This is a genomic window from Embleya sp. NBC_00888 (assembly GCF_045207655.1).
In the GTDB taxonomy this organism is placed as follows: domain Bacteria; phylum Actinomycetota; class Actinomycetes; order Streptomycetales; family Streptomycetaceae; genus Embleya.
Genome location: NZ_CP108785.1, coordinates 1672475 through 1787817, shown reverse-complemented (window position 1 = coordinate 1787817; position 115343 = coordinate 1672475). Strand labels below are relative to the sequence as shown.

The following is a 115343-nucleotide window of genomic DNA, read 5'->3' as shown; positions in this document are numbered from 1 at the left end:
GAGCGCCGCATCGGTGACGTTGCGCGCCATCGGTCCCGCGGTGTCCTGCTCGGCGGAGATGGGCACCACGCCGGCCTGGCCGACCAGCCCCAGGCCGGGCTTGTGGCCGACGACACCGTTCGCCCCGGCCGGACACACGATCGAGCCGTCCGTCTCGGTCCCGATCGCCACCTGCGCCAAGGACGCGGCGAGCGCGGCGCCGGAACCGGACGAGGAACCGCACGGGTTGCGGTCCAACACGTACGGATTCCTGGTCTGCCCACCCACCGCCGACCAACCTGAAGTGGGCTTTGCCGCAAGGAAGTCGGCTCACTCGGACAGGTTCGTCTTGCCCAGGATCACCGCGCCCGCGTCGCGCAGGCGGGTGACCAGGGCGGCGTCGGCGTCCGGCGGGCTCCCGGCCAGTGCCAGTGACCCGCCCGTCGTCGGCAGGTCACGGGTGTTCACGTTGTCCTCGAGCAGGACGGGAATGCCGTCGAGCGGGCCGCGGGCCTCGCCGCGCCGATACCGGGCGTCGCCGGCCGCCGCCTGGCGCAGGGCGGTCGGGTCGATGCGCAACACCGCGTGGATCCTGGGGTCGACGGTCTGGATCCGCCACAGGTAGGCGCCGGTCAGTGCCGACGAGGTCAACGAACCGCGCGCCATGCGCGCCTGTAACTCGGGGATCGTCACCGTGTCCAGATCGACGCCCAGCCTCGGTGGCGAGCCCGCGGCGGCCGGCGAACCGCCGGCGTCGGCGGCCTCAGCGGGCGAACTCGGCGCGGTCACAAGGCATCCCGCGACGAGGGCGGCGGATCGCACTACACGGCGGTATCCGGCACAAGGTCACCGGGACGCCCGGACACCGGGTCACAGGGACGCCGGGTCGCCATCCGGCACGGCGCGCGACGCACCGGATGGGTCGGCGGGGTGCGGTTGCCTCGTTCGTCGGGTGCTTCGTGCTCACATCAGGTGGGCGCGGCAGGCCAGTTGTACCGCGAGGCGTTGTTGGGGGTCCTCCAGGTCCGCGCCGATCAGTTCGCCCACCTTGCGGACGCGTTTGGTGACCGCGTTGCGGTGCAGGTGCAGTTCGTCGGCGGCTCGGGCGGGCGAGCCCTGGTGATCGAGGTAGGCCTGTAGCGTACGCAGCAGCGGCGCGGCGCGCTGTGGGCCCAACGCCAGGACCGGGGCCAGGAGTTCGTGTACCGCCTCGCGGGCCGCGTCGGAGGAGTACCAGTCCAGCAACATCCGGTCCAGACCGGCCGCGTCGTGCGCGGCGATCGGACCGGACCCGCCGCCGCCCGAGCGCAACAGGGCGGTGCGGGCCTCGCGGGCCGACCTGCGCAGGCCCAGTACGCCGCGATGGGCCGCGCCCACCCCGCAGCGCAGGTCCGCACCCGGGTTGCGCTCGCGCAGCACCACCAGGAGCCGGCCGGCGTCGGCGAGCGTCGCGCGCATGCCGTCGCGGCCCGGGTCGGTGGGCTGTGATCGGGTCAGCACCAGCGCCTCGTCGACGCGCGCGGCGTTCCAGGTGACCGGACCCAGCGAACGCAACAGGCGCAACGCGAGCGGCCCGGCGGCCTCCAGCAGGCGGTATCGGTCGGTGCCGGCCAGGGCGATCGGCTCCACCCGCAGGGCCAGATGCCAACTGTCGACCGGCAGCCCCAGGGCCCGGCCGCGGCTGCCCAGGCGCAGCGCCTGGGCCTCGGGCACGGCCAGCAACTCGGCCAGGAGTTGGCCGCGCGAGCGCACCGGGACATCGTCGGCCGGGCCGGCCGCCGCGGCCAGCGCGCCCAGGGCGAGCACCGCACGCACGGCGCGGCCCGCCGCATCGGGTCGGTCCGGCGCGCTGAGCCAGACGTCGCCGTCGGGCCCGAGCGCCGACGCGCCGAACTCGCCCGGCTCCGGCGCACGCAGACCCACCGGCAACCCCAGGACCCGGGACGCGGCTCGGGCCACCCGCTCCGGGTCGCCCGCCACGGACGGCAACTCCCGGGCCGCCGCGTCCACCCGGGCCAGGGCGTCGGCCGCACCACCGCGGACCGCTCGATCCACCGCCAGCACCAGTGCGGCCAGGTCGCCGTCGGTGTGCAGGATCGCGACCCGGCCCCGGTCGGCCAGCGCGCGGGCGGTGGCCGGGACGGGCGAGTCGGGCGTGATGGCAGTCAGCACCAGGCCCGCCGCGCCGGCCGCCGCGAGATCGCGCACCGCCACGTCGAGCCGATAGCCGCTGAGCGGTGTGGTCAGCACGACCAGGCAACCGGCGGGCGCGTGCGCCAGGCGATCCGCGCGCGTCTCCAGCCGCACGTCGGTCAGCGGGACGGCGTCGGTCGGTCCGGCCACGACGACGATCCCGTCGGTGTCGGGGCCGGAAAGCAGGTCGGCGAGTGTGGTCACGGCGCCCAGTGTGCCGGCAGCACATCTTTCACTCGATCGGGTGCGTGTGGCACACATCCGACATGCCGCCTGTTCGTACCTTTGACCCATGGAACTCGACGCCGGACTGCTTCCGGACTTCGCGCGCGGCTGCGCCGTCCTGGGTTCGGGCGGCGGCGGGGCCACGTCGGTCACCCTCGCGGGCGCCCGGCAGGCGATCGTCGAGCACGGCCCGGTCCGGATCCTGCGCCCGCGGGACCTGCCCGCGGACGCGAGGGTGATGACGGTCGGCACCGTCGGCTCGTCCCCGGTGATGGCCGAGCGGGTCGGCGGCGTCGCCGAGGCACGGCGGATGCTGGACCGGGTCGAGAGGGTCCGGGGCGGACCGCCGGCCGCGCTGATGTCGAGCGAGATCGGCGGCTCCAACGGCTGCGTGGCGGTCGCCTGGGCCGCCCGCCTGGGTCTGCCGTTGCTGGACGCGGACAGCATGGGCCGGGCCTTCCCCCGGATGGACCAGAACGTGCTCGAACTCGCCGGGATCCGGGCCACCCCCGCCGTGCTCGCCGACGAACGCGGCCGCACCGTGGTCGTCGACCACGCCGACGGCCCCTGGCTGGAGCGGGTGGTCCGGGCCACGCTGGACGCGTTCGGCGGTCAGGCCGCCTGCTCGGACTACCCCCTGACGGCCGGTCAGGCCGCGCGGCACGCCGTGCCGGGCTCGATCCGCCGGGCGCTGGCCGTGGGCGCGGCGCTGGCCATCGGCGTACCCGGCGATCCCGCGCCGCCGATCCGCCGGGTGGTCACCGGCAAGATCGCCGCGATCGAGCGGGTCTCGCACGCGGCCACCGGGATCCTGGTCGAGGGCCTGGGCCGGGACCAGGGCCGGCTGCTGCGGGTCGAGGCGCAGTCGGAGTATCTGGCCGTCCTGGAGAACGGCCGTCCGGTCGTGGTGACGCCGGACATCATCGCGCTGGTGGAGACCAGGACGGGCGAGGCCCTGCAGGTCGAGGTGCTGCGCTACGGGCTTCGCGTGTCGATCCTCGCGTTGGACTGCGCCCCCGCCTGGCTGACCGAGGCCGGCCTGTGCCTCGGCGGCCCGGCGGCCTTCGGGCTGGACCTGCCCGATCCCGGGGAGGGCGTGCGATGAGCGACCTTCGCACGATCGGTGTGGACGTGGGCCCGACCCACACCGTCGGGGCACTGCCGGCCGGCGACGCGCCGGCGATCACGGTCGAGGTGCCCTCGGCGGAGCAACCGGTGGACAGCGTGCGGATCGCGGTGGCCGCGCTGCTGCGGGATGCCCCGCGCCCGGCGAGGGTGACCCACGTGGCCATCGCGCTGCGCAGCGCCGCGCACGCGGTCACCCGCCGCGAGGGGCTGACCCGGGTCGGCGTACTGCGCATCGGCGGGCCCGTCTCGGACGCGGTGCCGCCGCTGGCCGACTGGCCCGCCGACCTGCGCGCGGCCGTGCACGCGGGCAGCGCGATGGTCGAGGGCGGGGCCGGTCTGACCCGCGCCGACACCACCTTGCTCGACCGGGACGCGGTGGCCCGGTTCGCGGCCGGCCTCGCGGGCCGCGCCGACGCGTTCGCGGTCTCCGGGGTGTTCTCGCCGATCGACGACACCCAGGAACACGAGGCCGCCGAGATCATCCGCCGCGAGGCGGGCCCCGACGTGTTCGTCGGCCTGTCCGCGGGATTGGGCGGGTTGGGCCTGATCGAGCGCGAGAACGGCACGGTCCTGGACGCCGCGCTGTCGCGGCACACCGCGGCCCTCGCCGACGCGTTGACCTCCTCGCTCGGCGCCCTGGGGCTGGCGTCCGCGCCGATCCTGGTCACCCGCGGCGACGGCACCCTGACCGCGCTGGACTACCTGCGGCTGCACCCGAGCCTGGCGTTGGGCAGCGGACCGGCCGGCACGCTGCGCGGCGCCGGGCTGCTGACCGGGCTGACCGACGCGGTGGTCGCCGACGTCGGGGCGCGGCGGATCAGGGTGGGCCTGCTGGTCGGCGGCTTCCCGCAGGAGAGCAGACCCGGGGAGGTGGTCGGCGGCGTGCCGGTGAGCTTCCCGATGCCCGACCTGATCCGGGTCCCGGCCGAGGACCGCGACGCGTTCGAGGAGGCGGTGGACCGGATGCAACCCGGCGCGGCCCGACTGCCGCTGATCGTGGTCGGCGGCGGCTCGGCCGCGTTCGCCGCGACGACGGCCCCGGCCGCGCATGTCGTACGGCCCGAACACGGCCCGGTGGCCGGGGCGTTCGGGGCCGCACTCAGTCCGGTCGGCGGCGCCCACGAGCAGTTGGTGCGGGTCGGGGAGGCGGCGGAGGCGGACGCGATGGAGGAGGTCCGCGAAGGCGCGCGCCGCAGTGCGGTGCGGGCGGGCGCCGATCCGCGCCGGGTCGTCGTACTCCCGGTCGAACGGGTCCCCGTGCCCTACCTTCCCGGTCCCGCGTTCAGCCTGCGGGCCCGAGCGGTGGGACCTCCCGCGCCGCTGTGAGCGGCCCGCCGAACGTACGCGCGGAGCACCACCCGTCCCGGTGAGCCGCGGCACGACACCACGCACACCCGCCGGGCCCAGGGCGGGACTTCCACCCCCCGCCGAGCTCCACGACGCCCGGCAGCACACCTCGCCGCCCGGCGACGTCCCCTTCCGGTCCCAGGAATTCGTGCCGGTCCCCAGGAATCCGAGGAAACGCATGACCACAGACAGCAGAACGACCGCCGCGGGCACACCCTCGCCCAAGGCCGTCGACGCGGGTGCGCCCCACGCGTCGGGCCTGGACGAGGACTATCCGCTCGAGCGCGTGCCGCAGTCCGCGCGCTACTCGTGGTTCAACGTCGCCATCCAGCGCTTCGGCCAACTCTCCGACCTGACCCAGTTCCTGCTCGGCGCGACCCTGGGCGCCGGGCTGAGCTTCCGGGGTGCGTTCTGGGCCTTCACGCTCGGCTCGGTGATCCTGGAGGTGGTGTGCGTCTTCGTCGGCATCGCCGGGATGCGCGAGGGCCTGACCACCTCGGTGCTGGCCCGCTGGACCGGGTTCGGCCGATACGGGTCGATCCTGATCGGCCTGGTGATCGCGGTCAGCCTGTTCGGCTGGTTCGGCGTGCAGACCGCGGTGTTCGCCGCCGGGCTGCACTCGCTGGTCCCGGGCGTGCCGTTGTGGGGCTGGTGCCTGATCACCGGACTGGGCGTCACGATTCTGGTGCTGCGTGGGTTCCGCGCGATGGGCTGGACGGCCTTCGTCACCGTGCCGGCGTTCCTGGGCCTGGCCGGCTGGGCGATGACCGTGGAGATCTCCCGGCACAGCATGGGCGATCTGGTCGCCTCCCCGCCGTTCGGCGAGCACATATCGATCGCGACCGGCGCGACGATCGTGGCCGGCTCGTACATCGTCGGCGCGGTCACCACACCGGACATGACCCGGTTCAACCGCTCCACCGCAGACGTCGTCAAGCAGACCCTGGTCGGCATCTCGCTGGGCGAGTACGTACTGGGCCTGGCAGGTGTGCTGCTGGCGTACGCGGTCAAGTCGTCCGACGTGATCGCCATCATCACCGCGTCCTCCGGCGTCGCGGGTGTGCTGATCCTGGTGTCGGCCACCGTGAAGATCAACAACTGGAACCTGTACTCCGCCGCCCTGGGCCTGATCAGTGCCGTCGAGTCGACGATCGGGGTACGCCTGAACCGCACTGCCGTGACGATCGCCATCGGCGTACTCGGCAGCCTCGCCGCCGCCGCCGGCATCCTGGACCGGTTCACCGACTTCCTGACCGTGCTCGGCGTGGTGACCCCGCCGATCGCCGGAATCATGGTCGCCGAGTACTTCGTCACCAAGCGCTGGCGTGCGCAACTGGACGCCTCCCGCGCGATCGGCCGACTTCCGGAGACCGAACCCTCGTGGGTGCCCGCCACGATCGTGTTGTGGACCGCCGCCTCGCTGTTCGGTTGGTTGTGCGAGCACTACCAGTGGGCGGGAGTGCCGGCGCTGAACTCGCTGCTGGCCGCCGGCCTCGGATACATCGTGGCCGGCCGGCTGAACCTGGTGCAGCCGCACCGCGAACTGCCGGTCGAGCAACCGGCCCACCCGGCCGCGGCCCGCGAGATCGCGGCCGCCGGCGAAGCCGCCGCAACCCCTGCCTGAGCACCCCACTCCGCCCGTTTCGGCAAGAGGAACCACCACATGCGCATCGGAATCGACGTCGGGGGCACCAACACCGACGCCGCCCTGCTGAGCGACGACAACCACGTCGTCGCCGGCACCAAGTCACCCACCACCGCCGACGTCACGTCGGGCGTGGCCGCGGCCGTCGCCGCACTGCTGGCCGCACCCGGCGCCGACGGGCGGCCCACCGATCCGGCCGCGGTGGACGCGGTGATGATCGGCACCACGCACTTCCTGAACGCGCTGATCGAGGGCGAACGGCTGGCGCGGGTCGCGGCCGTCCGGCTCGGCCTGCCCGCCACCGAGGCGCTGCCGCCGATGGTCGACTGGCCCGAACGGCTGCGCGAGGTGGTCGGCGGCGGCACGTATCTGTGCCACGGCGGGCGGGAGTTCGACGGTCGGATGATCTCGCCGCTGGACCCCGACGAGTTGCGCCGGGTCGCGGCGGACATCCGGGCCCGGGGGCTGACCACGATCGCGATCAGCTCGGTGTTCTCGCCGGCGGCGGCCGAGGACGAGATCCGGGCGGCGGAGATCCTCACCGGCGAACTCGGCGACGTACACGTGTCCCTCTCGCACGAGATCGGCCGGGTCGGCCTGTTGGCGCGCGAGAACGCGACGATCGTCAACGCCTCGCTACGGGAGCTGGCCGAACACATCGTGGACGCGTTCGGCGCGGCGCTGGTCGGCGCCGGGATCGGCGCGCCGTTCTTCATATCGCAAAACGACGGCACGCTGATGGACGTCGCGCACGCGCGGCGCTATCCCGTCGCCACCTTCGCCTCCGGGCCGACCAACTCGATGCGCGGCGCGGCGTTCCTGTCCGGACTCACCGACTGTGCGGTCGTGGATGTGGGCGGGACCACGGCCGACGTGGGCATTCTGGTCGGCGGTTTCCCGCGGGAGGCGGCGGGCGAATCCGAGGCGGCCGGGGTGCGGACCAACTTCCGCATCCCGGACGTGCTTTCGCTCGGCGTCGGCGGCGGCTCGCTGGTCGCCGCCGACGGCGAGGTCGGGCCGCGCAGCGTGGGCTACCGGTTGACCGACGAGGCCCTGGTGTTCGGCGGCGACACGCTGACCGCCACCGACCTGGCCGTGGCCGCCGGCGCCGCCGACATCGGCGACGCGGGCGCGGTGGCCGGGGTGGACCGGGCGTTCGCCGAGCGCGCGCTCGCCCGGATCGCCGAACGGCTGGCCGAGACGGTGGACCGCATGCGCACCTCCGCCGCGCCGCTGCCCGTGGTCGCGGTCGGCGGCGGCAGCGTGCTGGTCCCGGGTGGTCTGCCCGGCTTCCCGGACGTGCGGCGACCGGCCCACTTCGATGTGGCCAACGCGGTCGGCGCGGCCATCGCGCAGGTCGGCGGTGAGGTCGACCGGGTCTTCCGGGTCCCGGAGGGCAAGCGTGACCAGGTGTTGGCGACGGCCCGGGACGAGGCGGTGCGCCGGGCCGAGGAGTCCGGCGCGCGGCCGGGGACGGTGCGCGTCGTGGATGTCGAGGAGGTGCCGTTGGCCTATCTGCCGGGTGGGGCGACGCGCATTCGGGTGAAGGCGGTGGGGGAGCTCGACCTCGGGCGGCCGGTCTCGGCGTACCGCGTGTCCGGTGCGCGGGACGAAGGTGCGCTGAACGATGGCGTGTCGAACGTGGGTGTGTCGAACGTGGGCGCGGAGAAGCTTGGCGCGTCGGACGTCGGTGCCGAGAAGCATGGCGCGTCGGATGCCGGCGCGGAGAACGATGGTGCGTCGAAGGACGGCGCGGAGAAGCACGGTGCGTCGAACGTGGGCGCCGAGAAGCACGGCGCGTCGAACGACGGCGCGCAGGACCACGACGCGCGGAACGGAATTCGCACGCATGCGTGAGATCGGCATCGAGCAGTTGGCGGATATCGCGCGTGGCGCGGGCATTCTGGGTACGGGCGGCGGCGGGGATCCGTACGTGGGCATGCTGTTGGCGCGCGAGGCGGTGCGGCGGTACGGCCCGGTGACCGTGCTCGACATCGACGAGGTGCCGGCGGACGCGACCGTCGTGCCGATCTCGTCGATGGGCGCGCCGACGGTGTTGCTGGAGAAACTCCCCTCCGGCCGCGAGGAGATCAACGCGCTGCGCGCCTTGGAGGCGGTGCTGGGCCGTCGGGCCACCCACCTGGTGCCGATCGAGATCGGTGGCGTGAACTCGATGATCCCGTTGGCCGCCGCGGCACACACCGGGCTGCCGATCGTGGACGGCGACGCGATGGGACGCGCCTTCCCGGAGGCGCAGATGGTGTTGCCGGGCCTGATCGGGGTGCCCAACTCACCGATGGCGCTGGCCGACGACAAGGGCAATACGGTCGTCGTCCAGGCGGTGGACAACACCGAGGCCGAGCGGATCGCCCGAGCCGTGTGCGTCGAGCGTGGTTGCCAGATCTCGTGCGCCGACACCGTCCTGCGCGGCGACCAACTGCGCGACGGCCTGGTCCCGGCGACGCTGACCCTGGCCGAGAACCTGGGCCGCGAGGTCCGCCGGGCTCGCGCCGAACACCGCGATCCGGTCGCGGCGGCCTGCGAACTCCTGGGCGGCGTACAGCTTTCGGCCGGAAAGGTGGTCGACGTCGAACGCCGCACCGAGGGCGGGTTCGCGCGCGGTCGGGCCCGGCTGGAGGGGGCCGGCTCGGTACTGGAGCTGGACTTCCAGAACGAACACCTGCTCGCGCGCCGCGACGGCCGGGTGGTCGCCACCACCCCGGACCTGATCTGCGTGCTGGACACCGAGACGGGAGAACCGGTGACCACCGAATCGTTGCGCTACGGACTGCGCGTCACGGTGCTGGCCGCCCCGTGCGACCCGCGCTGGCTGACCCCGGCGGGGCTGGCACTGACCGGGCCGCGCTATTTCGGGTACGACCTGGACCACCACCCGTTGATCGGGTGAGCGCGCGTGAGCCCGGCGGGCGGGCCGGGTGGGCCGGACCGCCCGCCGGGCTCGCCGCGTGGGGCCGTCGCGACCGCGTCGACCGCTGCCGGCGCACCACCCGACGGGCGGTTCTCCTCGATCCGCCTGCCCGCTTTGGTTCGACGACCTGCGCTCGACCCGGTCCCGCAGGGCACGCCGGTGTTCCGCGGCGGCGCCGAACCCGTCGGACCTGTCGGACCCGTCCCGACCCCGCCGGCCGCGTACCGGAATCCGGTGGGACCACCCGTGACTTCGATGTCTCACGGGATCAAGATCGTTCGATCGTAGGATGTTCGCATGGCCTCCTTGGACGATTGGTTGCGCGCGGCGCCCACGCCGGTCGGGATCGCGCCCGGAGATCCCTTGTTCGAAGCGGTCGTAACGGCCCACGATGTGCGCCAGTCGGCGCGGCTGACCCAGTTGGGCATCAAGGCGGCCTCGGGTCGCGATGTACCCGTCGACTTCACGCACTACGACCCGACGACGGCGAAGGAAACCGCGGTCGGGGCGATCCACTGGGCCCGGATGTATCCGGACAGTGAGGCGCTCGTCTACATGGGGATGGGCAAACAGCGCTCGGCAGGCCCGCGCTCTCCGGCCGCCATGGCACGGGTCACGAAGGACGTCCAAGGATTCGACTACGGCGACTACTTCTACGGCAACGACTATCGTTTGCGACTCACCGACCTGCATGCGGCATTCGTCGGGTCACCGATGTTCTTCACGCCGGACGGGCGGGCCGATCTGCTGGCGACGGCGGCAGACGCGTTGGAATCCCGGATGCCGGACGTTTCCCAGTGGGGTGCGATCCCCATCATCCTGCACGAACTCGGGCACGCCCGGGAACTCGATGCCATGCGGCAGGGCCTGCACATTTCCGCAAACATCGGTCCGGGCGACCGCGAGGCGGCCGCAAAGGTGCATTGGAGAGCCGCGCTGTCTTCCGCGCTCCGCGGTCCGGTCGGTTTGGACACCCCACAGGGCCGATGGGCGACGGGTGGGGCTCGCCGCGCGATGTCGCCCGCGGTCGCCGGGGCACAGAACCAGGACGCCCACGTCCCGCCGGGCATGATGTGGGCACTCGACGACAAGCAACGCAACAACACGTTTCGATCATCCGCCGCGCACACCAAGCGTGAGGCATATCCGGATGCGCTGATGACGCTCATGATGCAGGGTGAGGCCGCCGGTTGGCAGATCCGGTCGATGGCTCGCGCGCTGCCCGGCTCGAATGTGGACAGGCTCATCGCGGGCGCACCCGGACTGCGCGCCGCCGTCACCGAACTGCGCGAACGTTCGGACCCGGCGACCGCCGCCCCGGTGCGGGAGCAGGTGCGGTTGTCGGCACGGACGGTCGGCGCGGAGGTGGCGCATCGGGCCCCGGGTACCGTCGCGAGACTGGACCGCACATCGCCGCCGGCGGCGGCGCGGAGCGACGCGGAATCGGTGACCGTGGAGCGTGTCGACCGGGTACATCCTCGCCACCGTGACGCACTCGACCCGATGCCGGTGCTGCCGCAACTGCCGCGCGGGAGACAGTTTTCCTCGGGCACGTCCGACCCGAGTACCGACGCCCGCCTTGCCGTGACGAGTTACGGATTCGGCGCCGCTGCGAACACGCAGGCGCAGGCGACGAGCGTCACTCCGACGCGCCTTCCCGACACGGGTGACGGTGCGCGTACGACCGGCGTCGCACGCATCGACCGCGACCCGTCCGGACCTGGGCTCTCCTGACTCGACCGCATTGCCCCGGTGTTCGGCCGGGTCTGTTGGGAGCTGTTCGCCGGATGGCCCTCGGCTCGCCGGATGGTCCTTGGGGCCGACTCGGGCGGGCCGAGTCAGGGGCGGGCGAGGGCTTGCTCGAGGAGGGTTTGGAGGGTGTGCTGCTGTTGTGCGGTGAGAGCGGCCACGGGTGAGTTCCGGGAGAGGAGGTCGCGGGCCTGGCGCCGCGAGTGCGTACCGTGGCGGACGGGGAGGAGATCTTCTCGGGCCTTCGGGTTCGAGTCAGCGCCGGTCACACCCCCGGGCACGCCGAGTACGTCACTACCTCGGGCGGCCGACGACTGATCGCCTTCGGCGACGCTTTGCACTCGCCGATCCAGGTCGACCACCCGGAATGGTCGTCGGCGTTCGACCACGATCCGGTGGGATCCGCCGATCACCGCCGCCGTCTCGTCGCGGAGCTGCACGACGCCGACACGATCGGCTTCCACTTCGCCGACGTCGTCTTCGGGCGCGTTCTGCGGGACGGCGACGGGCTCGCCTGGCGTGCTCTGGACGGCTGACCGACCGGGACGGCCGGGTGTCGGCCCCGCCGTGGGGCGGGGCCGACGGGGATGGGTCGGATCAGGCGGGGAGGGCGTCGACGGTGGGGACGACGGTGCCGAACAGGTCGGTGATGGTGGTCAGGGCGGCGGCCTGGAGGGCGGCTGCGGGCAGGACCGTGCCGTCCGGGGTGGTGAGCGCACGGGTGGCCGTGGCCTCGGCGACGACGGTGGGGCGGTAGCCGAGGTTGAAGGCGCCCTCGGCGGTGTGGTTCACGCACATGTGGGTCATGAAGCCGGCGATGACCAGGTCCTTGCCGCTGCCCGGCGCGGCGCCCAGGTCGGTCAGGGTCTTCTCCAGTGCGGTGAGGTGGAAGGAGTTGGGGAACTCCTTGACCACGACCGCCTCGCCGTTCGCCGGCGCGACCTCGTCGCTGATGGCGCCGATGTGGGCGCGGATGTCGTACGGGGTGTTCTCGCCGCCGTCGTTGAGGACGTGGACGACCGGGGTGCCGGCGGCGCGGGCGCGCTCCAGCAGGCGGGCGCCGGCGGCGAGGGCCTCCTCGGCGCCGTCCAGGGCCATCACACCGGTGCGGTAGGTGTTCTGGAAGTCGACCAGGATGAGGACGGAGTCGCTCAGGTCGGGCGGCCGGTTGTCCAGGCCGATGACGTCGCGCAGGGTCGTGGAGGGCTGGTTCGTGGAGGGCTGGTTCGTGCTCATCGAGCGACCTTTCATGGGGAATCGGGCATGGCGAAGTTGTCCGCCTCGGCGGCGTGCCGGGCGGACGGGGATGGATGGATGGTTGTTCGAGGGTGGTTCGGTGGTCCGGCCGTCGGGTCGTCCCGTCGGCTCGTGGCCGGGCGCTTCGGGTGCTCGGGCGGTCAGGGGGTCCGGGTGCGGAAGCGTCGGCGGTAGGCGGCGGGGGTGGTGGCGAGCTGCCGTTTGATCGCCCGGTGCAGGGTCTCCGCCGAGCCGAGTCCGGACGCGGCGGCGACCTGGTCGAGCGGGTCGTCGGTGGTCTCCAGCAGGCGTCGGGCCACCTCGACCCGGGCGGCTTCGACGTAGGCGGCGGGGCCGGCGCCGGTCTCCTTCCTGAAGACGCGGGCGAAGTGCCGCTCGCTCAGACACATCCGGTCCGCGAGTACCTGTACGGACAGGTCCTCGTCGAGGTGCTCGGCGATCCACAACCGCAGCTCGTCGATGTCCCGGCGGGCGGAGGCGGGCCGGCTGAGCGGGACGGAGAACTGGCTTTGCCCGCCCTGCCGCTTGAGGTACATCACCAACTGCCGTGCCACCGCCAGCGCGACCTCCTCGCCCAGGTCTTCCGTCACCAGGGCGAGGGCGAGGTCCAGACAGGCGCTGATCCCGGCGCCCGTCCACAATCGGCCGCAGTCGTCGCGTACGAAGATCGGATCCGGATCCACCACGATCGCCGGGTGGTCGGCGGCGAGCTGTGCGGCGGTCGACCAGTGTGTGGTCGCCGTCCTCCCGTCCAGCAACCCGGCCGCCGCCAACACATGGGCGCCCACACACACCGACGCCACCCGCCGGGCATGCGGTGCGGTCTCCTTCACCCAGGCCACGACATCGGGGTCGATCCGGGCGACGGGGCCGTCGGCGGTCACGTCGACCGCGCCGGGCACCAGCAGGGTGTCCACGTCCTCGCCGACCTCGTCGAAGGCCAGATCGGCCAGCAGCCGCACACCCGCCGACGTCCGCACCGGGCCGGCGGCCGGCCCGGCGAGGCGGACCCGGTAGTGGGCGCCGCTCGCGGTCTCCTCATTGGCCAGCGCGAAGACCTCGGCCGGTCCGGTGACGTCGAGGAGATCGACATCGGGGAAGACCGCGATGACGACACGGTGTGTGAGGGGCATGACCCCATCCTCACGGGGACGACCGATGACCGCAATGACGGGCAACTGTCACATCCGGACATCCGGACATCCGGACATCCGGACATCCGGACATCCGGACATCCGGACATCCGGACCTGTCGGTCGTCCGGGGCAGCGCGTGGGGTCGGCCCCGGCGGTCGACGGATCGGTCGGGTGCGGTCCTGCTGCCGGGCGGGTTCGCCGGCACTCTTCGAACTCCTCGCGACGGCCGTCGCGGCCTCCGCGCCGCTACCGCCGAGGGCCCAATCCTGAATCGACCCGATACGTACGTGTGTGCTCCGCGTGCCGGGGGAGCCGCGCGCGGGGGCTGCGGAGGCGCCGTTAGCATGCACAACAGGGCTTGCCTGGGGGGCAGTTGGGGCCGGTCCCGAGGTCGGCCCGAAGACGGACGAAAGAGGCGAGGAATGTCGGACGCGGAGTGGATGTCCCAGGAACCGCAGGACGATGAGTGGCCGGTGGTCGATTTACGGCTGGACGTCCCGCATTCGGCCCGGGTCTACGACTACCTCATCGGTGGCAAGACCAACTTCGAGGCGGACCGGGTCGCCGCCAAGGCGTCGGTGCAGGCGTGGCCGGCGCTGCCGATCTCGATGCGCACCACCCGTACGTTCATGCAGCGCGCGGTGCGGCGGCTCACCGAGGAGTACGGGGTCCGCCAGTTCCTGGACATCGGCACGGGCATCCCCACGTCGCCGAACGTGCACGAGATCGCGCAGGGCATCGCTCCCGAGGCGCGGGTCGCGTACGTCGACAACGACCCGATCGTGCTGACCCACGCGCGGGCCCTGATGTCGAGCACCGAGCAGGGCAGGACCTGCTACATCGACGCCGACCTGCGCGACGTCGACTCGATCATCGGCGCCCCGCAACTGCGCGAGGTGCTGGACCTGACGAAGCCGGTGGCCCTGTCCCTGATCGCGATAGTGCACTTCGTCCTCGACGAGGACGACCCGCAAGGACTCGTGCGGCGGCTCATGGACGAGTTGGCGCCGGGCAGCTTCCTGGCCCTTACGGTGTTCACCGGCGACACCGACCCGGTGGGCGTCGGCGGCGTCGAACGCGAGTACAACGCGCGTGGCATCCCCCTCCAGGTCCGGGACAAGGCGGAAACCCTCGCCTTCTTCGACGGCTACGACCTCCTCGACCCCGGCATCACCCTGGTCCACCACTGGCGCCCCGACCCGGACGCCCCACCGGTACGCGACGAGGACATCGCCATGTACGCCGGAGTGGCCGTCAAACGCTCCTGACCGTCGTCGTGCGGGCGCGTACACCGAGGTTCCCGTCCACGTTCGACGTGGGCAGAAGGGTCGACTCCGCGAGACGAAGGCTCGGCAGGAACCTGCGGGCGACGTCTCCGGCGTTGGTGAGCGCCACCGCTCGCGCGGGGGACATGCGGGTGAATGCGGCACTCCAGAGGTCGAGGTGGGCGCATCACCACGTACTGGTCGGTGAACGACAGTGCAAGTAAGTGCAAGTAACAGGCCCCTGTCCCCCGGGCAGTGGTACCGGGCCGGGGCGGCGGCGTGTCGCCCCGGCGGTAGGAGTGTGCCGAACGGTGTCATGGGGTTCGGTACTCCTGGCCTGGCGTGTCGAAGTCGGCCGGGAAGCGGATCAGGGGGACCGGTTTGTCGTGTGGCCACCCGTGTGACGCGTCGTCGAAGCTCAGCCGGCCGCTCGCCGCCGGGATCGGACTGGCGTCGTGCAGGTTGGTGATCTCGTTCAAGACGTCCTGGTGGTCGGGGGTTGTCTTGCCGGTCAGATCCGTGACGATGCGCGTCGCGAAGATCGCGGTGAGCACCGCGTCGTGATGCATGATCGCGTAGCCGTCCTGCAGTTCCGTGTCGGCGAAGTGCAGGTCCTGGAAGCTGCGGTGGAACGGCGCGAAGCCGACGGGCGGTTGCTTTCCGGCGATCCAACGGGCCGGGGCGGTCGCGGAGGCGTCCACGAGGGTGATCCCGCCGGCCCGGAGCCGGGCCCGGGCCTCCTGGCCCTGGGCGAACGTTCCGGTGGCGCCGGTCAGGATGGTGATCGGTGCGTCGTGGCCGCACTGGGCGCGCGTGGACAGTGCGTCGACCAGGTCGGACAGGTCGCGGTCGCGTCCGGCGTAGAGGATCACGTCCGCCTTGGTCAGGCAGATGTTGTTGACGATGTTGCCGAAGAGCCGGGGCACTCCCTCGGGCCTGGTCCCGGTCGTCCCGACGAACGAGGCGCGCCGTGCACCGATGTAGTCGGCCAACTGTTGGTCGAAGGAAGTACGCAGGGACCGCACGTAGTTGTCCTGCCGGCTGTCGAAGACCAGATACCCGGTGTGGCCCACGAGCGGGGAGTGGTCCAGGTAATCGCGCAGCGCCTTCGCGTAGTCGAGGTTGGCCGGCGACACCTTGAACAGGTTCTCCGCGTTCAGGTCGTCGGCGGTCAGGATCGCGCCGATCGCCGGGATCCGCAGCTTGGCCAGCGCGTCGGCCGCCGCCTGGGTCTCCGGGACGCTGATGCCCATCCCCGCGACCGCGACGAGTGGGTGTTCGCCGCCGGTCAAGGCGGCCAGTTGTGCGACGACCGGTTGCCAATGGGTCTCGTTCCGGCCTTCGTTGGCCAACAGGAGTTGGATCAGCGGCGTGGTGCCCTGGATGCCGACCGCTCCGGCGTCGGCCAGGCCCGGGCACAGGTTCGCCCGGCACTGTGCGGTGAACGCGCCTTCGAGGCTGGTCCTGATCTGGTCCAGTGGCAGCGCGCTGGTGTCGCTCGCGGTCAGCGGTGTCAGCAGCGCGATCCGAACGTAGGGGATCCGGGTCCTCCCGGCGGCGGGCTTGTCCCATTGATCGCGAACCCGCTTGTTCTCCGCGGCGATCCGATCGGTGATGGCCTTGAGCCCCGGATCGAAGGCGAACGCCACCTCGTTGGTGAACCCGACGCACTCCCGCTGCTCCCCGGAACCGGCCCAGCGCAGGTCGGACACGCCCGGCGCGCAGCGATCCTCGTTCGAGTCGGGGCGTACGAGCCACAGGATGCCACCCGCGAGCAGCGCGCCGACCAGGACGAAGACGCCGATGCCCCACCAGCCTCGCCACCATGGGCGCAGCGGGTCCGGACCGTTGGGCTGGTTGGTCATGAGGGCTCCTAGCCGAAGTAGCCGAAGTAGCCGAAGGTGGACCGCGGTGGGCTCACGCGTACTTGGCAGCCTCGTGTCTGAGCCCGACCCTGGGTGGGTCGGAGTACATGGCGAGGTTCTGCAGGGTCGAGCCGATGGTGAAGTGGAGTTCCGGTCGGGCACCGGGCAGCCGGTTGCGGGGGTCGCCGGCCAGCCACAGCGCGGCCACCAGGACGGTCAGGGCCCGGCGCGCGGCGAACGATCGGGGCGCCAGATCGGCGGCGAGCCGGTCCGCGCGCAAGGTGGCCGATTGCCCCGGGACCACCGGTACGCGTAAGGGTGCGGCCGTGATGGCGTACAACTCGTACAACCACGCGTCGGTGTCGGGCAGGTTCACCAGGCTGTGGGCGAGATGGTCGACGACGTCGTCCATGCGGTTCAGTGCCAGGGCGTGGTACTGCGCCTCCACTGGATGGCCGTTGCCCGTCTGCCAGACGCGGAGCCGTTCGTGGACGGCGTCCCAGTGGCCGGGGGTGCGGGCCAATTCCTGGAGCAGCAGGGTGCGCAGCCACGGGTGCAGGACGGGTTTGCCCGGCAGTGGTCGCGGGTGGGCGCGTTCGAGGTAGCCCGAGCCGCGCCCGCCTCGCGCCGCGGCGTCCTCGGGGGTGGGGTCGACCAGCCACAGGCGGGTGCCGATCGCCCGGGCCAACGTGTTTCGGGTGTGTATGTCGAAGGTGTTCAGCAGCCCGGCGTCGGATGCCGAGTCGAACGCGCGCGCCGCGGAGCACGCGACCAGCGCGGCTTGTTGATTCGCCGTCAGGTCCGCGAGGAGGTATCGCCGGATCTCGTGGTCCACCGGCGCGTTCCCGAGGGGGCCGGCGGCCGGTGCGACCGGGTCGGACAGGACGCCGCGCAGCAGTGTGTCCGGATGGTCGCGGCCGACCAGGGCCGCCGAGGCGCCCAGCAGCCGGTCCACGCTCCATGGGTGTCCTCGCGTCAGCTGGTGGACCAGCGCGGGGGCTTCCGGCAGTCGTGCGGCGACCGGGGCGCCGAGTTGGGCGACTTCGGCGCCGGTCAGATCGCGCAGTCGCACGCAGTACCAGCGCCAGGAGCCGTCCGGCGGCGGCTGCGGAACGGCCGCCCGCCAGTCGGCGTATGTGGCGTGTTCCGGTGGTCGGATCCGTACGCCGGCGGGCCCGGGTGCGAACGGACCCGGGATCCGGCCGACGTCGCAGGCGCCGGCCACTACGAGGAGCGGGTCGGATCGGCCTGCGGCGTCTCGGAGTTGCAGCAGCAGGTCGAGGAACTCGCGGCCGCCGTCGGCGTCGATGTTGTCCAGCAGGACCACGCTGTTGCGGTCGCGGCGGCGGCGGGCGTATTCCCCGCGCAGATCGGCCAGGAATGCCTCGCACAGTCGTCGGTCCACCGCCGCCCGGTCCACGTCGGCGGGGCTTTTGGCGAGTTGGTTGAGCGCCACGAGTTCGTGCAGCGGACTGTGCGGGCCCGCGTACCAGTTCAACCCCGTGCGCCGCGACACGCTCAGCGGTACGCGAGGCGGTTGGCGGATCAGGGACGCGAGCAGGTTGACGCCGGGGATCCGCAACACGTTGAGGTCTTGGAGCAGGCCCGCCACGCCGGCCACGTGGTCGGCCGCGGCATTGGGCTGTCGAGGGCCGTGTAGTGCCTGGCGCAGCTGGGCTTTGGCCCGCTTGGCGTCGTTCGCATCCAATGACAGTCCCGGATCCACCACGACCAGGCCCAGGGTCAGTCGGGGGAAGAGCAGTGCCGCCTGACGCGGGAAGCGGTAGGACAGGCCGTACGCCAGCCGGCCGGCTACTTCGTGCGGTCGGCGCGGCGCGGCCGAGCCGAAGTCGTAGTAGGCGTGCGGGCGATGTGATCCGAGATAGCCCAGCCAGGCCAGTGTGGAGGTCTTGCCGCTGCCGCGCGGCCCGACCAGGACGATCACCGGAAGTGGATCCGCGTCCTGGGCCCGGCCGTTCGGTACGCGGTTGCGGCATTCCTGGTACAGGTTTTCGATCCCCTGGACGCCCAACGGTTTTTTCGGTGGTTCGGGCACGCTGATCAGCCTCCCCCGTTGCCGACCGATCGGCTCGGCATCACCGAATGCTTCCACGCGTGCGTGTCGAGTGAGGAGGATTCGGTGAGATCCGAGGCGAAACCCTCGCGCCGGACCTCGGCACCGGTGCTCGGATCCGGGACCGGCGGCGGCATCGAAGCCGCCGTCGGCGGCGGGAGTGGGCAGGCTTCGACGGGTCGCGGGTCGGATCGGGTGCGCCGGCTATGGGTGGGGGAGGGGGTTGCGGGCGAGCCAGTCCTGGAGTTCGCGGTGGCGGAATTGGTAGGCGGTGCCGGCGGTGCGCAGGAGTCCGGCGGTGGTGGCCCAGTGCAGGAATCGGCCCAGGCGCCAGGGCAGGGCGCGGGGGCCGGTGCGGACGCACAGCAGGAACAGTGCGTATCGCTGGGTGGCGGCGGTGGCCATGAGCATGACCGCGAGGAAGGCCGGCAGTCCCAGCGCCGACCCGAACCGGATTCCGTCGCCGAGCCCGAAGCCGAGTCCTTCCGCGAATCCCAGGGTGAGCCCGACCGTCGTGCCGACTGCGAGGCCTGCCATGAGCGCGCCCGCGAGTTCGTCGCGCACGAGGTCGCGGGGGTCTGCGGCAGCGGCCCGACCGCCATCGTCTCGGCCGCGCACGATCAGGCTCGCGATGCCGAAGGTGAGCGGCCACAGCGTGAGTAGGACGATGGTGGGATCGGTGTCGAAATCCCGGTCCAGGGCGCCGATGATCATCACGGCGAGGACGCCGGCGGCGCCGAGGGCGAGCAGGGTCAGGAGTTCGCGGCGGCCCTCCCGGGTGGTCAGCCGCCCCGGTACCAGGTGGGTGGGTCCGGGCCAGGCCGCGCCCCAGCGCAGGCCGAGCAAGCCGGAAACCGACGCTCCGAAGACGACGGCGACTGCGTTGGCGATCCAGGAGGACTCGTACAGCGGGGGGCCGGATTCACGAGCCATCACCGCCGCCGCCACCAGGCCCACGCACACCACCAGGACGGTGTGGATCAGCCGGACGCGTCGAAGTCCCACCAGCGGCCACAGTTCGTGCGGAACCAGATCGGTTCCCGACAGTGTCCTGCCGTCCAGCACTCGGGGGGCGGCGGAGTTGGCGTCGAGGTGGCGGGCCAGGACGGCGAGCCAGATGTGGACCCGGTCGGGGGAGTACGCCGGGTGGCCGTCGTGGCCGGGGTGGTCGGCGGCGGCGCGGATGTAGAACCCGTTGAGGTGGTCGCGCATGTCCTGGTCCCGGGCCAGAGCCGGTGACAGGAGGTTGCGCGGTTGGTGGCGGTAGGCCGCGCTGCCGGGGTCGCGTTGTTCGTGGACGGTGACCGCCATCGTCAGTCGCCACGGGGTGGACAGCCCGCGGGCGAGGGACCCGGACGGCGCGGTGTCGAGGGCGTGGATCACCTCGCGCCAGCGCCGGGGGTCCTGGACGCGGGCGAGGATGAACTCGCGGCCCTGGACGGGGGTGACGGGTGTGATCTCGACGCGGGCGGCGTCCTTGGGCCAGGTCTCCAGCGCCTCGTAGGGGTCGCTGCGGCAGGTGAGCACGATTTTGGCCCGGGTCCGGCCGAGTGCGTACGCGTTCAGGATCTCCAGAGCGCGCCGCGCGCGCGGCCCGCCGGGTGCCGGGCCGGGTGTGCCGCGGGGTTCGGTGTCGGTGGTGTCCATTTCGTCCAGCCCGTCCAGGACGGGCAGGATCATGCCCGCCTCGACCAACGCCCGCGCGGTGGCGGGGGTGAGTCGGTACGCGCGTTCGAGGTGGTCGCGCACCCATTCCTCGATCGCCGCCCCACCTGTCGCCGCACCGTCTCCGGGTGCGGTGTCGGGGAGTTCGCTCCACGAGGCCAGGGACATCCGCACGGGGACCGGGTCCTTGGGGTCGCGGTTCTCCAGGAGTGCGAGCAGGAGTTCCAGGGCCAGGACCGTCTTGCCGGGTCCGGGTGCCCCGGTGATCACCAGGCGGCGCGGGCGGAGTCGGCGGTAGTAGTCGACCACGGTGCCCAGCCGTCCGTCGGGATCCGCGCCGTGGGCGTTGTGCGCGGGGGCGGGGCGGAGGACGAAACGGAGGTCGATGGGCGTGTGTTCGCCGCCCAACAGCCTTGCGCGTTCCGGGGTTTCGGCGCGGGTGACCGCGTCGGCCAAGCGGGCGGCCATGACCGCGGTATCGGTGACCTGGAGCCGCAGCGCGGTCCGTGACATGCGCGCGGACCAGATGGCAACGCCCAGTCCGGGCAGGGCGATCGAGGCACTCAACCAGTCGACGTCTCCGCGCTCGACGCCGTGCGATCCCCACACGGCGAGCCAGAGCACCCCCATCGCGCACGCGATCCCCCAAGCCCACCCGGCCGCGCGTCCCCCACGGTGTCCCATGAATGCTCATCATGGCGACCGAAGGCGCGCCGCATCGGGCTTTCGCGAGATCACGATCAGCCGGCCGCTCGGTGGCGACGCGCGGGGTGGGGACCGGCGCGTGGACGAGCGCACGACGGCTGCCGGTCGTGGCGGCGCCGGGTGCTGCCCGGCGGGAAGTCCCGCCGGGCAGCATCGTGTTCGGCTCGGGCCGCGTCTGGGGCCATCGTCCCGGGCGCCTGTTGGGGGTGCGCCCCTCGGATGCCCGTGGCGGCCCCGTTCAGCAGGCCCCGAGGTCCTGCCAGACGCCCCACTGGCCGGTGGTGCCGGGCGTCTCGCCCGTCGTCCACCACTTGGCCTTCCAGGTGTGACCCTGGTACGAGACCTGCCGGCCACCGGTGTAGATCGTGCCGGACGCCCATGGGGCCGCCGTGCACTGGTGGCCGTTCCCGCCGGTGACGGTCACGGTGTAGGTCGTCGCGTGGCTGCCGGAGGTGCCGGTCGCGGTGACGGTCAGGGTGTACGTACCCGACACCGCCGCCGAGGTGGTGGCCACGGTGAGCGTCGAGGAGTCGCCCACCATCACCGAGGTGGGGTTGAGCGTGGCGGTGACACCGGCCGGGGCGCCGGTGACGGTGAGGTTCACCGTCTGGGAGGCGCCGGCCGTGACCGCGGTCGCGATCGTGGAGGTGGTCGAGGCCCCGGCGGCGACGGTCCCGGACGCGGGGGTCGCCTTCACCGAGAAGTCGTTGGTGGGGGTCGTGGTGCCGCTGGTGAAGGGTTCGAAGATGCGGCTGAAGTCCCAGGTGTTCTGGGCGATGCCGGAGCAGTTGTCCGCCGCCGGCTGGTTGGGGCAGTTGCCGTTGTCGCGCTGGAGGGCCCAGAACGAGAGGGTGTTGATGCCCTTGGCGACGGCCCAGTTGTAGACCTGTCGAGCGTTGGCGAGGGTGAACGTCTCGGCCGGCCCGAAGTCGTCGACGCCGATCATCTCGGTGACGCCGATCATGCCCCACAACTGCGCGGGGGTCTTGGTCGGGTAGAGCTGCGCGAGCGTGTTGTACAGGCCCTGTGCCGCGGTCTCGGTGTCGTTGGCCATGTTGTGCGTGGCGTTGTCGTAGTAGTCGAACGTCATGAGGTTGACGACGTCGACCTTGGTGCCGTTGGCGACGGCGTTCCTGAGCAGGGCCACGCCGTTGGCCGCCAGGCCGTGGGTGGTGGTGGGCAGTGTGTAGGAGATCTCGATCTCGCGCCCGTTGGCCGCGGCCCAGTCCTGGACCTGCTTGATGGCCTTGTTCCGCCGGTCGATGCCCGCCGTGTTGTCGAGCGCGTCGATCTCGATGTCCATGTCGAGCCGGGTGACGTCGTAGGTCGTGATGACCTTCTGGTACACGGCGGCGATCTGGTTGACGTCGCTACAACTGTCGGCGATCTCGGTGCCGGTGGTGTCGGCCGTGTAGCCGCCGAACGAGGGGATGACGTCCCCGCCGTTGGCCTGGATGGTCCTGATGTCGGCGCCGAACGTCGAGGAGGCGATCGGCATGCCGGTGTCGCCGTTCCAGTACGGGGTGCAGGATCCCGCGGTCGCGGTCTGGAGGAACGCCATGGTCAGGTGCTTGGCACCGGACTGGGCGGCCAGCGCGGCGGGACTCTCACCGGTCCACGCCTCGAAGTAGGGGGCGAAGACGTGGGCCGGCAGGGGAGTTGCGGCCTGGGCGGGCCCACCTCCGAGCACGGTCAGGCTCACCGCCGCGGCGGCGGTGACGGTGGCGGCTACCGCCGCGCGGAATGTACGTAAGAGTCGCATGTGCGTCCAGTCTGTATGCGGGGGACGTACCGCCGATTCGCGTGGCAAGGCGGCATGGGGTATGAGACAGCCCGGCGCTCGCAGAAGTCAATGGTCTGGACCAAAATTGGACTAGACCATTAATGTCGGAGGAAATCCTTCACTTCCCAAGGGAGTTGCTCGCCGGTGGATCCCCGGAGCGGCCGGGCACGTGCGCGGGAGGCGCCGTGCAGGGCAGGATGGGCGCGGGCCGGACGGGCCGGGCCCGCGGCAGGACTCGCCCGACCCGTACGGCCCTTGCCGCGTTGTACCCCAACCCGCCCCGCCCGGCCAGGAGTTCCATGAGCGACCCGGACGACATCCGCGCGACACTGCTGGTGCTCTACTCGAGCCGCATCGACGAGTGCCGAAGCTTCTACACCGATCTCGGCCTGCGCTTCGTCGCGGAGCAGCACGGCCGGGGTCCCCGCCACTACGCGGCGACTCTCGCGGACGGCACGGTCTTCGAGATCTACCCGGCCCGTCCCGGCCGCGAGACCGGCGCACTTCGCCTGGGTCTCGCCGTCACCGGTGCCGCCGTGACGCCTCCGCTCGCGCCCGGCCACCATCTGCTCTCCGACCCCGACGGCCGGACCGTCGACATTCGTGCGACCTGATCAAGATCGATTGCTCTCCGGCGATGCGGCGTTCGTCGGCGTTCGTCGAATTGCGCTTCGTCGAACGCCGCGAGAAGGATTCGCCGTATCGGAATTGCACGCGCCGGCTCTTTTCAGTGCGCGTGACTTTGTCGACGCGCGGTGAGCGAAGACCGCGCGGCGGCCGATGACCACTTCCGACTACATCGTTATTTGGTGACCCGGAGGATTCGGCCGCTCACCCGCGCCCCGATTTCCCGAGGCGCCGAAAACGCGACCGCCCCGGAGAGCGCGACGGCGCTCCGGGGCGGGACCTGCGACTCGATTCACCCGCGTCCGGGTCAGGGAGCCCGGAAGTAGTCGGGCTCGGGGCGCCTGGGTTCGCCGGGCTGCTGCGGCCCGCCGCGGGCCGGGTCGGCGAAGGCGACGCCGTCCGTCCGGCGCTGTGCGAGGCGTTCCAGGCGGGCGCCGAGTTCGGCCTCCTCGCGCAGTTCGCCGGTCGAGGACGACAACGCGACGATGAACAAGGTGATCACGGTGAACAGGCTCACCCCGACCACGAGGGGAGCCAGGAACTGGGAGGCCTCCACGCCGTGGAGGGCCGAGGTGTGCGTGTTCGACTCCAGGGACATCGCCGACATGCCGGTGTAGTGCATGCCGCTCACCGCGATGCCCATGATCAGCGACGCGCCCGTGACGGCGACGACTCCCTTGACGTTGAGCGCGGCCCACAACGCGGCGGTCGAGGCGACCAGGGCGATCAGCACCGACAGCGCCACCCGGAAGGTGTCGTAGCCGATGTCGTCGTTGATGCTCATCGCGGACATCCCGACGTAGTGCATGATCGCGACGCCGGAGCCGGTGACGATCCCGCCGACGACCAGGCCGGTGGTCTGGGATCCACGCCTGCCGATGATGGCCATCCCGACGCCGACCACCGCGATCGCCAGCAGGAGGCTGACGACGGTGCGGGTCGCGTCGTAGCGAATGGGTGTGTCGGTGACCGCGAATCCGAGCATTCCCACGAAATGCATGCCCCAGATCCCGGTACCGCCGATGGAAACGGACGCCAGGGCGAACCAGCGAACGCGCGGGGCGCCGGTGACCGCTCGGGCGCGGATCGCACACAAAAGCCCGAGCGCCGACCCGATGCAGGACATCAGATAGGCGACCGCCGGTGTGAGCAATCCGTTGGAGAAATGATCGATACTGCCCACGCTGGGTTACGCTCCGGATCGTTCCGAGTGCGATCGACTTGATCGGCCGCGCCAGCGTAGAACGATGTCGAAAGAAATATACACGCGGGTCGGTGAATTCTCGGTAACGCCCGTCGGCGCGCAATTCCGGCCGCACGCTGAGTGAACGAGCACATTACGGGGAGCGCCGAAGGCGCCCGATCATCTCCCGCTTCGGCCGGGGCCGGTGTGTCGATCAGCGCCGCACGGCCATGACGCGGGCGCGGAAGTCGTCCATGGACACGATCTTGTCCGGGGTCGGCATGGTGATGCTCACCGGCGCGCCGAACGAGTCGTACGTCGTCGAGGAGACGTGGCCTGCGCGGTTGGAGTCCAGGCGCAGGATGTACGGCTTGTTCGTGGCCGCGACGAAGTAGGTGTCGGTGGTGGAGCCGCCGGTGGCGATGACGGCCGTGGTCGCGACGCCGGTGACGTCCTGCGCGAGCTTCTTGTCCGTCCTGCCCGACTCGGGGATCGCGTAGAAGCTCGCGCAGCCCCCCGTGGCGGGTATCCGCACGAAGGACGACTTCAGGTCGGCGGGCACGTCGAGGCCGGACCCACCGGTCTTGCGCAACGGCTCCAGGGCGAGTTCGGCGCTCATGAACGCGTCCTTGTCCCGGCAGAGAATCTCGCCGAAGGGTTCGTCGGTGCCGATGGTGATCCGGGCCCGGAAGCCCTGCCGGGGGTCGGACCAGATCTCCTGCGTTCCGCCGGCCACGGCCGTCGTGGAACCCTTGCCGTGGAACGAGGTGGAGGCCATCGCCTGGTTGGCACGTTCGACGATGCCGTCGCCGGCCCCGCCGTCGTCCGACGACCCGCACCCGGTCGCGGCCAGTGCCAGGGCGAGTGCGCCGAGGATCGCCGGGCGCGTGCGTATGACGTTCATGCATCCTCCGAAGGACGGCCGATTCCTTCACCGCTCGGCGCCGGCGCCGGGCCTGGCCACGGATGCCACTCGCGCGGGCATGGGAAGTCCGGTCTCTCGCCATCACCTTCGCGATGATCTTGTCGGAGCATAGATCGCCGGCGACGGTGCGTCATTGCCGGAAGCGGGAAACGAACGCCGGGATTGCATGCGTGATCGTGCCGGCCCGGGGAGGTCGGGCGGCCGTGTGGACGACCGGGCCGGGCTGTTCGCCGGTGCTCGGGGCCGGACCCCCAGTCGGAGCCGAAGCCGGAGCCGAAGCCGAAGCCGGAGCCGAAGCCGGAGCCGGAGCCGGACTCCGAGCCGGAGTCGGCATCGGCACAGCGAACGACCCGGCCGGCGGCGTCCGTGCGGACGCCGCCGGCCGGGTCGTCGAGCCGGGGTCGGTCACGTGGTCGCGAGCAGCATTTCCTCTCCGCTCTCCGTGCGCAGACCATCGGTCCGGTCCGCGAAGTAGCGCTCGTTGAGCATGGCCGCCGACACGTGGCGGGCCTTCGGGAATCCGGCCTCGCGCGCCAGCGTCAACATCCGCGACGGCGCGAAGAAGCTGAGGAACGGCGTGCCGGCCGCCTCGGCGCCCTTCACCGCGACCTGGAAGGCGGCGCGCTTGTCCTCGTCGAGGAGTGCCGGCGGCAACTGGAACGTCATGGCCACGGTGGAGCCCGGGGCGAGCGACGCGAGTCGGCGCAGCGTGGCCGCGTTCGCCTCCTCGGTCAGATACAGGGCGACGCCGGTGGAGGCCACCACCGCCGGCCGGTTCGGGTCGAACCCGGCGGCCGTCAGTCGATCCCACCACGACGCGCCCGCCTCGAAGTCGACCGGCACCAGTCGCAGCCGGTCCGGGATCGCGAAGCCGAGTTCGGTCAGGCGCCGGCGCTTCCAGGCCTGGGGGCCGGGCCGGTCGACCTCGAACACCCGCAGACCGGCGGCGATCTCCGGCCTGCGCTGGGCGAAGGTGTCCAGGCCGGCGCCCAGGAGGACGTACTGGTCGACGCCTCGGGCGGCCTGCTCGACGACCAGGTCCTCGATGAAGCGGGCCCGGGCCACGATCGCCGCACGGAACCAGTCGGTGGTGTGCGGGTCCATGTCCCCGCGCCGGCGCCAGTCCCGGTCCGGGGCGGCGAGCCGCAAACCGAGCTCGTCCTCGAGCACGTGCGGTGGCGCGTCGACCTGCACGTGCAACGCCCGCCACAGGGCCACCCGTACCGCCGTGCCGTCCGGCTCCTCGGTGCCTTCGTCAGTCATGCCGCACGCCCTTTCCGTGGTCCGCTCGCTCTCGCGTGCTCATCGCCGCGCCGGGGCCTGGAGGCTCCACATCCGCCCGTCCGGGTCGCGGACGGTCATCTCCCTGGTCCCGAAGTGGGTGTCCCGGAAGGGGGTGATCACCTCGACACCGGGGGCGGGTTCGAAGGTGTCCGCGTCGGGCACCTTCAGGACGAGCCGCATCTCCGGTGTCTTGTCCCGGGGCACCTCGGCGATGAACAGGTACGGGCCGTCGCCGTTGCGCAGTTGGCCGGAGTTGTGATCCGTCGCGAATTCCAGTTCGTAGCCGAGTCCCTGGAAGAACTTGGCCGCCTTGCCCCAGTTGTGCGTCTCCAGGAACACGGCCTCGACGCCTTCGGTGGTCATGTCAACTCTCCTTCTCCGACGATGGCTCTCGTTCGCTCCGGGTGTCGTCGAGGTAGGCGCGCAGCGCGGCGGCGACCAAAGCCGACAACGACTGTTCCGACTCGATGGCACGGTGCTTGACCTGCCGGATCAATGAGATCGGCAGGTAGACGTTGAACTGCTTCACATCCTCGTCACCCACGACTCGATGCTAGCAAACTAGCAAGCTAGCCGCCAGCAGGCCTGGGGGTGACCGAAGATGTCGGATCCATGGTGGTTCGGGCCTGGTTCGCGGGGCGGGTCAGGGGCGTGGCGGCGTCGGAGCCGCGACCCCGTCGTCGAGTTCGAGGGACAGGCGGGCCGCGGTCTCGTGTACGGCCTCTTCGGTGCGACCCAGGATGCTCAGGTCGGCGCACTCCCACGAGTCGTGCCGGGAGAGCCAGACCACGACGGCGTCCCGAGCGCCGAAGAAGTGGAACGTGTTCCCCACCTCGTCCCACGGCAACGGGCCGAGCGCGGGCAGCGTCGCTCGTATGTGCCGGCCTCGATCCTCCGTCGTCCCGTACGCGGCCACGTCACCGGTGAACGCGTACCGCGGCAGGACGCGCACGAGGGCCATCTGCACGAGCCACTCGGTCATCGACCGACTCGACATCGCCCACTCGTGGCCCTGCTCCTCGGGCTCCGCCCGCTCCTCGCCCCGCTCCTCGGACTCCTCGGATTCCTCCCACTCCTCCCCGGGGCCCACCCACACGGGCGGGTCCGGCAGGTGGGCGTCGGTGGTCCGGAAGGCCCACGCGCAACAGCCCTCGTACTCCGTCATGAAGATCGAGTGTTCCCCGAGCCGCCGCGTCGGCCAGTCCAGGTACGTCTCGTACAGTCCGCGGTCGAGGAGATAGGAGTTGCGGACCGAGCCGAGCCATTGGGCGAGGGCGTCCGGCACGTCGTCCGAAATCGGCGGTTCGGGTTGCCAGGGGTCGGTCAGTGCCCCGACGTGGCCGAACTCGCGGAGCAGATCGGAAACCAGGGTGCGGCGCCGCGGCCACGGGGCGGACAGGCGTTCGGCGAATCGTTCGTAGTCGATCATGCCGCGCAACCCTATTCGAGGGCTATGACGTGGATATGGTGCCTTCGGGGATCTCGGCGGTCTTCGCCTTGTCGCCGGCGGGCAGCAGGTGCTCGTAGCCGGCGCTGCGCCAGACCAGCCTCTTGAACTGTTCCGGCGTCAGGACGCCCCGCCACGGTGTGTCGCCGGGGCAGAACACCGCTTCGCACGCGGGGCAGTAGTGCGCCGGCTTCCACATCAGGTCGGCGCGCGCCTCGCCGGCCGACTCGGAGTGCTTGTCGTATCGGTCGGTGCGGACCACCGCGATGGTCCCGACGAACAGCAGCACCGCCACCACCGCGCCGCCGATCGTGTACAGGGGCTTGTCGTTGGCCACGCCCGTGTACGCGAAGCCGATCGCCATGGCGACCATGACCATGCCCTCGGCGAAATGCAGGCAGCCGTCCCCGGAGGTGTTCGGTCCCTTCGCCAGCCGATCGTGGAGATTCTTCCGCGAGGCCCCCTTGGCCACCATTGCCTGCTCCACCGAACGGGCTTCGAACCCACCGCAGTTCGGACAACGGACGCCGGTCGGTTGTGCTGCTCCTTGGTTCGCCATGCCCATCACGCTAGCCCAGCCCCGGGGAGCCGGCGCCGGGGCACCCAGGGTCACGCGCCGCGTCGCCCGCGTCGGCAGGTTCCGGTGAACACCCGGCCGAGTCGCTCGTCCAGCGTGGCCGCGGGACCCACGAGTGGGGTGTGCCTTCGGGGCCGATGCGCGTGTGCGTGGCCGGCCCTTAGGCGAACGCGACGATGCGCAGCGCCTGTTCTTCGGCGTCCACGCCGACCGCTGCCGCCCGACCAGGTCCGGGCCGACAGCGCGCCGTCCGGCGCGCCGATCACCGTCCGCCGACTGCTCAACCACACCAGCGGGTTGTACGACTACCTCGACGGGTTGCCACACTTCGGCACGCTCGACCAGTACTGGCCCCGGGATCGGTTGATCGGCATCGGCCTTGCCGAACCGCGGTGCTTCCCGGCCCCTACTGCGCCCGCACGCCGCGATCGGCCGATCGCGGCGCCCGGTGGGGCGGGCGCGGGTGGCTATCCGGAATGCGCGTCGTCGGCGAATCCCGCGGGGCGAGGCGTGGGCGCCCCCCGGGGGAGGGGTGGCGCGGGGTTTCGGGGGCGGGGCCGCGGGGGTGCGGCTGTCCCGAAAACGCGAGGGGGCGGTGGGCGGTTGGACGCGCGGCGGGGCATCACGTAGCTTCTGCGCCTGGGACAACTCGCTTGCCTGGTAAGGCATTTGCGCCCGATCCAGGTGATCCGCGCGCGCCCCGGGCGCCGGCGGGGAGGCCGCCCGACGCCGCTGTGCGGGAGGCGATCACACCTACCGCCGGCCGTGGGCGCTCGACCCAGGAGGCAACGCGTGACCATCACCCCCCGCCACCGGCGAACCATGTACCTGTCGGCGGCGCTCGTCGCCATCTCCGTCGCGACACCCCTGACCCCGGCATCGGCCGCACCCCTGGGCACCACCGCCGGGACGACCTACTACGTGGACGCCACGAACGGAGCCGACAGCCGAGCGGGCACCACCCCCGCCACCGCCTGGCGCACGCTCGACAAGGTCGGGGCCGCCACCCTTCGCGCGGGCGACACCGTCGCCTTCAAGCGTGGCCAGTCCTGGACCGGCACCCTGAAACTCTCCCGCAGCGGCACCGCGACCGCGGCGATCACGGTCGGCGCGTACGGCACCGGCACGTCGCCCGTCGTGCGCGGCGGTGGCAGCTGTGTGGCGATCACCGGCGCCTACTGGACCGTGCGCGACCTGCGGCTGACCGGGTGCGACTGGGCCGGCGTCGAGATCGAGGGCCACCACAACACGGTGACCGCGATCCGCGCCGACGCCAACGTGGTCGGCGTCTCCATCGCGGACACCGGCCACCACAACACCGTGACCCGCAGCCAACTGGTCGACAACAACAAGATGAGCGTCAACGACCCCGGCGGCGACAACGACTCCGGCGCCTTCGGCGTGCTGCTCAACGGCGACGACAACCTCGTCTCGCACAACACCATCACCGGCAGCTACGCGGCCAGTTACGACTACGGCCAGGACGGGGCCGCCGTCGAGATCTACGACGGGGACCGCAACCGGATCGAGTACAACATCACCCACGACAACGAGACCTTCTCGGAACTGGGCCACGACACGGGCAAGACCGCCGACGGCAACGTCTTCGCGTACAACGTCGTCACCTCCACCCACGAATACGCCACGTTCCTGGTGGTCCGAGGCCCCGGGAGCGGGCTCGGCCCCAACCGTGACACCGTCGCCGTCAACAACTCGGTGAACCTGCCCGGCGCCAAGGCGCAGGGCTGGGTGTGCCACGACGGCTGCGCCTCGGACATCCTCAAGCTGCGCAACAACGTGATCTCGGTCGGCGGCCGGACCGGGTACGAGGACGGCGCGGGCGCGGACGAGAACACCGGGGTCTACAAGGGCGCGCAACACCGATTCACCCTCGGCGCCCGCTCGGTGATCGCCGACCCGCGCTTCACCGGCGGCACCGACCTGCACCCGCTCGCGGGCAGCCCGGCGATCGGGCGCGGGGAGCCGGCCGGCTACTCGGTGGACCTCGACGGCAAGCCGGTCCCGGCCGCCGGCGCGACCGCCGGCGCGTACCAGTACCAGCCCTGACGGGGCCCGCCCGACACCCGGCGCGGCGCCCGTGGCCGCGCCGGGGTGTCACGCGATGACCGGCACGCCGGGATCGACCAGGCCGTCGCCACCGCCGGTGTCGGTGCGCGGTCGGAACGCGGGTCCCGAGGTCGGCGTCGGTCCACTTGGGGACCGGGCAGTTCGGGAGGTTCGCGTACGCCTGGCCGAGCGAGCGGTTCACGTCGTCGAAGCCGAACGGGCCGCCGGCCGTCGAGGATGTCGCGGTGGGAGAGGAGGGGGTCGGCGTCGTGGTGTAGCGGGCGCCGCCGGACGTGGTGCCGTACGAACCACCGGAGCCGGCCGGCGACGGGGGCGGGGGATATTCGGTTCGCGTACCGGTGGGCCCGCGTCCTAGCATGCGCGCCATGGCCAAGACACCCGTGCTCACCCCGCGGTCGGACGACTTCCCCCGCTGGTACCAGGAACTGATCAACAAGGCCGAACTGGCCGACAACGGTCCGGTGCGCGGCACCATGGTCATTCGACCGTACGGGTACAGCCTGTGGGAGCGGATGCAGCAGGAGATGGACGCCCGGATCAAGCGGGCGGGCGCCTCGAACGCCTACTTCCCGCTCCTGATCCCGCAGTCCTACCTGACCAAGGAGGCCGAGCACGTCGAGGGTTTCGCCCCCGAGCTCGCCGTCGTCACGCACGGCGGCGGCAAGGAACTGGACGAGCCCGTCGTCATCCGCCCCACCTCCGAGACGATCATCAACGACTACTTCGCCAAATGGGTGCAGAGCTACCGCGACCTGCCCCTGCTGATCAATCAGTGGGCGAACGTGGTGCGTTGGGAACTGCGCCCGCGCGTGTTCCTGCGCACGACGGAGTTCCTGTGGCAGGAGGGCCACACCGCGCACGCCACCCAAGAGGAGGCCCGGGACTACGCCGCGCTCATCCACCGCGAGGTGTACGCCGAGTTCATGGAGAACGTGCTCGCCATGGACGTCGTGCCGGGGCGCAAGACGGTCAGGGAACGGTTCGCCGGAGCGATCAACACGCTCACCCTGGAGGGCATGATGGGCGACGGCAAGGCGCTGCAACTGGGCACCAGTCACGAACTCGGGCAGAACTTCGCCAAGGCGTTCGACATCCGATACCTGTCCAAGGACGGTCGCCAGGAGTACGTCTGGCAGACCTCCTGGGGCTCCACCACGCGCATGGTCGGCGCCCTGGTGATGATGCACGGAGACGACGACGGTCTGCGGGTCCCGCCGATCCTGGCGCCGATCCAGGTGGTGGTGATGGCGATCAAGGCCGACGACGCGGTGGTGGCGAAGGTCCGCGAGATCGGTGAGCGGTTGACGGCGGCCGGTGTCCGGGCGCGGGTGGACGACCGAACGGACACGCCCTTCGGCCGCCGCGCGGTGGACTGGGAACTCAAGGGTGTGCCGGTACGGATCGAGGTCGGGCCGCGCGATCTGGACAACGGCACCGCCGTGTTGGTCCGGCGCCACGTGGGAGGCAAGGAGCCGGTGGCGATCGAGGCACTGTCCGTGCTCGTGCCCCGGGCGCTCGCGGACGACCAGGCGCTGCTGCTGGCGCAGTCCCGCGATCGCCGCCGGGACCGTACCGTCGAGGTGACCACGATCGAGGACGCCGCGGCGGCCGCGGGCACCGGCTGGGCGCGCATTCCCTGGGCCACGCTCGGTCCGGAGGGCGAGGCGCGGCTCGCCGAACGGGGCGTGTCCGTGCGCTGCCTGGTCGCCGAGGACGGGTCGGTTCCCGCGAGCGATGAGCAACCGGGCAACATCGCGATCGTGGCGCGGGCATACTGATCCCCGAACTGCCCCCCGCCGCACCGTGATTGCGGGCGGGGGGCGGCACACGGGAGCGAAGGAGCACTGTGCAGCCCACTGCGTCGCCGGCGTCCGATGACCCCGAATTGCTCACCGCGCCCACCGACCGATGGGGAAACCATCGATGGTTCCCGGTCCGCAGGGTCGAGTCCTACGCCGACCTGAGTGTCGCGCTGCACGAGCTCGTGGCCGACGCGATGCCCGTGATCACCGTCGTCGGCGGCGCGGCGGGAGCCGGTGCGGCGACGGCCGCGGACAAGGCGATGTACGAGGAAATCCTGCTGACCGCCGCGAGGTTCTCGGCCGCCGTGTTGTTCGGGGGCACCGATTCCGGCTGCCTCAAGGAACTCGGCGAGGCCAAGCGCCGGTTGTTCGCCGAGGGGCGACTGGCGATGGCGGACGCCCCGCTGATCGGCGTCGTGGCCGAGGGCACGGTGGCCCCGCCCGGATCGCGCTACGATCCGAACAAGAAGGCACCGCTGCAACCCGACCAGGACCTGATCCTCGTGGTGCCGGGCGAGAACTTCGGTGACGAGTCCTGGGCACTCGCACAGGCCGGTCGGATCCTGTCCCAAGGGCAGGGATCCGCCACCGTGTTGATCAACGGCGGCGGGATCACCGTCCAGGACGCGATGCATCGCGTCCAGGACATGACCGAGAACGGCAGGCCCGTCCAGGACGCGATCCTGCTGGCCTACCGAGGCTCCGGACGCGCGGCCGACGACATCATCGCGGCGAAGGAGAACGGCGGCGGTCACCAGGACCCCAGGATCAACGCCATCGCCGCGCACAGCCGGACGCGCGCCTTCGACTCGGCAGCCGATCTCCGAGCGCAACTGGGCGCGCACTTCACCGCCGCCGGACACGTGGCCCGCGAGCCCGGCGATCCGAGAACGGCGAAAATGGCGCCGGAGGTCACCGTTCCGCCGATTTCGCTCCGGGTGCCGTCCGCCGTCGCCGACATGACGCCGATGCGGGCCTACGAGGTGGCACAGATGAGGGTCGGCAGCACCGGGCCACGCCATCTGACCGAGGCACGTACCGATCCGGAACTGCATCGAGCGTGGCGGGAGGCAACCAAGGCCTCGCGCACGGCAGCGCTGGACAAGCTGAACCGGGACAACGCCGGCTACCGGGAGGACGATCGGGCGGGCGACGAACGACGCAACATCGCCGCCTACAACGCGGGGCTTCGGGAAGCCTTCTGGCGCGCCCACGACCACATCCGGGACGGCGATCTCTCGGCGCCGGGCAGACTGACGCACCTGGCGGCCAAGGGCTTCGGCGCGTCCAAGCAGGCGGCGCCGCTGCGCCCCGGCGACACGGAACCGGTCAACGGCGGCAGTTCGGACTGGACGCGGGTCGTGGTCCCCTCGCTCGCGCTCGGCGTCGATCAGCGCGGTGGCTCTGCCGACAAGCGGGCGGGGCGAAGCGCGGTGCGCGGCCAGGGAGCCTGACCCGCCCGGCCCGCCACTCGTCCCGGCCCGCCGCCCGTACGGCCGAGCCGTCGGGCCGCCGGGGCCACCGAGCCGCCGGGACCGGCGTCAGGGAACCCGCCGGGGCCCGGCTGCGTCAGTTCTGCGAACCTGCACGGACGCGACGAACGAGGGAGTGGCACGGTGACGGCACGACGGAGGACCGCGGCGGCGTTGACGACGGGGCTGGCGGTGCTGGGCCTGGCCGGGTGCGCGAGCTCGGGGAAGGACCCCGTGTCGATGCCGACCCCCGAACCCACCCGGTCGCAGTCCGCGACCGCGCCGCCGGTCGAGCGGGAGACCGAGGTGAACACCGAGGCGGTGGCGTTCCGGATCCGGGCCTCGACTCCGGTGCAGCCGACGACCGCGCCCGCGACCGAGGGGTGCGCACAGGTCGTGGTGCGGCTGGGCGATGTCACGATCGAGTCCAACTCGACGCAGTGCAAGGCGCAGACCCAGGCGCCGGGCAATGGCCGGCACGGCATGTACCGCACCGCCGCGGACGTTCCGGCCGGCGCCGCGACGGAGACGATCCGTACGCCGCTCGGCGACGCGATCCTGTTCACCCAGCGCTACTTCGAGGCGACCAACTCGGTGACGTACTGGAACGAACCGGTCGCCATCGTGACCCTGCGGAACCCGAAGCAGGCGACCCATCCGACGCTGATCCTGCGTTCCGACAAGGGAAAGCTCGATCAGGCGGCGCTGCGGACGTTCGTCGAGACGAAGCTGTCGCCCTCGGGATGAGCCGGACCACCGGACCACCGGACCACCGCACCTCGGCTCCGAGCCGGTCGGCGCGGATCGACGTCCCGGGAAAGAGGATGGCCTGAAACGATGCCGTCTGCCGTCGGCGATTCGGACGGATTCGGCGACCGTTCTTTGTCCGGCAGGACGAGTCGAGGTGTTCGGACGCTGCCTACCGTGAGCGTCCTCTGCGGCACCGAGCCGTTCTGCGAGGAGGTATCCAGCATGGGACGATCCGATGCGGCCGGGTCCACCGTCCGGATGGTGGGTCCGGACGCCCGTACACCGATCGGCGCCGAATCGGAGGGCGGGAGGCAGGCGTGGCTCGCCTTCCTCGGCAGTGGTGACCGGGCCGGGATCCCGCAGACGAGGCGCGCCCTGTCCCGGGCGGCCGGCGCGGGCACCGGCTCGGGGGCGACGAGGGTCGCCGACCGGGGTGTCGTCGACCGTCCCGGCGGCGGCGCCCGATGAGACGCGGCGTACGCGCGGCCGCGACGACGGTCGCGTTGGGTCTGCTCGCCGTCGGCTGCGGCGGCACCGGCTCCGGCGGTGCGGGCGGTCGCGACACGATCACCATCGGCATCACCGCCGACCCCGGAAACCTGTCCCCGCTCACCTCGCTGACGAAGATCACGTCGTTGCTCAACCGGTTCTCCTACGACCCCCTGGTGAACGTCGAGCCCGACGGGAAGATCGTCTCCGGCGTCGCCGAGAAGTGGACGACCGACGCCGTCTCGGCGACCTTCACACTCCGGCGCGACGTGAGGTGCGGTGACGGCCGACCGCTCACCGCGTCCGCCGTGGCGGCCCAGTACAACTACATCCTCGACCCGAAGAACACCTCACCCCTGCTCGGCCTCGCGGTGACCCCCGGAACCGTCGCCACCGCCGACGACGCCACCAACACGCTGACGCTGCGGACTCCGGAGCCCACACCGTTCCTGCTGCGGGGCACCTCGGGACTGCCGTTGGTCTGCCCCTCGGCACTCGCCTCGCCCGACTCGCTGACGCACGCCACCGACGGCACCGGTCCCTACCGACTCACCGAGTCGGCACCGGGCGACCACTTCACCTTCACCAGACGACCCGACTACATCTGGGGCCCGAACGGCGTCGGCGCCGCCGAGCTGCCCGAGCGACTGGTGTTCAAGGTCGTCTCCAACGAGTCCACCACGGCCAATCTGCTCCTGGCCAAGCAGATCGACATCGCCGCCGTCAACGGCGCAGACCGGGTGCGGCTGACGGCGGCCGGACTGAAGTACCGCATCCAGCGCGACCCGCTCGGCATGCTCTTGTTCAACGAGGCCGCCAACCACGTCACCGCCGACCCGCAGGTGCGTTGGGCCCTGACCGCGGCGCTGGACCTCAAGCAGTTGGGGGCGGTGGCCACCGGCGGCAAGGGGGCGCCGCCGGCCAGGATCGCCACCACCATGCTGCCGCCCTGCCAGGCCGACGCCGTCACCGGAAACCTCCCGCCGCACGACAAGGCCCGCGCCGCCGCGGCGCTGCGGGCCGCCGGCTGGGAGAAGTCCGGCGGGCGCTGGACCAAGGACGGCAGACAACTGTCGATCGTGCTGCCCTTCCCCTCCACGTCGGGCTCCCAGGTGGTGTCCGCCGTCGAGTTGGCGGTCGCGCAGTGGAATTCGTTCGGGGTGAAGGTCACCCGCAAGCCGCTCACCTCGGCGACGACCGGCGAGGTGCTCGCCTCGGGCGAATGGGACGTCTCGTGGACACCGGTCGCGCTCACCCAACCCGACCAGCTCATCCCCTTCTTCAGTGGCCCTCCGGGGCCCGACGGGATCAACTTCGGCTCCGTCGACAACCCCGAGTACCAGCGCCTGGTGGGCCTCGCGATGGCCAAGCCGGATCTCTCCGGTTGCGACGAATGGACGGCCGCCGAAGCCGAGTTGGTCAAACGCGTCGACGTGGTGACCTTCGTGGACTCGCTCTCGCCCTACTTCAACACCAAGGGCACCACGTTCGCGATCGACGGCGCCGGCATCGTGCCGACGTCCCTGCGCCGGGGCCGAGGATGACGAACCCCGCCTCCCCGGCGGCGTCGACGTCGGCGAGCGCACCGCGACAGTCGAGGGCGAGCACGCCTTCGCAGCCGTGACGAAGCCCCGCCCGAAGCCGTTCGACCCGGCTTCGGGCGGGGCGGACGATCAGCCACCTCGGTTCGACGACGAGCCACTGCCGCACGTCCTTGGTGCCGGTCATGTCGAAGTCGAGGTAGACGTCGATCTTCTTGCGCTCGGCGGCGGACAGTTTGCCCACGTAGTCCTTGGAGCCGATCAGGCCCTGCTCCTCCGCGCCCCACCACGCGAACCGCACGCGGCGCTCGGGCGCGACGCCCGCCCGCGACATCGCGACGGCGGAGGCGAGCACCGCTGCCGCGCCGGAGCCGTTGTCGTTCATCCCGGGCCCGGCCGCGACGCTGTCGAGATGGGCGCCGACGAGCACGACGTGGTTGGGGTCGCCGCCGGGCCGGTCCGCGACGAGGTTGTACCCGAGGGCGCCGTCGTACATGAACGGCCGCAGGCTGGTGCGGAAGCCCGCCTTGTCCAGCACGCCCTTCACGTACGTCAGCGACTGCCGGAAGCCGCTGCTGCCGTGGGCGCGGTCGCCGCCGCTACGGTCGGCGATCGACAACCTGTCGGAAAGCCGTGGCCGCACGGTGATTTGATCGTGTGTGAGGACCGTCGCGGTGCGGTGGGGGAGCGGCTGGGCCGTCGGGACCCGGTGCGGTCCCGACGGCGGGGTCGGACGGTGGGGTCAGCCGGTGACGCGGGCCCGTACGGTGGCGCGGACGTGCGGGCCGAGGGAGTTCGTGCCGGTGACGCGGAGGTCCACCTCGTCGCCGGTCACGGCGGTCACCTCGGCGTCGAGGGTGAGGGTGTCCCCCGTGTGGTTGGGCGCGAGGAGGTGCAGGTCGACCTCCAGGAGCCGGGTGGCCGGGCCGCCCCAGTCGGTGACCACTCCGCCGACGAGGCCGGTGGTGGCGAGGATGTTGGTGAAGACGCCGGGACGCCGGAGCGAGGTGCGCGTCCAGTCGGCGTCGTGGTGGGCGGCGTAGAAGTCCTGGGTGGCGAACGCGGTCGCGATCACGAAGGTGGGGGTGATCGGGATCGTGGTGACGGGGGTGCGGTCGCCCACGCGGGGGGCCGCGGTGAGCGGGCGGCAGGTGCGGCCGCTCGCGGGAGTGGGCGAGGCCGGATCCGCCGGGGCGCTCGGTGCGCCGACGTCGGACGCGGCTGCGTCCGGTGTGGTGATGTCGGGTGCGCCGGCGGGTGGTTCCGGCGTACGGAAGCACAGTACGGTCCAGTCGACCGTCGCGACGTCCGCCTCGTCCTGGTCGCGATAGATCATGCGTGTGGTGACGAAGTAGCCCGGCCCCAGCGCCGTCCGCTTGCGCGGCGACACCGTCGTGAGCACGCTCTCGCAGGTCAGGTGATCCCCGACCGCCGCCTCGCGGTGGTACTGCTGCCGGCATCGGGTCGCCGCGCGGGCGGTGTACCCGTGCGCGGTGAGGAGTCGGTGTACGGCCGCCGCCGGGTTGTCGGTCTCCCGGTCGGTCGACCGGCCGTCCGGCGACCCGTTCTTCGACGACCCCTCGTGCGCCGATGCGCCGGCCAGGTAGGGCGCGTATCCGGGGACCTGGGGCAACGTGGCGGCCAGGGCGGAGAGTCGGGGCATGGTCCAGGCCTGGATCATGGTGGGCGGTGCGACGATCCCGGCCCGCCCGGTCGCCGCGGCGGCCTCGGCGTCGCGGTAGACGGGGTTGGGGTCGCCGAGGGCGTCGGCCCAGGTGTCGAGCATGGGGGCGTTGACCGGGTGCCGGGCGCGCACGACGGACCTGGTGCCGCGCGCGACACAATCCTGGAGCGTGCGTTCCGGTTCCACGGTGTCGGTGGTCATGCCCGCCTCGCCTTCCGGACGATCGCCGCCTGTCGGATGCCGTCGCCTACCCTATCGATCTACTTGACATTGACAAGCGATTGGCTCGCGTCGATGATCGGCGAGAGCGGCCGTGGGGCCGCACACGCGCACACGCGCACACGCGGACAAGTGCACAAACGCACAAGCGCGCACGCGCATGGAGCGCGGTGAACTCGCGCCGCCGTCACGTGTGTCGAGGCACGCGCCGAGGTGTCGGGGCGAACGCGGTGGGGATGCGTTCGAGGATGCCGCCCGCGAAGACGTCGTACAGCGGCAGGGATGTCAGGTGCACATAGCCGATGTGGCAGTCGCAGGCCTGCCTGGGGCAGGGCGGCGCGGGTGCGAGAGCGGCGCGGAACGAGCCGTCGTAGAGGTTGCCCAGCACCGCGGGCACGAAATGGCAACGGCGCACGGTGCCTTCGCCGTCGACGCTGATCACGGTGTCCCCGGTGCGGCACGGCACACCGAGGGCGGGATGCGGGTTGCGGCTGAAGCCGAAGTGCGGGTCCAGCGCGGCCCATTCGGCCGCCGCCGCGTCGGTGTACGCGTGCCCCTCGGCGGCGTTGACCCACAGGTACACGTCGGCGGGAAGGTCGTCCCGCAGGCGACGCGCGGCGGGCAGGTGTTCCGGCAGGCCGACGACGCCGACGCTGAGGCGCACACCGCGTGCGCGCAGGTCGCGGCAACGGTCCAGGAAGCGCTCGTGAGGGACCTGGTCGGGGTGGTAGGTGGCCCAGAGCGCCAGGCGGGTGAGGTCGGCCGCCTCGGTCCACCGGGGATGCGCGCTCAGGTTGGTCTGGATGGCGACGCGTTCGACGTGCGGGAGATGGCTCAGGTCGGCGAGCGTACGGCGGTACCAACTGCGGACGAGACCCTCGCCCCACGGGGTGAACAGGACCGACACGCGGTGCGGCGCGTGCGTCACCCAGTCCGCGAAGCGCGCCAACGCCGCACGGTCGGACCGCAGTTGCTCGGGAGTATCGCGGCGCTTGGCGAACGGACAGTAACCACAGTCGTAGTCGCACGAAGCGAGCGGACCCCGATACAGGATCGTCAACGGGTCGGCGCGCACGCCGAGTTCGACCAGGGGCGGCGCGGCGGGAGGAGCACCCGTCATCGCGGCCGGTATCCGTGCATCAGGGTGGAGGTCTCGGGCGAGAACAGCGCGGGACCGATCGCGTCGGACCAGGCCAGGCCCTCGTCGGTCAGGCGTATGCCCGCCGCGGAGACGGTCAGCAGGCCCGCGTCGGCGAGCGGCGCCAGTTCGGCGGCGAAGTCGGCCTCGGCGTCGGTGCCGAACGCGGCCCGATAGTCGGTGGCGGCCAGGCCGTCGGCCTGCAACAGCGAGGTGAGCAGGTGGCGTCTGCGTCGTTCGCCGGCGTCCAGCCGATAGCCCACGCGGGCACGGGTGAAGGCGTCCTGATCGAGCGTCACGTAGTCGTCGATGATCGCACGTACCTCGCCGACACCGACCGCGTACTCGAACGAGTAGTGCAGGTCGGCGGTGTACGAGCGGGCACCGCAGCCGAGGCCGATCATGCCGTCGCGCTGGCAGCGGTAGCCGGTCTCCGCGTCGGTGCCGGCCGGCCCGCCGGCGGCGTCGGGGAGGGCGTCCGCGCGGCGGAACATGCGCATCGAGACCTGCTCGTAGCCGGCCTCGCGCAGATGGTCGCGGCCCGCCCGATAGAGCGCGAGCCGCTCCTCGTCCCAGTCGGCGCGCGTGACGGCGCGTCGGCCGAGGCCGGTGAGCGGGCGCACATACAGCGGATACAGGTACAACTCCTCCGGCCGCCACGCGAGCGCCGCGTCGATCGAGGCGAGCCAACTCGCCCGTGTCTGGCCGTCGATGCCGTAGATCAGATCGATGTTGAGCGTCGGCACCGCGGCGTCCCGGATCGCCGCCAGCGCGGCCTCGACGTCGGCACGGCGCTGCGGGCGCCCGCTCGCTCGCGCCTCGGTGTCGTCGAACGACTGGACGCCGATGCTGACCCGCGTCGTCCCACGCTCGGCCAACACCGCGAGGCGCTCGGGCGTCGCCGTCGCGGGGGAGGTCTCCACGGACATCGGGATCGCGCCGAGGTCCGCGCCCATCACCTCGGTGGCGATGTCGAACAGTTTTTGCAGTTCCGGGGCGTCCAGGTACGTGGGCGTTCCGCCACCCACCGCCGCGACCGCGAAACGTGCCGCGGGGATCGCCTCGCGCACGGCCCGCGCCTGCCGTTCGAGCGCGTCCAGGTAGCGCCCGACCAGTTCCGCGGGGGCGCCGGTTCGGGTGAACAGGTTGCAAAAGCCGCAGCGCATCTCACAGAACGGCACGTGCACGTACAGGAACAGCGCCGACAGGTCCTGGCCCCGCCACACATCGCCCAGCGTGGGCATCGGGGCGAGCGGGCGGTAGGCGGTCTTGTGCGGGTACGAGTAGACGTACCCCGCGTACGGCGAGCCGAGCAGGTCGCGCGCCGACGACGGAACCACCAGGGGATCGGCGGTGCTGGACGATCCCATGGGCGGACGACCTCCGAGGACGTGGGTGAGTGCCGGGTGCGGTGTTCGCACGGCCCGACTCTAGGGGTGGGCGCCGACAGGCCGGCCGACCGCCCGGTGGCTCGGGAGGCGGGCGATGGCCCGGGCCGTCGCGCGCCGCCGATCAAGGCGAGTGCGGGGTCACCATGCGCCGGGATCGAGGGTGAACTGGGCGTACGGCACGGTCCACACGACCTCGTGGCCGATGCGGTGCCCGGTGTAGCCGTCCTCCCCGTACGCCGTGCCGTGATCCGACGTCAGGATCGTGAAGCACGGGCGGCGGGCGCTCATCGCCCGAAAGAGCCGGCCCAGATGCCGATCCACGTACTCCAGCGCCGCCGCGTGCGTCTCGCGGGTATCGCCCTCGGCGGCCGTCGCACCGGGCCGGTGGAACCAGTTCGGCTGGTGCAGCGCCGCCACGTTGACCAGCAGGAAGAGTCGCCGGTCGGGGTCGAGGGCGGCGACGACGCGTTCCGCGCGGGCCACCTGTGCCTCGAACGAGGTGGGCGAGGTGACGCCGAGTTCGGGATCCCAGTGGCTCTCCGCGAACAGGCCGGGCAGTACCGAGCCGAGCGCGCCGCGCTTGTTGAAGAAGCCGACGCCGCCGACGCAGGCCGTGTGATAGCCCGCACGAGCCAGCCCGGAGGGCAGATCGGGCTCGTCGAACACCCACGTGTGCGGCGCGGTGGACTCGCTGCCGCCGAAGCGCGCCGCGAACAGGCGTGGATGCGGGCCCTGCCCCAGTGGGGTGGGCAGGAACCCGGCGAGGAACGCGGTGTGCGCGGCGTAGGTGAAGCTGCCCGGAGTGTGCCGCGCCTCCCAGCGCCCGCCGGGCAGCACCCGCGCGAGGGTGGGCAGTCGGCCCGCCGCCACGAGTTCCGCGGCCACGTCGTAGCGGAGCGTGTCGAGCGTGACCATGAGCAGATCGTGGTGGCCGACGACCTCGTTCATGTCGGGGTCGTGGCCGTGCGGGCCGTCGTTCCCCTGGGGCGGTGGGGGTGGTGTCGTCAGGTCGGGCACGGCAGTCGTTCCTCGTCGGGTGTCTCGCGGTTCGGTATTTCGCGGTCCGGGGCCTCGTGGTCCGTCGCTTCGCGCTCCGGTGCCTGGCGGTGTGTCGCTTCGCGGTTCGGCGTTTCGCGGTTCGATGTCTCGCGTGCCGCATGTCGCATGTCGCGGCCTCGCGGACGGGTGCCGGCCGTCGACCAGGGCGCGGATCTGTTCCGCCCACGTGTCCCGGCCCCGGTGCAACACGCCCGGCAGCAGATCGCCGAACGCGTTGACCTCGCCGACCGCGTGGCGGCGGCGGTCGACCGCGAACAGGAGGTCGACGCCGACGTGCAGCGTGTGGGGAAAACATCCGGCCGCGCGCACGCACGTCGTCATCGCCTCCTCCCAGGCGGCGGCCCCCACGGCGCGGCGGACCGCGTCGACGTCGACGCGGGCGTTGCCGAGGTGAAGGTTGGTCATCGGGGTACGGCTGCCGCGCGCGACGACGTGGGTGGCGCGGCCCGCGACGACCAGGACGCGCAGGTCGACGGCGAGTCCGTCGAGGGTGAGTTTGGGCAGCCAGGTCTCGGCGTGCACGCCGTCCGCGCACAGTGCGTCGATCAGGGCCGCGACATCCTCCTCGTCGCGGTACTTGCGCACCCGCAACGAGTTGAACAACTCGATGCCCGACGCGGTGCGCACCAGTTCGGCGGACGTGGTGGCCTGGACGCGCGTACCCGAGGTCTCCAGGGCGACCACACCGGACGCCGACGAGCCGTGCGCGGGCTTGACGAACACGCGTGGCCGGCGGGTGTCGCGCATCAGGTCGCGCAGGTGGGCGTAGGAGCGCACGGCGACGCCGTGCCCGTCCGCGCCGAGCCCGGGCGGGACCGGGACGCCCGCGTCGTGCAGCCGCCGGTGTGCGCGCGGCTTGTCGAACATGACGGCGATGTCGTCGGGATCGTTGACGAGCCACGCGCCGGGCGTCGCGGCGACGGTGGTTCGTACGCGTTCCAGCGCGCGCAGAAAGGTGGCGTGGCGTACCGCACCGCCCTCGACGCGGTGCGGATCGGGCGGCCCGCCGAGCAGTGCGTGGACGACGGGGTTCTCGCCGGGGGAGTCGATCCGCACCGGCCCTGCGGCGAAAGCCGGTTCCGCGCCACCCAGTACGTCCTCCCACGGGACGACGCGCGGGGCCGGCAGCCCGGCGGCCCGCGCCGCCGCGTCGAATCCCACGACGCGCCGGTGCCCGGGGTTGGCGACGACGGTGATCACGGTCACGGCAGGCACCGCGCGGCGCGGAGGCCGGTGGCGCCCGTGGGGTCGATCGCCGCGACGACGCGCGGGCCGGCGGAATGTGCCCGGGCCTGCCCGCCGGTCATTCGGAGACCTCCACGTATCGGGGGTCGTCGCCCCAGTCGCGGGGGCTTTCGGGGCCGGAGATCTCCACCGTCACACCGGAGGTCCGCAGCGTCGCCCGCAGGCGCTCGGCCACGGAGTCGTCCAGGAAGTGGTGGCGGATCGTCAGATTCCGCAGCCGGCCCAGGGATCGGCTGTTCAGCAGTGCCTCGGCGCCGTCGTCGCTCAGGGTTCCCATCGACAGGTCGAGGGATTCGAGCCGGGGCGTGACGGCGGCGTTCGCGATCGCGGCGGCGATCTCGTTCTGCACTTCGCTGTTCATCAACCCGAGATGCCGGAGCCGGGGCACTCGGGTCCCGGACAGGAGGTCGGCGAGGTCCTCGACGCGGGCGTCACCGCCGTAGTCGTCGACGCCGAGCCACATGTCGAGTTCCTCGAGCGCGGGGAGATCGCTCATGCCGACGGCGCGCACGATCCGAGCGGACAGGCCGCCGCTCTCGAAGCGGAGCCGGCGCAGGTGCTCGTGACGCACCGGAGTCAGGGCGGGGGCGTCCTCGGTGGCGTTCTCGCTGCCCCGGAAAACCAGTTCCTCCAGGTGCGGGAAGGCTTCGAGGAGCCCGGTGGAGGGGCCGATGCCGATCCAGGAGATCTCGGATTCCTCGCGCACCACGTCGCCGACGAACAGATGGCGCAGCGCCGGAAAGCGGGCGGCGTCGCGGACCAGCAGGTCGGGCAGCGGATTCTCCTGGGACATGTCCACGTCCCAGGCGCCGACGATCAGCGCGGTGACGCGTGTGGTGTCGACGTTGGCGAGGAAGTAGGCGTAGAGATCGGTGAGTTCCGGATCGTCCTCCCAGTGGCGGTGGCGCAGCCGCCAGGCGACGGCGTCCGCGGGGTGGTCGCCGGGCGCGATGCCGTACGGCGGTGTGGGCTCGCCGTGGAGGCCCTCCTCGGGTTGCCTCCCGGGAACGGCCGAGGGCTGCTTCGAGTCCGGCGGCCGCAGGTCGGCGACGGGCAGGCCGCCGAAGTGTTCGAGATAGGCGTGGATGCTCATGTCGGGAGGTCACCTGCGTGGGTCGGATGCGTGCGGATCGGTGCGCGTAGGGCTCCTGCCTACCAGAGGGCACCGACGGCCGGTGCGGGGGAGTGCCGGTGTTCGTCCGGCGGGCGCTTGCCGCGAAGGCTCCCGCACCCCGTGTCACACTTTCCCGTCGACGTTCGTCTACATCGCATGGAGAACGAACCCGGGCCCGAGCCCACGTGGCGTGCGGAGTGGACGGCCGACCAGTTCGAGGGGCTGCGCCCGCACCTGCGGTCCGTCGCGTACGGCATCCTCGGTTCGCGCGCCGACGCCGAGGACGCGATCCAGGAGACCTGGCTGCGGGTCTCGCGCACCGGGCACGAGGACGTCCGCGACCTGCGGGCCTGGCTGACCACGATCGTCGGGCGGATCTGCCTCGACATGCTGCGCGCGCGGCGGCTGCGTCGTGAGGACTATCCGGGCACGTGGTTGCCGGAGCCGATCGTGCGCTCGGCCGACGCCGACGCGTACGACCCCGAACGCAAGAGCGTCGAGGCCGACGCCATCGGCCTGGCGCTGCTGATCGTGCTGGAGACCCTCAATCCGGCCGAGCGGCTCGCCTTCGTGCTACACGACGTGTTCGGGGTGCCGTTCGACGAGGTCGGCCCCATCGTCGACCGCAGCCCGGCGGCAGCCCGGCAGTTGGCCAGCCGGGCGCGGCGGCGGGTGCGGTCCGCGCCGCAGCCGGAGGGCGACCTCAAGCGGCAGCGCCGCGTCGTCGACGCGTTCATGGCCGCCGCGCAGGACGGCGACTTCGACGCGCTCCTGGCCAACCTCGACCCGGACGTCTCCTTCCAACTGGACCTGGGCCCGAACCGGCACTCGGCCCCGCCCACCGTGGTCGGCGCCGAGAAGGTCGCGCGGCAGATGTTGCGCTCGGCCCCGTTCTTCCTGCCCTACGCCCGTCCCGTCCTGGTCAACGGCGCCCCGGGACGGCTGGTGGGCGACCCCAACCGGCCCAGCGGCGTCGCGGGCTTCACCGTGGCGGGCGACCGGATCGTGCGGATCGACGTGATCGCCAACCCCGAGAAGCTCAAGGGAGTTTCGCTGGACATCGTCGACGACGCCGACCCGATCGACTACCCCGACTTCACCCGAGTTCCGCACGAGCCGCCGGCCGCGGACGACACCCACCGACGCCCCGACGACACCGAGAGCTGACCCGCCGAACCTTCGCCGCGCGGGACGAGCCGCGCGCACCTTGCGTGACCACCTCGGGCGACGCCCCGGTTCCCCGGCAGGCCGTCGCCTCGTCCCCGCACGCCCGAAACCGAACCGTCATCCAGTCCTGGAGTACCCATGTCCACCGGCACCTTCGCATCGACCGACTCGACGGATCCGCCGAAGTCCGCGGCTCCGACCGGGTCCGACGCCTCGTTCCTGACCACCGCGCGGGGCAAACTCACCCTCGTCCTGCTGTGCGCGGTGGCCTTCCTCGACTTCGTCGACGCCTCCATCGTCAACATCGCGCTGCCGGCCATCCAGCGCGACCTCGACCTGAGCAACCAGGGTCTGCAATGGGTGCCGTCCGGCTACCTCCTGACCTACGGCGGCCTGATGCTCCTGGGCGGGCGGGCCGCGGACCTGATCGGGCGCCGCCGGGTCCTGACCGGCGGCACCCTGGTGTTCGCCGCCTCCTCCCTGATCGGTGGACTGGCGCAGAGTTCCGAGGTGTTGATCGGCGCCCGGCTCGCCCAGGGCGTGGGCGCGTCGATGATGCTGCCCGCGGCCCTGTCGATCCTGACCACCTCGTTCGGAACCGGTCCCGACCGCAACAAGGCGCTCGGCGCCTGGGCGGGCACCGGCGCACTCGCCTCCGCCGTCGGCGTGTTCCTGGGTGGAGTGCTCACCGAGGGCCCCGGGTGGCGCTGGGTCATGTTCGTCAACCTTCCGGTCTGCGCGCTCGTGCTTCCGGTCATCCCCCGATTCCTGCCCGACGACAAACGCCGGGCATCGGTACGCGGCTTCGACTTCCTCGGCACCGCACTGGCCACCGGCGGACTGGTGCTGCTGGTCTACGGTCTGGTCAAGGCCCCCGACCAGGGCTGGTCGTCCACCCGCACCGTGGTCGAACTGGGACTCGCCGCCTGCCTGTTGCTCGCCTTCGTCGTCAACGAGGCGGTGATCGGCAACCCGCTGATGCCGTTGGGCATCTTCCGGGTCAAGGGCCTGGCCGCGGCGAACATCACGCAACTGGTGGCCATGTCCGGCTTCATCGCGATGTTCTTCTTCATCACCCTGTACGTGCAGGGCGTCATGGGCTACTCCGAGATCAAGGCCGGATCCGCGTTCCTGCCGGTCACCGTGGGTGTGGGTATCGCCGCCGGAATGGCCCAGCCGCTGCTGGCCCGGGTCGGCACCCGTCCGTTGATCGTGGTCGGCTCGCTGATCGCCTCCGCCGGGGTCTGGTTGTTGTCCCGCATCCCGGTGGACGGCACCTACCTCGGGGACCTGTTGCCGGGCCTGGTCGTGATGTCCTTCGGGCTCGGCTTCGTCTTCGTCGGCGTCGCCACCGCCGCCAACGCGGGCGTCCCCGCCGAACAGGCGGGCCTGGCGGCGGCGCTGATGAACACCGCGCAACAACTCGGCGGCGCGTTCGGCCTGGCGATCCTCTCCGCCGTGGCGACCGCGGAGACCACCCACCGACTGGCCGCCGGCGACGCCGCGGCCTCCGCCTACACGGACGGCTATCAAAAGGCGCTCCTGGTCGGCGCGTTCCTCCTCGCGGGCGCGGCCGTGGTCGGCCTGTTCGTCGCCAACACCCGCGGCGAGGAGACGACCTGACCCACACCCGGATCGGCCGCGTGCCGAAGGGCCGTCGACCGATCCGGCTCGGCCGGACGCCGCTGTCCGGAACCACGGTTCCGCACAGCGGCGTTCGCCGCGTCCGGGCACGTCCGGCCGACCCGTCCGGGAGGCTGGTCGGGGTGATGTCGTGGAACGCGCGCTCGACCAACGTGTGCGGATCGGTGTCCTGGCGGCGCTCACCGAGGACGAACAGGCCGTCCGTACCGGCCGGCCGCGCCGACACCCTCGCCGCCCGACACGGCACCGGTGTCGGCGCGGCACACGCCGATCGTCATGGACGGGTTCAGTCAGGACATGTTGCGCAACGGACCGAACGCCAAGGGCATGGTCGCGGCCTGCGCGGAACGGACCCGCCCCACGAGTCGGCCGCGACGCTGCTTCGGCCCAGCCCGGTGAGGACTCCGGACGGTCGGGCGGGCGAGGTCATTTCGCGGTTCGGGTGGTGGGCGGGATCGGTTGGCGGGTCAGGTGGGTCAGGGCGTTCGCGATGATGTCGAGGCCGATGGATCTGTGTGCCGTCATGATCGATTCGGGATGGAACTGCACGGCCGCCAGTGGGCGTTCGGTGTGTTCGACGACCATGGCGACGCCGTCGTCCGTGGTGGCGCAGACCCGCAGTCGTGGTGGCAGGTCCCTCGCGTGCACGTAGAGCGAGTGGTAGCGGCCGACTTCGAACGTGTCCGGGAGGCCGGCGAGCAGCCCGCTGCGCGGTTCGGTGACCCGCACCCGCGAGGAGCGCCCGTGGACGGGACGGTTCAGGACGCCGAGCGTGCCGCCCAGGTATTCGACGAGGCCCTGCAATCCGAGACACACCCCGAACGCCGGGGTGCCGAGTGCCTCGGCCGCGGCCAGGGTCTCGGCGACGCCGAAGTCGCTCGGGCGCCCCGGGCCGGGGGACAACACGAGCAGGTCCGGCCGAGTGCGTTCCAGCACGGCCAGGTGGTGCGGCGGGCGGAACGTGGCCACCTCGGCGCCGCATTGACGGAAGTAGTCGGCCAGGCAGTGCACGAACGAGTCCTGGTGGTCGACCATCAGGACCCTGGGCCGGGCAGCCGGATCGGCGATCGGCGACGGTCGCCGCCCGCGGATCGCCGCCGCAACCGGCGCCGGGACGCGGACCTCGGGTGCCTGTGCCTCGTCCAGGGCGGCCAGCAGGGCCCGGGCCTTCAGTTCGGTCTCGGCCTCCTCGGCCCAAGGGTCGGAGGCGTACAACAACGTCGCCCCGGTCCGGACGACGGCCGTTCCGCGGCGGATCTGGATGGTGCGCAGCGTGAGGGCGGTGTCCAGGCCCCCGTCGAAGCGGATCCGGCCGACGGCTCCGCCGTACCAGCGCCGCGGCGACCTCTCCTCGTGTTCGAGGTAGCGCACCGCGGCCCGCTTGGGCGCGCCGGTGACGGTGACCGCCCACAGGTGCGCCAGGAACGCGTCCAGGGCGTCGAGTTCGGGTCTCAGGCGTCCCTCCACGTGGTCCACGGTGTGGATCAGCGTGGCGTGGAACTCGACGCGGCGCCGGGCGGTGACCCGGATGCTCCCGGGTACGCACACCTTCGCCTTGTCGTTGCGGTCCACGTCGGTGCACATGGTGAGTTCGGACTCCTCCTTCTCGGATTCCAGGAGTCTGCGCACCTGTGCCGCGTCCTCCAGCGCGTCGCGGCCGCGCGCGATCGTGCCGCTGATCGGCGCGGACTCCACGACGAGTCCGCCCTCGCCGGCGTCCCCTCCCGCTCGGACCGCGACGAACCGTTCGGGTGACGCCCCGATCAGGTGCTCACGCTCCCCGAGATTCATCAGCAGCGCGTACGGGGCGGGGTTGCGGGCGTACAGCCGCCGGTACACCGCCGACGGCGGCGCGGTCGCGGCGCGGCGGAACTCCCGGCCGGGCACGACCTCGAACAGGTCACCCGCGCGGAAGGCCGAGCGGGCCCGCTCCACGACCCGGGCGTACTCGCCGGGAGCGTGGTCGTCCTTCGCGACCGCGCCCCCGGGGCGGAAGGCGGCGTCCGCGGTGGTACGCGGCAGTCCGTCGGTGCGCGCGCGATCGTCGTGGAACTCGTACCGGTGCCGGATCGCCGAGTCGTCGCGCTGGTCCACCTCGAGGAGTTCGTCCGGCAGGTGCAGGACGAGCATGCGGTCGCCGGGATCGCGTTCGCGCGCGGTCGTGATGCCCTCCAGCCCCAGGATCAGGTCGTAGCCGAAGGCTCCGTACAGGCCCAGTCGGGAGTCGGCGGGGGAGCGCATCGCGTCCACCAACTCGCGGAGCACCGTGAAGACCCCGGCCCGGCGGGTACGGTCCTCCTCGGCGATCGCCTCGTCCGCGGACGGCACGCTCCCGTACACCCCGTCCGCGCGGACCTGGCGATCGTGCAGGACGCCGGCGGTCGCCCGGACCAGCGCGGGAAGCAGCACCCGGCCCCGGGCGTTGAGCGCCCGCACGGCCAACCGGGAACCGCGCGCGGTCACCTCGATCGGCGGGTCGGCGTATCCCACGACCGTCCCGTCCCCGAGGTGGGCGAGCATGCCGCGGCGCCGGTCGAGCCGTTCCTCCAGCGCCGCCAACGCGGGCCCCGCCCGTCCTGCGTACGCGGACGAGCGGCGTACCCGCAGGCCGCTCGGCAGACACCAGGACAGCTCCCGGGACGTGCCGGCGGAACGGACGGCGAGCATTTCCGGTAGCGCCATGGCGAAGCCCCTTCGTGAAGTGGAGTGCCGACCGGGCCACGTGCCGTGGTGCGCCGACGAGGCCACATGCCGCGGCGGGCCGTCGGGCCGCGATGTGCCGACCGGTCCATCACACGCGCCGGGCAAGTGCCGTCGCAATCGGCTGGGTTGCGCGGGCGCAGACGTCCGGCCCCACATGCGGTGAATGTTGCTCAACCCCGCGACCCGGGGGCGCAACCGGTTGCCCCCGGCCGCCCGGCGTGGGTGCACTGGACCCGTTCCCGCCAGGCCGCCGCGTCGGCGTCGTCGACGCGCCGGGCGGGAGCGTTTCCCTTCCTCCCACCGAGAATCGGGGACCCCATGCTCTCCGCCCGACACACCCTGCTCCCCCGACCGGCACGTATCGCCCTGGCCCGGGACACCCGGCTCGGGGGCGGCAACCTCTGGCGGACCGCGCTGGAGCACAGCCGGGCCCCCGACGCACCCCTGCTCGTGTCGGACCCGCCGCTCGTGGTCGGCGACGGGAGCCGGCGGCGGGAGTTCGGCATCGCCGCGCTCGACGCCCTCGCCGACGCGTGGGCGTGCCACTACCTCGACCGGGGCGTACGACCGCGCGACCGGGTCGCCATCTACATCGAGGACTCCTTCGAAGACCACGTGCACCTGGCCGCGCTCGCCCGGATCGGGGCCATCGCGGTCCTGGTCAACGGCCGGATGCCGCCCGAACTCGCGCTCGGCCTGATGGACCGCGCCGACCCGGTCGGCCTGTACACCGACCCCGCGCACCTGGAACTCCTGGCCGGCCGGCACCGGGAACTGCCCGGACTGCGCTGGACGCACACCCGCGCGGACGCGGCCGGGCTCGCCGGCGCGGAACCGCCCGACAAGGCGAGATACCGGCACGGCGACAACGACCCGATCTTCCTGTGTCATTCGTCCGGCACCACCGGCCGGCCCAAGCTGGTCACCTGGACCCACCGGCAGAGCGTCGCGGGTACCCGGTTCCGGCTCGCCACCCAACCCGAACCCGACGACTCGCTGTTGTTGTGCGCGGCCCCCCTCAGTCACGGGGCGGCGATCGCGATCACCTTCTTCGCGCTGGCGGCGGGCCTGCCGGTGGTCTCCTCCGCCGACCGCAGCGCCGCGGGCCTGTCCCGCGCCGCCGCCGCGCACCGCCCGACGACGATCTTCGCCTTCAACCACACCCTCGCCGAACTCGCCGTCTCGGACCCGGACCCGGCGCACTTCACGTCGGTGACGGACTGGGTGAACGTGGGCGACTCCGCCCACGAGGCGCACGTGCGGTCGCTGGTCCGGATGGGCGGGCGCACGGTGGCGGGCAACGCCGTACCGGGCTCGGTCTTCAACGACATCCTCGGCTCGTCCGAACTCGGCTGGGCGGCGCTGCGCCGCTCCACGGCACCCGACACACCCTCGTCCCCGCGCCACCTCGGCCGGCCCGGCTCCGCGATGAAGGTGGCGGTACTGCGCGAGGACGGCACGCACGCCGACGTGGGGGAGGTGGGCATGCTCGGGGTCCGCGGGGAATCGGTGACCACCGGCTATTGGAACGACTCGGACACCTACCACCGCAGTTTCCTCGGCGGCTGGTTCCTCTCCGGGGATCTGGTGCGCCGCACCGCGGAGAACCACTACTTCCACGTCGACCGCGTCGTGGACACCATCCACACCACCGGATCGCCGGGCCACTCCGTCCTGATGGAGGAGGTGATCCTGCTCGCCCTGCCCGAAGCGGCCGACTGCGCGGTGGTCGCGGGAGGCGATCGCGGGGCGAGCGTGCCGGTGGCGGTGGTCCGGCTGCGGGGGGAGAACGCGGACCCGGCGGGACTCCTCGATCGGGCCAACACCGCGCTCGCCGCGGCCGGTCAGCCCGACCTGGCCGCCCTGGAGCTCGCCGCCGACGACGCGGACCTGCCTGTCGGCGCGACCGGGAAGGTCCTCAAACGGCACCTGCGGGAGAAGTACCGGGACTTGCCCGGCCATCTGGCCACCGCGGCACGGGGGTCCGTCGCGGCGGTCCGGGAACCGAACCGCCCACCCCGGCACGAGGAATCGACGACCCACCGCACCACCCCGGACGCGACCGCCACGCCCGAGGGTGTGCGTGCGATCGCCGCCGCGGTGCTGGAGACGGAACCCGAGCGGATCACGCCCGACGCGGCCTTCCACGCACAACTGGAGATGGACTCGCTCCAGAAGACCGAATTCGTCGCGCGGGTCGAACGCGCCTTCGGGGTGCGGTTCGCCGCCGAGGAGGCGGCCCGACTGGACTGCCTGGCCGACGTGCTCGCCGCGCTGCGTCGGCACGGTGTCGGCACCGACCCGCGCGCCGACGACGGTGTCGGCACCGACCCGCGCACCGACGAAGGAGGCTCCCGATGAACCCCGTCGACCTGCTCCTGCTGCGGCACACCGCGGCCGGCCGGGGCAGCCGCACGAGCGTCACCGACCGCACCGGTGCGATGACCTACGCCGAACTGACCGAGGCGGCACGCGGGTACGCCGGCGCCCTGGCGGCCGGCGGGCTCCGCCGGGGTTGCCGCGCCCTGGTGGTCTCCGACGACACGGCGGACGCGATCGTCGCCGTCCTGGGCCTGTGGTGGCACGGCTGCGTGCCGGTCGTGCTCAGCCCGATGCTCCGCGACGCCGAGCTCGTGTTCATCGCCGCGGACTGCGCCGCCGAATACGCGGATCTCGACCTTGTGCGCGAGCGCCGCGACGAACTGGCCGCGGCCCTGGGCCCGCTCGGCTTCCGCCACGAACACCGGGACAGGGAACGGGCGTTCGTCGACCCGGGCGCACCCGCGAGGTTCACCGAGGACGCCGAGGTGCTGGTGCAGTACACCTCGGGCAGCACCGGCCGGCCGCGCGGCGTACGGCACTCCATGGGCGGGCTGCTCGCCGTGCTGAACGGTTTCGGCGACGTGCTCGCGCTGACCGAGTCGGACACCGTCCTGTCCACCGCCAAACTCTCCTTCGGCTACGGTTTCGGCAACTCGCTGCTGTTCCCGCTCGCGGCGGGCGCCGGCTCGGCGCTGCTCACCGGCCCCGTCGACGCGTTCAGCGTGACCACCGCGATCGACCGGTACCGGCCGACCGTGCTGTGTGCCGTGCCGCGGGTGTACGAATCACTGCTGGGCGCGGTCGCCGGCCGAGGAGCGGCGCCGGACACCTCCGCCGTCCGCCTCGCGGTCGCCGCCGGCGAGCACCTGCCCGCCGAGCTCGCCCGCCGCACCACCGAGACCTTCGGATTCCCACTGGTCAACGGCCTCGGCGCGACCGAGGTCCTGCACATCGTGCTGGCCACCGCGGCCGACGCCGAGCCGCGCGGATCCACCGGCAACCCGGTGCCGGGCGTGACGGCGACCGTCCGCGACGAACAGGGGCAGCCGGTGCCGAACGGGACCCACGGCCGGTTGCACATCGCGTCCGCGTCCGCCGCGCTCGGCTACATCGACCGGCCCGAGGCCCAGGCGCGCACGTTCGCCGACGGCGGCGTCTACCCGGGCGATGTCGTGCACCGCACGCCCGACGGGGACTTCCGGCACGTGTGCCGGACGGACGACCTGCTCAACATCGGCGGCCACAAGGTGGCGCCGGCGGAGATCGAGGCACTGCTCAAGGCGACCGACGGCATCGCCGACTGCGCCGTCGTCGCCGACCGGGACCCGGCCGGCCTGCAACAAGCCGTGGCCTACGCCGTTCCCGCGCCCGGCGCCGCGCCGGAGGAGGTGCGCCGCAACGCCCTGCGCGCCCTGCGCGACCGATTGCCGCCGCACCGGCGCCCCTCGCGGATCGAACTCATCGACGCGCTGCCGACCACCTCCACCGGAAAACTCGCCCGCTACCGGCTGCGCACCCCCGAGGAGACCCGATGACCTGGGACATCGTCGGGATGGGCGCGGTCACCTGCCTCGCGGACGAACCGCGGGCGATCCACCGGGCGTTGTGCCGAGGCGAGAGCGGAGTCGGCCCGCTGCGCGCCTTCGACAGCGCCGGGTACCGGGTGAAGAACGCGTACGAGATCGACGATCGCGCCGTGCCGGGCCGTGACGAGCCCGGCCGGGCCACCCGTTGGCTGCGCGCGGCGGTCGCCGCCGCGCTCGCGGACGCGGGCCTGGGCGATGGGGGACCGGCCCTTGCGGGACCGGCGGACGGGGCGGGACCGGCCGACGCCGGACTCGGCGAGGCGGGACGCACGGACGCGGATCCGGGCGGCGGCGCACCGCACGAGGGGTCGCGGGCCGGTGGGATCGCGGACATCCCGGTGATCGTCGGAACCACCCTGCGCGAGCTGCGCTCGGCGGAACTGTGGTGGCGCGACGGCACCGAGCTGGAACCCACCGACCTGCACTTCGCCCGGGCCATGCGCGACGCGTTCGGGACCACTCGCACGCACACCGTGGCGAGCGCGTGCGCCGCGGCGCTGTACGCCCTGGGGATGACCACCGACCTGATCGCGCTCGGCATGGCGGAGACCGTCGTGGTGGCCGGCACCGACTCCCTCACCGAGAGCGCCTTCGGCGGGCTCGACCGTGTGCAGAGCCCGGCGCCGCAGTCGATCCGCCCGTTCGATCGCGACCGGAGGGGCATGGTCATGGGCGAGGGCGCGGTGGCCGTCGTGGTGCGCCGGACCGGCACCCACCACCGACCGGCCCACGCGCAGGTGCGCGGCGTCGCGATGAACTGCGACGCCGCCCATCCGACGGTGCCCGATCCGGCGAGTGTGACCGCGGCCGTGCGCGAGGCCCACCGGCGAGCCGCGGTCCGGCCCGAGGACGTCGACCTGGTCGTCGTGCACGGCAGCGGCACCCGGCACAACGACGTGGTCGAATCCGAAGTCCTGGGCGAGGTGTTCGGACGGTCCCGGCCCGGCCCGCTGGTCACCTCGATCAAATCCGGCCTGGGGCACACCTGCGGCGGCTCCGGCCTGATGAGCCTGGTCATCGCGGTACTGGCGCTGCGGTCGGGGCAACTTCCGCCGATCGCCGGCCTGCGCGACCCGATCCCCGAAGCCGCGAACCTGCGCCTGGTCGCGGGCGAGCCCGCCTTCGGCAGCTTCGCCACCGCGCAGATCAACGCGATCGGCCTGGGCGGCATCAACGCCGTCGCCGTCGTGGGGAAGGCGCCGTGATGCCCGCCGGGACGCCGGACGGGACGGCACCCGTGATCACCGGCTGCGGTCTCGCGGTCTCCGGCCTGCGCGACGAATACGACCTGCTGGAGCCGGCCGAAGCCGGCGTCGGGGCCGCCGCGGACCGCGATCCGGACGCCGGTCGCGCCGGTGCGGGGATGCGGCACAAGGACCGCGCCTCCCGGCTGGCCCTGCACGCGGTACGCAGAGCCCTGGACGGCGTGGAGCTGCACGACCCCGCGGCCACCGCCGTCATCGTCAGCAGCAACTTCGGCAACCTCGACACCGTCTGCGACTTCACCGACACCATCGCGGCGGAGACCGTCACCGGCCTGAGCCCCATCCGGGTCCCGCACATGTCGAGCAACGTCACCGCCGGCTGGGTGGCGATCGAGCACGGCCTGCGCGGACCCAACATCACCCTGTGCAGCGGCACGACCGGCGGTCTGGACGCCGTGTTCTGGGCCGCGGCGCTGCTCACCGCCGGTCGCGCCGAGGCAGCCGTCGTGGTCGGCGTCGAACCGGACACCGCGCCGGTGGCCCGGTTGCACCGCGAGCACGGCGGCGGGCCGTGGCTGGACGGCGCGGCCTGTCTGGTCGTGGAAAGGCCCGAACACGCCCGCGCCCGCGGCGTGCGAACGCGCGCGGTGATCACCGGGTACGGCCGAGCGGCCGGCCGCGCCGACGCGGTCGGGCAGGCGACGAAGGCGTACGACCGCCCGATCGCACGGTGGGTGGCGGCCGTCGCGCACGCGTCGGCACTGGACCTGACCGCCCGGCTGGGCCGGTGCTCGGGCGCGCTGGGAGTGCTGCAATGCGCGGCCGCGGCGGCCTGGTTCGACCGGTCGGGGGACGACTCGGTGCTGGCCGTCGCCGGCGACGACCACATCGGCGCCGGATCCGACGGCGAGGGTGATCCCGGCGGTGTGGCGGCCGTGCTGCTCACCCGCCCCGAACCGGTCCGCGCGGGAGGTGGTCCACATGACACCGAGGCATGACGAACGCAGGGCCGTGCTGACCGGCCTCGGCGCCGTCTCCTGCCTGGGGGCCGGGGTCGACGCGTACTGGAACGGGCTGCTCGCCGGTGGCGCCGCGCCGCGCGAGGTCGACCTGCCGCACCTGAACATGCGGGCCACCCGGATGTACCGGGTACCCGGGGCCGCCGTCCCCGAGCAGCCGCGCCGGCACGCGGGCGTCCCGCTCGGCGCGGTGCCGCGGATGGCGGTGGGCGCCGCGCTCGAAGCGCTCGACGACGCCGGGATCGAGTATCCCGAGCGCGCCGACGTGCCCGTGGTGATGGGCTGCGAAATGGGAAACGCGAGCGTGCAGGAGGAGCGGCGCGGCGCCGACGGAGCCGGCCGCCCGCGGTGGACGCCGCTCGCGGTCGCCGCCGCGGCCGTCGCTGCGGCCATCGGCTCGCACCGGGGCAACATCAGTGTGGGCAACGCCTGTTCGGCGGGTGGGTACGCGCTCGGCATCGCCTCGGACATGATCCGTTCGGGTGAGGCGTCCGTGGTCCTGGTCGGCGCCGCGGACGGGGTCACCCGGGTCGGCATGGGCGGATTCGACCGGCTCGGCGCGGCCGACCCGCGAAGCTGCCGCCCCTTCGCCCGGGACCGGGCCGGCACCATGTTCGGCGACGGCGCCGCGATGATCGTGCTGGAATCGGCGGCACACGCCCGGCGGCGCGGGGCCCGCGCGTACGCGGAACTCGCCGGCGTGGCGTGGAGTTGCGACGCCCTGCATCCGACCGCGCCCGATCCGGACGCGGCCCAGCTGGTACGCGCGATGCACGAGGCCCTCGCCGACGCGGGACTGCGCCGGGACCAGGTGGGCTGCGTGCTGCCGCACGCGACCGGTACTCCGCTCAACGACGCGGTGGAGAGCCGGGCGCTGCACCGGGTGTTCGGCCGAGTGGCGGACCCGCTACCGCTGTTCGCGCTCAAGGCGATGATCGGACACACCTCCGCGGCGGCCGGGATCTTCGCCTGCCTGACCTCGGCGCTGATCCTGTCCCGGGCGCGGATCCCCGCGAACGCCCCCATGGAGCAGGACCCGGAATGCGATGTGTGGCTTCCCCGAGAGGGCCTGCTGCGCCTCGAACGCCCGGCGGTCCTGGTGAACACGTGTGCCTTCGGCGGCAACAACTCCTCCCTCGCGCTCGCCGGATGGGGGTGGTCGGCATGATCGCCCCGGCGCGGATGCGTGTCACCGGCCTGGGGGTGATCACCCCCGGCGCGGATCGGCCCGATCGTGCCCTCGGAGCGCGACCGGCGCCGATTCCCGGCTGGTTCGAGGTCGCCGAAGCCCTGCCCGGGCGCGGCTATCGCCGGTTGCCCGCCGGTTGCCTCCACCTGCTCGCCGCGGCCAGGGCGGCGTCGCTCGACACCGGCCCGTGGTTCACCGAGGTCCCGGCACATCGCCGGGCCGCGGTGGTGGGGACCAACAACGCCGGCGCGGCCCTGATCGAGGAGTTCGACCGAACGATCATCGACCTCGGTGCCGCCGAACTGCCCCCCGCCCGGGTCCCGTACATGGCGATGAGCATGTTCGCGGCCCGACTGGCGCCCGAACACCTGCTGCGCGGCTTCGACCTGACCACCAACTCACCGGCCGTGGCGGGGTTGGACGCACTCCAGAGCGCCGCGCGCGCACTGGCCGCCGGGCGTGCGTCGGTCGTCCTGGCCGGCGCGGTGGAGGAACCACCCTCGGCCGCACAGCGGGCCGGCGCCCGATCCGGCGCCGTGCCGGCCGACATCGGAGCCGCGGTCCTGGTCTGCGAACCCGAGGAGGCACCGACCGGTGGTGCCCGCGTGTACGGCTACTGCTCGACGTACAGCGCGTTTCTTCCCGGCCCCGACAGCGCGCGGGCCGTCCTGGAGGCGTTGTGGGAGCAACTCGCCCACGACGGCGTGCCGCCGGACCGCGTCGACACCGTGCTCGACGACTCCGCGATCGGCGCGGCCGTCGCCGCGCGGTTGGCCGCACTCGCCCCGGACGGCGAGATCACCGCCGTTCCCGCGGCGACCGGCGGCGGTTGCCTGACCCCGGTACGCCGCGTCCTCGGGCGGCTCGGCACCCCCGGCGGCCTCGCCGATCGGGTCGCGGTCGTCGCCGCCTCCGCCCACGGCCACCTCTCGATCACCGACATCACCCCGTACACCGGCCCCACGCACGGCACGCACCGCACGCACCGCACGCAAGGAACGCACGGCACGCCGGCGGCCGAAGACCGGACGACACCGGCCACCACGAAGGGACACCGACCATGACCAAGCCCATCCCCACCCGCGAGGAACTGCGCGACTTCTTCGTCGAGGAACTCGAACTCGCCGACGAGATGGTCGCCTACGACAGCGAGTTCGCCGTCGACCTCGGCATCGACTCGCTCACCACGATGGAGCTCATGGTGCAGTTGGAGAAGCGCTACGGTGTGCGGCTCGCGGAGTCCGAATTCGCCGAACTCACCTCGGTGGACGCCGTACACGCCTTCCTGTCGGCCCGGCTCGGGGCGGCCTGAGCATGGCGGACACCCGGCGGCCGGTCGCGGTGGTGACCGGAGGATCACGCGGCATCGGACGGGCCGTGGTGAACCGACTGGCCGCGGACGGATTCGACGTCGCCTTCTGCTACCGGTCCCGACCGGACGCCGCGGCGAAGGTCGTGGCCGAGGCCGGCGCGGCCGGCGCCACCGTCGTGGCACACCGGGCCGACGTCTCGGCCGCGCACGAGGCCCGCGCCCTCGTCGCGGTCGCCGAGGCGCGACTGGGGCCGCTGTCGACCCTGGTCACCTGCGCCGGCGTCGTTCGCGACCGGCCGCTGGCACGGATGTCCGACCAGGACTGGGACGAGGTGATCCGCACCAACCTGGACGGGACCTACCACGTGTGCCGCGCCGCCGCCCTCGCGCTGATGCGGCACGGCGGCGGCTGCATCCTCACCCTGTCCTCGGTCGCCGCCGCGCACGGCAGCGCCGGACAGAGCAACTACGCCGCGTCCAAGGCGGGCATCGTCGGTTTCACCACGTCGCTGGCCCGGGAACTCGGCCGCTTCGGGGTGCGCTCCAACGTGGTCGCCCCCGGCCTGATCGACACCGACATGACCGCGGAACTGCCTGGCGCGGCAAAGGCGTCCATCCTCGACCGGATCCCGCTGCGCCGACCGGGCAGCCCCGAGGAGGTCGCCGACCTGGTCTCGTTCCTCGCCTCGGACCGGGCCCGCTACATCAACGGTCAGGTGATCGGAGTGGACGGCGGGCTGATCCTGTGACCCACCGACCGACACCCCCGCGACGGCGCAAGTGGTGCCCTGGAGGCAGGAGTTCGCCATGTACGACGTGATCGTCGTGGGTGCCCGCTGCGCCGGCGCGCCGACGGCCATGCTGTTCGCCCGCGCCGGATACCGCGTCCTGATGCTGGAACGGGCCCGATTTCCCCGCGACACGCTCTCCACCCTCTACATCCATCAGCCGGGCAGCGCACTGCTCGACGCGTGGGGCCTGCTGGACCGCGTCACGGCCACCGGTTGCCCGCCGATCACTGCCGCGACACACCGGATGGGAGAGGTGACCCTGGCGGGGGCGCCGACGCCGATCGGGGGAATCGGTGCGGCCTACGCGCCGCGCCGGTATCTGCTCGACAACATCCTCGCCGAGGCCGCGGCCGCCGCCGGAGTCGAGTTCCGCGAGCGGTGCCGGGTCACGGACGTGGTCTTCGACGGTGACCGGGCCGTGGGCGTGCGATGGCGCGCCGGGGCGAGCACCGGTACCGACGCCGCCACGCTCGTCGTGGGCGCGGACGGCATGCGGTCCGTCGTGGCGGATTCCGTACAGGCCCCGGTGACGCGCGAGAACCCGGTGCTGAGCTGCGTCTACTACGGCTACTGGGAAGGCGTGTCCGCGGACCGGTTCGAGGCGTACGCCGTGCGCGGACACTGGGTGGGCTGCGTCCCGACCAACGACGGACGCACGCTGATCGGGGTCTATCGCCCACAGGCCGCGTACCCGGCGCTGCGGGCCCGCCCGGAGGCGGGCTATCTCGAGGGTCTGGCCGCCGCGGCGCCCGAACTGCACGACCGGGCCCGGGCCGGCACCCGGGTGGAGCGGCTCTTCGGCTGCGGTGCGCAACTCAACTTCTTTCGCCGCGCGTTCGGCCCGGGGTGGGCGCTGGTCGGCGACGCCGGGCACCACAAGGACTCCATCACCGCGGACGGCATCACCGCGGCCTTTCGTCAGGCCGCCCTGCTCACCGCCTGCGTGGGCACCGACCTGCACGACGAACCGCTGCTGCGGGCGGCGTTGCGGCGCTTCGCCCGACACCGCGACCGGCTGCTCGCCGACCGCTACACCGACGCCCTCGCGCTGGCCCGGCTGCGCCCCGACCGCGGGCAGGGCCGGCTGGCGGCGGTCGCGGACGATCCCGCGCTGACCCAGCGCTTCCTCGACCGGGCGGCCGGTCCCGCCCCGGACATGACGGACGTACTACAGGAGGGTCGGGTACGCATATGACCACCGGCTTCGGCATCGCCTTCCCCGGGCAGGGCACCAAGGCGGCGGCGCTCACCGCGGCCCTGCACGCCCACCACCGGCACGCGCTCGTGGCCCGACTGCTGGGCACCTTCGACGCGGCCGACCCGGACGCCTTGGACCTGACCGACACCGCCGTCAACCAACCCGCCACCTGCGCCGTGGGCATCGCCGCCGTCGAGGCGGCATTCGGGCCGGCCGCCCGTCCACCCGTGGCGGTCGGACACAGCCTCGGCGAACTCACCGCCGCCGCGTGCGCCGGGTTCCTGGACGCGCACGACGCGTTCGATCTGGCGGTCGCCCGCGGCGCGTTGTGCCGTGCGCAGAACCTGCGCCGGCCCGGGGCGATGGTCGCGGTGGTGGGCGCCGGACCGGCCGACGTCGAGTGGCTGCGCCGCCGCGTGCTGGCCGAGCGCGGCGGCATCCTGGAGATCGCCGGCCTCAACAGCGCGCGCCAGGTCGTACTGTCCGGCGACCCCGCGGCCGTGCGCGAGACCGCGCGGCTGGCCGCCGAACTGTGCCTGCGCGCCGAACCGTTGCCCATCGCCGGGGGTTTCCACAGTCCGCTCATGATGGACGCGGTCCCGCGCTGGCGCAGCCGACTGGAGGCCGTGGACTTCCGCCCGGGCACCGCACGGTTCGTCTCGGCGATCGACGCGCGGGAGCACACCGACCCCGAGGAGGTCCGCGAACGGCTGGCACAAGGGCTCGTGCTCCCGGTCCGCTGGCGCGAGGCGATGCACGCGGTCCGCGACCTCGGGGTCCCCGGACTGATCGACGCGGGACCCGGGGACACGCTGCTCCGACTCGGGCGCAGGGACCGGTCGACGCCCTTCGTCGGCATCGGCGAGCCGGCCGCGCCGACGACGGCACACGAGCGGGCACGGCCGCGGACGTCCCCGCAGCCCCCGTCACACCCGCGCACACAGTCTCGGATGCCCCTCGGCCACGATCACCGGACCGACCGCTCGCCCGATCCGGCGCCACTCGACACGCCCATCCGCCGTCGACGCTCGGGAGGCGTCACATGATCCGCGAAGAGATCCCCGCCCCCGCCTCCGCCCGAACCGGACCCGCGACGCGCGGCGCGGATCCGCGCGCGGACGTGCTGCTCGACCCGGACATCGTCCCGGCCGCGCCCGCCCCGTCCGCGCCGCGCCGGTCCGGATCCGACCGCCGCGTGCTGCTCACCGGCGCGACCGGCTTCCTCGGCGCCTTCCTCCTGCGCGAACTCCTGGACCGCACCGACGACGACGTGTGGTGCCTGGTCCGCGCCGACACCCCCCAGCACGCGCGACACCGCCTCCAGGAGACGATGCGGCGCTACCTGTTGTGGGACGCCGACACGGCCGCCCGGATCGTCCCGATCACGGGCGACCTGACTCGACCCCGCCTCGGGCTGGCTCCGCGACAATGGTCGCGACTCGCCGAACGCGTCGACGTCATCCAGCACAGCGGGGCGCGGGTCAGTCACGTCGCAGGCTACGAACCGCTTCGCGACGCCAACGTACGAGGCACCGCGGAAGTACTGCGGCTGGCCTGCGCGGACCATGTGAAACCGGTGCACTTCGTCTCCACCGCGGCGCTGTCCACCGATCCCGTCGACCCGGCCGGGCAACCCCCGCCGCCCGGGACGCCGGCAGCGGGTTACGTGACGAGCAAGTGGGTCGCGGAGCGCCTGGTGCTCCAGGCCGGCGAGCGGGGTGTGCCGGTCGCGCTCTACCGCCCCGGGCGGATCAGCGGCCACTCGATCACCGGCGCCTGCCAACTCGACGACGCCATCTGGAACCTCGTGCGCGCGGTCGTGCTCCTCGGAGCGGCTCCCGACGTCACCGTCGCGCAGGTGTCCTTCACGCCCGTGGACCACGTGGCCCGCGCCATCGTGCGCGGGCAGGCCGCGAACCGGCCCGTGGCGCCCGTGCGTTACCTGGTGAACTCCTCCGGGATGCCGCTGCGCGAACTGTTCGGGCACGTGGCGAATCGGTTCCCGATCGACACGGTGCCGCCCGACGTGTGGCTCACCCGCCTGTGGGACGCGCGGCACGGGTACGACGGCGCCCTCACCAGGGCAAGCCTGCTGCTGGCCTCCTACCGGGCGCTGCTCGGCGGAGCCGCCCGCCCGCCCATCGGTGACGCCGGGGTCGCCCCGGACGGTGCGGGCGACGCCGACATCGCGAGCCCGCCGATCGACGGCGGGCTGATCAACGCCCATCTCGACTACTTCGAGTCCGTGGGTTTCCTGCCGTCCGCCGCCACACAATCCCCTGCATAATGGGCAACCGAATTTTCGGAAACAGTCGGGACGGCGGTCTTTTCCGACGGAGCCGGCTCGGTCGACACTCGAATCCTATCGTCGGCATAAAGAAACACCGATGCCGGAGCGAACAACCCTCACACGGCCTTGACGCGCGCCTCCCTAGTCTTATCGAGACACGATCCACGGGGAGCTCGACCATGGTCCAACCGTTCGCATTAACGATTCCTCCGGCCATTCTCATCGTCAGTGACACCCCGGAGTATTCCTCCGACGGGACGCAACTCTTTCCGGGGCTGCGCACCACGATCGGCACGGTCGCCGGCCGCCGACCCGAATGGCTTCGGGTCGGGCCGGCCGGCCGCGACGCCGTGCCCCGCGAGCTGCTGCGCGCCTCGGCCGCGCGTGCCCACGCGCTGGTGCTGCTGACCGCGGTGCGCAACAACTCCTGCTCCGGCGAGATCAAACTCGCCCTGGACCATCTCGACGGCGGCCCGGTGCGGCGCAAACCGGTGGGCCTGGTCTCGGTGAGCGCCGCCCGCGACACCCACGCGGTGGACCATCTCCGGATCGTGCTGGCCGCGTTGGACGCGGTGGTCATCCCCAGCGCGCTGACCGTGCCGGGCTACCCGGCCGCCGCCTCGCCGCCCGAGACGCGGGCGGCCGCGACGCCGCACGGCACGCTGAGCGGCTTCGTCGAGGAACTCCTGTGGTTCACCGGCCGATTGCGCGCGGACGCGCCCGGCGCACCCACGCCTGTCGAACGCCCCGGGGGCGACCCGGTGGCCGAGCAGGTCGACACCGCCGTGGCCTTCATCCGGGAAAGATTCGCCGACAACGAACTGACACTCGGACTGGCCGCCCGGGCCGCGCACATGAGCAAATACCACTTCTCCCGGACCTTCAAAAAGCGGACCGGTCACAGATTCATAGATTTCGTCACGGAGCTGCGTATGGAACTCGCCCGTTCACTGCTGATGGAAAGCAACCTGCCGGTCGCCGATATCTGCGTCCAGGTCGGATATCGGGACCTCAGTCATTTCCAGCGCACTTTCAAGGCGACCTACTCGCTGTCGCCCTCCGTGTTCCGCTCGGCGGCACAGGCCGGATTCACGCCGAGCGGCATCGGAGCAGTCGAAACCACGGATATCGCGGCACGCCAACCCGTCCTGTGCGCGCCGGGTGAAGGGAGCCGACATTGACCGGCCCGGCGGTGCCGCACTACCTGTGCGGCCGATGGCACACACCCGCCGACTCCGGGACCACGCGCCGACACGCGGTGCACGGACACGAGGTCTTCCGGGTCACCACGACCGCGATCGACGCCGCCCCGGTGTTCGGGTACGCCCGCTCGGTGGGCATCCCCGCGCTGCGCGGCACCGACTTCGCCGAGCGGGCCCGGCGGACCAACCGGCTGGCACGCCATCTCGCGGGCCACCGCGAGGAGTTCGTCCGCCTCCTCGCCCACCTGGGCGACTCGCCGAACGACGCCGCACGCGACATCGACAGCGGGCTGGAGACGATGCGGTACCGCGCCGCGGCGCTCACCCGGCGACTGGCCGACGCCGGCGCGACGGCGGACGGCCGGCTCCTGGCGACAGACGGAGCCGATCCGCCCTTCGGGGTACGGGGTACGGCGACCCGGTCCGTCCTCGACCGGCCGCCCGGCGTCGCGGTGCAGATCAGCGGCTTCAGCCTGCCCGTGACCACCATGCTCGGTGCCTTCGCCCACGCGTTCCTCGCGGGCACGCCCGTCATCGTCCGGCCGTCGCACCGCACCGCCCAGGTGGTGGCCCACCTGGTGCGACGGATCACCGAGTGCGACAAAATCCCGGACGGAGCACTCCAGTTCGTGTCCGGACCCACCTGCCTGGCCGACCACCTCACCGCCCACGACCTGCTCTCCTTCACCGGAACATCGGCCACCGCCCGACGACTGCGCGGTCGGATCGCGACGCTTGCCGCCGCGCCGCACGAGGACTACGCCACGGACGCCCTGGACTGCGCGGTACTGGGCGCCGACGCCGCACCGGGCACGGCGGCCTTCGCGCTGTTCGTGGACCGACTGGTGGCCGCCATGACGGCGCACGCGGGTCAGACGCGGGCGGCGGTGCGCCGCGCCTTCGTACCGGCGCCGCTCCTGGACGCGGTGGCGGACGCGGCCGCCGCCGCCCTGGACGAGATCCGACCGGGTGACCCCTTCACCACCGGAGCGGGCATGGGGCCGCTGATCGACTCGCCCCATCGACACCGCGTCCTGGCGGGTGTCGCCCGACTGCGCGGGGCCACCCGCACGATCCGCGGGACGCCGGGCCGGATCGCCGCGATGGCCGACGAGCGGCGGCTCGGCGCGTTCATGCCGCCGGTGCTGTTGGCCGCCGCCGACCCGGGACGACGCGAGGTGCACGAGGTGGAGGCGTTCGGGCCGGTCGCCACGCTCGTTCCGTACCGCTCGTCGGCCGACATCCGCGACGCGCTCGCCCTCGGCGGCCGTGACCTGCACGGCTGGGTGGTCACCGAGGACCCCGCGACGGCCCGAGACCTGGTCCGCGGGCTGACCCCCACGCACAGCCGCGTCGAGATCGTCGACCCGCGGGATCCGTATGCCGGCCGAAGCGATCCGGACGACACCGAACCCCTTCGCCCGCTCCACCGCCACCTGAACACCACGAACGTTCGGGCCTCGCCTCGGCATCTGGCGGCGGTCACCGGTCGATGGGAACCGGGCGCCGCACGCGCGCACGGCCCGACACATCCCCTGCGCCGATACCTGAGCGACCTGCGCGCCGGCGACGCCGTGACGGTCGGCCCGCGCACGGTCACCCGGGCCGACATCGACCGCTTCGCCGAACTCACCGGCGATCACTACTACCTGCACACCGACGACGCCACCGCGACCAGGCACCCGCTCTATCGCGGGATCGTCGCCCACGGCTACCTGGTGCTGTCGCTCGCGGCCGGCATGTTCGTGCCGCCCGAACCCGGGCCCGTACTGGCCAACCGCGCACTGGAGAACCTGCGCTTCCTGGCCCCGGTACGGCCGGACGACGCTTTGACCGTCACCCTGACCGCCCGGCGGATCACCGCACGCCCCGGTGCCCGCCACGGCGAAGTGCGCTGGCATGTCGAGGTCGTCAACCAGGACGCCCGGCCCGTCGCGGACTTCGACCTGATCACCCTGACCGCCGACCGGCCCACCGACGCCGGGGACAAGGACGTGACGCATGCGCGCCACCACCATTCACGGCCCCTATGACATCCGCGTCGAGGACGTCCCCGACCCGCGCGTACAGCGGCCCGGCGACGCGGTGGTCCAGGTCCTGCGCGCCTGCGTGTGCGGCAGTGACCTGTGGGCCTACCGGGGCGAGTCCGCCCGCACGCCCGGACAGCGCATCGGGCACGAATTCCTGGGCACCGTGGTGGACACCGGCTCCCACGTGCGCGCGGTGCGCCCCGGCGACCTGGTCATCGCCCCGTTCACCTGGTCCGACGGGGCCTGCGTCTTCTGCGCGGAGCGCCTGCCCACCTCCTGCGCCAACGGCGGAATGTGGGGCGCGGTCGGGTCCGACGGCGGCCAGGGCGAGGGCGTCCGGGTTCCGTACGCCGACAGCACCCTGGTCAAGGTGCCCACCGAGGCGGCCTCGGACGACCGGCTGCTCGGCGCGCTGCTCGCACTGACGGACGTCATGGGCACCGGCTACCACGCGGCGGTGAGCGCCGGCGCACGGCCGGGTGCGACCGTCGCCGTGGTGGGCGACGGCGCGGTCGGGCTGTGCGCCGTCCTGGCCGCCCGCATGCTGGGCGCGGAGCACGTCATCGCGCTGGGCCGACACGCGTCCCGCCTGCGCCTCGCCCGCGACTTCGGCGCCGCCACCACCATCACCGAACGCGGCGAGGCGGCCGTGACGGCGGTACGCGAGAGGACGGGCGGCCACGGCGTGCACGCCGCGATCGAGGCCGTGGGCAGCGAGGAGGCGATGCGTACCGCCATCGGCGTCACCCGCCCCGGCGGCGCCATCGGCTGGGTCGGCGCACCGCACGGAAGCGACCGCGGACTGGACGTCGGCGCCCTGTTCATGCACAACCTCACCCTGCGCGGCGGCATCGCCCCCGTCCGGTCCTACCTCCCCGACCTGTTGCCGCGCGTGCTCGACGGCACACTCGACCCCTCGGCGGTGTTCGACCGCACGATCCCCCTCGCGTCGATCGCCGACGGATACCGCGCCATGGACGACCGCAGCGCCCTGAAGGTCCTGATCACCCCCTGAAGACCCGGGATCCGTCCGCCTGTTCCCCCCACCGCGGGTGCCCCGCGCACCCCACCCACACGCACGACCGTGACCCAACGAAAGGCCGTGAGCCGCATGCAGATCATCCACCGGGACGACCTCGAGGCGATCACCTCCGTGGTCGTCGACGAATCCGTGCACGACATCGGACTGTTGAAGGACTTCCATCGCCATCCCGCACTCAAGGAGTTCATCCCCGACCTCGCGCGGGTCTCGATGAGTTGGGTACGGCTGCTGCCCGACCAGGCGCAGGCCGTGCACCGGCATCCCGTCAAGAGCATGGTCGTCGCGGCGGTCGGATCCGGGCGAACGCTCGGCGAAGTCCGGCAGGAGATCGGGCCGGGCGACATCGTGCTGCTCCCGCCGGGCGACGACCACGGCTTCGTGGGCACCGGACCGGCCGGGTTCTGGGCCCTGTCGATCCAGTTCGAGGGCGCCGGACTGTACGAGAACACCGAGTCCCCGCGGGTGAGCTACCTCGCCGATCGGCACGAGGTGGCGGCCGTGCGCGCGGCGAACGAACGGCACATGGCCGGATACCGGGACAGCGCCCTGATCCGCCTCGTCGCACACCCCGACGCCACCACCGGGGAATCGCGCCAACGCGCGCTGGACCACCTGCAACAGTGGTCCGACGGCTTCCAGCGCGTGATCGCCGCCCGCGTCGCCGGGGAGATCGACACGCCCTCGCGTCGGCTCGCCGAGGAACACCTGGCCGAGGAACTCGGCCACAACACGCTGCTGGGCGGCATGCGGGCCGGCCGCGTGGCCCGCCGTGATCCGGTCGTCGCCGCGGCGTCCTCGTGGTTCGTGGACCGCATGACCTCGTCGAGCACCGTCGACCGCATCGTGCTGGCGCATCTGGTGCTGGAAGGCAGCGGTCTGGTGTTCCACAACGCCGGACTGACCAGCTTCGCGGGCAGCCGCTACTTCGAACTCCACGACGGCGCCGACGTCGAACACCTGGAGGCGGGTTATGCGGCGCTGGCCGACCGCGACGACTGGTCCGTGGAGCGGGTCGAGGAAACCCTGCGCGAGGGCTGGGAGATGATCACCCTGTTCTCCGACCGGGTGGCCGAGCGGGCGCACAACGGTTGACCCACGGCGTGGGTGCCGGCCGAGGGGTGGCCGGGTGTGCCGAACGGCCCGCGCGGACCGATGCGTTCGACCGCGCGGGCCGTCCGTCCCGAGGTGGGGTCACCACGGGTCCTTCGGGTTCCAGATCAGGGGCGGCGTGTTCGTGAGGATGCGTCGGATGATCGCCATCATGGGTGTTCACCTCCTCCCGGATGCGGGTGATCCGGTGACGGAACGGGTGGTGCGGCTCAGGGTGAACGGCTGCGGAGCCGCCGCGTTGGTCACGACCGGACGGGTGTCCCCGTCGACGACGGTCAGTCGCGCGTCGCCGGCCAGGGCGGCCACCGCGTCGGTGGCCATGGTCTGGGCGATCGCCGCGCCGGCGCAGATGAACGGACCCGCGCTGAACGGCAGATAGGGGCCGCGCTCGTCCGGGCGCGCCCAGCGTTCGGGCCGGAACGCGTCGGGACGACTCCAGTGTCGTTCGTCGTGGTGCAGGAGATAGGGGCTGACCGACAGGATCGCGCCGGGGCGCAACGCGACACCGCCGAATTCGACGGGATCCGGGATCGGGCGGCCGACCATCCAGACGAACGGGCGATGCCGCGCGGCCTCGCGCACGATCCACTCGGTGGGCCACGGCCACGGCGCGCCCGGCGCGCTGTGCAGGCCGGCCAACAGTACGGTCCAGGCCACGGTGTAGCCGACGTTCCCCACGATCGACCGGAACAGCAGCACGTACAGTTCGGCCACGGTCGGGTCGTCGGTGTCCTCGGGGCACGCGCCGACGACGGCGTCGAGCAGGTCTCGCGGCGCGTCGGGATCGCCGCCCGCCACGCGGCGTTGCCCGATGTGCTCGATCAGTGCCGCGAACAGCCGCGGACGCAGCAGCTCCACGCGTACGCGCTCGCGCATCAGGGGCGAGCGGATCAGCAGGCCCGCGCCCACGGACCGGGTCAGCAGGTGTCGCAACTCGGGGTCCGCGGCGGGGTGGAGCAGCAGGTCGGCGGTGCACCGATGGATCAGCGCGGGGCCGGTCTCGGGCCACCGTCCGGCCGCGGGCAGTTCGGCCACCGCCTCGGCCAGGTTCTCCCGGTACTCCGGTAATCGTGGTCGCAGGATGTTCCGGACCGCGTGCCCGAGGGCGATCTGGGCCGGTCGTGAGGGCAGCAGGTCACCGTAGAAGGTGGACAGTCCCGCGTTGAACTCCGGGTCGCGCAACACCGCGAGCGCCAACTCCGGGTCGCCCACGCACCAACCGCCCCAGGGGAGCGGGAAGACCCCGGCCGAACGACGGCGGGAGAGGTCCTCGAGAAACCCCAGCGGATCCTGTCTGAACCGACGCGGAACTCTCCTGCCCATCGAGCGGTCCCCCTCGGGCACCTGTCGAGCACGGACACGTCCCGCCCCACGGAACACGGACAGCGACCTCACGTCAGTATCGTGTGACCGCAACGCCCGGGCAAGGCATCGACACCGTCGATTCACCGCCCCGCGAGTCGGTCGATGATCGCCGCGCGAACGGCTGCGGGCTACGATCCGCCGCCCCCGGCCCCGACGGGTTGCGGGATCGGCTCCCTCTCGTGGGATGTGGTCTCCCGCGCGCGTCGGCGACGTCGTCGGCGGCGATGCACGACGAGCGACACGAGAACGGCGAGCAGCAGCGCGGACGCTCCCACCACGACCCATGGCACGGCCCGCACCTCGGTGCGCGCGTGGGCGACCGGGCCGGTCTCCGCCGGGCCGGCGGGTACCGGCATCGGGTGCACCGCGAGGTCGACATCGAGCCGGAACGCCTGGGTCACGCCGTCCAGGCGCACGGTTCGCGTCAAGGCGGCGCCGGGCAGCAACTCCGGTAGCGGGTCGAGCCGTTGGTGCCGCGTGGTGACGCCCCAGGGGCCGCGAACGGTCAGCTCGGGACGGGCGCCGAGGCGGACGTTGCCGGTGTTGCGCACCGTGTAGGTGACGGTCAGGCCGCCACCGAAGGGGTCGGGCGAGGTGCGCACCCGCGCGCTCAGCCCGCCGGTGCCCAGCGCGGGGCGCAGCGGGCCGTCGACCCGCAGGTACACGCGGGTGCCCACACGTCGGTCGACCAGCACTCGACTGCCGGCCGCGTCCTGTCCGGGGGTGGCCACGGAGGCGACGACACCGCCGGTGTGGTCGCCGGGGGACGCGTCGTCCGGGACGGAGAGTTCGAAGGGCACGTCGCTGCGCGAGCGCGGCGGCACGGTGATCCTGGTCTGCTTGAGGCGGATCCACGAGCCGACGTCGGCGGACGGGCGTCCGGCCGCGAGCAGGTCGAAGCCGCCGGCCGCGGTGGTGAAGGCGTCCTGGGCGTACAGATCCACGGTCAGGGGCGCGTCACCGGCGTTCGTGACGGCGACGTAGTCGATCTGCCGGGCACCGGGCGCGAGCGCGTAGCGGAAGAACGGGCGGTCGTCCGGCCCCTGTTCGGTCGACGGCTGTACGGACCAGGTGGTGGGAGCGGGCGCGGGTTCGGCCGCGACGGTGGGCGTGGCGCACGACAACACGAGGCAGGCGCCGGCGGCGACGAGCGCGGCGAGCACCCGGTGGAGGCGATGACGGGGGTGGGGCATGAAGGATTCCTTCGCGGCCCGGACCGGGCGGGGTCGGTGACGTCGGGTCCGGGTGGGCGCGGGGTACGGGGGTGGCCCGTACTCCGCGCCGCCGGGGTGTCCGCTGTCGACACCGTCCCTCGCGCGGACGCGGGGGACGGTGTCACGTCAGCGGATCATCGGAAGCGGATCAGTGGATCCGCGGAGCAGCGGGTGCTCAGATCGCGGTGACCGTGAGGGTCGCGCTGTAGGTGCCGGGCGCGGTCGTGGTGGCCAGGTTCAGGCTCAGGTCGGCGCCGAGCACGGCGGTGCCGCGACCGTGGCCGGCCACCGCCCGGCCCAGGGTGCGTGCGGTCTTGACGCCGCCGTCGGCCGCGGGCGTCACCGGCAGGCCCGCGGTCACCTGCTGACCGTCGCCGGCCTTGACGACCTTCGGGGTCCAGCCCAGGGCCGAGCCGTCGAAGCCGGCGCCGCCCGCGGCGGCGAAGTCGGTGACCTGGCCGCTGACGTTCCAGCCCGGGTCGGCCGTACGCAGGTCGGTGACCTGCACGGTGTTCAGCGCACCGGAACTGGCCAACCGGTCGCCCGCGGGGGTCAGTTCGGGCGCGGGCAGGGTGACCGTGCCGCCGTCGACGGTCATGGTCAGTCCGCCGGTGTTCTTGACGGTGGTGGTGATCACCTGGTTGCCGGAGAGCGGGTCGCCGCCGCCCGGGTTCGTGGCGCCGCTCGTGGTGAGGGAGACCTGATCGATGGCCCAGAAGCGGCTGTTGGTGCCGGTGTAGCGGAACCGGATCTGCGCGGTCTTTGCGCCCGCCGGGACGTCGAGCGTCAGGCGCTCGACCTGGTTGGTGTTCGCGCGGTAGGACTTGATCGGCTTGGGCGCGCCGCCGTCCCAGGACACGTACACGTCGCCGGTCTGTGGGCCGTCGACCTGGTAGTCGCCGACGTAGCTCAGCTCCGCCTTGGCCTTGCCCTCGACCGGGTAGGCCGGGGAGACCAGGGTCGAGTCGAACTGCCCGGCGGCGTGCGCCTTGTCGTCCCACTCGTCGGAGTCGGCGACGGCGAACACGTTGCGGCTGCGCACGTTGCCCTCGCGGGCCTGGGCGTTGCCCTCGGCGCGGGTGAAGAACTCGTCGGTGGTGAAGGACCAGCCGCGCCACTCGGTCACGCCGCCGGTGGGCATCGCCGAGTTGTCGATCGACCAGCCCTGTGGCGTGGTGTGGGTGAAGCCCTTGACGCCGACCGGGATGCCGGTCTCGTCGACGCGCTCGGACAGGGTCGGGCGCAGCGTGTCGAAGGCGTCCGGCTCGATCTCGTCGATCGGCTGCCCGTCCAGGCCCCACGCCGGGTCGATCCGCACACCCTCGTGCTTGAGCACGGTGGGCGCGATGTCGACGAGGCGCACGTCGTCGCGCACGGTGCCGGCGGGTATGCCCCCACCGTTCGCGATGACGAAGGTCCGGCGCTCCTGCGGGGTGTCGCCGCCGTGGCCGCCGGAGTCGGTGTGGCCGTGGTCGGTGGTGACCATGATCAGCCAGTCCTCCTGGGCGTAGGTCGCCCGACCGCGCAGCGCGTCGAGGACCCTGCCGACCCGGGTGTCGGCCTCGTGTACGGCCTTCGCGTACTCGGCGCTGGTGCCACCGTTGTTGTGGCCGGCCCCGTCGACCGCGTCCAGGTGCATGAACGCGACGTCGGGGTTGCCGGTGGACAGGTACTGCGCGGTGTCGGCGGTGGCGAGGTCGTCGTTCTCGTCGGTGGACACGCGCACGTCGACCTTCGGCGAGAAGATCTTCGACGAGATCGGTTCCCACGCGCCGACCACGAGGGTGGAGGCGGCCGGTTGGGCGGTCTCCAGGCGGGTCGCGAAGTCGGGGTACTTGTCGTACTGCGATCCGGCGAACGAGTTGTCGTGCACGCCGTGCTTGTCCGGCCACACGCCGGTGGCGATGGTGGACCAGCCGGGTCCGGAGACGGTGGGTGCGAACGGCTGGGCGTACAGGTTGCTCGACGCGGTCACGCCGCCGGCCATCAGGGCCTTGAGGTTGGGCGCGTCGCCGCTCTGCAGCTTGTCGAAGCGCAGCCCGTCGATGCCGATGACCAGCGTCTTGGCCTTCTTGGTGCCGCCGGGCAGCGACGGCAGGGTGTCGGCCGCGGCCGGCGAGGCGGCGAGCGCGGCGCCGGCCAGGGCGAGCGGAACGGCGACCGCGGCGACCGCGGCGGCGGCGATTCCGCGTTTGGCTCGGTTGGATCCGTACACTTCGATAACTCCCTCGGTGGATGAACCGGAGTGGGGTCGGGCCGCGGCGGGGGCAATCCGCCGCAGGCCCGCCGGGCCGACCGCGTTCGCGCGGTCGGCCCGGCTGTCTCTTGTCGCGTACCACGTACCTGCGTACCGCGGGTGGAGCAGGTGTCGCGTGCCGAGCTCCCGGACGTACGGCCCGAGTTGCCTGTCGTTGCGGGCCGCCGCGCGAGTGTGTGCGCAACCACCATGCAACGGGTCGGGGATCGGCCATCCACGAATGGCCGTCGATCGGCTGAACAACGAGAGAACTTCCGGTCCGAACCCGTTATCGTTCCGTGACATTCACGGTCGGGAGCGAGGTCAGCAGGGGATGTCCAGATCGATGGTGACCGGGTTCGACGGCCACTGGTAGGACGCCACGGCGAAGCTGCCGTGGATGGTCGAACCGCAGGTGACGCTGCCGCCCACGCCGGAGACCTGGATCGTGGTGCTCTGGAAGATCGCGTTCTGGGTCACCGCGCCGAGCGAGACGCCGGCGACGTTGCCGGACAGCTGCAGGATCAGCGGCTTCGGCTGCGGCAGCGGACTGCCCGGCGAAGGAGGTCCCGCCAGACCGACCTGGCCGAAGAGTCGCACGTTCTCGCCGGTGATCTCCGCGCAGACCTTGGTCGCCAGGCCGGACTGCAGGCCGTACGTGCAGGTCACGGTGGGCGGAACGGGATCGGCGGTCGCGATCGGCGCGGCGGCGAGGATGCTCGAGCCGGCTATGCCCAGCGCTGCGATGGCCTGGATGCACTTCATGGGAAACCTCCGGTGTCGTGACGCCCGACGTCGGGCGTAGCTTTATGAGGTGTGACATTGCACATCTCACATGGCACATCCTGACACGAGAACGAGCGGCTCATCGACCATCGAGGGTGGATGCCACCGTGATCTGCGTTACACGCAGAGTCCGACGGCTATGACTTTGAGTCACAGCCGGCCGAATCATCACTCGCGACCGAGCACCGGCAGGCTCGGGTCGCGGCGCAGCGCATCCAGGACGGCGCGCACCGCCGCACGAGGCGGTGAGCCGTGGCGGATCGCCGCCGTGATCGTGCGCGTCTGGGGATTCGCGAGTTCCCTGGTGGCGACGCGATAGCGGCGGTCGACCGCCAATCCGGGCAACAACGCGATCGACAGCCCGGCCTCGACGTGCTGCAACGTCATCATGTAGTTGCTGAACCGGCACACCACGCGCGGCTCGAACCTCGCCTGCCGACACAGGCGCAAGGCGAGATTCGCCATGTACGACTGCGGGATGTCGAACGCCCACGGCTCGTCCGCGTAGGCCGCGAGGTCCACCGGCCCGCGTCCGGCCGCGGGATGCTCGGGCGGGACCACCAGCAGGACCGGGTCGGTGGCCAGCGGCACGAGGTCGAGATCCGGCCCCAGGGGCAGTTCGTCGAAGTCCGTGGTCGTGATGATGATGTCCGCGTCACCACTTCGCAGCGCGGGCATGCTCGCGTGCGGCTCCAACTCCAGCAGTTCGACGTCCAGGTGCGGATGCTCGCGCGCCAGACGGGTCACCGCGGGCACCGCCATGGTGTGGATCGCGCTCTGGAACGCCCCCAACCGCACCAGCCCGGCGGGTTCCTCGCCGAACCCGCGCAACTCGGCCTCGACGCTGTCCATGTGATCGAGGATCGCCTGCGCCCGCCGCGCCAGGATCAGCCCGGCCGAGGTCAGCCGCACCCGTCGTCCGGTGCGTTCCAGCAATTGGGTGCGCGTCTCCGCCTCCAGCACGGCGAGCTGCTGGGACACGCTGGACGGGCTCAGGTTGGTGGCCTGGGCGACCGCCCGGATGGTGCCCAGCGTGTCCAGTCGGCTCAGCAGGCGCAGTCTCCAAGGGTTCATCACGCCCCCATTGTCGGCATCCTTGTGCGGTTTTATCGAACAGGACGGACGGAATTGTGAGATGGACGTGTCGCTCGAACGCGACCTACCGTCGTGGACATGGCTGCTTCGACCACCACCCCGCCGTCCACCGAAACCTTCTGGGCCGACGCCCGGCGCCATCTCGTCCGCTACGGCGGCGAGTTCACCCACGAGATCATCGACCACGCCGCCGGGAGCTTCGTCTTCACCGCGGACGGCCGGAAGATCCTGGACTTCACCTCCGGCCAGATGAGCGCGATCCTGGGCCACTCGCACCCGGAGATCGTCGCGACCGTCCGGCGCCAGGTGGCGACCCTGGACCACCTCTACAGCGGCATGCTCAGCCGCCCGGTGGTCGACCTCGCCCGACGGCTGGCCGCCACGTTGCCCGCGCCGCTGGAGAAGGCGCTGCTGCTGACGACCGGTGCCGAGTCGAACGAGGCCGCGATCCGGATGGCCAAGCTCGTCACCGGCAGGTACGAGATCGTCTCCTTCGCCCGATCCTGGCACGGCATGACCCAGGCCGCCGCCTCCGCCACCTACAGCGCGGGCCGCAAGGGGTACGGTCCGGGCGCGCCCGGGAACTTCGCCATCCCGGTCCCGAACGCCTACCGGCCCGACTTCACCACGGCCGACGGCGCACTGGACTGGCGCCGGCAGTTGGATACGGCCTTCGACCTGATCGACGCGCAGTCGACCGGCAGTCTGGCCGCGTGCCTGGTCGAACCCATCCTCAGCTCGGGCGGCATCATCGAGCCGCCGCCCGGGTACTTCGCGGCCCTGCGGGACAAATGCCGGGAACGCGGCATGTTGTTGATCCTCGACGAGGCCCAGACCGGTCTGTGTCGCACCGGGTCCTGGTACGCGTTCGAGCGTGACAGCGTCGTCCCCGACATCCTCACGCTGTCCAAGACGCTCGGCGCGGGACTGCCGCTCGCCGCCGTGGTCACCAGTGCCGAGATCGAGCAGGAGGCGTACGATCGCGGGTTCCTGTTCTTCACCACGCATGTCGCCGACCCGCTGCCGGCCGCGGTCGGCAACACCGTGCTGGACGTCCTGATCGCCGACCGGCTCGACGAGCGCGCGCGAACGCTCGGCGCGTTCCTGCGGCAGGGCCTGGCGGACATCGCCGCGCGTCACGCGGTCGTCGGCGACATTCGCGGCCGGGGCCTGCTGGCCGGGCTCGAACTCGTCGTCGACCGCGAGACGAAACAAAGCTCGGACGCGTTGGGCGCGCGGGTCACCCGGCGCTGCCTGGAACTGGGCCTGCACATGAACATCGTGCAGCTCCCGGGCATGGGCGGGGTCTTCCGGATCGCGCCGCCGCTGACGGCGACCGAGGACGAGCTCGCGCTCGGCCTGACGATCCTGGACGAGGCGATCGGCGACGCCTGCGCCACGCGCTGAGCACACCGACTCGGCGGGCCCGGTGGCGAACGGCCGCGTGCCGTTCGACGCCGGCCGAACGAAGGCCGTGCGAAGGGGAGTTCGTCAGCCGGCCGGGCCGGCGAACGCACCGAAGGCGAGGCGGGCGAAGCGTTCGCCGATGCGCAGGTGGGTGGCCGAGTCCGGGTGCAGGTCGTCGGGCAGCGGCAGTTCGGCGTGATCCGCCTCGCCGTAGAGCTCGAGGCCGTCCAGATAGTGCAGGTTCGGGTCGGTGGCCGCGCGCTGCCGAACGATCCGGGCCAACTCGTCCCGGATCACGGTCAGGGTCAGCTTCCCGGCGGCGGTCTGCGCGGGATCGCCGGTGGCGACGAAGCGCAGACGCCCCTCGCTCATCGCGCCGAGGTCCGCGGCGCTGGGTCCCGGGGTGGTCTCGTGGATGGGGCAGTGGATCGGCGAGACCACCAGCAGTGGGGTGGTGGGATGCCCTTCACGGATCGTGTCGAGGAAACCGTGGACGGCCGGAACGAAGGCACGCAACCGCATCGCGTCGGTGTTGACGATGTTGATGCCGACCTTGACGCTGATCAGGTCCGCCTCGGTGTCGCGCATGGCGCGGGCGGTGAAGGGATCGAGCAGGGCGCTGCCGCCGAAGCCCAGATTGATCAACTCCACCTTGCCCAGAGCCGCCGCTCGGGCGGGCCAGGTCCCGGTCGGGGTGCGGGCGTTGGAGCCGTGACTGATCGAACTGCCGTGGTGCAGCCAGACCTTGCGGCCGCCGGCCGGTGACGGGTGTACGGGGGCGTTGGTACGCAGGGCCACCAGCAGGGTGCTCTCGTCGTGCGGCAGCCAGATCTCGACGTCCTTCTCGTCGCCCGGCAGCTCGGTGAAGCGCAGTGTCCGCACCGGCCCGGTTCGGGTCTGTACGGTTCCGGAGGCCGGGTCGATGGTGAGCGTGTCGCCGTCGGTCGCGCCGGCCCGACCCGCGAGCCGCCCGTCGACGAGCAGCTCGTACACCCCGTCCGGGCGCGGCGGCGCTCCGACGTAGACCCGTTTGGTGGCCACGACGTCCAGTTCGACGGCGGTGGCCCGGGTGCGCAGGGCCAGCCGTACGCCGGAGGGCTGCGACTGCGCCATGGCGAGCTGATCGTCGGGGATCTGCTCCCGGGCGCGCGCGGGCAGCCGGTGGGGCAGGACGCCGCGTTCGGTGTGCTCCACGTCGAGTGCGCCGCGCAGGAGTTCGGCGGTGATGGGGGTGGTGGTCCAGTCGTCCTCGGGGTGGATGCGCTCGGTGCTCATCTGCTCGGTGCTCGTTTCCTCGGTGCCCATGTCCTCGTCTCTCCGATCAGGGCGTCGGCCGGCGGTGGGGTCGGTGGATGGGGCGGGTCGCTCAGGAGTCGGTGGGCCAGGTGCGCAGCAGCGCGTCGAGCGCGTTGAGGATCTCGGTCCAGCTCTCCTGCGAGTCGGGGGCGCTGTGATCGAAGCCGCCCGCGCTCTCCAGCCCGACGTAGCCGCTGAAGACGCTGCCCAACAGCCGCACCGCGTGGGTCTGCCGGGGTTCGGCCAGGTCGTATCCGCGCAGGATCGCCCGCATCATCCGCGCGTGCCGGACGCCGGCACCGGCGGCCGCGGTCTCCGGGTCGAGCCGGAACCGGGCGGCCTCGAAGCGGCCCGGGTGCGCGAGGGCGTAGTCGCGGTAGACGTTCGCGAACGCGGTCAGGGCGTCCTTGCCGGCTCGTCCGGCCACCGCGGTGGAGGCCAGGTCGGCGAGTTCCTCCAGGGCGAGCAGGGCGATCCTGGTCTTGAGGTCGTGGGCGTTCCGGACGTGCGAGTACAGGCTCGCGGTCTTGACGCCGAACCGACGGGCGAGCTCGGCGGGGGTCGCGTGCTCGAAGCCGATCTCGTCGGCCAGCTCCGCCCCCGCCCGCACCAGACGCTCCGTGGTCAGCCCCACCCGTGTCATGCCCATCCTCCGATTCCTTTTCCAAGATTGCCTGCAAGGATTATGCACATGCCTAATTGGATTAGGCAATCTGGTGTGTCTCTTAGGATCGCCGGTTCTCGGCACGTCCAGGGGAGCCATCACGCACGTCGGCGGTCCGTCGGCCTCGGAGGCATCGCGGTCCGGACCGGGACGGATGGGCGGTGGTCGGCCCCGGCGGGCGTCGGTCGGCCATTCGGCGTAGCTCGACGCGCGGGTGGGTCGACCGTGCTGGTCGACTGATCCGGCACCCCGACAACATCCCGCAGTGGAGGCCGACATGGCGATCGTCGTGATTCTCGAAATGCCCGGTATGACCCAAGCGATGTACGAGGCGAGTGCGGACAAGGTGACCGGCGGTCGTGGCCCGGCCAAGGAGCCCGCGGACTGGCCGGTGCCGGGCCTCATCTCGCACACCTCCGCCGCGACCCCCGAAGGCTGGTTCGTCGCCGACGTGTGGGAGTCCGAGGAAGCGTTCGAGCGGTTCAGCGAGATCATCATCCCGATCCTGCGCGACCTCGGCGTTCCGGACGTGCAGCCGCGGATCTACCCGGTATTCACCGTGGTGACCCCGTAGACCCTTTGTCCGGTTCGGCTCGCCTGCCCGTTCGCCGTGGGCGCGGGCAGGCAGGACCTCGACGGGCCCGGTCGAGTGAATCCGGCGCGCCGTCGAGGGTGGCCGCGCCTGAACCCGGTGAAGGGCACCGCGGGGGCCGTGGCCGGGGGGCTACTCGGGTTCGGGGGGAGTGCGCGCCGGCACGGTGAGTTCGGCCCGGATGCCGCCGCCCGGCCGCGGGGTCAGGGTCAGGGTGGCGTCGTGGGCGAGGGCCACGGCGTCGGCGATCGCCAGGCCCAGGCCGGTACCGCCACCGTGCAGTCGGTCGCGGGGGCCGCGTCGGAAGGGTTCGCGGAGTTCGGCCAGGCGGGACGCGCCGATCTCGTCACCGCTGTTCTCGACGACGAGGCGACCGGCCGAGCCGGTGACCCGCAGGTATCCGCCCCTGTTGTGGTCGACGGCGTTGCGGATCAGGTTGTCCACCAGGAGTTCGAGCAGAACGGGATCGCCGTGGACGGGGTCCGGTTCCAGTGCCCGGGACACCACGATGCCGCGTCGGTCGATCGCGGCGGCCGATCGTACGAGGGCCTCGCGGGCGAGCACGTCCAGACGCACGGGCGCGATCGTGGTGCTGCCGTTCTCACTCCGGGCGAGATCCAGGAGCCCGTCGACCAGGCGCTGTTGCCGGTCGAGTTGCCCGCGCAACGCATCGGCCAACTCGACCGATTCGTCGTGCTCGCGGCATGGGACCGCCGGCAATCGGGCGGGTGCGGCCACGTCGACGAGGGTGCGCATGGTGGTGATCGGCCCGCGCAACTCGTGCGAGGCGTTGGCGGCGAAGCGATGCTGAGCGGCGAAGGACTGCTCCAGCCGGGCCAGCATCGCGTTGAACGTCTCGGCCAACTCCCGCATCTCGTCGTGCGGACCCGCCACGGGTATGCGTCGGTGCAACTCGTACCGGGACAGTCGCCGGGCGGCGCCGGACACGGCACGCACCGGCCGAAGCACACGACCGGCCATCAACCACCCCAGGCCGGCCGACACGAGGGTCATGCCGGCCACCCCGGCTCCGGCCGTGATCACAAGCCGTTCGCGCAACTCGCGCCTGGCGTCCTGCTTGGCCCGGACCGCCAGCCGGGCGGGGTCCACCGGCTTTGGCACGTAGGACACGCTCTGCCGAGTGCCGGCCGTGGCGGAGTGGCCGGGGGCGAACGCCGTGCCGATGACGACGGCGCTGAGTACCGCTCCCGAGAGCGCGAACAGTGTCGCGTACACCAGGCTCAACCTGGTGCGCGCGGTGATCCGGGGGCCGCGTTTGCCGACGGTGCCGGTCATGCCACGCGATATCCGGCGCCGACGACGGTGACGATCACTGCCGGCGGGCCGAGTTTGCGGCGAAGGGTGGCCACGGTCGTACGCATGCTGTTGGTGAAGGGGTCCGCGTGCTCGTCCCACGCACGGTCGAGCAGTTCCTCGGCGCTGACCACCGCGCCGTCCGCGCCGAGCAGAACATGCAGCACCATGAATTCCTTCGGTGACAACCGGACGAAGCGCCCGTCGCGCAGCACGACACGCTGGGCCGGATCCAGGCTGATCCCGGCTCGCTCCAGCACGGGTGGGCGTGCGGGCGTCGACCGCCGCAGGAGCGCGTGCACCCGGGCGACCAACTCCTCGAAGGCGAAAGGCTTGGCCAGGTAGTCGTCCGCGCCCCGGTTGAGCCCGTCGACCCGGTCGCGCAGGCCGGCGGAGGCGGTCAGCATGAGGATGCGGGTGCTGCCGGTGCCACCGGCCACGAGTCGGCGGCACACCTCGTCCCCGTGCACCTCCGGCAGATCGCGGTCGAGCACGACCACGTCGTAGCGGGTCACCGCGGCGCGCAGCAGCGCCTGGGTCCCGTCCAACGCGACGTCGACGCTGAACGCGTGACGGCGCAAGCCGCGCGCGAGCGCGTGGGCCAACACGTCGTCGTCCTCGACAACCAGAACACGCATGCGGCGCACCATAACCACCGGGACATAAACAGGACTTCAACACGCACGCACATCTTCCGTTGACGCCCCGACGTGCAGGCTCCTCCACGTCCACCGGCCGTCACCGGCCCTGCGGCACCGACATCGGCCACTCGGTATCGGCCGTCGCCGGTCCCGGTGACGGTCGACGTACCGCGATACGAGGAGACGAGATGCGACGAGCGAGGAACCCGGGGCACATCGGAAGGCGAGCGTGGTCCGGACGGGCCTGCACCGCGGCCGCGATCGCGGTGATCGCGATGACGGCGACCGGTTGTGTCGGCGGAGGCGGCGACGGGTCGCGTGGGAACTCCGGGCCGGGCGCGTCCACCGGTCCGGGCGACGTGCGCTCCGCCGCCGTGTACTTCGGCACCTGCATGCGCGAGCGTGGATACGACCTCAAGGACCCGGAGTTCGACGACCAGGGGCTGCCTCGGATCGACGAGCAGGGCAAACGCGGCGAACCGCAATACGAGAAGGCACGCCAGGAGTGCCGCAAGCCACTGGACGCCGCCGTGCAGGCCCAGGGCGTCCAGGGCAAGAACTCCGCGGATCTCCTGCCGTTCACCCGCTGCATGCGCGAGCACGGCGTCGACCTCCCCGACCCGACCCCGGAGCAGGGGAACGCCCTGCGTCTGGACAAGCAGACGATGAGCTCACCGGCGTGGACGACCTCCCTGGACGCCTGCCGCGGCCAACTCCCGCCCGCCTACGCGGGAATGTTCGACAACCTGGGGGCCAAGTGAGCTCCCACGAAGCCTCGGCCCCACGCCGCCGTCGTCGTCTCGGTCGGATGTGCGCCGTCGTGGTCGCCGCGTCCGCCGTCGGCGGCGTCGCGTGGTTCCTGATCCTGGGACAGGAACGCGGCACCGACGATCCCCCCGCGCGCGTTGCCCGCACGTCGCCCACGAAGACCGTCGCGCGAGGCGACCTGGTCGCCACGTTCCAGACCAACGGACGACTCGGCTACTCCGGCTCCCACCGGATCGTCGGCGGCCGGGCCGGAACCGTGACATGGGTGCCGCGCCCGGGGCAGGTGATCGAGCGCGGGCAGCCCGTGTACGCCCTCGACCAACGCCCGGTGCCGCTGATGTTCGGCGGCGTGCCCTTCTATCGGGCCCTCGAACCGGGATCCGAGGGCGCCGACGTGCGACAACTGGAGGAGAACCTCCTCGCCCTGGGATTCACGACGGCGGACGAACTGCGGGTGGACGACGCCTACACGAGCACCACCGCCCGTGTCCTCACCCGCTGGCAACACGCGTTGGGTGTCGACGAGACGGGGTCGCTGGCCGCGGGCGACGCGGTGGTCGCTCCGGGCGCGCTCCGGGTGGGCGCGGTGGAACCGCTCGTGGGCCAAAGGACCGAGCCGGGACGGGCCGTGCTCGCCGGCACCGGCACCGGGCACAGCGTCCGCGTCGACGTCCCGGTGGAGCAGCGGTCCTTCGTGCGCGAGGGGCAGACGGTGTCGATTCTGTTGCCCGGCAGTCGTACGGTGCCAGGACGCGTCGAGGTCGTCGGCACGGCCGCCGATCCGGTGCCGTCGGGCACCGGCGACGGCGCGTCGTCCGCGAACCGGCCGGGCACGTCCGGCTGCCAGGGCGCGACCTGCGGCGGGCAGGTCACGGTCGAGATCGCGGTGACCGCGAGCGAGGCCGAACTGGGCGGCCTCACCGAGGGATCGGCGTCGGTCACCTTCGCGGCCGATACCCGACGCGACGTGCTCAGCGTTCCGGTGGAGGCGTTGACCGCGAGCCCCGAGGGCGGTTTCCTGGTCACCGTCGTGGACGCGAGCGGACCGCGATCCGTGCCGGTGCGGACGGGGCTGTTCACCTCCGGACGGGTGGAGGTGTCGGGCCCGGGCATCGACGTCGGAATCCGAGTGCAGGTGCCGACACCGTGAACACATCCGCACCCGCACCCGTGCTCGAACTGGTCGGCGTAACCCGCCGGCACGGTGACCTGGAGATCCTGCACGCGGTGGATCTGACCCTGCACGCCGGCGAACTCGTCGCCATCGTGGGCCCCTCGGGCTCCGGCAAGACCACGATGTTGCAGATCATGGGCACACTCGACCGGCCGACCTCGGGCACCGTGCGCGTGGACGGCCGCGACGTCACGCGCATGAGGGACCGGGACCTGTCGGCCCTGCGCGCCCACCGGATCGGCTTCGTCTTCCAACAGTTCTTCCTCACCCAGGCCCTCAGCGCCCTGGACAACGTCGCGACCGGACTGCTGTACACCGGCCTGCCCGCGCGACAACGCCGCGCACGTGCCGCCGAGGCCCTGGAACGGGTCGGCCTCGGCCACCGCGCCGCGCACCGACCCGGCCAACTCTCCGGCGGCGAATGCCAGCGCGTCGCCATCGCCCGGGCCCTGGTGGGCACGCCCGCGCTGCTCCTCGCCGACGAACCGACCGGCAACCTGGACAGCAAGGCCGGCTCCGAGATCGTCGCGCTGCTGCACACCCTGCACGGTGAGGGCGTCACCATCGCCGTGATCACCCACGACGCGGATCTCGCCGCCCGACTGCCGCGTCGGTTGCGGATCCGGGACGGAGCGGTCGAGGCGGACGAACGCGACCGAGCCGGTGGGGGAGTGCGCCCGTGACACGGAACGCGACACGACTCCCCAAGGCCCGCGTACGAACCGCCGACATCCTTCCGCTGGGCCTGATCGGCATGCGCGGCAGACCCGTGCGGGCGGTGCTCTCCGGTCTGGGTATCGCGCTGGGGATCGCCTGCGTGGTGGCGGTGTTGGGGATCTCGGCATCCAGCCAGGCGCGGCTGCTCGCCCGGATCGACGCGCTGGGCACCAACCTGCTCACCGTACAGCCCGGCCGCACCGTGACCGGCGACCAGTCCGGCCTCCCGGCCGGCGCGCCCGCGATGATCGCGCGCCTGCCCGGCGTACGCGAAGTGGCGTACATCGGGGCGGTAGACGGGGCGATCTACCGCAACGACCACATCGCCGCGGCGGCCACCGGCGGCCTGACCATTCGAGCAGCCGCCCTCAACCTTCCCGCCACCCTGCAACTGAGTGTGGTCTCGGGTACGTGGCTCAACCCGGCCACGGAGCGATACCCGACCGCAGTGCTGGGCGCGGTCGCCGCCCGCCGACTCGGTGTCACCGAGGCCCGCGACGGTCCGCAGGTGTATCTGGCCGGCCAGTGGTTCACCGTCGTCGGAGTGCTCGCCCCCTCCGCCCTGGACCCCACGCTCGACGCCTCGGCGATGGTCGGGTTTCCGGTGGCCGTCGAACGCCTGGGCTCGCCGGGGCAACCGACCAAGATCTACGAGCGCTCGGACGACGACGCGGTCACCACGCTCGTCGGGCAACTGCCGCCGACGGCCGACCCCGCCGAGCCGAGCGCGGTCACCGTCAGCCGACCCTCCGACGCCCTGGTGGCCCGAGCCGCCGCGCAGAGCGTGCACACGAGCCTGTTCATCGGACTGGGCGCGGTGGCGCTGATCGTGGGCAGCGTGGGCATCGCCAACGTGATGGTGATCGGAGTGCTGGAACGGCGCGGTGAGATCGGCCTGCGCAGATCACTGGGAGCCACCCGCCGTCATGTGCGCACCCAGTTCATGACCGAATCGGTACTCATGTCCCTCGCGGGAGGTTGCGCGGGAGCCCTGCTCGGTGCCGCCGGCACGGCGGGCTACGCGGTCTACCGGGCGTGGCCGGTGGTCGTTCCCGGAACCGCCGTGATCGGCAGCCTGGCGGCAAGCCTGCTCGCCGGCACCGTCGCGGGCATCTACCCGGCGGTTCGCGCGGCCCGAATGTCCCCGACGGAGGCACTCCGCGCCGTGTGACCGAGCACCACTCGGCCCCGGGCCCACACCGCGGCACGAGCCGACCGGGTCGGGCGCCGACCTGCCGGGGGCGAGGGGTGGGGCCGAGGGGGTGGACCGGTGCGCCCGCGCGTGCGGGCGGGGGCGCACCGGTGTGCTTTCGGGCCGGTTCGGTCAGGGGCGTCGGGTCATGGGCGGGTGCGGAACCGGGGGGTCACGGGGTGGCGTTCCGGACCGTGTCGTACATCGCCCGGGTGAGGTCGCCGAAGCCGTTGGACATCAGGTAGGGGCCGTAGGCCCAGTTGGGGGTGCCGCCGTGGACGATGGCCCAGGCGGCTTCCCACCAGGGCGAGCTGCCCGTGGCGTTGGTGAAGCGGGAGGTGACCGCGATCTGGGTGCCGGTGCCGGTGGCGGGGTCGAAGTTCATCAGCCAGGGGCCGCCGCTGGAGCCGGGGGACATCGCCGAGGCCATGTCGTGGGCCGGATGGACCGTCGAGTCGTCGATGCTCGTGCCGCGGGCGTACATCAGGGACCGGCCGTCGAAACCGCGTCGCAGTGAGGGGGCGACGCCGAAGTCGGCGGATGTGGTGCCGTCGCTGTTCCTGGTCCAGTACCAGTTGCGGGTGTTGTCGGTCGGGTAGCCGAACCGGTGGAGCGAGAGCGGGTTGGCGGCCACGCCGAAGGCGATCTTCTGGCCGCCTGGAGGAGCGTGTCCTGGCCGAGGTGGAGGGCCTCGCGCCGGGCCGCGAACGCCTGGTGGCCGGCGTGCACGGCTACCTGGACGCCGGCCTGGCGACCACCGGCACCCGCGCACTGCTGGTGCAGGCCCGTACGGACCCCGACCTCTTCGAGGAGACCCGCGAACGCAACGCCCGCACCAGAGCCCTGGTCCGGCCCGAACTCGCGGTGCTGGGCTGGGATCCACCGGAGCCGATGGCGCACCTGCTGGTCGCGATGGTCTTCGACATCACCCTCGAGGAACTCGTCGACGGCCGCCGCGACGACCTGCGGGAGGCGCTGCTGCGGCTGCTCCTGCGCTGATCCGCACGCTTCGAGCCGCGCGGGGCCGTGGCCCGCCCGTGGCAAGTCGGAGCCCCGGCAGCCACATCGGCTCGCCCGCGGCGGGCATCGGCGGGATCACAGGCGGGCGAGTGAGGCGGCCGCGGCCAACGCGGCTCGTGCGGCCGGGGCGCTGCCGGAGATGTCGACGCGCACCGAGGCGAGCGTGCGGCGTCCGCCGAACAGCAGGCGGAACTCGACCGCCTCGGCCGTGACGGTCGCCAGTGGCGCGTGCCCCGCGTCCGGGAGTACCCACCGACCCCCGCCCGACCCGGTCAGGACCAGGGACACCGGGGCGTCGGCCGGCAACGGGCCCAACGCGCGCAACCCGTAGGCGATCAACTGGTCCAACCGCGTCGGCCGTACCGCCCGCAGCCCGAACAGCCGGGCCAGGTCGCCGGTGTGGATCCAGGTCTCGAAGGCCCGGTCCGCGTAGGCGTCCGCGAGCTCGGCCGCCTCCGGGGCCGCCGGCGCCGGCCGCGCGACCCGCAGGAGCCCGACCGCCTGCTCGTTCCAGATCGCGCGGGCCTGGGCGAGCGTGTGCTCGCGCAGCCGGGCGAGCACCTCGGCCGTACGCCGACCGTCCGGATCCCCGGGACCGGCTCCCGCCGCGATTCCCGACGGCACCGCCTCGGGCACACCCAACGTCGCGCACAACACGCCGTCGGTGGCGATCAGATGGGCCGGCACACCCGGCAGGTCCCAATGCCCGCCCACCGCACCCGCGTCGCCGATCACCCGATGCGTCGACGGATCCCGATCGGGCATCACCTCGTTGGTGCGCCCGGGCGATGGGCCCGGGCCGACTCGGCCCGACCGTCACGGCGACGGTGTCGGGTCCTCGTCCGGCACGCCTCCGCCGCCGAGTTCGCCGGACAGGTAGGCCGCGTCCGCGCCCATGTCGACGTACAACCGCGCCCACGCGAGGTCGGTCGCCGTCGCGGGTTTGCCGTCGCAGTAAGGCTTGCGCCCGTTCGCCGTGTAGTGCTCCAGCACGTTCAGGACCTTCGCGGTGTCGCCCTCCTCCTGCGAGGTGTACTCCGGTCCGGGTCGCGACCGCTGGTGCTCCTGGCACGTCGCCGTCGTGGGCGCGGCCTCGAACGAGGCTCGCTCCGGATTCTTGTCCTCGCCCGACCCGGTGCACCCGGCGGCGCAGGCCGACAACGCGGCCACCGCGAGCGCCGTGCCCGTCCTCGCCCTCATCCTCGTCGTCATCGGGGTCCTCACCCTCGTCGTCATCGCGACCGACTCCCTTCCTCATGTGTGCGTCGAATACGGCCGATGGGCCTCAGCCCACCGCGCGAACGGTGAACACCACGCCGACCGTGATCACGGACACGGCGGTGGCGAGCGGGAGATACCGCGACCACCACGAACCCCGCAGATGGCGGGACGTGGGTCGCAGGCGGACCAGGACCAGGCCGGCGGCGGTCAACACGGCGGCCATGCCCAGCCCGTAGGCCAGCACGAGCAGGACGCCGAACACGGTGCGCCCGAGCGCGACGGCGCCCAACAGGACGACCAGCGCGGACGGGCTGGGCACCAGGCCGCCGACGACACCCATGCCGATCAGGACACCGCGCCCGGGGCGCGTGCCGCGAACGGCCGGATCGGCTGGTGCGTCGGCGACGGCCGTTCGGTCGCGGTAATGCGAATGCGCGTGTGAGTGCGCATGCGTGTGGGAGTGGGAACGCGTGTGGGATTGCCCATGGGTGTGTCCGTGTCCGCCGTGCGCGTGTACGACCGCGTGATCGTCCCCGGCCCGACCCGCCCGCAGCGCGAATACCGCCGAGCGCAGCAGCCACACCCCGATGCCCGCCACGAGCAGCCCGCTCGCCGCCCCGAGCCACATCAGCACCCGCTCGCCGGTCAGCGACGTCGACACGCTCAACAACGTCCCGACCACCAGCACCCCGGCCGTGTGTGTCAGGGTCACCGCGGCCCCCACCGTCACCGCGTCGCGCACTCCCCGACGACGCCCGTCCGCGCCGCGCGTGGCCAGATACATCGCTATGATCGTCTTGCCGTGTCCGGGCAGGGCCGCGTGCGAGCCGCCCAGTACGAGCGCCAGCAGGACCGCGGCGACGCCCGCGCCCACGGTCAGGTGGTCCGCGCCCAGCACCGTGTCGAAGCGACGCTGCACACCCGCGTACGCACGTTCGATCACGTTCGGTGTCGATCGCCGCGCGCCCGGCACGGGTGCATCCGTGCCGGGGCGCACCCGCAGGTCCGCGCCGCGCACATCAGGTGGGGAGGACAACAAGTCCACCGGGTAGGACCGCAGTCCGCCACTCGCGCTGGTCCGGGGCACCGGGGAGGTGCCCAGCGCGACGCCCTCGCCGGAGGCGGTGATCTCGTGCCACCCGGCCCGGCCCGGGTGGTTGTCGTTCCGCACGGAGACCCGCGTGGGGCGGGACAGGTCGGCCGCCGCGCCCAACCGGCACTCCGTACGCGTGGTCGACAGGCCCGCGGCGCCCGGCACCAGCTCGGCGCCCGCCCGCAGCACCGTCCAGTCCGCGGCCGGCCGCCCGTCGATCCGCAGCCGCAAACCCTTGGCCAGACGCGGACATTCGGCGTCCGCGTGGGCCTGCAACTCGGCGGCCGAGACGTGTCCGTCGTGGTCGAGGTCGCGCCGTCCCTCCTCCTGGAGCGTGGGAATCTCCGCCTCGTCGACGAGCGCGAGGTCCTCCACCCGATCGGGACGCAGCGTCAACAGATGGGCCTGGTTGACGCTGATGTTCCCCAACGGGTGCGCCGACGCCCCGGGCGCGGCCCCGACGAGCACACCCATGGCGCCCAACAGGGCCGCACACCCGGCAACCACCCACCGCGCCCTCATCGCGCGCCTCCCGAGGTCCCGGAGGCCGCCGAGGTCCCGGTAGGTCCGGCGCCGGCCGTACCGCCGGCGTTCCCCGCGTCCGCCGCCTTCCCCGCATCCACCGACGCGGCAGCGCGGATCGCCGCCGCATGGGCCAGTACGTCCGGATCACGCCACCCGCCCGCCGTGGCCTCCACCGCGTAGGGCAGCGCCGCGTCGGCGCGCCCCGCCCGATACAGCGCCCAGGCCAGCGCGTCCGCCGTGTGCACCGAACGTCGGCGGGCCCGCTCCGCCTCGGCGCGCCGGACCGCCTCGGCCGGATCGCCGTGGTCGGCCTCGAACACCGCCCGGGCCACGTCGTCCGTCGCGCCCTGCGCCTCCTGCACGGCGAACTGGGCCGCCACGAGCCGGAACTGTTCGCGGGCCAGGTCCGCCCTCCCGGCCCGCTCGGCCGACTCGCCGTAGTGGGTCAGGTATTGGGCGATCGGCGCGGACGCGGTCACCCGGTCGTACTCGGCGAGCGCCTCGTCCACGCGTCCCAGGTCGGCCAACGCCGCGGCCCGCCCCGCACGCAAGGCGGGATCGCCCGGCGCCGTCCGCAGCCCCGCCTCGTAGGAGCCGAGTGCCCCGGCGGGATCCCCGTAACGGCGCGCCAGTTCGCCCTGCCACAACCGGCAGTACGCGACCTCGTCCCGTGTGAACGCGCCGTCGAGCGCCCGATCGAGCGCGGTGCGCGCGCCGTCCACGTCGCCACGCAACTCCAGGTCGTAGGAGGCGCGTGTGAACGCGGCCACCGACGGGCGCAGGTCGAGCATGCGCTGGATCGCCTCGGTGGCGCCCTTGGTGTCGCCGAGTTGGGTGGCGGCGTCGGCCAGCGCCCCGTACGCGGGCGCGTGGTACGGATCGGCCTCGATCGCCCGGACCGCCGACTCCTTCCCGGCGGCGAAGTCGTGGCGGGCGTTCGCCAACGCCGCGGATGCCACCAGCGCGGTCACCCGCGTCGGCGTCCCGGGCCCGGACAGCGCCGGCGCCCGATCCAGCGCCCGGCCCGCCCGGTCGTACAACGACGCGTCGCCGGTGACCCGGGCCCGTTCCACGTACGCCCCACCCAGCGCGGCCAACGCCTCTGCGTCGTCCGGCACTTCACGCAACCGCGCCTGCGCGGCGGCGATCGGGTCGGCCGGTGACGCCGGCCGCGCCCCGACCGGGGAAACCTGGCTTCCCCGGTCGGTGTCCAGTGAGCGCACGGCGACGGGAGCCGCGATCAGCACGATCCCCGCCACCGCACCCGCACCCCACACTCGCAGCGTCGGCACGATTCACCCGCTCGGCGCGTCGACGGCACGGTTGACCGGCCAGTACTCCGGCAACGCGACATAGGGGAACGTCGCCGCGAACGGCCGATTCCCGGCGTCCACCATGTCCCCGCGCGCGAGTGCCGGCACCGGTCGTCCGGTGGCCACGGCTCCCTCCAGCGCCTGGAGTTCGATGTCCACGACGTCGTCGGTCAGCCGACGCCCATTGGGGAATCCGGCCAAGTCGCCGCCGAGCACTCCGAGTCGGTTCGGCTTCGCGGTGGGCGGGATCGACATGTTCAGCCGCATCTCCTCCGCCGGCACGAACGTCTTCGGGTCCACGTCCTTGTTCAGCAGTTGCGAGTTCAGGTCGACCTGGATGGGACCGTTGGTCGCCTTCGCGATGCCGGTCAGGAAGATCTCCACCAGGTCCGCGCGCGGGCCCTGCGGGGCCTTGATCCCGTAGATCTTCTCGATCAGCCCGGGCACCTCGGGTCGGTTCACCCGGTCGACGAGCTCGGGTACGGTTCGGTCCTGGTCCGGGGTCAGCGCGTTGAACCGGTTCTTCAGCCCGGCGGGCACCACGACCTCGTTCACCAGCGGATTGCCCAATCGCGACACCTGTACGTACCGGCCCCAGTCACGGTCCTTGCCGTCGGTGACCACCACGTTCATGCCGCGCCGCGACGTCGTGCTCCACACCCCCACGACCGGGTTGCGCCCGGGGTCGTTGCGCAACGCCAGTGCCGTCTTGGGGACTTGGAGTACCAGGGTGTTCACGTTGTACCCGGCCACCGTGTCCTGCCCGACCTCCTTGAGGTTGCCGCCGTACAGCAGGTCGAAGACCCGCAGGTCCAGGAAGAACGGGTCCTCGGTCTGCCCCGCGAACACCCGCCCACCGCCCGGCAGATCGTGCAGCGCGGCGTCGCGCAGGCCCTTGTAGTCCGGCATCGACGCGGCGCCCACCCGCGAGGGCGCCACACGTCCCTGGTCCAGCAGCGTCCGCGAGTTCGTGCCGCGGATCTCCTGGAGCGTGTACCGCTGCCGGAACAGCAGGTTCTCGTCGTCCAGCGAGGTGACCGGCCCGTTGTTGTACAGGAAGGTGTCGTTGCCGCGCCGGTCCTCGTCGCGGAACGTCCAGCGGTAGGTGACGTCCGGCTTGCCGTCGCCGTCCGAGTCGATGTTGATCTCGTAGCGCGCGTCGGTGGCGAACGGATGGAAGTTCGGGCCGCCGTTGGGCTCTTGGAACGGGACGACGTTGGCCACCAGCGTGACCGTGTCCGGACGGTCGGGGCTGACGAACGCGTACACGTCGGTGTTGTCCAGTTGCGGACTGGCCGCGATCAGCGGTGCCTCGCGATGGCTGGACGCCGTGGCCGGACCGGCGTCGGTGAGCGCGACGCTGCCCGCCGCGAGCAGCGCGCCGACCGCGACCAGCGCCGCGGCGGACCGATGGCGGTGTATGTGATGGTTCATGGCGGGGTTCCCCCTCGGCATCGCACGGCATGGCCTGCCGTGACACCTCTGATTCGGCGTCGGGCGACCCGCGGTTTGCCCACGATTGCCGCAGAGGTGTAACAGCCTTGTGCGCGAACGAGGTTCGCCCCCGATCCCGCCGACAACCCGGTGGCATGCGTGGCGACGCGAGGCGTTCGGGCGCACACGCGGACGGGCCCGCGCACGTACGCCGCGTGCGGGCCCGTCCGGTGCGGGTCGGAGGTCTCGTCGTGGAGGTCTCCGGATGTGGGTTCGTTGTCCGTTCCGTCACGTCCGGCTCCGCTCGTGCACGTTGGCGATCATGCGGCGCGGTACTTGCACGGTGAGGTCCCGGCCCGGCGACGGCGCGGGGCCGCTCACCGAGGGGTCGTGACGTCCCGGCCCCGGTGGGCGGCCCCGCCGGCGTGCCACATCGCCAGGGTCGTGGGGAGCGCGAGGACGGCGCCGGTGGTCGGCACGGCGGTCAGGGCGACGTTGTTGGCGACGATGCCGCCGAACAGGGCGCCGAGCGCGATGGCCAGGTTGAACACGGACGTGTTCAGCGCGGTGGCCGCCTCGGTCGACTCCGGCGCCGACTTGAGGATCCAGGTCTGTACACCGACCGGTACACCGCCGAAGGCCAGTCCCCATACGATCATCAGGGCCGCGCCGCCGATCGGGGTGCGGCCGACGAGAGGGAAGATCGTCAGGACGGCGGTCAGCACGACGCTGATGGTCACGATGGTCACCCGGACGTCGCGGGCCGAGGCGGCACCCGCGAGGAAGGTGCCGGCGATGCCCGCGGCGCCGAAGCCCAGCAGCAGCGGACCGACCATGCCCTCGTCGATTCCCGACACGTCCTGTAGTAGGGGGCTGACGAAGGTGAACGCGGCGAAGTGGCCGCTCACCGGCAGGAATGTGGCCAGGACGCCCGCCCGCACCACCGGATCGCGAAACTCCCGCGCCAGTGTCCGTGGTTGCACGGCCTGACCGGCCGGCAGCGGGGGCAACAGGACGAACAGGGCGACGAGGACGATCACGCCGAGTCCGGCGACGGCGACGAACGCGATCCGCCAGTCGCCGAGCCCGCCGATCAGCGTTCCGGCCGGTACGCCGAGCACGTTCGCGGCCGTGGCGCCGCCGAAGACGATGGCGACCGCTCGGGGAACGGACCGCTCCGGGACCAGGCGCACGGCGAGCCCGGCCGCGAAGGCCCAGAACCCGCCGATGCCGATCCCGACGAGAAAGCGTGCGGTGAGCAGGATCGCGAAGTTGGGGGCGAGCGCCGACAGGGCGTTGGCGGCCACCATCGGGACGATCAGACCGAGCAGGGCGATCCGCCGGTCCAGGCGGCGGATCGCCACCGGCAGCAGCGGCGCCGTGGCGGAGGCGACCAGGCCGGGGACCGTCACCATCAGCCCGGCGGTGCCCTCCGAGACGTGCAGCGACGAGCCGATGAAGGGAAGCAGTCCCACGGGCAGGGATTCGACCGTGACCAGGGCGAACGTGCCGACCGCCATCGCCGCGACGGCGAGCCACCTGCGCAGCGGCACCCGCTCGGTGGCCCGAGGGGCGGGGGTGGGTGTCCGGGGCCTGTCGACGGTGATGTCGACGCCGACATCGACGGCGGTCATCGCGCTACCCCGATCGAGCGGTGCGTGGGGGGCGGGAGGATGTCCCGGGGGACGGTGGCGCCGATGGTTTGCGGGTTCATGCGTCGTCTTCCTGATGATCGTGTCGACACCGGGTGGTCGTGCGGGCACGCGGACACGGCCCCGCGAAAAGGGGAGGGGGATCGGCGTGGCCCGGGCCACGTCCTCCCGGCCGGGCCCGGAGCCGGAAGGCGTGCATGTCCCCCCTGCTGACCGCCGCCGGCGTCGACAAGGTGAGATAGTGGGTCGATCATTTAGCCGGATTCAACGATGGGGCGCGTCGATGCTCGAGCGGGTGGAGTTGGAGGCGTTCCTGACGCTGGCCGAGGAACTGCACTTCGGCCGCACCGCCGAACGCCTGCACCTGAGCACCGGCCGGATCAGCCAGACGATCCAGCGGCTGGAACGCAGGATCGGGACCCCGCTGTTCGAACGCACCAGCCGGAACGTCCGGCTGACCGCGGCCGGTCGGCAACTCCACGACGATCTGTTGCCGGTGTACCGGGAGCTGGAGGCCGGGCTGCAGAAGGCGATCGACACCGCGAAGGGTGTCGAGCACGTGCTGCGGGTCGGGTTCCTGGGGCCCGCGGTGGGTCAACTCACGCTCCACGCCGCCCGGTTGTACGCCGAGCGGCTGCCCGGCTGCCGGGTACAACCCAGGGAGCTGCAGATCTTCGACGCCCTCCCTCGGCTGCGCGACGGTGACGTGGACCTGGTGATCGTGACCCTGCCGCATCAGGAGCCGGGCATGGTCAACGGTCCGGTCCTGTTCTCCGAGCAGCGCATGTTGGCCGTGCCCTCGACCCATGCCCTGGCCGGTCGCGACACGGTCTCCATGGAGGACCTCGCCGCCGTCAAGCTGTTGCGGGCGGGGCGAACCGCGCCCGACTACTGGCGCGCGGAGCGCACACCCCAGCGGACCCCGTCGGGCGTACCGATCGAAGCCGGCCCTCCCTTCGAGACCCTCCAGGAGGCCCTGGCCCTGATCGGGGCCGGCGAGGGCGCCTTCGTGGTCGGCGCCCAGGTCACCCGCTACTACGCCCGCGCCGACGTCGCCTACATCCCCTTCCGCGACGCCCCACCGCTGGAATGGATCCCCACCTGGCTCGCCGTCACCCCGACGAGCAACATCCACGCCTTCAGCCAGGCCGCCAGGGACGCGGCCGGCCTGCTCCACCTCGCCGCCGGCACCGACCTCGGCACCTGACCCCGATCCGGGACCACGGAGCCGGCCGCGTGCGGCGGCGGCCCATCCGGCGGGGCGCGGGCGGGGGCCTGCTCGCGGCGGGGGCGGGGTGGATCGCGTAGCGTCCCGGCCATGTCGGTGGAGCGGGACCGGTGGTACGAGGGGGAGGCGACGCACGCCGGCGTGGCGGCGGCCTTTCGCGCCGTTCGGCCCGATGGCGCCGAGGCGTTGCTGGGCCGACTGCGGGCCCAGTGCACGCAGTTGTTGGGGAAGGCGCACCGAGTGCCGCCCGGGCTCCTGGACGTGGTGCTCGCATCGGGCGACGTGGAGCTGCAACTTGCCCTGGCGGAGGCGGAGTTCGCCGGGACGGCGGCGCTGTGCGCGCTCGCCCGGCTGGGTCGGCCCGAGCTGGGCCGCGCGTTGTGCACGTTCCGGCGCAACGACTGGGATCCGGCCGAGGTGATGGCGGCGGTGATGGCCGCGGCGGACCCGGCCGATCCGGGTTGGCGCGCGCCGGACGGACTCGTCCCTTGGCTCGTCGAGGGGGACCACGTCTTCCGGCACGAACTCCTGTACACCCCGTTCGGCGAGGTCCTCGCGGCCACGCTGGTGCGGATCGGCTCGCGGATGCCGCCCGATCTGCTGCTCGACCGCGTGCGCGGGCTGCGCGAGCTGGTCGGTCCGGCCGAGTTCGCGGACTTCGTGCGCCGCGCGCGGGAGGAGGACGAGCTGGGGCACCCCGGACTGCTCGCCCGGATCGACGAGGAGCCGGCCGGCCCCCCGGACCCCACGGGCCTGTGGCTACTGGCGACCCGGCGGGCCCGTACCGAGCGCGGCTCGACGGTGATCAACTGGGACCTGGTCCGAGCCGAACAGGCACGCAACCCCTGCCCGGCGTATGTCCTCACCCGACTGGTGATGGAACCCGACTGCCCCGAAGACCTCGTGCGCGAGGCGTACCGGCACGATCGCGCGGTCACCGCCCGGCTCGCCCACCGGCTGCCGGACGACCTGTCGGTGGATCCCGAACTCGAGCACGACCCCAAGTGGTGGCCGGAGTTCATCCGCCGCCGGCAGCGATACGGTTGGTTGTCCGCAGATCGCGTCCTCGCCGAGATCGCGCCCGCGGTCGACGCCCTGCGGTGCCTGGACGCGCACGAGCCCGGGAATCGGAAGGCGATCGCCGAACTGGTCGTGGTCTGGGAACGCGGCGGTGCGGACGCGGTGCGTGCGCTGCTGGACGACGTCACCCCGCCGGCGCGGCAGGGGAGAACCGCGGCTCCTCCCTTCGACGCCGAGGTGGCCCGGTACGTGCGCGAGGCGCTCGCCGAACCCGAGGGTCTCGACCGCATGCGTCGGTACGCCGCGACCGCCGGGGATCCGGCGCACGTGGTCGCGGAGATTCGCCGGGGCAGCGATGCGATCAGGTACCTGACCGACGAGGGCGTACCGATCCCGTGGCCGGAACTGGTCGCGGCGCGCGCGGTCCGACCGCTGACCCTCGGCCCCGTCGACGCTCTCGTCCAGCGGCCGGACTGCCCCCGCGAAATCCTGCTCGACGGCCTGCGATTGCGGCCGAACGCCTACACCGGAAGGGCGTCCTGGGTCCGGGACTCCATCGAGCGCGGCACCCTCACCGTGCGCGACATCAGCGCCCACTGCGCACCGGCCGGTATGGCGCTGATGCTCACTATGGGCGTACCGATCACCACGGATCCGCAAGAGCACGAACGGTGGATCGTCCGCGACCTGCGCGCGGCCGGCGCGATCGACCGACTGGGCGACTCGGTGGAGGCATGGACGATCGCGATCCGCATGCTGCCCGAGTTCCCCGGCACGCTCCTCGAACTGCTCGACACGGTCGCAGCGATCGTCGCGGTCGGGCAATGACGTGACGCGTCGGGGGCGCGGCGGAGCGTGGCAGTGGCGGCGGGCGCGGCGCCGGTCGTGGTCACGCCCTCGCGGGGGTCGGATTCCAGTGCGGGTCGCGGCCGGTGCGCGAGAGCAGGTCGTCGAACGGCGAGGCGTTCTCGGCGGTGGGGACGGGCTCGGCGAAGACCTTCATCTCGCGCGCGGTCACGGCCATCGTGTCGACGAGTTCGCGCAACGCGGGGATCACCCGCGGGGGCGGTGTGTACTCCCGGCCGGTGGCGCGGGCGAGATCCCACGCGTGCACGGTCAGGTCGAGGAGCGCCATGCACCCCACGATCCGCGCGGGCAGGCCCATGCCGCCCGACATGCCCTCCTCGGCACCGGGCGCCGCCCACGCCGCGACGAGCCGGGTCGTCTCGGCCTCGAAGCCCGCCCGCCATTCGCCGACCAGGAAGTCGGGAGTCGTGGAGAAGTCCGCCGATTCCCTGGCGGCCAGGGCCTGGAAGTTCACGACCACGTGGTAGAGGTGATTGAGCAGGTCGCGCACCTGGTAGTCGGCGCAGGGCGTGGGCAGGCGCAACTCCTCGTCGGTGATCGCGCCGATCACCGCGACCGCCTCGCGGGAAGCGTGCCGGAGGAGCTCGCTGATCGTTTCGGTCATGCGTGAACACTAGGCGCGGGTCTGCCGGCACGGATTGAACAAACGCGACACGTGTCGTCGTCGCGGCGGGCCGACGGCGTCGGTCGGTACGCCCTCCCGGCGAGCGTCCCGCGCCGGCGGGGCGGCCCGGACGCCCGATCGTCACCGGGAGTTCACTCGTGCGCGTATCCCGTGACAGTGCTTCGGTCGTAACGTACCCACTGGTAACGCCAGTCGCATGCGGCGGTTCCGGCCGTCGCCGGAAGGGAGTACGACATGGATCGGCGTACATTCCTGCGGGGCACGGCCGTCGGAACGGGCGGGCTGGTGCTCGGTGGCTCGCTGTGGGCGTCCGCCGCGCACGCGGGCCCCGCGCAGCCGGGCACCGGGCCCTACGGCGCGCTCTCGCTGCCGGACGCCAACGGCGTACGGCTGCCGGCCGGGTTCACCTCGCGCGTGGTGGCCAAGAGCGGACGGTTGGTCACGGGAACCACCCACCTGTGGCACGGAGCCCCGGACGGCGGTGCCTGCTTCCGGGACGGAGCCGGGTGGATCTACGTCTCCAACTCCGAACTCCCGCTGGTGGGTGGGGTCTCGGCACTGCGCTTCGCCGCGGACGGGAGCATCGTCGGCGCCTATTCCATCCTCGGCGGCTCGAACGTGAACTGCGCGGGCGGGGCCACACCGTGGGGAACGTGGCTCTCGTGTGAGGAGATCGCGTTCGGGCGGGTGTGGGAGACCGACCCGTACGGCCGCACCGGAGCGGTCAAGCGCGACGCCATGGGGCGCTTCAAGCACGAGGCCGCCGCCGCCGACCCGGACCGTCGCGTGATCTACCTGACCGAGGACGAATCCGACGGCTGCTTCTACCGATTCACCCCCGACACGTGGGGCGACCTCTCGCGCGGACGCCTGGACGTGCTGTGCGCCCCGGCCGCGCCGGTGACCGGTCCGGTGACCTGGCGGACCGTACCCCGACCCGGCGACTGGCTTGCCGGAACGCGCAACCAGGTCGCCGAGGCACGCCGCTTCAAGGGCGGCGAGGGCGTGCACTACCGGGACGGACGGGTGTGGTTCACCACCAAGGGCGACAACCGGGTGTGGGTGTACGACGCGGCGACGGGCGTACTGGACATCGCGTACGACGACGACCTGGTGCCCGCCGGGTCCGCGCCGCTGACCGGGGTGGACAACATCACCGGGCGGCCCAACGGCGACCTGTTCGTCGCCGAGGACGGCGGTGACCTGCAGATCTGCCTGATCACCCCGGACGACACGGTCGCGCCGTTCCTCCAGGTGACCGGCCACGACGGCTCCGAGATCACCGGCCCGGCGTTCTCCCCCGACGGGCGGCGGTTGTACCTCTCCTCCCAGCGCGGCACCTCCAACTCCCCGGCGGCCGGAGTGACGTTCGAGGTGACGGGGCCCTTCCGCGACGCGGGTTGACACTTGCGGTGCGGGGCTGTTCGGCCCCGAAGCGGGAACGGGCGGGCGAGCGAGCCCGGAGCGGCGGCCGCCGCCCGTCCCCGCTGCCGTCACCGGTGTTGTGGACCCGATGGCGGACGAGGTCGCGGGATCGGGGATGGTGAACCCATTCAGCGCGGCCGGCCGGCGGTGCGGGTGGGCACAGGGTGGAGATCGGGCGCAGTGCAGGGGCGGTAGTAGCGCTTCGTTTCTACGTCCCTCGTAGTACGCGACGTCAAGCCCTGCGGGGGAGTCGTGACGGTGATCCGGCCGCAATACTTTCTAGAGTCAGACCCATACACCAAACTTTCGCGGACCCCGGGTCGGTGGAGCATTCACCGCCCAGTCAGGAGACTCGCCGCATGCAGCATCCGCACCGTCGGCCCGGCACCCACGACGACCGCCCGGTGGACCGCCGGCGTCCGTCGACTGCCCGGTCGTTCGGCGGACGCTGTCCGGCCTGACCCGGATCCGCCTCGTTCCACGCCCGACCCGATCGCTTCACCGACGCGCGGCACCCGCTCCAGTGGTGTGCCGCGCCCGGACTCCCGCCCAGCGTGGTGAGTCCTCCCTTGCCTTGATCCCTCGTACCGCAGTTCCCGGCACGTCCGTATGCCTTGCCTCGGCGCGCCGACACTTCCGCGTTCCGCCCGATCGGCGATGCCTGCCGCCCCGGGCCGGGCCCGCGGGCCGTTGTCGACCCCTCGACCGACCCGGAGATCCGTTTCCATGGCTACCTTCCTGTATCGACTCGGGCGCTTGACGTTCCGCCGGAGGCGACTCGCCCTGCTGATCTGGGTGGCGATCCTCGTCGCCGTCGGCGTGGGTGCCGCATCCGCCTCCAAGCCCGCCGCCAAGCCGTTCTCGATCCCCGGGATCGAGGCACAGAAGGCCCTCGACCTGCTCGAGGAGCGCAGTCCGGACTCCGGAGGTGGCGGGGCCACCGCACGCATCGTCTTCCGGGCCCCCGACGGGCAGCGGATCGACGCCCCGCAGAACAAGGCCGGCGTCGAGAAGACGATGGGCGCACTGCGCGGCACCCAGGAGATCGCCGACGCCTCCGACCCGTTCTCGGCCGCGACGCTGAGCGCCGACGGCAGGACCGCGTACGCGACGGTGGACTACCTGGTCGGGGCCGACCTGCTCAAGGACTCGTCCCGCGACATCCTCAAGGGCGCCGTGAAGCAGGGCCAGAGCGCGGGGCTGACCGTCGAGGTGGGCGGCGACGCGCTGGTCGCCGAGTCGAGCGTGGGCAACGGCGAGATCATCGGTGTGGGGGTGGCGGCCGTCGTGCTCGCGATCACCTTCGGTGCGATGATCGCCGCCGGGCTGCCGCTGCTCACCGCGATCCTCGGGGTCGGCATCGGCATAGCCGGGATCACCGCGGTGGCCGGCATCTTCGACCTCTCCGAGAGCACGTCCACGCTGGCGATGATGATCGGTCTCGCGGTCGGCATCGACTACGCGCTGTTCATCGTCTCCCGATACCGCACCGAGCTGAGGCTGGGGCGTGAACCGGAGGAGGCCGCCGGGCGGGCCGTGGGCACCGCGGGTTCGGCGGTCGTCTTCGCCGGGCTCACCGTCGTCATCGCGCTGTCCGGCCTGGCCGTGGTGAACATCCCGGTGCTCACCGAGATGGGTCTGGCCGCGGCCTTCACCGTCGTGATCGCCGTCCTCGTGGCGCTGACCTTCGTGCCGGCGCTGCTGGGCTTCGCCGGCAAGCGCATCTTCGGCCGCAAGGACCGCAAGCGCGCGGCCAACCACGAGGCCGGTCTCGGTCACAGCCAGGACAAGTCGAACATGGGCTCGCGTTGGGCCCGCTTCGTACTGCGCCACCCGGTGGCCGTACTGCTGTTCTCCGTGGTCGGGCTCGGCGCCGTCGCGCTGCCCGCGGCGAGCATGAACCTCGGCCTGCCGGACGACAGCGCGCAGCCGACCAGCACCACGCAGCGCCAGGCGTACGACATGCTCGCCGAGAGCTTCGGCCCCGGGTTCAACGGTCCGCTGATGCTGGTCGTGGACACCGCCAAGAGCAAGGACAGCCCGTCCGCCGCCGAGGCGGTCCGCCGACAGGTGGAGGCCCTCAAGGGCAAGGGCGTCGCGTCCGTCGGTGCCGTCGCCTTCAACGACGCCGGCAACCTGGCCACCATCCAGGTCACGCCGACGACCAAGCCGAGCGACCCGAAGACCGAGACGCTCGTCCACGACATCCGCTCCACCGTCAAGAAGGCCGACTCCGTGAGCGGGTCGAAGACGCTGGTCAGCGGTACCCCCGCGTTGAACATCGACTTCTCGCAGAAGCTCAACGACGCGCTGCTCCCGTACCTGATCCTCGTGGTCGGGCTCGCCTTCCTGCTGCTGATCGCGGTGTTCCGGTCGATCCTGGTGCCGCTCAAGGCAGCCCTCGGATTCCTGTTGTCGGTCGCCGCGGCGCTCGGCTCGGTGGTCATGGTCTTCCAGTACGGCTGGCTGAACGAACTGTTCGGTGTCGAACAGACCGGCCCGATCATGAGCATGATGCCGATCTTCCTGATCGGCGTGGTGTTCGGCCTGGCGATGGACTACGAGGTCTTCCTCGTCACCGGAATGCGTGAGGCGTTCGTGCACGGCGAGAGCCCGCGTGAGTCGATCGTCAGCGGCTTCAAGCACGGCGCACGCGTGGTCACCGCCGCGGCGATCATCATGATCGCGGTCTTCGCCGGCTTCATCGGGGCCACCGACTCGATGATCAAGATGATCGGTTTCGGCCTCGCCGCGGCCGTGTTCCTGGACGCCTTCGTGGTACGCATGGCGGTCGTCCCGGCCGTGCTCGCCCTGCTGGGCAAGTCCGCGTGGTGGCTGCCGAAGTGGCTCGACCGCATCCTGCCGAACGTCGACGTGGAGGGCGAGAGTCTGCGGAAGCACATCGACGCCCGGGCCGCGGACAACGCCGGGGAGGAAGTACCGGGCCCCGACCTGGTGAAGGTCCACTGACGGGGCCCCGAGGCGACCGACACCCGCCGTGCTGCCGATGTGCAGCACGGCGGGTGTCTGTGGTTCGAGGGAGTTATCGCTTATAACGAACGGCAAGTCGTTTAAGGAGGCTCGGCGGTGCGGATCCTTCGGATCCGATGCGGCGGGGCGGTGGCGCTCGCCGTTTCCCACCTTTTAAGCCACCGGACTCTGTACCCGCGGGGCGACGCGGGGTTCACTCGAAGTACGGCCCGGTCGGCACGTCCCGACGCCCGGTGCCCGCACCGAACGGACAGGAGAAGCCTCATGGTTCGACCCCTGATCCTCACCCGCAGGGCCCCCGCGCCCGCCCCCGCCGGCGGCAGGCACCGCCGGCCGCTGCCCGAGCACCGCTTCGACCCCGACCTCGGCCTCAACGTCGTCGCCGACGGAACACCGCTGATCCACGTGGCCGACCCCGCCGCGATGGCGAACTACACCGGCACCCAGGAAGCGGGCCGCTGGAAGAAGGACGACTGACGACGCGCGCGTGATCGGTGTGCGCCCGACCGAAGTCGCCCCGTGGCAACGGCTCGGCGCGCCCGCCGATCACGCGCGCACCCGCGAGGATGTGACGATGGACCCGCTGCTCGCCGCCGCCCTGCGCCACCTGGGCATCGACGACCCCCCACGCCCGCTCACCCAGGACCACACCACGGCCTGGCGCGTCGGGCAGTGGAAGATCAAGACGGCGACCGAACCCGCCGACGCCGCACCGCTGTTGCACGAGGCCCACGCCGTCGCGCTCCTCCACGCCCGAGGCCTGCACCCCGTCGACGCCACCAGCGGACGCCTCGCCCAAGGCGCGTGGACCGCAATCCCCTGGCGTTCGGGCACCACCCTGTGGGACTGGGGCCGAGCCGCCCGCGAAACCCCGACACCCGAGCACGGCCGGTGGCTCCGCGCCATCGCCCACCACGCGTTCACCGCCCTCCACCGACTCCACGCCGCGGGATGGCGCCACGGCGACGTACAACCGGCCAACATCCTGGTCACCCCGGACGGTGCCGTCGAGTTCATCGACCACGACCTCAGCCACCACCGCCACGACCTCCCCCTGCCGGGCCCCTACCGAGGCGGCATGGACCAATCCACGGCCCCCGAGATCGCCCGCGAACTCCTCGGCACCGAACCCGACGTCGACATCACCCTCACCACCGCCGCCGAGATCTACAGCCTCGGCGCGTCGCTGCGCTGGGCGTGGACCGGCCACGCCCCCGCCACCACCCGCCTGCTCGGCCCCGACGTCACCCCCCGAGACATCCTCGAGGACATCGCCACAGGCCGACACCGCCCACCCCTGTCCCCCGAACTGCCCTGGCCCGACCCCGAACTGGAGAACCTGATCGAGGCGACGACGACCCCGGACCCGAGCCGACGAAGCACGAGTGCCACTTCCACGGAAAACCCCACGCACGGGCGGTGAAGCCGCTGCTTCGCCGCGCCCGCGTCCTTGCGGACCACGGGTAGCGCGGTCTGCACCCTGTGTGCCGATCAGGAATGAGAAGCGCCGGTCGCGGTGCCGGATCCAGCGTGATGGTCAACCCGCCCCACCGGCGCCGACGGACTCCGTCGGACCGGGGGTGGGTCGGTCTCGAGTCGGTGGGTGGGGCTGTCGTGCCGGTCGGGGGCGCTGGGGGACTACCGGACCGATGCATGGGTCTCGGGGGTGTGCGGCTTGGTGGACACGATGCCGGGGCGTCCGGCCAACGCCGAGGTCACCGCTGTGACCGTGGTGGGGTCCTTGAGCTTGACCCGGAAGGATTCCGGGAGTTGGTCGGCGGTGATGACGTCGGCGAGGGGCGAGTTCGGGTTCTGCGCGCGAAACAGCTCCCATGCCTGTTGCCGGTTCTCGAAGTACACCTGCTCGACCTGCGGCATGGCCTCGAGCGCGGCGAGGATCTCCTCGCGCCGGGCAGGGGTGGCGGCGCCGTCGGAGCAGCCGCCGGTCCTCGGGTCCGAGACCTGGCACAGGAAAACCGTCAGGTCCGCCTTGCCGGCCCAATAGTCGACGCCCGGTGGCAGGTTGTCCGGGCCCCAGGTGGGGGCCTTCTCGTTCGCGCCGGCCGATCCGGGCCCGGCCGATCCGGGCCCGGCCGATCCGGGCCCGGCTGATCCGGGCCCGGCCGACCCGGCGACTGCCGAGGGCGCCGACTCCGCCTGTTTCGGGTGCGATTTCCCGCCATCGCCGTCGGAGCACCCGACTGCCGTCGTGATCGACAGCAGTGCCGCCGCACATCCGACGCCGACCCCGCCGGCGCGCGATGTGATCCGATAGGTCATGTCCGCCCCCGTCGTGAACGTCCCGCCCCCGAGCGTAGTCGGCGGCGCCCGCACCGAGCGGCCGGTCGTCCGTCCGCGCGACGCCTGATCGACCACCGCCGATCAGTGGACGGCCGCCGCCACGTAGGCGGTCGGCCCGTCGCGGACCAGGGGTCGCTTTCCGGCCGGTGGGGCCCGAGGCGGTGTGTGCGATGGATCGAGTGAAACTCGTGGGTGATTTCGCGGGAGGGCGTGTCGGCACGTCCGGACGGCTCGTTTGTCCTTGCGACATGATCGCCCCGAGTTCAGGGAAGCCATGACCTTCGGCAGAGAAGAGCCGTCCTTCGTCGCGGCACGAGACAACGACACGAGTTCGCGGATCCGTTTCGGCACGGAACGGCGATACCCGAGGTGGGCCGTACCCACGACGCTCGTCGGCTTCGGCGCCGTCGAGTGCGCGGGGGACCGGCCTGCGCCGACGGTCGCATGGGGGCGACGATGAAGGCTGCCGTCCCGGCGTCGGGTGAGCGGGACCCGGGGTCGAGTGAAGGGGCGGCGGCCGAGGTCGCCGCGGTTCCGTCGCAGGGTGCGCAGCAGTCGGTGGCGAGCGGGCGGAACGCGATCGAGGTGCTGCGCACCCACGCCGATCATCCGAGTGCCTTCCTGGCGGTCAATTCCCGGACCCGGCACTACTACGGGCGCGGCGTTCCCGGGCTCGTCGCCTTTCGGCCGGGCTACCCGCATCACATCCAGTTCGCCGGACCCTTCGCGGCGCCCGCGGACCGAGGACGCCTGCTGGACGAGTATCTGCACATGCTCGGCCACGGCCCGGGCCGGCCGAGGTCGCTGACCGCGGTTCAGCTTCGCTCCCACGACATCGCCGTCTACGCCGACCGCGGATTCGTGATCAACCAACTCGGTGTCTCGTACGGCATCGACCTGTCCCGCTTCACGCTGCGTGGCAAGGCCCTGGCCAAGGTCCGCCAGAACGTCTCCCGGGCCCGGCGGGAGGGGGTCACCGTCACGGAGGTGGGATCCGAAGCCCTGCCCGATCGACGCACCCTGGACGACATCGACCGGGAGTGGCTGCGCGACAAGGGACGCTACGTGCGGCAATTGGCGTTCATGGTCGGCGAACACGGCGGGATCGGCCGGACGCTGCGCCGCACGTTCGTAGCGCGCCACCGCGGGACGACCGTTGCCTACATCACGTACGCGCCGGCCTGGGGGAGTCGACCGGGGTGGTTGTGCGATCTCTCCCGACGTCGTCCGCAAGCCCCGGTCGGCACCCACGAGTTGATCAACCTCACCGCGTTGAGTCGTTTCACCGAGGAGGGTGCGGGCTGGTTGCATCTCGGGCTCGCGCCGTTCGTCGGGCTGGCGGACGAGCACGAACCGCCCTGTGCCTCGGGTTTCCTCGGATGGGCGATCCGGCAGGGGGCGAGGCCCGGGCGCGAACTCTACCCGGCGAGGACGCAGGCGGCCTTCAAGCTCAAGTGGGCCCCGCACGTGTGTGAACCCGAGTACCTGGCTTTCCAGGATCGTGTTCGTGTGGCAGCGGTGTGGCGTCTGCTGCGGGCAACCCGGGTGTTGTGATCGGTTGTCCGTGACGTCTCGGTGGGTTCGCGGCGGCGTGGGCCCACCGGAGCCGGCCCCGTGGGATCGGAACGAGGTGCCGTGTGCCGGCCCCGGCTCGACTCGACCCGGCCGGGACGGACACGGACATCGGTGTGCTCCTGGAGTACACCGGGGACAACGGCCTGGTCCTCGGCGCGCACATCGGTTGCCGGCCCCGCTCCGATCCCGACGCCCACGCGACGTACTTCACCGGGACGTTCGCCGAGAACGGGGGAGGATGGCAACTCGACGCCGAGATGATCGCGGGCGATCCGGTGCGATTCGGCGACCTGCTACACCTGCTCGGCGCCGACGGTGCTCCACAACGACCGGATGTCTGCCCGACGAGGCCCTGACGTTCCACCCGACGGGAACCCACCGACGGCGGCCGGCACCGGGCAACGGCGGTCGACAGCACGGGTGTTCGCACCCACGGCCCGGCGCTCGGGCTCCGGCGCCCCGATACCACGAAGCCCGGGATTCCCCAAGGCTGTTGTGCCCACCGCTCGGTTGCGTAATGTGATTGTCGGGCAACCAACGGTACTCGATCTCTGTGCAGTTGCGCCGGTACCTCACGGTCGTGACTCGGACCGGGCGCCTCCCGAGGCGGCGAGCGGTGTGCCGCGGGTGTGGCGGGCGTCCCCCGGAAGCCGTCGGACGACAGGGGGAGTGGGCGTATGGGTGGGGACGCGTGGGACGACCTGCCGGTGGACGCGGTGCCGGCGCTCACCTCGGCGTCGTTGCGGCTGGTCTTTCCCACCGGGAAGGGAAAGGTGGAGCTCGGCCTGTCGCTGGCCGGCACCGCCCTGGAACGGGAATGGCAGGTGGGCGTGGCGTCGGCCTGCGACCCGGAGTGCGCGGGCGGCCCACCGCTGACCAGGATCGCGCTCGAGGACGCGGCCGCGACCGCCGACGTCCTCACGCTCGCGGTCAACCTCACTCCCAACCCGGACACCGTGACACCCCCGGGCAACTACGCGATCACCCCGGCGGTCACGGTCACCGAGGCCCGGATCGACGCGAATTCGCCGTTCCACATCCTGGTCACCGCCGAGTTCAAGGTCGACCACGAGTACCAAGTCACCGTGCACGGCCTGGAATCGGAGATCGGCACGGGCGTGGACCCGGAACACGACACACTTCGCTTCACTCCGCGGGCACCCGCGATCGAGGGTTAGCACGGACGTCGGCGGTTTCGGGGCTACCGCGCCCTCCAGGGGCGATCCCCGACAACTCCACCGCCGAATGGGGCAATTGCTCCGGGGCGAGATCAGGGGTCGCGTCCTCCTCGCCGACGATCCGCGGGGATGTCGTACGGCCGCAGACTGGTCGGCGACATCCCCACGGACCTCGGGAGCAGCCGACGCACGCGCCCGCTACGGCTACGGCACGGTGATCGCCGCGACCCCCGACCTCAGGCGCACCCTGGTCTTCTCGGTCGGCTCCACGGACGCGAAGGGCGAGTCGATGAACGCGGTCGCCCAACGGATCGTCCTGGCGGCTCTTGCGCGCCGGCGGTAGGGGTCGCAGTCGCGGCCGACCGGCGGGGCGATGCCGCACCGGCGGGGTCGGTCGGGCCGACCCGACGGGTCAGCGCTGGATTCTCGGCCCCGAGCCCGTCGACCCGCGCACGATGAGTTCGGGGCGGAAGACGAACTCCGACCGAGGCGCCGGGATGCCGGCCAACTCGTCGAAGAGCGCGCGGACCGCCGCCAGTCCGATGGCCTGCACCGGCTGGCGGATGGTGGTCAGCGGCGGGTCGGTATACGCGATGAACGGCGAGTCGTCGAAGCCGATCACCGAGACGTCGTGCGGGACCGAGAGGCCGCGCTCGCGAATCGTGGTGATCGCGCCCAGGGCCATCACATCGCTCCCGCAGACCAGGGCGGTGGCGTTTTGGTCGAGCAGCGTCCGGGCGCCGGCGGCACCACCCTCGAAGGAGAAGATGGTGTTCTCCAGAAGGGCGTCGTCCTCGTCGGTGCCCAGGAGCTCGGCCATCGTCCGCAGGAAGCCCTCGGCCTTGCGGATGACCGGCACGAATCGGCGCGGCCCGGACAGCAGGCCTATCCTCTCGTGCCCGAGCTCGACGAGATGGCTGACCGCGAGCCGCATCGCGAGCCGGTCGTCGGTGGAGAGAAAGGGCGCGTCCACGCCCTCCGCGTAGCCGTTGATCATCACCATCGGCACGTTCTCGGCCGACAACTTCGTGTAGCGCTCGACACCCGCCGTGGTGTCGGCGTGCATGCCGGAGACGAAGATGATCCCGGAGACCCCGCGCTCGATGAGCAGGTGGGTGAACTCGTCCTCGGTCGCCCCGCCGGGGGTCTGCGTGCACAGCACCGGGGTGAACTCGCGCTGGGTCAGCGCGCTTTCGATGACCTGCGCGAACGCGGGGAAGATCGGGTTGTCGAGCTCGGGCGTGATCAGCCCCACGAGGCCGGCGCTGCGCCGACGCAACCGGGTCGGCCGCTCGTAGCCCAGCAGGTCCAAGGCGGCCAGGACGACCCGCCGGGTGGCCGCGGACACGCCGGGCTTGCCGTTGAGGACGCGACTGACCGTGGCCTCGCTCACACCTGCCTGAGCAGCGATGTCGGAAAGCCTGGGGGTCATGGGAGATGACTCTAGTTGACCGGACGAAGGGAAAGTCATGTCGGGGAAATCCTCCTGCTGCGACACAGGTGACGGGTCGTCAGCACGCTGCGGGGCGAAGGGCGGGACGCCGCCCGCGAAGGCGGGGCGGATCGTACCGGCGGCGGACCGGGCGTCACGCGGCCCGCCCGGACGGCCACCCGGATGGTGATCGCGACGAACGGAAAAGGTACGGCTGGGCACCGGCGGCCCGGCCCGCCGAGGTCACCGTCGGCGGCGCCGTGCCCGCACACGGTGCCGCCGAGCGGTGCACGACTCACTCGGCCGTCCGCTCCCACCACACCGCGGTGTCGGCCGGCAGCAGCACGCCGCCCGCTTCGGCCGCGACCAGGGGCGCACCGGCGAGCAGTTGCCGGCCGTACGCGGGGATCGTCACCGGCGCGTCGCCGAAGTTGACCACGCACACGAACTCGGCGCCGCGCTCGAAGGCGAGGCAGCCGTCCGGCGCGTCGATCCAGCGCAGCGTTCCGCCGCCCAGCCCCGGCAGGGCGCGGCGCAGGCGCAGGGCCTCGCGGTACAACTCCAGCATCGAGTCGGGTCGGCCGCGCTGGGCCTGCACGCTCAGGCCCTGCCAGTCGGCCGGTACCGGCAGCCAGCTTTGGCGCGACCCGGGCGGACCGAAGCCGAACGGCGCCTCGGTGCCGTCCCACGGGATCGGCACCCGGCAGCCGTCGCGACCGCGGTCGGTGTGGCCGGACCGTTCCCACTGCGGGTCCTGGAGGACCTCGTCGGGCAGGTCGGTGACCTCGGGAAGGCCGAGTTCCTCGCCCTGGTAGAGGTAGGCGGAGCCGGGCAGCGCGAGGGTGAGCAGCACCGCGGCGCGGGCCCGGGCCTGCCCGAGCGGCCCGCCGCCGTAGCGGGTGACGTGTCGTTGCACGTCGTGATTGGAGAGCACCCAGGTGGCGGGCGCGCCGACGTCGGCGACGGCGGCGAGCGAGTCGTCGACCACCGCGCGGAAGGCCGGTGCCGACCAATCGGTGCCCAGGTAGTGGAAGTTGAAGGCCTGGTGCAACTCGTCCGGGCGCAGGTACAGCGCGAGCCGCGCGGCATCGGGCACCCATGCCTCGGCGACCGCGACCCGATCGCCGGGGTAGGTGTCGAGCAGGGCCCGCCAGTCGCGGTAGATCTCGTGGACCTCGTCGCGGTCGAAGTACGGCAGGGCCTGCGTGCCGAGCAGGGAGATCTGCCGGTCGTGTCCGATGTCGGCGAGCGTGGGTTCCTTGAACATGCCGTGTGCGACGTCGATCCGGAAACCGTCCACGCCGAGGTTGAGCCAGAAGGCGAGGATGTCCAGGAACTCGGCGCGGACCTCGGGGTGGTGCCAGTTGAGGTCGGGCTGCTCGGGGGCGAACAGGTGCAGGTACCAGGAACCGTCGGGCACCCGGGTCCAGGCCGGGCCGCCGAAGACGGACTCCCAGTCGTTGGGCGGCAGTTCGCCGTCCGCGCCCCGACCGTCGCGGAACATGTAGCGCTCGCGCGCGGCGTCGCCCGGTGCGGCGGCGAGGGCCTCGCGGAACCAGGCGTGTCGGTCCGAGGTGTGGTTGGGCACGATGTCGACGATCACCCGCAGACCCAGTGCGTGCGCCTCGCGTACCAGGGCGTCGATGTCACCGAGGGTGCCCAGGGTCGGGTCGACCGCCCGGTAGTCGGCGACGTCGTAACCGCCGTCGGCCATCGGCGACGCGTAGAAGGGAGTGATCCACAGCGCGTCCACGCCCAGGTCGCGCAGGTAGGGCAGCCGGGTGCGGATGCCCAGCAGGTCGCCCACACCGTCGCCGTTGCCGTCGGCGAAGCTGCGCACGTACACCTGGTAGATGACCGCGTCCCGCCACCAGGGCCCGGGGTTGTCCCGGGTCCGCGATGGCTCGGGGAGAGTCAGGGGGAGGTTCATGGCTGTCCTGTCGTACGGTCGGGCTCACGGTGCGTTGCGGTGCGGTGTGTCGCGGTGCGACGCGGTGCGATGCGGTGAGGTGCGAAGGGATGGTGTCCGGGTGTGCGGCCGGTTCCCGGGGCCCGGTGCCGGGGTCAGGATTTGGTGCCGCCCGCGGTGAGGCCGGAGACCAGGTGTCGCTGGACGAAGAAGAAGACCAGCGCCGCGGGAATGGTGATGAGCACCGAGGCCGCGGTCATCAGGCCCCACTCGCTCTTGAACTGGCCCACCCAGGTGCTCAGGCCGACCGCGAGGGTGTAGTGCTTGCGGTCGTTCATGAAGGTCGTCGCGTAGGCGACCTCGCCCCACGCGGTGAGGAAGCTGTAGAACGCGGTCACCGCGAGGCCGGGCCGGGCCAGCGGCATGATCAGCCGCCAGAAGGTGCCGAACGGGGTCAGTCCGTCGACCCGTCCCGCCTCGTCGATCTCGCGCGGGATCGTGTCGAAGTAGCTCTTGAGCATCCAGGCGCAGAACGGCACGGCCACCGTGCAGTAGGCGAGGATCAGGCTGCCGTAGGTGTTGATCAGGTGCAGCTTCGCCATGATCGTGTACATCGGCACGATGAGCACGGCCACCGGGAACATCTGCACGACCAGGAAGGCCCACATCAGTGGTTTGTGGCCGGGGAATCGCATCCTGGACAGGGCGTAGCCGGCGCTCGCGGCGATGAACACGCCGAGCAGCGTGGTGCCGAGCGCGACCACGATCGAGTTGCCGAACCAGCGCACGAACGAGCCGTCGGAGAGCACGTCGCGGTAGTTGTCCAGGGACAGCCCGGCGAAGCTGCCCGGTTTTTGCCAGTCGTCGCCCGGCTTGAGCGAGGTCAGCGCAACCCACAGGACCGGGAAGATCCCGATCGCGCTCGCGATCAGGAGGGCGGTGTGCAGCGCGATCGAGGCGAGTCGGCCGCGTTCGCCGCGGGCCCGCCTGCGCGGCCGTGCGGTGGGTCGTCGGCCGGGCATGGTGGGCTCGGCCTGGGCGGATCGGGGTGTGGTGGTCGTGGTCATGCCGCCTGCCCCTTGCGGTCGAGGGTGCGACGGTAGGCGGTCGCGAACAGGATGAGCATCGACAGGATGATCGCCCCGTAGGTCGCGGCCCCGGCGTAGTCGCGGATGTTGGCGAACCCGAGCTTGTAGGCGAACGTCACCAGGATCTCCGTGGAGCCGAACGGCCCGCCCTCGGTGACCAGGTAGATGACGGCGAACTGGTTGAACGTCCAGATCACGCCGAGCAGGATGATCGTCGCGCTGATCGGGCGCAGGCCGGGCAGGGTGACGTAGCGGAAGCGCTGCCAGGGCGTGGCCCCGTCCATCTCGGCGGCCTCGTACTGCTCCTGGGGGATCGACTGGAGTCCGCCCAGGATCGCCACCATGTTGAACGGCACGCCGATCCAGACGTTGACCATGATCACGGCGATCTTGGCCGTGGTCGGCTGCCCGAGCCAGTCGACGGGGTCCATGCCCGCGCCGCCGAGGATCGAGTTGATCACGCCGTTGTCCTTGTTGAGCATCAGCCGCCACGCGAACGCGGAGACGAACGCGGGCACCGCCCACGGGACGACGAGCATGATCCGGTACATCCCGCTGAACCGGACCTTGCGGTTGAGCAGCACCGCGAGGCCCAGGCCGAGTGTGTAGTGCAGGACGACGCAGGAGACCGTCCAGATCATCGTCCACTGCAACTTCGGGTAGAAGTTGCCGTCGCTGCCGGAGAGCACGTTGCGGTAGTTCTTCAGGCCCACCCACTCGTAGGTGGCGGGGATGTGGTTGACCCCGATCGTGCGGCCCATGTTGGCCTCGTTGATGTCGGTCAACGAGTAGTAGAGCCCGCGGACGAGCGGGTATCCCACCAGCACACCCAGGACCAGGACGACCGGGAGCACCATGGCCCAGGCGTACCAGTGCGAGTCGTACGACCTGCGCAACCGGCGCAGGATCCGACGGAAGCGGCCCGCGGCGGGTTTGCGCGGTGTCTTGCCTTCGGGGACGGAGGGCGACCCGGGGGACTCCGGTGCCTCGATGGTGGTGGTCATGATGGTCCTGCCTCATAGCCTGCGACCGCACCGTCCGTGTTCCTGACGCAGCGTCAGCCACGGTGCGGTGCCTGGGGGTTGGGGCGGGTGGGCCCGGGGATCGAGCATGCGCCCACCCGTTCGACGTGCGCGGACCGCCGGACGTACGCGGAGGTCGGACGCGCCGGTCGGGACGTCGGGGGTCGGACTCGCCGGTCGGACGCGGGGCCGGATGCACCGGTCGGACACGGCGGTTCGGGCGTCTCCTCGGCCTGGGTGCGGGTGCGAGGAGACGCCCGTCGTCGCTACTTGAAGTCGGGCAGGATGCCCCGGGCCGCCTTGGCGACGTCGTCGAGACCGGCCTTGGTCGAGATCTGACCGCTGTAGATCTTCTCCATGGTCGTGTCCATCGGGTCGAACAGGTCGCTCGCGCGGGCCAGGGGCGGTCCCGGCACGGCGGTGTCGAGCGCGGCGCGGAAGGCGGTGATGGTGGGATCGGAGGAGACCGTGCCCATCGAGTACGCCTCGGTCCGGGTGGGCAACACGTGGTTCTTCTCCGCCGTGAACGCCTGGTTCTCCGGCCGGGTGAGGAACTCGACGAACAGGTAGGACGCGTCGAGGTTCTTCGAGCCCGCGTAGACGACCAGGTTGTGGCCGCCGGTGGGGGAGCCCGCCTTGCCGGTGCTGCCTGCGGGGACCGGGGCGATGCCCAGGTTGGCCTTGTCCGCGAAGGCCGGACCCTTGAGGTCGTCACCGATCGACCAGGGGCCGTTGATCATCATGGCCAGCTTGCCCTCCTTGAACATGGCCTGCATGTTCGAGTAGGCATCCTTGGTCACGTCGGTCACCGCCGCGCCGGAGTCGATCAGGTCCTTGCCGATGCCGATGGCCTTCTGCGCCTTGTCGTCGTTGACGGTGATCTTCTTCGCCTGCACGTCGACCAGCCCACCGCCCTCGCCGTAGATGAGCGGCAGCGCGTAGAAGCCCTGCGGCTTCATGAACACGCCCGCGTTCCCGGTCTTGGCCTTGACCGCGAGGCCCGCGGCCTTGACCTCGTCCCACGTGGCCGGCGGCTTGGTGATGCCGGCCTTCGCGAGCAGTTCCTTGTTGTAGAGCAGCGCGAGGGTGTCCGTCACGAGCGGGACGCCGTAGGTCTTCTGCTTGTACTGGGTGCTCGCGAACGAGCTGGGCAGGAAGCCCTCCCGGCGGTTCAGCGCGGGCGTGCCTTCGAGCGGCTGGAGGTACCCCAGCTCGGCGAAGGCCGGGTTCCAGCCGACGTCGGAGCGCAGCACGTCCGGTGCGCCGGTGCCGCCCTGGGCCGCGGTCTTGAACTTGTCGCGGGCGTCGTCGAACGGGACGTTCTCGTACTTGATCTTGATCTTGGGGTACGCCGCCTCGAACTTGGCTATCAGTTCCTTGTAGGCGGGCGCCTCGCTGGTGGAGTCGGAGGTGTCCCACCAGGTCACCGTGCCGGACACCGCCGCGGGGTCCTTGGCCGCCGCGGGCTGTCCGCCCTTGGCGCCGCCATCGTCACCGCCACATGCGGTGAGCGTGAGCGTGAGCGCCGCGGCTGCGGCCGCCGCGGAAATGCTCCGTCGCATCTGCACTCCTCGGGAATGGGTCCGGCCACCGGGGCATCGGACCGTCCGTTGGCCGGGGCGGCCACCGGACTGCGGGAAGGAACGTAGCAACGGGAGGTCCTTCAGTGGAAGAGCTTGCAAGATATTTCCGCAACGGTTTGCGGATTGCCGTCGGGTGAGTGCGTCGGGTGTCGGGAAGGTCGCGTGGGCGGCTCGACGCCGGGGGTGATGGTCGACGGAGGCGGGGTGCCGCCCGATGGAGACGGCTCCCGGCGCTTCCGTTTTGTCCCCGGTCGTAACCGCTCTCGGGGGAATGGCCTTGGGGTTTCCGCATATTGACGTGGCGTCAGGGCAGGCTTAGGTTCACATCGGCTTGCAAGAACTTTCAGCAAGAGCGCGTGCGCGGGTTGCGGGGTGTCGTCGGTCGGCGGGTCTTCGGCCGGCGCGGGGCGTCGCTTTTCTCGGGGTGTTGTTCCCGAGTGCGGCGGTTCGTCGTGCGTCGAAAGGTGATCCGGGTGGGCGTCGAGAATATCGGTAATCGGATGAATGCCGGATATGAGATCAATGCCGGTATTGACGTTGGCGTTGACGCCGGACTCGCAGGCGCGGCCGTGGTCGGCGATGTGTTCGCGACGCGGTACGGCGCGGTGCGCGGGCATCGACGCGTTCCGGACGTGGTCGCGATCCTCGGCATTCGGTACGCCGCCCCACCCTTCGGCGTCGACCGGTTCCGCGAACCCCGGGCGCCGGCGACGTGGACCGGGATCCGCGACGGCGCGCGCTTCGGGCCGATCGCCCCGCAATCGGCACGCCTCCCGGGCACACCCGTGTGGTCACCGGGGGACGAGGACGTGCTCACCGTCAACGTCTGGACCCCGGCCCTCGCCGGCGCCCGGCTGCCCGTCCTGGTCTGGATCCACGGCGGCGCCCATACCTTCGGCTCCTCCGCGCAGCCCGACTTCGACGGTGTGGCCCTGGCCCGGGCCGGACTGGTCGTGGTCACCGCCAACCACCGGCTGGGCTTCGAGGGCTTCGGGCACGTACCGGCCGGCGCGGGCGCCGGCCTTCCCGACAACCGGGGCCTGCTCGACCAGGTCGCCGCGCTGCGCTGGGTCCGGGACAACATCGCGGGCTTCGGCGGCGACCCCGACAACGTCACGGTGGCGGGTCAGTCCTCCGGTGCCACTGCCGCGGCCTGCCTGATGGTGATGGAGCGCGCGCGGGGCCTGTTCCGCCGCGTCATCGCGCACAGCCCCGCTGCTCCGATCCACTCGCGCGAGCTCGCCGCCGCGACGACGGCCGAAGTCGCGGCGGCGGCCGGCTGCCGGGCCACCGCCGAGGCGCTGACGGCGGCGACGCCCGGCGCGCTGGTGGCCGCTTGCGATCGGGTCGTCGACGGCTACCGGCGCGATCCACACTCCGGCCGCCGGCACTACGACCCGGTCATCCACGCACCGGTGGTCGACGGCGACGTGCTGCCCGCCGACCCGCTCACCGGCCTGGCCGACGGTCGGGCGCGGGGAGTGGACCTGCTGGTCTGCCACACCGCGGAGGAGTATTGGCTCCTCGACGCCGTGGGCAGCAGCGCGAAGGTCACCACCGAACGGCAACTGGCCGTCTTCGCGGCCGACT

At 72.1% G+C, this 115343-nt stretch carries 91 protein-coding genes and 5 pseudogenes (2 of these 96 running past the window's edge); 50 read left to right on the top strand and 46 right to left on the bottom strand.

The features are described 5' to 3' along the window. Both OG948_RS42100 and OG948_RS42095 read right to left on the bottom strand, forming a co-directional pair. Positions 1 to 801: pseudogene (locus OG948_RS42100) on the bottom strand (amidase family protein) (it extends 769 nt beyond the left edge of the window). 141 nt (positions 802 to 942) lie between these two features. Next, on the bottom strand, positions 943 to 2376 hold the full coding sequence (locus OG948_RS42095; protein ID WP_331770259.1) for a helix-turn-helix domain-containing protein: 1434 nt from the start codon (positions 2374 to 2376) through the stop codon (positions 943 to 945). Between the two features lie 88 nt (positions 2377 to 2464). Between OG948_RS42095 and OG948_RS42090 the strand changes: the two genes are divergently transcribed. The 7 genes and pseudogenes from OG948_RS42090 to OG948_RS42060 all read left to right on the top strand — a co-directional run. Continuing rightward, a complete protein-coding gene (locus tag OG948_RS42090) occupies positions 2465 to 3502 on the top strand; it encodes a DUF917 domain-containing protein (protein ID WP_331770258.1) in 1038 nt (345 codons plus the stop codon). Next, a complete protein-coding gene (locus tag OG948_RS42085) occupies positions 3499 to 4851 on the top strand; it encodes a hydantoinase/oxoprolinase N-terminal domain-containing protein (protein WP_331770257.1) in 1353 nt (450 codons plus the stop codon). The genes OG948_RS42090 and OG948_RS42085 overlap by 4 nt, the downstream gene beginning before the upstream one ends. Positions 4852 to 5050: 199 nt before the next feature. Continuing rightward, positions 5051 to 6496, top strand: a complete 1446-nt coding sequence (locus OG948_RS42080) for a cytosine permease (RefSeq protein ID WP_331770256.1) — start codon at positions 5051 to 5053, stop codon at positions 6494 to 6496. 39 nt (positions 6497 to 6535) lie between these two features. Beyond that, positions 6536 to 8089: pseudogene (locus OG948_RS42075) on the top strand (hydantoinase/oxoprolinase N-terminal domain-containing protein); the annotation flags it as partial. A gap of 277 nt (positions 8090 to 8366) precedes the next feature. Next, positions 8367 to 9425, top strand: coding sequence for a DUF917 domain-containing protein (locus OG948_RS42070; protein ID WP_331770255.1), 1059 nt, complete (start codon positions 8367 to 8369; stop codon positions 9423 to 9425). 318 nt (positions 9426 to 9743) lie between these two features. After that, entirely contained in the window at positions 9744 to 11180 is a 1437-nt protein-coding gene (locus OG948_RS42065; RefSeq protein WP_331770254.1) for a hypothetical protein, read from the top strand. 191 nt (positions 11181 to 11371) lie between these two features. Further along, a pseudogene (locus tag OG948_RS42060) lies at positions 11372 to 11731 on the top strand (MBL fold metallo-hydrolase); the annotation flags it as partial. 61 nt (positions 11732 to 11792) lie between these two features. On the opposite strand, the gene OG948_RS42055 reads toward OG948_RS42060, so the two are convergent. Together OG948_RS42055 and OG948_RS42050 are read right to left on the bottom strand one after the other, a co-directional pair. After that, the gene (locus OG948_RS42055) at positions 11793 to 12431 is read right to left on the bottom strand and encodes an isochorismatase family protein (protein ID WP_331770253.1); all 639 of its coding nucleotides are present in this window, start codon (positions 12429 to 12431) and stop codon (positions 11793 to 11795) included. Between the two features lie 161 nt (positions 12432 to 12592). Further along, the gene (locus tag OG948_RS42050) at positions 12593 to 13585 is read right to left on the bottom strand and encodes a GlxA family transcriptional regulator (RefSeq protein WP_331770252.1); all 993 of its coding nucleotides are present in this window, start codon (positions 13583 to 13585) and stop codon (positions 12593 to 12595) included. 425 nt (positions 13586 to 14010) lie between these two features. Here OG948_RS42050 and OG948_RS42045 point away from each other — a divergent pair, with 425 nt between their 5' ends. Then, positions 14011 to 14856 (top strand): SAM-dependent methyltransferase, encoded by an 846-nt coding sequence (locus OG948_RS42045; RefSeq protein ID WP_406300577.1) that lies wholly within the window; start codon positions 14011 to 14013, stop codon positions 14854 to 14856. 311 nt (positions 14857 to 15167) lie between these two features. Here the strand turns inward: OG948_RS42045 and OG948_RS42040 are convergent, their stop codons facing one another. From OG948_RS42040 to OG948_RS42025, 4 genes are all read right to left on the bottom strand, one after another. Continuing rightward, on the bottom strand, positions 15168 to 16718 hold the full coding sequence (locus OG948_RS42040; protein ID WP_331770251.1) for a hypothetical protein: 1551 nt from the start codon (positions 16716 to 16718) through the stop codon (positions 15168 to 15170). Positions 16719 to 16770: 52 nt separating this feature from the next. After that, a complete protein-coding gene (locus OG948_RS42035) occupies positions 16771 to 18774 on the bottom strand; it encodes a hypothetical protein (RefSeq protein ID WP_331770250.1) in 2004 nt (667 codons plus the stop codon). A gap of 222 nt (positions 18775 to 18996) precedes the next feature. Continuing rightward, positions 18997 to 21087 carry a hypothetical protein gene (locus tag OG948_RS42030; protein ID WP_331770249.1) on the bottom strand — a complete coding sequence of 697 codons (2091 nt, stop codon included), beginning with the start codon at positions 21085 to 21087 and terminating at the stop codon, positions 18997 to 18999. Positions 21088 to 21400: 313 nt separating this feature from the next. Beyond that, positions 21401 to 22924: a chitinase gene (locus tag OG948_RS42025; RefSeq protein ID WP_331770248.1), complete on the bottom strand. Its 1524-nt coding sequence runs from the start codon at positions 22922 to 22924 to the stop codon at positions 21401 to 21403. 320 nt (positions 22925 to 23244) lie between these two features. On the opposite strand from OG948_RS42025, the gene OG948_RS42020 reads away from it, so the two are divergent. Next, complete coding sequence (locus tag OG948_RS42020; RefSeq protein WP_331770247.1) at positions 23245 to 23559, top strand: glyoxalase/bleomycin resistance/dioxygenase family protein; 315 nt, start codon at positions 23245 to 23247, stop codon at positions 23557 to 23559. Between the two features lie 320 nt (positions 23560 to 23879). Here the strand turns inward: OG948_RS42020 and OG948_RS42015 are convergent, their stop codons facing one another. The 7 genes from OG948_RS42015 to OG948_RS41985 form a co-directional block, all read right to left on the bottom strand. Then, on the bottom strand, positions 23880 to 24755 hold the full coding sequence (locus OG948_RS42015) for an MHYT domain-containing protein (RefSeq protein WP_331770246.1): 876 nt from the start codon (positions 24753 to 24755) through the stop codon (positions 23880 to 23882). A 214-nt stretch (positions 24756 to 24969) separates the two neighbouring features. Then, positions 24970 to 25659 (bottom strand): hypothetical protein, encoded by a 690-nt coding sequence (locus OG948_RS42010; RefSeq protein WP_331770245.1) that lies wholly within the window; start codon positions 25657 to 25659, stop codon positions 24970 to 24972. A 426-nt stretch (positions 25660 to 26085) separates the two neighbouring features. Continuing rightward, entirely contained in the window at positions 26086 to 26943 is an 858-nt protein-coding gene (locus OG948_RS42005) for a class I SAM-dependent methyltransferase (protein ID WP_331770244.1), read from the bottom strand. Between the two features lie 39 nt (positions 26944 to 26982). After that, a complete protein-coding gene (locus OG948_RS42000; RefSeq protein WP_331770243.1) occupies positions 26983 to 27327 on the bottom strand; it encodes a VOC family protein in 345 nt (114 codons plus the stop codon). A gap of 1 nt (position 27328) precedes the next feature. Continuing rightward, a complete protein-coding gene (locus OG948_RS41995) occupies positions 27329 to 27508 on the bottom strand; it encodes a ribbon-helix-helix protein, CopG family (RefSeq protein ID WP_331770242.1) in 180 nt (59 codons plus the stop codon). A 99-nt stretch (positions 27509 to 27607) separates the two neighbouring features. After that, positions 27608 to 28393, bottom strand: coding sequence for a hypothetical protein (locus OG948_RS41990; RefSeq protein WP_331770241.1), 786 nt, complete (start codon positions 28391 to 28393; stop codon positions 27608 to 27610). Positions 28394 to 28415: 22 nt separating this feature from the next. Beyond that, positions 28416 to 28886, bottom strand: a complete 471-nt coding sequence (locus OG948_RS41985; protein WP_331770240.1) for a hypothetical protein — start codon at positions 28884 to 28886, stop codon at positions 28416 to 28418. An 894-nt stretch (positions 28887 to 29780) separates the two neighbouring features. On the opposite strand from OG948_RS41985, the gene OG948_RS41980 reads away from it, so the two are divergent. The 6 genes from OG948_RS41980 (at position 29781) to OG948_RS41955 (ending at position 37133) form a co-directional block, all read left to right on the top strand. Beyond that, positions 29781 to 31055: a hypothetical protein gene (locus OG948_RS41980; RefSeq protein WP_331770239.1), complete on the top strand. Its 1275-nt coding sequence runs from the start codon at positions 29781 to 29783 to the stop codon at positions 31053 to 31055. A 386-nt stretch (positions 31056 to 31441) separates the two neighbouring features. Next, the gene (gene proS, locus OG948_RS41975) at positions 31442 to 32854 is read left to right on the top strand and encodes a proline--tRNA ligase (protein WP_331770238.1); all 1413 of its coding nucleotides are present in this window, start codon (positions 31442 to 31444) and stop codon (positions 32852 to 32854) included. A gap of 68 nt (positions 32855 to 32922) precedes the next feature. Beyond that, complete coding sequence (locus OG948_RS41970; RefSeq protein WP_331770237.1) at positions 32923 to 34332, top strand: hypothetical protein; 1410 nt, start codon at positions 32923 to 32925, stop codon at positions 34330 to 34332. Between the two features lie 162 nt (positions 34333 to 34494). Next, a complete protein-coding gene (locus tag OG948_RS41965) occupies positions 34495 to 35097 on the top strand; it encodes a hypothetical protein (RefSeq protein ID WP_331770236.1) in 603 nt (200 codons plus the stop codon). Between the two features lie 225 nt (positions 35098 to 35322). After that, positions 35323 to 35568, top strand: coding sequence for a hypothetical protein (locus tag OG948_RS41960; RefSeq protein ID WP_331770235.1), 246 nt, complete (start codon positions 35323 to 35325; stop codon positions 35566 to 35568). Further along, complete coding sequence (locus OG948_RS41955; protein ID WP_331770234.1) at positions 35565 to 37133, top strand: ABC transporter substrate-binding protein; 1569 nt, start codon at positions 35565 to 35567, stop codon at positions 37131 to 37133. Before OG948_RS41960 ends, OG948_RS41955 begins: the two co-directional genes overlap by 4 nt. On the opposite strand, the gene OG948_RS41950 is transcribed toward OG948_RS41955, so the two are convergent. The 7 genes and pseudogenes from OG948_RS41950 to OG948_RS41920 form a co-directional block, all read right to left on the bottom strand. Next, entirely contained in the window at positions 37057 to 37773 is a 717-nt protein-coding gene (locus OG948_RS41950) for a M20/M25/M40 family metallo-hydrolase (RefSeq protein ID WP_331770233.1), read from the bottom strand. The two genes, OG948_RS41955 and OG948_RS41950, sit on opposite strands and share 77 nt — an antisense overlap. 99 nt (positions 37774 to 37872) lie before the next feature. Beyond that, positions 37873 to 39015 carry a MaoC family dehydratase N-terminal domain-containing protein gene (locus OG948_RS41945; protein ID WP_331770232.1) on the bottom strand — a complete coding sequence of 381 codons (1143 nt, stop codon included), beginning with the start codon at positions 39013 to 39015 and terminating at the stop codon, positions 37873 to 37875. Positions 39016 to 39220: 205 nt separating this feature from the next. Continuing rightward, on the bottom strand, positions 39221 to 40153 hold the full coding sequence (locus tag OG948_RS41940) for an STM4011 family radical SAM protein (protein WP_331770231.1): 933 nt from the start codon (positions 40151 to 40153) through the stop codon (positions 39221 to 39223). Then, entirely contained in the window at positions 40150 to 41541 is a 1392-nt protein-coding gene (locus OG948_RS41935) for an STM4012 family radical SAM protein (protein WP_331770230.1), read from the bottom strand. Before OG948_RS41935 ends, OG948_RS41940 begins: the two co-directional genes overlap by 4 nt. A gap of 159 nt (positions 41542 to 41700) precedes the next feature. Beyond that, positions 41701 to 42510 carry an STM4013/SEN3800 family hydrolase gene (locus OG948_RS41930; RefSeq protein WP_331773481.1) on the bottom strand — a complete coding sequence of 270 codons (810 nt, stop codon included), beginning with the start codon at positions 42508 to 42510 and terminating at the stop codon, positions 41701 to 41703. A gap of 312 nt (positions 42511 to 42822) precedes the next feature. After that, positions 42823 to 43782 (bottom strand): annotated as a pseudogene (locus OG948_RS41925) (STM4014 family protein); the annotation flags it as partial. 142 nt (positions 43783 to 43924) lie between these two features. Then, a complete protein-coding gene (locus tag OG948_RS41920; RefSeq protein WP_331770229.1) occupies positions 43925 to 44959 on the bottom strand; it encodes an STM4015 family protein in 1035 nt (344 codons plus the stop codon). A 177-nt stretch (positions 44960 to 45136) separates the two neighbouring features. Between OG948_RS41920 and sigJ the strand changes: the two genes are divergently transcribed. Continuing rightward, positions 45137 to 46147 carry an RNA polymerase sigma factor SigJ gene (sigJ, locus tag OG948_RS41915; protein WP_331770228.1) on the top strand — a complete coding sequence of 337 codons (1011 nt, stop codon included), beginning with the start codon at positions 45137 to 45139 and terminating at the stop codon, positions 46145 to 46147. 138 nt (positions 46148 to 46285) lie between these two features. Continuing rightward, positions 46286 to 47770: an MFS transporter gene (locus OG948_RS41910; protein ID WP_331770227.1), complete on the top strand. Its 1485-nt coding sequence runs from the start codon at positions 46286 to 46288 to the stop codon at positions 47768 to 47770. 447 nt (positions 47771 to 48217) lie between these two features. Here OG948_RS41910 and OG948_RS41905 read toward each other — a convergent pair whose 3' ends face one another. Beyond that, positions 48218 to 50473, bottom strand: coding sequence for an anthranilate synthase component I (locus OG948_RS41905; RefSeq protein ID WP_331770226.1), 2256 nt, complete (start codon positions 50471 to 50473; stop codon positions 48218 to 48220). A 339-nt stretch (positions 50474 to 50812) separates the two neighbouring features. Between OG948_RS41905 and OG948_RS41900 the strand changes: the two genes are divergently transcribed. From OG948_RS41900 to OG948_RS41830, 15 genes are all read left to right on the top strand, one after another. Next, positions 50813 to 52855, top strand: coding sequence for an AMP-binding protein (locus tag OG948_RS41900; protein ID WP_331770225.1), 2043 nt, complete (start codon positions 50813 to 50815; stop codon positions 52853 to 52855). Then, positions 52852 to 54351 carry an AMP-binding protein gene (locus tag OG948_RS41895; protein WP_331770224.1) on the top strand — a complete coding sequence of 500 codons (1500 nt, stop codon included), beginning with the start codon at positions 52852 to 52854 and terminating at the stop codon, positions 54349 to 54351. Before OG948_RS41900 ends, OG948_RS41895 begins: the two co-directional genes overlap by 4 nt. After that, a complete protein-coding gene (locus OG948_RS41890) occupies positions 54348 to 55607 on the top strand; it encodes a beta-ketoacyl synthase N-terminal-like domain-containing protein (protein WP_331770223.1) in 1260 nt (419 codons plus the stop codon). Before OG948_RS41895 ends, OG948_RS41890 begins: the two co-directional genes overlap by 4 nt. After that, positions 55607 to 56605, top strand: coding sequence for a beta-ketoacyl synthase N-terminal-like domain-containing protein (locus tag OG948_RS41885; RefSeq protein ID WP_331770222.1), 999 nt, complete (start codon positions 55607 to 55609; stop codon positions 56603 to 56605). Before OG948_RS41890 ends, OG948_RS41885 begins: the two co-directional genes overlap by 1 nt. Then, positions 56589 to 57794 carry a beta-ketoacyl synthase N-terminal-like domain-containing protein gene (locus OG948_RS41880; RefSeq protein ID WP_331770221.1) on the top strand — a complete coding sequence of 402 codons (1206 nt, stop codon included), beginning with the start codon at positions 56589 to 56591 and terminating at the stop codon, positions 57792 to 57794. The genes OG948_RS41885 and OG948_RS41880 overlap by 17 nt, the downstream gene beginning before the upstream one ends. After that, on the top strand, positions 57791 to 58879 hold the full coding sequence (locus tag OG948_RS41875) for a beta-ketoacyl synthase N-terminal-like domain-containing protein (RefSeq protein WP_331770220.1): 1089 nt from the start codon (positions 57791 to 57793) through the stop codon (positions 58877 to 58879). The genes OG948_RS41880 and OG948_RS41875 overlap by 4 nt, the downstream gene beginning before the upstream one ends. Then, positions 58876 to 59127, top strand: a complete 252-nt coding sequence (locus tag OG948_RS41870) for an acyl carrier protein (protein ID WP_331770219.1) — start codon at positions 58876 to 58878, stop codon at positions 59125 to 59127. The genes OG948_RS41875 and OG948_RS41870 overlap by 4 nt, the downstream gene beginning before the upstream one ends. 2 nt (positions 59128 to 59129) lie before the next feature. Then, positions 59130 to 59876: an SDR family NAD(P)-dependent oxidoreductase gene (locus tag OG948_RS41865; protein ID WP_331770218.1), complete on the top strand. Its 747-nt coding sequence runs from the start codon at positions 59130 to 59132 to the stop codon at positions 59874 to 59876. Between the two features lie 58 nt (positions 59877 to 59934). Beyond that, positions 59935 to 61113, top strand: a complete 1179-nt coding sequence (locus tag OG948_RS41860; protein WP_331770217.1) for an NAD(P)/FAD-dependent oxidoreductase — start codon at positions 59935 to 59937, stop codon at positions 61111 to 61113. Beyond that, entirely contained in the window at positions 61110 to 62162 is a 1053-nt protein-coding gene (locus tag OG948_RS41855) for an ACP S-malonyltransferase (RefSeq protein ID WP_331770216.1), read from the top strand. Before OG948_RS41860 ends, OG948_RS41855 begins: the two co-directional genes overlap by 4 nt. Next, positions 62159 to 63403 (top strand): thioester reductase domain-containing protein, encoded by a 1245-nt coding sequence (locus tag OG948_RS41850; RefSeq protein ID WP_331770215.1) that lies wholly within the window; start codon positions 62159 to 62161, stop codon positions 63401 to 63403. Before OG948_RS41855 ends, OG948_RS41850 begins: the two co-directional genes overlap by 4 nt. A gap of 182 nt (positions 63404 to 63585) precedes the next feature. After that, positions 63586 to 64587 (top strand): helix-turn-helix domain-containing protein, encoded by a 1002-nt coding sequence (locus OG948_RS41845; protein ID WP_331770214.1) that lies wholly within the window; start codon positions 63586 to 63588, stop codon positions 64585 to 64587. Continuing rightward, positions 64584 to 66641: an aldehyde dehydrogenase family protein gene (locus tag OG948_RS41840; RefSeq protein ID WP_331770213.1), complete on the top strand. Its 2058-nt coding sequence runs from the start codon at positions 64584 to 64586 to the stop codon at positions 66639 to 66641. The genes OG948_RS41845 and OG948_RS41840 overlap by 4 nt, the downstream gene beginning before the upstream one ends. Continuing rightward, positions 66610 to 67653 (top strand): zinc-dependent alcohol dehydrogenase family protein, encoded by a 1044-nt coding sequence (locus OG948_RS41835; RefSeq protein ID WP_331770212.1) that lies wholly within the window; start codon positions 66610 to 66612, stop codon positions 67651 to 67653. The genes OG948_RS41840 and OG948_RS41835 overlap by 32 nt, the downstream gene beginning before the upstream one ends. 87 nt (positions 67654 to 67740) lie before the next feature. Further along, positions 67741 to 68772 carry a hypothetical protein gene (locus OG948_RS41830; protein ID WP_331770211.1) on the top strand — a complete coding sequence of 344 codons (1032 nt, stop codon included), beginning with the start codon at positions 67741 to 67743 and terminating at the stop codon, positions 68770 to 68772. Between the two features lie 177 nt (positions 68773 to 68949). Here the strand turns inward: OG948_RS41830 and OG948_RS41825 are convergent, their stop codons facing one another. The 5 genes from OG948_RS41825 to OG948_RS41805 form a co-directional block, all read right to left on the bottom strand. Further along, positions 68950 to 70113, bottom strand: coding sequence for a cytochrome P450 (locus OG948_RS41825; protein WP_331770210.1), 1164 nt, complete (start codon positions 70111 to 70113; stop codon positions 68950 to 68952). Between the two features lie 170 nt (positions 70114 to 70283). Next, complete coding sequence (locus OG948_RS41820) at positions 70284 to 71348, bottom strand: WxL protein peptidoglycan domain-containing protein (protein ID WP_331770209.1); 1065 nt, start codon at positions 71346 to 71348, stop codon at positions 70284 to 70286. A gap of 196 nt (positions 71349 to 71544) precedes the next feature. Continuing rightward, positions 71545 to 73584 carry an alkaline phosphatase family protein gene (locus OG948_RS41815; protein WP_331770208.1) on the bottom strand — a complete coding sequence of 680 codons (2040 nt, stop codon included), beginning with the start codon at positions 73582 to 73584 and terminating at the stop codon, positions 71545 to 71547. A gap of 345 nt (positions 73585 to 73929) precedes the next feature. Continuing rightward, on the bottom strand, positions 73930 to 74370 hold the full coding sequence (locus OG948_RS41810) for a hypothetical protein (protein WP_331770207.1): 441 nt from the start codon (positions 74368 to 74370) through the stop codon (positions 73930 to 73932). A gap of 189 nt (positions 74371 to 74559) precedes the next feature. Continuing rightward, positions 74560 to 75468 (bottom strand): LysR family transcriptional regulator, encoded by a 909-nt coding sequence (locus OG948_RS41805; RefSeq protein WP_331770206.1) that lies wholly within the window; start codon positions 75466 to 75468, stop codon positions 74560 to 74562. A gap of 96 nt (positions 75469 to 75564) precedes the next feature. On the opposite strand from OG948_RS41805, the gene OG948_RS41800 reads away from it, so the two are divergent. Further along, positions 75565 to 76893 (top strand): aspartate aminotransferase family protein, encoded by a 1329-nt coding sequence (locus tag OG948_RS41800; protein ID WP_331770205.1) that lies wholly within the window; start codon positions 75565 to 75567, stop codon positions 76891 to 76893. Positions 76894 to 76977: 84 nt separating this feature from the next. Here the strand turns inward: OG948_RS41800 and OG948_RS41795 are convergent, their stop codons facing one another. After that, positions 76978 to 78168 (bottom strand): GDSL-type esterase/lipase family protein, encoded by a 1191-nt coding sequence (locus tag OG948_RS41795; RefSeq protein ID WP_331773480.1) that lies wholly within the window; start codon positions 78166 to 78168, stop codon positions 76978 to 76980. 91 nt (positions 78169 to 78259) lie between these two features. Further along, complete coding sequence (locus tag OG948_RS41790; RefSeq protein ID WP_331773479.1) at positions 78260 to 78832, bottom strand: WHG domain-containing protein; 573 nt, start codon at positions 78830 to 78832, stop codon at positions 78260 to 78262. A 298-nt stretch (positions 78833 to 79130) separates the two neighbouring features. On the opposite strand from OG948_RS41790, the gene OG948_RS41785 reads away from it, so the two are divergent. Then, entirely contained in the window at positions 79131 to 79427 is a 297-nt protein-coding gene (locus tag OG948_RS41785) for a hypothetical protein (RefSeq protein WP_331770204.1), read from the top strand. A gap of 150 nt (positions 79428 to 79577) precedes the next feature. On the opposite strand, the gene OG948_RS41780 is transcribed toward OG948_RS41785, so the two are convergent. Then, positions 79578 to 80741: a HAMP domain-containing sensor histidine kinase gene (locus OG948_RS41780; RefSeq protein ID WP_331770203.1), complete on the bottom strand. Its 1164-nt coding sequence runs from the start codon at positions 80739 to 80741 to the stop codon at positions 79578 to 79580. Beyond that, on the bottom strand, positions 80738 to 81397 hold the full coding sequence (locus OG948_RS41775) for a response regulator transcription factor (RefSeq protein ID WP_331770202.1): 660 nt from the start codon (positions 81395 to 81397) through the stop codon (positions 80738 to 80740). Before OG948_RS41775 ends, OG948_RS41780 begins: the two co-directional genes overlap by 4 nt. 191 nt (positions 81398 to 81588) lie before the next feature. Here OG948_RS41775 and OG948_RS41770 point away from each other — a divergent pair, with 191 nt between their 5' ends. The 4 genes from OG948_RS41770 to OG948_RS41755 are packed head-to-tail and all read left to right on the top strand — an operon-like array spanning position 81589 to position 85230. Beyond that, positions 81589 to 82161 carry a hypothetical protein gene (locus tag OG948_RS41770; protein ID WP_331770201.1) on the top strand — a complete coding sequence of 191 codons (573 nt, stop codon included), beginning with the start codon at positions 81589 to 81591 and terminating at the stop codon, positions 82159 to 82161. A gap of 47 nt (positions 82162 to 82208) precedes the next feature. Next, on the top strand, positions 82209 to 83318 hold the full coding sequence (locus OG948_RS41765; protein ID WP_406300576.1) for a peptidoglycan-binding protein: 1110 nt from the start codon (positions 82209 to 82211) through the stop codon (positions 83316 to 83318). Then, positions 83315 to 84025, top strand: coding sequence for an ABC transporter ATP-binding protein (locus OG948_RS41760; RefSeq protein WP_331770199.1), 711 nt, complete (start codon positions 83315 to 83317; stop codon positions 84023 to 84025). The genes OG948_RS41765 and OG948_RS41760 overlap by 4 nt, the downstream gene beginning before the upstream one ends. Next, positions 84022 to 85230 (top strand): ABC transporter permease, encoded by a 1209-nt coding sequence (locus OG948_RS41755; protein WP_331770198.1) that lies wholly within the window; start codon positions 84022 to 84024, stop codon positions 85228 to 85230. The genes OG948_RS41760 and OG948_RS41755 overlap by 4 nt, the downstream gene beginning before the upstream one ends. A gap of 193 nt (positions 85231 to 85423) precedes the next feature. Here the strand turns inward: OG948_RS41755 and OG948_RS41750 are convergent, their stop codons facing one another. Continuing rightward, entirely contained in the window at positions 85424 to 85885 is a 462-nt protein-coding gene (locus OG948_RS41750; RefSeq protein ID WP_331770197.1) for a hypothetical protein, read from the bottom strand. A 47-nt stretch (positions 85886 to 85932) separates the two neighbouring features. Between OG948_RS41750 and OG948_RS41745 the strand changes: the two genes are divergently transcribed. Continuing rightward, positions 85933 to 86250 (top strand): hypothetical protein, encoded by a 318-nt coding sequence (locus OG948_RS41745; RefSeq protein WP_331770196.1) that lies wholly within the window; start codon positions 85933 to 85935, stop codon positions 86248 to 86250. A gap of 96 nt (positions 86251 to 86346) precedes the next feature. Here the strand turns inward: OG948_RS41745 and OG948_RS41740 are convergent, their stop codons facing one another. From OG948_RS41740 to OG948_RS41715, 6 genes are all read right to left on the bottom strand, one after another. Continuing rightward, the gene (locus tag OG948_RS41740) at positions 86347 to 87036 is read right to left on the bottom strand and encodes a hypothetical protein (protein WP_331770195.1); all 690 of its coding nucleotides are present in this window, start codon (positions 87034 to 87036) and stop codon (positions 86347 to 86349) included. A 51-nt stretch (positions 87037 to 87087) separates the two neighbouring features. After that, positions 87088 to 87471 carry a hypothetical protein gene (locus OG948_RS41735; protein WP_331770194.1) on the bottom strand — a complete coding sequence of 128 codons (384 nt, stop codon included), beginning with the start codon at positions 87469 to 87471 and terminating at the stop codon, positions 87088 to 87090. 85 nt (positions 87472 to 87556) lie between these two features. After that, the gene (locus OG948_RS41730) at positions 87557 to 89107 is read right to left on the bottom strand and encodes a nickel transporter (protein ID WP_331770193.1); all 1551 of its coding nucleotides are present in this window, start codon (positions 89105 to 89107) and stop codon (positions 87557 to 87559) included. After that, on the bottom strand, positions 89104 to 90402 hold the full coding sequence (locus OG948_RS41725; RefSeq protein ID WP_331770192.1) for a tetratricopeptide repeat protein: 1299 nt from the start codon (positions 90400 to 90402) through the stop codon (positions 89104 to 89106). The genes OG948_RS41730 and OG948_RS41725 overlap by 4 nt, the downstream gene beginning before the upstream one ends. 3 nt (positions 90403 to 90405) lie before the next feature. Next, on the bottom strand, positions 90406 to 91857 hold the full coding sequence (locus OG948_RS41720; RefSeq protein WP_331770191.1) for a DUF4331 domain-containing protein: 1452 nt from the start codon (positions 91855 to 91857) through the stop codon (positions 90406 to 90408). 377 nt (positions 91858 to 92234) lie between these two features. Further along, positions 92235 to 93491, bottom strand: a complete 1257-nt coding sequence (locus OG948_RS41715; protein WP_331770190.1) for an MFS transporter — start codon at positions 93489 to 93491, stop codon at positions 92235 to 92237. Between the two features lie 301 nt (positions 93492 to 93792). Between OG948_RS41715 and OG948_RS41710 the strand changes: the two genes are divergently transcribed. Both OG948_RS41710 and OG948_RS41705 read left to right on the top strand, forming a co-directional pair. Continuing rightward, entirely contained in the window at positions 93793 to 94716 is a 924-nt protein-coding gene (locus tag OG948_RS41710) for a LysR family transcriptional regulator (RefSeq protein WP_331770189.1), read from the top strand. Between the two features lie 111 nt (positions 94717 to 94827). After that, a complete protein-coding gene (locus OG948_RS41705; RefSeq protein ID WP_331770188.1) occupies positions 94828 to 96585 on the top strand; it encodes a hypothetical protein in 1758 nt (585 codons plus the stop codon). Positions 96586 to 96646: 61 nt separating this feature from the next. On the opposite strand, the gene OG948_RS41700 is transcribed toward OG948_RS41705, so the two are convergent. Then, a complete protein-coding gene (locus tag OG948_RS41700) occupies positions 96647 to 97228 on the bottom strand; it encodes a TIGR03086 family metal-binding protein (protein WP_331770187.1) in 582 nt (193 codons plus the stop codon). A 255-nt stretch (positions 97229 to 97483) separates the two neighbouring features. Here OG948_RS41700 and OG948_RS41695 point away from each other — a divergent pair, with 255 nt between their 5' ends. The 4 genes from OG948_RS41695 to OG948_RS41680 all read left to right on the top strand — a co-directional run bounded on the left by OG948_RS41695 (position 97484) and on the right by OG948_RS41680 (position 103088). Continuing rightward, entirely contained in the window at positions 97484 to 98653 is a 1170-nt protein-coding gene (locus OG948_RS41695) for an alkaline phosphatase PhoX (RefSeq protein ID WP_331770186.1), read from the top strand. 747 nt (positions 98654 to 99400) lie between these two features. Next, on the top strand, positions 99401 to 101644 hold the full coding sequence (locus OG948_RS41690; protein WP_331770185.1) for an MMPL family transporter: 2244 nt from the start codon (positions 99401 to 99403) through the stop codon (positions 101642 to 101644). Positions 101645 to 101929: 285 nt separating this feature from the next. Further along, positions 101930 to 102142 carry a hypothetical protein gene (locus OG948_RS41685; protein WP_331770184.1) on the top strand — a complete coding sequence of 71 codons (213 nt, stop codon included), beginning with the start codon at positions 101930 to 101932 and terminating at the stop codon, positions 102140 to 102142. 10 nt (positions 102143 to 102152) lie between these two features. Continuing rightward, a complete protein-coding gene (locus OG948_RS41680; protein ID WP_331770183.1) occupies positions 102153 to 103088 on the top strand; it encodes a hypothetical protein in 936 nt (311 codons plus the stop codon). Positions 103089 to 103303: 215 nt separating this feature from the next. Here the strand turns inward: OG948_RS41680 and OG948_RS41675 are convergent, their stop codons facing one another. Then, positions 103304 to 103945, bottom strand: a complete 642-nt coding sequence (locus OG948_RS41675; protein WP_331770182.1) for a permease-like cell division protein FtsX — start codon at positions 103943 to 103945, stop codon at positions 103304 to 103306. A gap of 477 nt (positions 103946 to 104422) precedes the next feature. Here OG948_RS41675 and OG948_RS41670 point away from each other — a divergent pair, with 477 nt between their 5' ends. From OG948_RS41670 to OG948_RS41655, 4 genes and pseudogenes are all read left to right on the top strand, one after another. Then, on the top strand, positions 104423 to 105520 hold the full coding sequence (locus OG948_RS41670; RefSeq protein ID WP_331770181.1) for a DUF2156 domain-containing protein: 1098 nt from the start codon (positions 104423 to 104425) through the stop codon (positions 105518 to 105520). 83 nt (positions 105521 to 105603) lie between these two features. Next, positions 105604 to 105897, top strand: a complete 294-nt coding sequence (locus OG948_RS41665; protein ID WP_331770180.1) for a hypothetical protein — start codon at positions 105604 to 105606, stop codon at positions 105895 to 105897. A gap of 321 nt (positions 105898 to 106218) precedes the next feature. Next, positions 106219 to 106719 carry a hypothetical protein gene (locus OG948_RS41660; protein WP_331770179.1) on the top strand — a complete coding sequence of 167 codons (501 nt, stop codon included), beginning with the start codon at positions 106219 to 106221 and terminating at the stop codon, positions 106717 to 106719. A gap of 193 nt (positions 106720 to 106912) precedes the next feature. After that, positions 106913 to 107062 (top strand): annotated as a pseudogene (locus OG948_RS41655) (peptidase); the annotation flags it as partial. Positions 107063 to 107131: 69 nt separating this feature from the next. Here OG948_RS41655 and OG948_RS41650 read toward each other — a convergent pair. From OG948_RS41650 to OG948_RS41630, 5 genes are all read right to left on the bottom strand, one after another. Continuing rightward, positions 107132 to 108151, bottom strand: a complete 1020-nt coding sequence (locus tag OG948_RS41650; protein WP_331770178.1) for a LacI family DNA-binding transcriptional regulator — start codon at positions 108149 to 108151, stop codon at positions 107132 to 107134. Positions 108152 to 108446: 295 nt separating this feature from the next. Further along, a complete protein-coding gene (locus OG948_RS41645; RefSeq protein ID WP_331770177.1) occupies positions 108447 to 110081 on the bottom strand; it encodes a glycoside hydrolase family 13 protein in 1635 nt (544 codons plus the stop codon). A gap of 134 nt (positions 110082 to 110215) precedes the next feature. Further along, positions 110216 to 111127, bottom strand: coding sequence for a carbohydrate ABC transporter permease (locus tag OG948_RS41640; RefSeq protein WP_331770176.1), 912 nt, complete (start codon positions 111125 to 111127; stop codon positions 110216 to 110218). Next, positions 111124 to 112152: a carbohydrate ABC transporter permease gene (locus OG948_RS41635; protein ID WP_395860444.1), complete on the bottom strand. Its 1029-nt coding sequence runs from the start codon at positions 112150 to 112152 to the stop codon at positions 111124 to 111126. Before OG948_RS41635 ends, OG948_RS41640 begins: the two co-directional genes overlap by 4 nt. 284 nt (positions 112153 to 112436) lie before the next feature. Next, positions 112437 to 113732 (bottom strand): extracellular solute-binding protein, encoded by a 1296-nt coding sequence (locus OG948_RS41630; protein WP_331770175.1) that lies wholly within the window; start codon positions 113730 to 113732, stop codon positions 112437 to 112439. Positions 113733 to 114334: 602 nt separating this feature from the next. Between OG948_RS41630 and OG948_RS41625 the strand changes: the two genes are divergently transcribed. Further along, positions 114335 to 115343, top strand: the 5' portion of a protein-coding gene (locus tag OG948_RS41625) for a carboxylesterase/lipase family protein (RefSeq protein ID WP_406300891.1). 476 nt of this gene lie beyond the right edge of the window; 1009 of the gene's 1485 nt are visible here — the first part of the coding sequence; it begins with the start codon at positions 114335 to 114337; its stop codon lies beyond the right edge, outside the window.

What these genes read in the sequence shown, in the direction of transcription:
- OG948_RS42090 (WP_331770258.1), top strand. Translation starts at nt 2,465, where the DNA reads ATGGAACTCGACGCCGGACTGCTTCCGGACTTCGCGCGCGGCTGCGCC.
- OG948_RS42085 (WP_331770257.1), top strand. Translation starts at nt 3,499, where the DNA reads ATGAGCGACCTTCGCACGATCGGTGTGGACGTGGGCCCGACCCACACC.
- OG948_RS42080 (WP_331770256.1), top strand. Translation starts at nt 5,051, where the DNA reads ATGACCACAGACAGCAGAACGACCGCCGCGGGCACACCCTCGCCCAAG.
- OG948_RS42070 (WP_331770255.1), top strand. Translation starts at nt 8,367, where the DNA reads ATGCGTGAGATCGGCATCGAGCAGTTGGCGGATATCGCGCGTGGCGCG.
- OG948_RS42065 (WP_331770254.1), top strand. Translation starts at nt 9,744, where the DNA reads ATGGCCTCCTTGGACGATTGGTTGCGCGCGGCGCCCACGCCGGTCGGG.
- OG948_RS42055 (WP_331770253.1), bottom strand. Translation starts at nt 12,431, where the DNA reads ATGAGCACGAACCAGCCCTCCACGAACCAGCCCTCCACGACCCTGCGC.
- OG948_RS42050 (WP_331770252.1), bottom strand. Translation starts at nt 13,585, where the DNA reads ATGCCCCTCACACACCGTGTCGTCATCGCGGTCTTCCCCGATGTCGAT.
- OG948_RS42045 (WP_406300577.1), top strand. Translation starts at nt 14,011, where the DNA reads ATGTCGGACGCGGAGTGGATGTCCCAGGAACCGCAGGACGATGAGTGG.
- OG948_RS42040 (WP_331770251.1), bottom strand. Translation starts at nt 16,718, where the DNA reads ATGACCAACCAGCCCAACGGTCCGGACCCGCTGCGCCCATGGTGGCGA.
- OG948_RS42030 (WP_331770249.1), bottom strand. Translation starts at nt 21,087, where the DNA reads ATGGGGGTGCTCTGGCTCGCCGTGTGGGGATCGCACGGCGTCGAGCGC.
- OG948_RS42025 (WP_331770248.1), bottom strand. Translation starts at nt 22,924, where the DNA reads ATGCGACTCTTACGTACATTCCGCGCGGCGGTAGCCGCCACCGTCACC.
- OG948_RS42020 (WP_331770247.1), top strand. Translation starts at nt 23,245, where the DNA reads ATGAGCGACCCGGACGACATCCGCGCGACACTGCTGGTGCTCTACTCG.
- OG948_RS42010 (WP_331770245.1), bottom strand. Translation starts at nt 25,659, where the DNA reads ATGAACGTCATACGCACGCGCCCGGCGATCCTCGGCGCACTCGCCCTG.
- OG948_RS42005 (WP_331770244.1), bottom strand. Translation starts at nt 26,943, where the DNA reads ATGACTGACGAAGGCACCGAGGAGCCGGACGGCACGGCGGTACGGGTG.
- OG948_RS42000 (WP_331770243.1), bottom strand. Translation starts at nt 27,327, where the DNA reads ATGACCACCGAAGGCGTCGAGGCCGTGTTCCTGGAGACGCACAACTGG.
- OG948_RS41990 (WP_331770241.1), bottom strand. Translation starts at nt 28,393, where the DNA reads ATGATCGACTACGAACGATTCGCCGAACGCCTGTCCGCCCCGTGGCCG.
- OG948_RS41985 (WP_331770240.1), bottom strand. Translation starts at nt 28,886, where the DNA reads ATGGTGGCCAAGGGGGCCTCGCGGAAGAATCTCCACGATCGGCTGGCG.
- proS (WP_331770238.1), top strand. Translation starts at nt 31,442, where the DNA reads ATGGCCAAGACACCCGTGCTCACCCCGCGGTCGGACGACTTCCCCCGC.
- OG948_RS41960 (WP_331770235.1), top strand. Translation starts at nt 35,323, where the DNA reads ATGGGACGATCCGATGCGGCCGGGTCCACCGTCCGGATGGTGGGTCCG.
- OG948_RS41955 (WP_331770234.1), top strand. Translation starts at nt 35,565, where the DNA reads ATGAGACGCGGCGTACGCGCGGCCGCGACGACGGTCGCGTTGGGTCTG.
- OG948_RS41945 (WP_331770232.1), bottom strand. Translation starts at nt 39,015, where the DNA reads ATGACCACCGACACCGTGGAACCGGAACGCACGCTCCAGGATTGTGTC.
- OG948_RS41940 (WP_331770231.1), bottom strand. Translation starts at nt 40,153, where the DNA reads ATGACGGGTGCTCCTCCCGCCGCGCCGCCCCTGGTCGAACTCGGCGTG.
- OG948_RS41935 (WP_331770230.1), bottom strand. Translation starts at nt 41,541, where the DNA reads ATGGGATCGTCCAGCACCGCCGATCCCCTGGTGGTTCCGTCGTCGGCG.
- OG948_RS41930 (WP_331773481.1), bottom strand. Translation starts at nt 42,510, where the DNA reads ATGAACGAGGTCGTCGGCCACCACGATCTGCTCATGGTCACGCTCGAC.
- OG948_RS41920 (WP_331770229.1), bottom strand. Translation starts at nt 44,959, where the DNA reads ATGAGCATCCACGCCTATCTCGAACACTTCGGCGGCCTGCCCGTCGCC.
- sigJ (WP_331770228.1), top strand. Translation starts at nt 45,137, where the DNA reads ATGGAGAACGAACCCGGGCCCGAGCCCACGTGGCGTGCGGAGTGGACG.
- OG948_RS41910 (WP_331770227.1), top strand. Translation starts at nt 46,286, where the DNA reads ATGTCCACCGGCACCTTCGCATCGACCGACTCGACGGATCCGCCGAAG.
- OG948_RS41905 (WP_331770226.1), bottom strand. Translation starts at nt 50,473, where the DNA reads ATGGCGCTACCGGAAATGCTCGCCGTCCGTTCCGCCGGCACGTCCCGG.
- OG948_RS41900 (WP_331770225.1), top strand. Translation starts at nt 50,813, where the DNA reads ATGCTCTCCGCCCGACACACCCTGCTCCCCCGACCGGCACGTATCGCC.
- OG948_RS41895 (WP_331770224.1), top strand. Translation starts at nt 52,852, where the DNA reads ATGAACCCCGTCGACCTGCTCCTGCTGCGGCACACCGCGGCCGGCCGG.
- OG948_RS41890 (WP_331770223.1), top strand. Translation starts at nt 54,348, where the DNA reads ATGACCTGGGACATCGTCGGGATGGGCGCGGTCACCTGCCTCGCGGAC.
- OG948_RS41885 (WP_331770222.1), top strand. Translation starts at nt 55,607, where the DNA reads ATGCCCGCCGGGACGCCGGACGGGACGGCACCCGTGATCACCGGCTGC.
- OG948_RS41880 (WP_331770221.1), top strand. Translation starts at nt 56,589, where the DNA reads ATGACACCGAGGCATGACGAACGCAGGGCCGTGCTGACCGGCCTCGGC.
- OG948_RS41875 (WP_331770220.1), top strand. Translation starts at nt 57,791, where the DNA reads ATGATCGCCCCGGCGCGGATGCGTGTCACCGGCCTGGGGGTGATCACC.
- OG948_RS41870 (WP_331770219.1), top strand. Translation starts at nt 58,876, where the DNA reads ATGACCAAGCCCATCCCCACCCGCGAGGAACTGCGCGACTTCTTCGTC.
- OG948_RS41865 (WP_331770218.1), top strand. Translation starts at nt 59,130, where the DNA reads ATGGCGGACACCCGGCGGCCGGTCGCGGTGGTGACCGGAGGATCACGC.
- OG948_RS41860 (WP_331770217.1), top strand. Translation starts at nt 59,935, where the DNA reads ATGTACGACGTGATCGTCGTGGGTGCCCGCTGCGCCGGCGCGCCGACG.
- OG948_RS41855 (WP_331770216.1), top strand. Translation starts at nt 61,110, where the DNA reads ATGACCACCGGCTTCGGCATCGCCTTCCCCGGGCAGGGCACCAAGGCG.
- OG948_RS41850 (WP_331770215.1), top strand. Translation starts at nt 62,159, where the DNA reads ATGATCCGCGAAGAGATCCCCGCCCCCGCCTCCGCCCGAACCGGACCC.
- OG948_RS41845 (WP_331770214.1), top strand. Translation starts at nt 63,586, where the DNA reads ATGGTCCAACCGTTCGCATTAACGATTCCTCCGGCCATTCTCATCGTC.
- OG948_RS41835 (WP_331770212.1), top strand. Translation starts at nt 66,610, where the DNA reads ATGCGCGCCACCACCATTCACGGCCCCTATGACATCCGCGTCGAGGAC.
- OG948_RS41825 (WP_331770210.1), bottom strand. Translation starts at nt 70,113, where the DNA reads ATGGGCAGGAGAGTTCCGCGTCGGTTCAGACAGGATCCGCTGGGGTTT.
- OG948_RS41820 (WP_331770209.1), bottom strand. Translation starts at nt 71,348, where the DNA reads ATGCCCCACCCCCGTCATCGCCTCCACCGGGTGCTCGCCGCGCTCGTC.
- OG948_RS41810 (WP_331770207.1), bottom strand. Translation starts at nt 74,370, where the DNA reads ATGAAGTGCATCCAGGCCATCGCAGCGCTGGGCATAGCCGGCTCGAGC.
- OG948_RS41800 (WP_331770205.1), top strand. Translation starts at nt 75,565, where the DNA reads ATGGCTGCTTCGACCACCACCCCGCCGTCCACCGAAACCTTCTGGGCC.
- OG948_RS41795 (WP_331773480.1), bottom strand. Translation starts at nt 78,168, where the DNA reads ATGAGCACCGAGCGCATCCACCCCGAGGACGACTGGACCACCACCCCC.
- OG948_RS41790 (WP_331773479.1), bottom strand. Translation starts at nt 78,832, where the DNA reads ATGACACGGGTGGGGCTGACCACGGAGCGTCTGGTGCGGGCGGGGGCG.
- OG948_RS41785 (WP_331770204.1), top strand. Translation starts at nt 79,131, where the DNA reads ATGGCGATCGTCGTGATTCTCGAAATGCCCGGTATGACCCAAGCGATG.
- OG948_RS41780 (WP_331770203.1), bottom strand. Translation starts at nt 80,741, where the DNA reads ATGACCGGCACCGTCGGCAAACGCGGCCCCCGGATCACCGCGCGCACC.
- OG948_RS41775 (WP_331770202.1), bottom strand. Translation starts at nt 81,397, where the DNA reads ATGCGTGTTCTGGTTGTCGAGGACGACGACGTGTTGGCCCACGCGCTC.
- OG948_RS41770 (WP_331770201.1), top strand. Translation starts at nt 81,589, where the DNA reads ATGCGACGAGCGAGGAACCCGGGGCACATCGGAAGGCGAGCGTGGTCC.
- OG948_RS41765 (WP_406300576.1), top strand. Translation starts at nt 82,209, where the DNA reads ATGTGCGCCGTCGTGGTCGCCGCGTCCGCCGTCGGCGGCGTCGCGTGG.
- OG948_RS41740 (WP_331770195.1), bottom strand. Translation starts at nt 87,036, where the DNA reads ATGCCCGATCGGGATCCGTCGACGCATCGGGTGATCGGCGACGCGGGT.
- OG948_RS41735 (WP_331770194.1), bottom strand. Translation starts at nt 87,471, where the DNA reads ATGAGGGCGAGGACGGGCACGGCGCTCGCGGTGGCCGCGTTGTCGGCC.
- OG948_RS41730 (WP_331770193.1), bottom strand. Translation starts at nt 89,107, where the DNA reads ATGAGGGCGCGGTGGGTGGTTGCCGGGTGTGCGGCCCTGTTGGGCGCC.
- OG948_RS41720 (WP_331770191.1), bottom strand. Translation starts at nt 91,857, where the DNA reads ATGAACCATCACATACACCGCCATCGGTCCGCCGCGGCGCTGGTCGCG.
- OG948_RS41715 (WP_331770190.1), bottom strand. Translation starts at nt 93,491, where the DNA reads ATGACCGCCGTCGATGTCGGCGTCGACATCACCGTCGACAGGCCCCGG.
- OG948_RS41710 (WP_331770189.1), top strand. Translation starts at nt 93,793, where the DNA reads ATGCTCGAGCGGGTGGAGTTGGAGGCGTTCCTGACGCTGGCCGAGGAA.
- OG948_RS41705 (WP_331770188.1), top strand. Translation starts at nt 94,828, where the DNA reads ATGTCGGTGGAGCGGGACCGGTGGTACGAGGGGGAGGCGACGCACGCC.
- OG948_RS41700 (WP_331770187.1), bottom strand. Translation starts at nt 97,228, where the DNA reads ATGACCGAAACGATCAGCGAGCTCCTCCGGCACGCTTCCCGCGAGGCG.
- OG948_RS41695 (WP_331770186.1), top strand. Translation starts at nt 97,484, where the DNA reads ATGGATCGGCGTACATTCCTGCGGGGCACGGCCGTCGGAACGGGCGGG.
- OG948_RS41690 (WP_331770185.1), top strand. Translation starts at nt 99,401, where the DNA reads ATGGCTACCTTCCTGTATCGACTCGGGCGCTTGACGTTCCGCCGGAGG.
- OG948_RS41685 (WP_331770184.1), top strand. Translation starts at nt 101,930, where the DNA reads ATGGTTCGACCCCTGATCCTCACCCGCAGGGCCCCCGCGCCCGCCCCC.
- OG948_RS41675 (WP_331770182.1), bottom strand. Translation starts at nt 103,945, where the DNA reads ATGACCTATCGGATCACATCGCGCGCCGGCGGGGTCGGCGTCGGATGT.
- OG948_RS41670 (WP_331770181.1), top strand. Translation starts at nt 104,423, where the DNA reads ATGAAGGCTGCCGTCCCGGCGTCGGGTGAGCGGGACCCGGGGTCGAGT.
- OG948_RS41660 (WP_331770179.1), top strand. Translation starts at nt 106,219, where the DNA reads ATGGGTGGGGACGCGTGGGACGACCTGCCGGTGGACGCGGTGCCGGCG.
- OG948_RS41650 (WP_331770178.1), bottom strand. Translation starts at nt 108,151, where the DNA reads ATGACCCCCAGGCTTTCCGACATCGCTGCTCAGGCAGGTGTGAGCGAG.
- OG948_RS41645 (WP_331770177.1), bottom strand. Translation starts at nt 110,081, where the DNA reads ATGAACCTCCCCCTGACTCTCCCCGAGCCATCGCGGACCCGGGACAAC.
- OG948_RS41640 (WP_331770176.1), bottom strand. Translation starts at nt 111,127, where the DNA reads ATGACCACGACCACCACACCCCGATCCGCCCAGGCCGAGCCCACCATG.
- OG948_RS41635 (WP_395860444.1), bottom strand. Translation starts at nt 112,152, where the DNA reads ATGACCACCACCATCGAGGCACCGGAGTCCCCCGGGTCGCCCTCCGTC.
- OG948_RS41630 (WP_331770175.1), bottom strand. Translation starts at nt 113,732, where the DNA reads ATGCGACGGAGCATTTCCGCGGCGGCCGCAGCCGCGGCGCTCACGCTC.